The sequence below is a fragment of the Marinicella marina genome (assembly GCF_030065545.1).
Lineage (GTDB): Bacteria > Pseudomonadota > Gammaproteobacteria > Xanthomonadales > Marinicellaceae > Marinicella > Marinicella marina.
This window is the reverse complement of record NZ_JASJNC010000002.1, coordinates 285,424-400,766: the sequence shown is the minus strand read 5'-3', so window position 1 is coordinate 400,766 and position 115,343 is coordinate 285,424. Positions and strand designations below refer to the sequence as shown.

General features: G+C 45.4%; 99 protein-coding genes (2 of these 99 only partly in view). 48 read left to right on the top strand and 51 right to left on the bottom strand.

Annotated elements, in window-relative coordinates:
- On the bottom strand, positions 1–2,129 hold the 5' portion of the coding sequence (locus tag QNI24_RS04445; RefSeq protein ID WP_283708505.1) for a S8 family serine peptidase. 1,774 nt of this gene lie to the left of the window's left edge; only the first 2,129 of its 3,903 coding nucleotides appear in the window; it begins with the start codon at positions 2,127–2,129; its stop codon lies off the left edge, out of view.
- Between the two features lie 269 nt (positions 2,130–2,398).
- On the opposite strand from QNI24_RS04445, the gene QNI24_RS04440 reads away from it, so the two are divergent.
- Positions 2,399–2,980 (top strand): outer membrane beta-barrel protein, encoded by a 582-nt coding sequence (locus QNI24_RS04440; RefSeq protein ID WP_267175080.1) that lies wholly within the window; start codon positions 2,399–2,401, stop codon positions 2,978–2,980.
- A 3-nt stretch (positions 2,981–2,983) separates the two neighbouring features.
- Here the strand turns inward: QNI24_RS04440 and QNI24_RS04435 are convergent, their stop codons facing one another.
- The 5 genes from QNI24_RS04435 to QNI24_RS04415 all read right to left on the bottom strand — a co-directional run bounded on the left by QNI24_RS04435 (position 2,984) and on the right by QNI24_RS04415 (position 7,794).
- Complete coding sequence (locus QNI24_RS04435) at positions 2,984–3,679, bottom strand: methyltransferase family protein (RefSeq protein ID WP_267175079.1); 696 nt, start codon at positions 3,677–3,679, stop codon at positions 2,984–2,986.
- Between the two features lie 27 nt (positions 3,680–3,706).
- On the bottom strand, positions 3,707–4,816 hold the full coding sequence (locus tag QNI24_RS04430; protein ID WP_267175078.1) for an NADH:flavin oxidoreductase: 1,110 nt from the start codon (positions 4,814–4,816) through the stop codon (positions 3,707–3,709).
- Complete coding sequence (locus QNI24_RS04425; protein ID WP_267175077.1) at positions 4,813–5,358, bottom strand: NADPH-dependent FMN reductase; 546 nt, start codon at positions 5,356–5,358, stop codon at positions 4,813–4,815. The genes QNI24_RS04430 and QNI24_RS04425 overlap by 4 nt, the downstream gene beginning before the upstream one ends.
- A 202-nt stretch (positions 5,359–5,560) precedes the next feature.
- Positions 5,561–6,913: a M24 family metallopeptidase gene (locus tag QNI24_RS04420; protein WP_267175076.1), complete on the bottom strand. Its 1,353-nt coding sequence runs from the start codon at positions 6,911–6,913 to the stop codon at positions 5,561–5,563.
- 23 nt (positions 6,914–6,936) lie between these two features.
- The gene (locus QNI24_RS04415) at positions 6,937–7,794 is read right to left on the bottom strand and encodes an MBL fold metallo-hydrolase (protein WP_283708504.1); all 858 of its coding nucleotides are present in this window, start codon (positions 7,792–7,794) and stop codon (positions 6,937–6,939) included.
- A 91-nt stretch (positions 7,795–7,885) separates the two neighbouring features.
- Here QNI24_RS04415 and rarD point away from each other — a divergent pair, with 91 nt between their 5' ends.
- Positions 7,886–8,827, top strand: coding sequence for an EamA family transporter RarD (gene rarD / locus QNI24_RS04410; RefSeq protein WP_267175074.1), 942 nt, complete (start codon positions 7,886–7,888; stop codon positions 8,825–8,827).
- Here rarD and QNI24_RS04405 read toward each other — a convergent pair.
- A complete protein-coding gene (locus QNI24_RS04405; RefSeq protein ID WP_267175073.1) occupies positions 8,819–9,196 on the bottom strand; it encodes a DUF2237 family protein in 378 nt (125 codons plus the stop codon). The genes rarD and QNI24_RS04405 overlap by 9 nt on opposite strands.
- Before the next feature lie 37 nt (positions 9,197–9,233).
- A complete protein-coding gene (locus tag QNI24_RS04400) occupies positions 9,234–9,845 on the bottom strand; it encodes a DUF6445 family protein (RefSeq protein WP_267175072.1) in 612 nt (203 codons plus the stop codon).
- A gap of 208 nt (positions 9,846–10,053) precedes the next feature.
- Here QNI24_RS04400 and QNI24_RS04395 point away from each other — a divergent pair, with 208 nt between their 5' ends.
- Complete coding sequence (locus QNI24_RS04395) at positions 10,054–11,268, top strand: bifunctional alpha/beta hydrolase/OsmC family protein (RefSeq protein WP_283708503.1); 1,215 nt, start codon at positions 10,054–10,056, stop codon at positions 11,266–11,268.
- Between the two features lie 1,012 nt (positions 11,269–12,280).
- On the opposite strand, the gene QNI24_RS04390 is transcribed toward QNI24_RS04395, so the two are convergent.
- From QNI24_RS04390 to QNI24_RS04375, 4 genes are all read right to left on the bottom strand, one after another.
- Positions 12,281–12,580, bottom strand: coding sequence for a hypothetical protein (locus QNI24_RS04390; protein WP_267175070.1), 300 nt, complete (start codon positions 12,578–12,580; stop codon positions 12,281–12,283).
- Between the two features lie 105 nt (positions 12,581–12,685).
- Positions 12,686–13,816: an FG-GAP repeat domain-containing protein gene (locus tag QNI24_RS04385; protein ID WP_267175069.1), complete on the bottom strand. Its 1,131-nt coding sequence runs from the start codon at positions 13,814–13,816 to the stop codon at positions 12,686–12,688.
- Between the two features lie 601 nt (positions 13,817–14,417).
- Positions 14,418–15,245 carry a hypothetical protein gene (locus QNI24_RS04380; RefSeq protein WP_267175068.1) on the bottom strand — a complete coding sequence of 276 codons (828 nt, stop codon included), beginning with the start codon at positions 15,243–15,245 and terminating at the stop codon, positions 14,418–14,420.
- Positions 15,246–15,342: 97 nt separating this feature from the next.
- Positions 15,343–15,657: a metalloregulator ArsR/SmtB family transcription factor gene (locus QNI24_RS04375; RefSeq protein WP_267175067.1), complete on the bottom strand. Its 315-nt coding sequence runs from the start codon at positions 15,655–15,657 to the stop codon at positions 15,343–15,345.
- 93 nt (positions 15,658–15,750) lie between these two features.
- Between QNI24_RS04375 and QNI24_RS04370 the strand changes: the two genes are divergently transcribed.
- On the top strand, positions 15,751–16,650 hold the full coding sequence (locus tag QNI24_RS04370) for an acyl-CoA desaturase (protein WP_267175066.1): 900 nt from the start codon (positions 15,751–15,753) through the stop codon (positions 16,648–16,650).
- A gap of 16 nt (positions 16,651–16,666) precedes the next feature.
- Here the strand turns inward: QNI24_RS04370 and argH are convergent, their stop codons facing one another.
- The 11 genes from argH to QNI24_RS04315 all read right to left on the bottom strand — a co-directional run bounded on the left by argH (position 16,667) and on the right by QNI24_RS04315 (position 29,621).
- Positions 16,667–18,019: an argininosuccinate lyase gene (gene argH, locus QNI24_RS04365; RefSeq protein WP_267175065.1), complete on the bottom strand. Its 1,353-nt coding sequence runs from the start codon at positions 18,017–18,019 to the stop codon at positions 16,667–16,669.
- Positions 18,009–19,013 (bottom strand): N-acetyl-gamma-glutamyl-phosphate reductase, encoded by a 1,005-nt coding sequence (gene argC, locus QNI24_RS04360; protein ID WP_267175064.1) that lies wholly within the window; start codon positions 19,011–19,013, stop codon positions 18,009–18,011. The genes argH and argC overlap by 11 nt, the downstream gene beginning before the upstream one ends.
- Positions 19,006–20,358: an acetylglutamate kinase gene (locus QNI24_RS04355; RefSeq protein ID WP_267175063.1), complete on the bottom strand. Its 1,353-nt coding sequence runs from the start codon at positions 20,356–20,358 to the stop codon at positions 19,006–19,008. Before QNI24_RS04355 ends, argC begins: the two co-directional genes overlap by 8 nt.
- Before the next feature lie 2 nt (positions 20,359–20,360).
- A complete protein-coding gene (locus QNI24_RS04350) occupies positions 20,361–21,479 on the bottom strand; it encodes an acetylornithine deacetylase (RefSeq protein WP_267175062.1) in 1,119 nt (372 codons plus the stop codon).
- Positions 21,476–22,678 (bottom strand): argininosuccinate synthase domain-containing protein, encoded by a 1,203-nt coding sequence (locus QNI24_RS04345; protein ID WP_267175061.1) that lies wholly within the window; start codon positions 22,676–22,678, stop codon positions 21,476–21,478. The genes QNI24_RS04350 and QNI24_RS04345 overlap by 4 nt, the downstream gene beginning before the upstream one ends.
- A 10-nt stretch (positions 22,679–22,688) precedes the next feature.
- Positions 22,689–23,720 (bottom strand): N-acetylornithine carbamoyltransferase, encoded by a 1,032-nt coding sequence (locus QNI24_RS04340; protein WP_267175060.1) that lies wholly within the window; start codon positions 23,718–23,720, stop codon positions 22,689–22,691.
- A 300-nt stretch (positions 23,721–24,020) separates the two neighbouring features.
- Entirely contained in the window at positions 24,021–24,530 is a 510-nt protein-coding gene (locus QNI24_RS04335; RefSeq protein ID WP_267175059.1) for a GNAT family N-acetyltransferase, read from the bottom strand.
- A gap of 30 nt (positions 24,531–24,560) precedes the next feature.
- On the bottom strand, positions 24,561–26,273 hold the full coding sequence (locus tag QNI24_RS04330; RefSeq protein ID WP_267175058.1) for an ABC transporter ATP-binding protein: 1,713 nt from the start codon (positions 26,271–26,273) through the stop codon (positions 24,561–24,563).
- Positions 26,274–26,277: 4 nt separating this feature from the next.
- A complete protein-coding gene (locus QNI24_RS04325; RefSeq protein WP_267175057.1) occupies positions 26,278–27,078 on the bottom strand; it encodes an ABC transporter permease in 801 nt (266 codons plus the stop codon).
- Positions 27,078–28,001 (bottom strand): oligopeptide ABC transporter permease OppB, encoded by a 924-nt coding sequence (gene oppB, locus QNI24_RS04320; RefSeq protein ID WP_323373308.1) that lies wholly within the window; start codon positions 27,999–28,001, stop codon positions 27,078–27,080. Before oppB ends, QNI24_RS04325 begins: the two co-directional genes overlap by 1 nt.
- A gap of 15 nt (positions 28,002–28,016) precedes the next feature.
- On the bottom strand, positions 28,017–29,621 hold the full coding sequence (locus QNI24_RS04315) for a GMC family oxidoreductase (RefSeq protein WP_267175055.1): 1,605 nt from the start codon (positions 29,619–29,621) through the stop codon (positions 28,017–28,019).
- A gap of 176 nt (positions 29,622–29,797) precedes the next feature.
- Here QNI24_RS04315 and QNI24_RS04310 point away from each other — a divergent pair, with 176 nt between their 5' ends.
- The 7 genes from QNI24_RS04310 (at position 29,798) to QNI24_RS04280 (ending at position 38,946) form a co-directional block, all read left to right on the top strand.
- Positions 29,798–30,274 (top strand): (2Fe-2S)-binding protein, encoded by a 477-nt coding sequence (locus QNI24_RS04310; protein WP_267175054.1) that lies wholly within the window; start codon positions 29,798–29,800, stop codon positions 30,272–30,274.
- Positions 30,271–32,511 carry a xanthine dehydrogenase family protein molybdopterin-binding subunit gene (locus tag QNI24_RS04305; protein ID WP_267175053.1) on the top strand — a complete coding sequence of 747 codons (2,241 nt, stop codon included), beginning with the start codon at positions 30,271–30,273 and terminating at the stop codon, positions 32,509–32,511. The genes QNI24_RS04310 and QNI24_RS04305 overlap by 4 nt, the downstream gene beginning before the upstream one ends.
- Positions 32,512–32,573: 62 nt before the next feature.
- A complete protein-coding gene (locus QNI24_RS04300) occupies positions 32,574–33,872 on the top strand; it encodes a DUF2254 domain-containing protein (protein WP_267175052.1) in 1,299 nt (432 codons plus the stop codon).
- Between the two features lies 1 nt (position 33,873).
- On the top strand, positions 33,874–34,647 hold the full coding sequence (locus QNI24_RS04295; RefSeq protein WP_267175051.1) for an alpha/beta hydrolase: 774 nt from the start codon (positions 33,874–33,876) through the stop codon (positions 34,645–34,647).
- Between the two features lie 106 nt (positions 34,648–34,753).
- Positions 34,754–37,336, top strand: a complete 2,583-nt coding sequence (clpB, locus tag QNI24_RS04290; RefSeq protein WP_267175050.1) for an ATP-dependent chaperone ClpB — start codon at positions 34,754–34,756, stop codon at positions 37,334–37,336.
- Positions 37,337–37,413: 77 nt separating this feature from the next.
- On the top strand, positions 37,414–37,659 hold the full coding sequence (locus tag QNI24_RS04285) for an FmdB family zinc ribbon protein (RefSeq protein ID WP_267175049.1): 246 nt from the start codon (positions 37,414–37,416) through the stop codon (positions 37,657–37,659).
- 402 nt (positions 37,660–38,061) lie between these two features.
- Positions 38,062–38,946: a lysophospholipid acyltransferase family protein gene (locus QNI24_RS04280; protein ID WP_267175048.1), complete on the top strand. Its 885-nt coding sequence runs from the start codon at positions 38,062–38,064 to the stop codon at positions 38,944–38,946.
- Positions 38,947–39,029: 83 nt separating this feature from the next.
- On the opposite strand, the gene QNI24_RS04275 is transcribed toward QNI24_RS04280, so the two are convergent.
- Genes QNI24_RS04275 through argS form a run of 3 tightly spaced genes read right to left on the bottom strand, consistent with a single transcriptional unit; the run spans position 39,030 to position 44,838 of the window.
- Positions 39,030–42,470 carry a hypothetical protein gene (locus QNI24_RS04275; RefSeq protein ID WP_267175047.1) on the bottom strand — a complete coding sequence of 1,147 codons (3,441 nt, stop codon included), beginning with the start codon at positions 42,468–42,470 and terminating at the stop codon, positions 39,030–39,032.
- Positions 42,471–42,478: 8 nt separating this feature from the next.
- Positions 42,479–43,060 (bottom strand): SPOR domain-containing protein, encoded by a 582-nt coding sequence (locus QNI24_RS04270; RefSeq protein ID WP_267175046.1) that lies wholly within the window; start codon positions 43,058–43,060, stop codon positions 42,479–42,481.
- Positions 43,057–44,838, bottom strand: coding sequence for an arginine--tRNA ligase (gene argS, locus QNI24_RS04265; protein WP_267175045.1), 1,782 nt, complete (start codon positions 44,836–44,838; stop codon positions 43,057–43,059). The genes QNI24_RS04270 and argS overlap by 4 nt, the downstream gene beginning before the upstream one ends.
- A 221-nt stretch (positions 44,839–45,059) precedes the next feature.
- Here argS and QNI24_RS04260 point away from each other — a divergent pair, with 221 nt between their 5' ends.
- The 4 genes from QNI24_RS04260 (at position 45,060) to miaA (ending at position 50,611) form a co-directional block, all read left to right on the top strand.
- Positions 45,060–45,302, top strand: a complete 243-nt coding sequence (locus QNI24_RS04260; RefSeq protein ID WP_267175044.1) for a ferrous iron transport protein A — start codon at positions 45,060–45,062, stop codon at positions 45,300–45,302.
- A 12-nt stretch (positions 45,303–45,314) separates the two neighbouring features.
- The gene (gene feoB, locus QNI24_RS04255; RefSeq protein WP_267175043.1) at positions 45,315–47,501 is read left to right on the top strand and encodes a ferrous iron transport protein B; all 2,187 of its coding nucleotides are present in this window, start codon (positions 45,315–45,317) and stop codon (positions 47,499–47,501) included.
- A 78-nt stretch (positions 47,502–47,579) separates the two neighbouring features.
- Positions 47,580–49,424: a DNA mismatch repair endonuclease MutL gene (mutL, locus tag QNI24_RS04250; protein ID WP_267175042.1), complete on the top strand. Its 1,845-nt coding sequence runs from the start codon at positions 47,580–47,582 to the stop codon at positions 49,422–49,424.
- 251 nt (positions 49,425–49,675) lie between these two features.
- Positions 49,676–50,611, top strand: coding sequence for a tRNA (adenosine(37)-N6)-dimethylallyltransferase MiaA (gene miaA, locus QNI24_RS04245; protein WP_267175041.1), 936 nt, complete (start codon positions 49,676–49,678; stop codon positions 50,609–50,611).
- Positions 50,612–51,051: 440 nt separating this feature from the next.
- On the opposite strand, the gene QNI24_RS04240 is transcribed toward miaA, so the two are convergent.
- Positions 51,052–51,471, bottom strand: a complete 420-nt coding sequence (locus QNI24_RS04240) for a hypothetical protein (protein WP_283708502.1) — start codon at positions 51,469–51,471, stop codon at positions 51,052–51,054.
- Positions 51,472–51,811: 340 nt separating this feature from the next.
- Between QNI24_RS04240 and QNI24_RS04235 the strand changes: the two genes are divergently transcribed.
- Positions 51,812–53,650 (top strand): endonuclease, encoded by a 1,839-nt coding sequence (locus QNI24_RS04235; protein ID WP_267175039.1) that lies wholly within the window; start codon positions 51,812–51,814, stop codon positions 53,648–53,650.
- Positions 53,651–53,838: 188 nt separating this feature from the next.
- Positions 53,839–54,594 (top strand): choice-of-anchor J domain-containing protein, encoded by a 756-nt coding sequence (locus QNI24_RS04230; RefSeq protein ID WP_267175038.1) that lies wholly within the window; start codon positions 53,839–53,841, stop codon positions 54,592–54,594.
- 40 nt (positions 54,595–54,634) lie between these two features.
- Here QNI24_RS04230 and QNI24_RS04225 read toward each other — a convergent pair whose 3' ends face one another.
- Entirely contained in the window at positions 54,635–55,504 is an 870-nt protein-coding gene (locus QNI24_RS04225) for a winged helix-turn-helix domain-containing protein (protein WP_267175037.1), read from the bottom strand.
- A 159-nt stretch (positions 55,505–55,663) separates the two neighbouring features.
- Between QNI24_RS04225 and dtd the strand changes: the two genes are divergently transcribed.
- Both dtd and QNI24_RS04215 read left to right on the top strand, forming a co-directional pair.
- Positions 55,664–56,113: a D-aminoacyl-tRNA deacylase gene (gene dtd, locus QNI24_RS04220; RefSeq protein WP_267175036.1), complete on the top strand. Its 450-nt coding sequence runs from the start codon at positions 55,664–55,666 to the stop codon at positions 56,111–56,113.
- A gap of 58 nt (positions 56,114–56,171) precedes the next feature.
- Entirely contained in the window at positions 56,172–58,082 is a 1,911-nt protein-coding gene (locus QNI24_RS04215; RefSeq protein ID WP_267175035.1) for a S9 family peptidase, read from the top strand.
- A gap of 75 nt (positions 58,083–58,157) precedes the next feature.
- On the opposite strand, the gene QNI24_RS04210 is transcribed toward QNI24_RS04215, so the two are convergent.
- The 3 genes from QNI24_RS04210 to QNI24_RS04200 all read right to left on the bottom strand — a co-directional run bounded on the left by QNI24_RS04210 (position 58,158) and on the right by QNI24_RS04200 (position 60,053).
- Positions 58,158–58,604 (bottom strand): hypothetical protein, encoded by a 447-nt coding sequence (locus tag QNI24_RS04210; RefSeq protein WP_267175034.1) that lies wholly within the window; start codon positions 58,602–58,604, stop codon positions 58,158–58,160.
- A gap of 139 nt (positions 58,605–58,743) precedes the next feature.
- Entirely contained in the window at positions 58,744–59,748 is a 1,005-nt protein-coding gene (locus QNI24_RS04205) for a hypothetical protein (RefSeq protein ID WP_267175033.1), read from the bottom strand.
- Between the two features lie 11 nt (positions 59,749–59,759).
- Complete coding sequence (locus QNI24_RS04200) at positions 59,760–60,053, bottom strand: hypothetical protein (RefSeq protein ID WP_267175032.1); 294 nt, start codon at positions 60,051–60,053, stop codon at positions 59,760–59,762.
- Between the two features lie 294 nt (positions 60,054–60,347).
- Between QNI24_RS04200 and QNI24_RS04195 the strand changes: the two genes are divergently transcribed.
- Positions 60,348–62,684, top strand: a complete 2,337-nt coding sequence (locus tag QNI24_RS04195) for a winged helix-turn-helix domain-containing protein (RefSeq protein WP_267175031.1) — start codon at positions 60,348–60,350, stop codon at positions 62,682–62,684.
- Between the two features lie 2 nt (positions 62,685–62,686).
- On the opposite strand, the gene QNI24_RS04190 is transcribed toward QNI24_RS04195, so the two are convergent.
- Positions 62,687–63,163, bottom strand: a complete 477-nt coding sequence (locus tag QNI24_RS04190; RefSeq protein ID WP_267175030.1) for a DUF4442 domain-containing protein — start codon at positions 63,161–63,163, stop codon at positions 62,687–62,689.
- Between the two features lie 172 nt (positions 63,164–63,335).
- Between QNI24_RS04190 and QNI24_RS04185 the strand changes: the two genes are divergently transcribed.
- Entirely contained in the window at positions 63,336–69,056 is a 5,721-nt protein-coding gene (locus QNI24_RS04185) for a Calx-beta domain-containing protein (RefSeq protein WP_267175029.1), read from the top strand.
- A 162-nt stretch (positions 69,057–69,218) separates the two neighbouring features.
- Here the strand turns inward: QNI24_RS04185 and QNI24_RS04180 are convergent, their stop codons facing one another.
- Positions 69,219–69,812 carry a TetR/AcrR family transcriptional regulator gene (locus tag QNI24_RS04180; RefSeq protein ID WP_267175028.1) on the bottom strand — a complete coding sequence of 198 codons (594 nt, stop codon included), beginning with the start codon at positions 69,810–69,812 and terminating at the stop codon, positions 69,219–69,221.
- Between the two features lie 104 nt (positions 69,813–69,916).
- Between QNI24_RS04180 and QNI24_RS04175 the strand changes: the two genes are divergently transcribed.
- Positions 69,917–70,654: an SDR family oxidoreductase gene (locus QNI24_RS04175; RefSeq protein ID WP_267175027.1), complete on the top strand. Its 738-nt coding sequence runs from the start codon at positions 69,917–69,919 to the stop codon at positions 70,652–70,654.
- Between the two features lie 79 nt (positions 70,655–70,733).
- On the opposite strand, the gene QNI24_RS04170 is transcribed toward QNI24_RS04175, so the two are convergent.
- Entirely contained in the window at positions 70,734–72,530 is a 1,797-nt protein-coding gene (locus tag QNI24_RS04170) for an Ig-like domain-containing protein (protein WP_267175026.1), read from the bottom strand.
- 119 nt (positions 72,531–72,649) lie between these two features.
- Here QNI24_RS04170 and QNI24_RS04165 point away from each other — a divergent pair, with 119 nt between their 5' ends.
- The 3 genes from QNI24_RS04165 (at position 72,650) to QNI24_RS04155 (ending at position 75,294) form a co-directional block, all read left to right on the top strand.
- Entirely contained in the window at positions 72,650–73,129 is a 480-nt protein-coding gene (locus QNI24_RS04165; RefSeq protein WP_267175025.1) for a GNAT family N-acetyltransferase, read from the top strand.
- Positions 73,130–73,146: 17 nt separating this feature from the next.
- Entirely contained in the window at positions 73,147–74,451 is a 1,305-nt protein-coding gene (locus tag QNI24_RS04160; RefSeq protein WP_267175024.1) for a DUF1329 domain-containing protein, read from the top strand.
- 84 nt (positions 74,452–74,535) lie between these two features.
- Positions 74,536–75,294, top strand: coding sequence for an isocitrate lyase/PEP mutase family protein (locus tag QNI24_RS04155; RefSeq protein ID WP_267175023.1), 759 nt, complete (start codon positions 74,536–74,538; stop codon positions 75,292–75,294).
- Between the two features lies 1 nt (position 75,295).
- Here QNI24_RS04155 and QNI24_RS04150 read toward each other — a convergent pair whose 3' ends face one another.
- Positions 75,296–76,105 (bottom strand): acyl-CoA thioesterase, encoded by an 810-nt coding sequence (locus tag QNI24_RS04150; protein WP_267175022.1) that lies wholly within the window; start codon positions 76,103–76,105, stop codon positions 75,296–75,298.
- Between the two features lie 2 nt (positions 76,106–76,107).
- Positions 76,108–76,833, bottom strand: coding sequence for an alpha/beta hydrolase (locus tag QNI24_RS04145; protein WP_267175021.1), 726 nt, complete (start codon positions 76,831–76,833; stop codon positions 76,108–76,110).
- Between the two features lie 193 nt (positions 76,834–77,026).
- Here QNI24_RS04145 and QNI24_RS04140 point away from each other — a divergent pair, with 193 nt between their 5' ends.
- Positions 77,027–77,479 carry a MarR family winged helix-turn-helix transcriptional regulator gene (locus QNI24_RS04140; protein ID WP_267175020.1) on the top strand — a complete coding sequence of 151 codons (453 nt, stop codon included), beginning with the start codon at positions 77,027–77,029 and terminating at the stop codon, positions 77,477–77,479.
- A gap of 16 nt (positions 77,480–77,495) precedes the next feature.
- Here QNI24_RS04140 and QNI24_RS04135 read toward each other — a convergent pair whose 3' ends face one another.
- The 3 genes from QNI24_RS04135 to QNI24_RS04125 form a co-directional block, all read right to left on the bottom strand.
- Positions 77,496–77,711, bottom strand: coding sequence for a helix-turn-helix transcriptional regulator (locus tag QNI24_RS04135; RefSeq protein WP_267175019.1), 216 nt, complete (start codon positions 77,709–77,711; stop codon positions 77,496–77,498).
- Positions 77,711–78,187 carry a hypothetical protein gene (locus QNI24_RS04130; RefSeq protein ID WP_267175018.1) on the bottom strand — a complete coding sequence of 159 codons (477 nt, stop codon included), beginning with the start codon at positions 78,185–78,187 and terminating at the stop codon, positions 77,711–77,713. The genes QNI24_RS04135 and QNI24_RS04130 overlap by 1 nt, the downstream gene beginning before the upstream one ends.
- 183 nt (positions 78,188–78,370) lie before the next feature.
- Positions 78,371–79,258, bottom strand: coding sequence for a tetratricopeptide repeat protein (locus QNI24_RS04125; RefSeq protein ID WP_267175017.1), 888 nt, complete (start codon positions 79,256–79,258; stop codon positions 78,371–78,373).
- A 174-nt stretch (positions 79,259–79,432) separates the two neighbouring features.
- Between QNI24_RS04125 and QNI24_RS04120 the strand changes: the two genes are divergently transcribed.
- Positions 79,433–80,962 carry an integrin alpha gene (locus tag QNI24_RS04120; protein ID WP_267175016.1) on the top strand — a complete coding sequence of 510 codons (1,530 nt, stop codon included), beginning with the start codon at positions 79,433–79,435 and terminating at the stop codon, positions 80,960–80,962.
- A 2-nt stretch (positions 80,963–80,964) separates the two neighbouring features.
- On the opposite strand, the gene QNI24_RS04115 is transcribed toward QNI24_RS04120, so the two are convergent.
- A complete protein-coding gene (locus QNI24_RS04115) occupies positions 80,965–81,513 on the bottom strand; it encodes an ECF-type sigma factor (RefSeq protein WP_267175015.1) in 549 nt (182 codons plus the stop codon).
- Between the two features lies 1 nt (position 81,514).
- On the bottom strand, positions 81,515–84,235 hold the full coding sequence (locus QNI24_RS04110) for a serine/threonine-protein kinase (protein WP_283708501.1): 2,721 nt from the start codon (positions 84,233–84,235) through the stop codon (positions 81,515–81,517).
- 176 nt (positions 84,236–84,411) lie between these two features.
- Here QNI24_RS04110 and QNI24_RS04105 point away from each other — a divergent pair, with 176 nt between their 5' ends.
- The 3 genes from QNI24_RS04105 to QNI24_RS04095 all read left to right on the top strand — a co-directional run bounded on the left by QNI24_RS04105 (position 84,412) and on the right by QNI24_RS04095 (position 86,621).
- A complete protein-coding gene (locus tag QNI24_RS04105; protein WP_267175013.1) occupies positions 84,412–85,071 on the top strand; it encodes a cupin domain-containing protein in 660 nt (219 codons plus the stop codon).
- A 283-nt stretch (positions 85,072–85,354) separates the two neighbouring features.
- Complete coding sequence (locus QNI24_RS04100; protein WP_267175012.1) at positions 85,355–85,900, top strand: hypothetical protein; 546 nt, start codon at positions 85,355–85,357, stop codon at positions 85,898–85,900.
- A gap of 181 nt (positions 85,901–86,081) precedes the next feature.
- Complete coding sequence (locus tag QNI24_RS04095) at positions 86,082–86,621, top strand: hypothetical protein (protein ID WP_267175011.1); 540 nt, start codon at positions 86,082–86,084, stop codon at positions 86,619–86,621.
- Positions 86,622–86,679: 58 nt separating this feature from the next.
- Here the strand turns inward: QNI24_RS04095 and QNI24_RS04090 are convergent, their stop codons facing one another.
- Complete coding sequence (locus tag QNI24_RS04090; RefSeq protein WP_267175010.1) at positions 86,680–87,630, bottom strand: carbon-nitrogen hydrolase family protein; 951 nt, start codon at positions 87,628–87,630, stop codon at positions 86,680–86,682.
- A 126-nt stretch (positions 87,631–87,756) separates the two neighbouring features.
- Here QNI24_RS04090 and QNI24_RS04085 point away from each other — a divergent pair, with 126 nt between their 5' ends.
- Positions 87,757–89,037: a metal-dependent hydrolase family protein gene (locus tag QNI24_RS04085; RefSeq protein ID WP_267175009.1), complete on the top strand. Its 1,281-nt coding sequence runs from the start codon at positions 87,757–87,759 to the stop codon at positions 89,035–89,037.
- A complete protein-coding gene (locus QNI24_RS04080; RefSeq protein ID WP_267175008.1) occupies positions 89,034–89,816 on the top strand; it encodes a hypothetical protein in 783 nt (260 codons plus the stop codon). The genes QNI24_RS04085 and QNI24_RS04080 overlap by 4 nt, the downstream gene beginning before the upstream one ends.
- Here the strand turns inward: QNI24_RS04080 and QNI24_RS04075 are convergent.
- The 7 genes from QNI24_RS04075 to gatC form a co-directional block, all read right to left on the bottom strand.
- Positions 89,810–90,943 (bottom strand): leucine-rich repeat domain-containing protein, encoded by a 1,134-nt coding sequence (locus QNI24_RS04075; protein WP_267175007.1) that lies wholly within the window; start codon positions 90,941–90,943, stop codon positions 89,810–89,812. The two genes, QNI24_RS04080 and QNI24_RS04075, sit on opposite strands and share 7 nt — an antisense overlap.
- 86 nt (positions 90,944–91,029) lie before the next feature.
- The gene (locus QNI24_RS04070) at positions 91,030–91,917 is read right to left on the bottom strand and encodes a 2-hydroxyacid dehydrogenase (RefSeq protein WP_267175006.1); all 888 of its coding nucleotides are present in this window, start codon (positions 91,915–91,917) and stop codon (positions 91,030–91,032) included.
- Entirely contained in the window at positions 91,914–92,390 is a 477-nt protein-coding gene (locus tag QNI24_RS04065) for an RNA pyrophosphohydrolase (protein ID WP_267175005.1), read from the bottom strand. Before QNI24_RS04065 ends, QNI24_RS04070 begins: the two co-directional genes overlap by 4 nt.
- A 136-nt stretch (positions 92,391–92,526) precedes the next feature.
- Positions 92,527–93,462 carry a carbohydrate kinase family protein gene (locus QNI24_RS04060; RefSeq protein ID WP_267175004.1) on the bottom strand — a complete coding sequence of 312 codons (936 nt, stop codon included), beginning with the start codon at positions 93,460–93,462 and terminating at the stop codon, positions 92,527–92,529.
- On the bottom strand, positions 93,455–94,900 hold the full coding sequence (gene gatB / locus QNI24_RS04055; RefSeq protein ID WP_267175003.1) for an Asp-tRNA(Asn)/Glu-tRNA(Gln) amidotransferase subunit GatB: 1,446 nt from the start codon (positions 94,898–94,900) through the stop codon (positions 93,455–93,457). Before gatB ends, QNI24_RS04060 begins: the two co-directional genes overlap by 8 nt.
- Positions 94,897–96,342 carry an Asp-tRNA(Asn)/Glu-tRNA(Gln) amidotransferase subunit GatA gene (gatA, locus tag QNI24_RS04050; protein WP_267175002.1) on the bottom strand — a complete coding sequence of 482 codons (1,446 nt, stop codon included), beginning with the start codon at positions 96,340–96,342 and terminating at the stop codon, positions 94,897–94,899. Before gatA ends, gatB begins: the two co-directional genes overlap by 4 nt.
- Positions 96,343–96,363: 21 nt before the next feature.
- A complete protein-coding gene (gene gatC, locus QNI24_RS04045; protein ID WP_267175001.1) occupies positions 96,364–96,651 on the bottom strand; it encodes an Asp-tRNA(Asn)/Glu-tRNA(Gln) amidotransferase subunit GatC in 288 nt (95 codons plus the stop codon).
- 105 nt (positions 96,652–96,756) lie between these two features.
- Between gatC and QNI24_RS04040 the strand changes: the two genes are divergently transcribed.
- The 13 genes from QNI24_RS04040 to QNI24_RS03980 all read left to right on the top strand — a co-directional run bounded on the left by QNI24_RS04040 (position 96,757) and on the right by QNI24_RS03980 (position 108,117).
- On the top strand, positions 96,757–97,806 hold the full coding sequence (locus QNI24_RS04040; RefSeq protein WP_267175000.1) for a rod shape-determining protein: 1,050 nt from the start codon (positions 96,757–96,759) through the stop codon (positions 97,804–97,806).
- 24 nt (positions 97,807–97,830) lie between these two features.
- Entirely contained in the window at positions 97,831–98,772 is a 942-nt protein-coding gene (mreC, locus tag QNI24_RS04035; RefSeq protein ID WP_267174999.1) for a rod shape-determining protein MreC, read from the top strand.
- Positions 98,762–99,253, top strand: a complete 492-nt coding sequence (mreD, locus tag QNI24_RS04030; protein ID WP_267174998.1) for a rod shape-determining protein MreD — start codon at positions 98,762–98,764, stop codon at positions 99,251–99,253. The genes mreC and mreD overlap by 11 nt, the downstream gene beginning before the upstream one ends.
- Entirely contained in the window at positions 99,254–101,083 is a 1,830-nt protein-coding gene (gene mrdA, locus QNI24_RS04025) for a penicillin-binding protein 2 (RefSeq protein ID WP_267174997.1), read from the top strand. It abuts the gene before it with no gap.
- Positions 101,076–102,152: a rod shape-determining protein RodA gene (rodA, locus tag QNI24_RS04020; RefSeq protein ID WP_267174996.1), complete on the top strand. Its 1,077-nt coding sequence runs from the start codon at positions 101,076–101,078 to the stop codon at positions 102,150–102,152. Before mrdA ends, rodA begins: the two co-directional genes overlap by 8 nt.
- Entirely contained in the window at positions 102,149–103,090 is a 942-nt protein-coding gene (gene mltB, locus QNI24_RS04015) for a lytic murein transglycosylase B (RefSeq protein WP_267174995.1), read from the top strand. The genes rodA and mltB overlap by 4 nt, the downstream gene beginning before the upstream one ends.
- Before the next feature lie 2 nt (positions 103,091–103,092).
- A complete protein-coding gene (locus QNI24_RS04010; protein ID WP_267174994.1) occupies positions 103,093–103,848 on the top strand; it encodes a septal ring lytic transglycosylase RlpA family protein in 756 nt (251 codons plus the stop codon).
- A 5-nt stretch (positions 103,849–103,853) separates the two neighbouring features.
- On the top strand, positions 103,854–105,020 hold the full coding sequence (locus QNI24_RS04005; RefSeq protein WP_267174993.1) for a D-alanyl-D-alanine carboxypeptidase family protein: 1,167 nt from the start codon (positions 103,854–103,856) through the stop codon (positions 105,018–105,020).
- The gene (locus QNI24_RS04000) at positions 105,017–105,298 is read left to right on the top strand and encodes a YbeD family protein (RefSeq protein ID WP_267174992.1); all 282 of its coding nucleotides are present in this window, start codon (positions 105,017–105,019) and stop codon (positions 105,296–105,298) included. Before QNI24_RS04005 ends, QNI24_RS04000 begins: the two co-directional genes overlap by 4 nt.
- Before the next feature lie 4 nt (positions 105,299–105,302).
- Positions 105,303–105,944 (top strand): lipoyl(octanoyl) transferase LipB, encoded by a 642-nt coding sequence (gene lipB / locus QNI24_RS03995; RefSeq protein WP_267174991.1) that lies wholly within the window; start codon positions 105,303–105,305, stop codon positions 105,942–105,944.
- A 12-nt stretch (positions 105,945–105,956) separates the two neighbouring features.
- On the top strand, positions 105,957–106,973 hold the full coding sequence (gene lipA, locus QNI24_RS03990) for a lipoyl synthase (RefSeq protein ID WP_323373307.1): 1,017 nt from the start codon (positions 105,957–105,959) through the stop codon (positions 106,971–106,973).
- The gene (locus tag QNI24_RS03985) at positions 106,970–107,428 is read left to right on the top strand and encodes a VOC family protein (RefSeq protein WP_267174990.1); all 459 of its coding nucleotides are present in this window, start codon (positions 106,970–106,972) and stop codon (positions 107,426–107,428) included. Before lipA ends, QNI24_RS03985 begins: the two co-directional genes overlap by 4 nt.
- Positions 107,429–107,568: 140 nt before the next feature.
- Entirely contained in the window at positions 107,569–108,117 is a 549-nt protein-coding gene (locus QNI24_RS03980; RefSeq protein ID WP_267174989.1) for an IPTL-CTERM sorting domain-containing protein, read from the top strand.
- Positions 108,118–108,174: 57 nt separating this feature from the next.
- On the opposite strand, the gene QNI24_RS03975 is transcribed toward QNI24_RS03980, so the two are convergent.
- Positions 108,175–109,878 carry a multicopper oxidase family protein gene (locus tag QNI24_RS03975; RefSeq protein ID WP_283708500.1) on the bottom strand — a complete coding sequence of 568 codons (1,704 nt, stop codon included), beginning with the start codon at positions 109,876–109,878 and terminating at the stop codon, positions 108,175–108,177.
- Positions 109,879–110,113: 235 nt separating this feature from the next.
- Between QNI24_RS03975 and QNI24_RS03970 the strand changes: the two genes are divergently transcribed.
- The 3 genes from QNI24_RS03970 to QNI24_RS03960 all read left to right on the top strand — a co-directional run bounded on the left by QNI24_RS03970 (position 110,114) and on the right by QNI24_RS03960 (position 114,015).
- The gene (locus tag QNI24_RS03970; protein ID WP_267174987.1) at positions 110,114–112,036 is read left to right on the top strand and encodes a S9 family peptidase; all 1,923 of its coding nucleotides are present in this window, start codon (positions 110,114–110,116) and stop codon (positions 112,034–112,036) included.
- Between the two features lie 149 nt (positions 112,037–112,185).
- On the top strand, positions 112,186–113,430 hold the full coding sequence (locus tag QNI24_RS03965) for a choice-of-anchor Q domain-containing protein (protein ID WP_267174986.1): 1,245 nt from the start codon (positions 112,186–112,188) through the stop codon (positions 113,428–113,430).
- Positions 113,431–113,526: 96 nt separating this feature from the next.
- Entirely contained in the window at positions 113,527–114,015 is a 489-nt protein-coding gene (locus tag QNI24_RS03960) for a hypothetical protein (RefSeq protein WP_267174985.1), read from the top strand.
- 97 nt (positions 114,016–114,112) lie between these two features.
- On the opposite strand, the gene QNI24_RS03955 is transcribed toward QNI24_RS03960, so the two are convergent.
- Positions 114,113–115,343, bottom strand: partial view of a M14 family metallopeptidase gene (locus tag QNI24_RS03955; protein WP_267174984.1) — the 3' end only. Its footprint extends 1,697 nt past the window's final position; only the last 1,231 of its 2,928 coding nucleotides appear in the window; its start codon lies beyond the right edge, outside the window; it ends in the stop codon at positions 114,113–114,115.

Sequence of the window (115,343 nt, the reverse complement as noted above, 5' to 3'; positions counted from 1 at the left end):
AATTCTTTTGGATCACCGCCGTTGGCAGGATCAGACAACAAGAAATCAAACGCAGACTCGTCCATAACTAAACCTGAAGATGAAGCCAAATCGACTTGAATTCGACCTGCACCACGATCAAAGGCATCAGCCGGTGTGGTGGCGTCTTCTTTGGTGACACCTGCAGTGACTGCAGTCATCATCAGCGCAGATTTGATTTCAGGCGCTGACCAATTGGGCTGTAGTTCTTTCAACAAGGCTGCAGCACCTGCATTGTGAGGTGATGACATTGAAGTACCCGAAATGATGCCGTATTCTTCATCGGCATTGGTAGGAATGAATTCATTGTCATTGAAAGCAGCTAAAATGTTCACACCAGGACCGGTTACGTCAGGTTTGTTCACTTCAAAAGGACTTGGTCCACGTGAACTGAAATCTGCCATGACATCGGCTTGCTCGGTATTGACAATCGCTGGATTCACGATTTCGATTTGTGCAGCGGGTGCTGGGTTAGCTAAAATAAAATCTCTCAAAGCAAAACCATCAGCCTGAGGAATACTGACCGAAGGAATGGTCGTTGTGGTTCCAACGTTCATACCAAAAGCAACCGCACGGTCATCATTGTGAACAATCACAGCGATCGCACCGGCATCAGATGAATTATTGACTTTATCTTCAAAAGAGCATGTGCCTCGAGAAACCAAAGCAACCAGGCCATCAAAACTGTTGGCAGGGAATGGTACACAAGCCTCTAAGTTGGCAGGATCTACCACTTCAGAATATTGGACTCCACCAGTGATCGGCGCGCCGAATGCAGGGCCATTACTGGTAATGTATGCGATGTCGGTGACTTCTGCACCAGGTGTTCCTGGACCAGTCATTGATAGCAAGGTTTCAAAACCACGGGTGTGGGTTGATGCACCTACAGTCGCTGTCCATGGCTCCACGTGACCCAATGTCGCAGGTCCTGGACCTGAGTTACCAGCAGAAGCTGATACGAACACACCGTTATCTGTGGCGGCTAGGAAAGACTGTGATACAGCCTCAGTCCAAGGTGATGTGCCACCACCTATTGAGTAGTTGACCACATCAACGATGCCATCAGCAATGACTTGGTCAATCGATGCCAAAGTTGATACGTTTGGACACAGACCTTGACCTTGTGCTGAAGTGTAACAAGCATCATAAGCAATGACATTAGCATGTCTGGCCACACCACTGATTTCAATGTTTTCTACACCATTGGCACTGGCCGTTAAGACCAAGTTACCGCCGGCTGTAGATGCGGTGTGCGTACCGTGGCCGTTTTCATCTTCTGGGCCAGGTACTTCGAAAGCATCTCCAGGCGCAGCATTGTCGACGAAATCATAACCACCGATTAATTTGTCATTACAAGTGTAATCGGCATTGAATTGATCAACATTGGTTGGGTCACAAACACCCAAGTAATTTCCAGCACCTAAGGGATTGGTGTGGTCATAACCATCACCACCGATGTCTGCAAAAGAAGGGTGATCAAAGTTGGCACCCGAGTCAATGATACCTAAGACAACCCCTTCTCCGAAAGCAGTGCCTGTAGAAGGTGCAGCACCGTCCCAAACGTTGTTGGCTCCAATCAGGGTGGGACCTGCATCGGTATCCAGATAATGTTCTCTGTCAAGTTCGATGTGTTTCACATCTGTCATGTTGCTGACTTGGCTGGCTTCCTCTGGAGTTAAATAGAGTGCCACACCATTGACCGCAAACTTGTATGAAAACAAAGCATCAACTGAACGACCAAAGTTTGAAGACAGTCCGCTCAAAAAGTTTGTTTGTTGTGTATCAAGCGCGTTCACGTAAGCACGAACAGCGGGGGATTTGGTATCAATTTTATGGTTGGCTAATCTGGGAATCGGTGCGAAGCTGCCGGCACCGTTGTACATAGCAACTGATGGTTGTTTGAATTGTACAATGTACCTTTTCTGACCCTGGGCATTGGCCGCAGGTAATCGGTAATTGGTAACATCATTAAAGCTTGCTGTCAGACTGGTTGCATCGTCACTTTTCAACTGTGAATCTACAACAGCCTGTGAATCGAACGAAACGCCAGCTAAATATACAGCTGACATGACAGAAGCAGTAATCAAAGGATTGAATTTTGACTTGGACATTTATTGTCTCTCCTACTTTTTTTAGAAATGAAAATACAAAATACAAAATATTTTGCATGGCCAAAATGATATGTGCGCCCTAATATTCTCATAACTCACATACGCATCGGAACAATGATACTACACAAGCACAAGCATAAAATCAAGCAAGTTCGAAGCAAAAATAAAAATGCAAGTAACTGACTCACAAATATACAAGATTTAACAAAAAAACCGCTCACAGCGTTATAAACAGGACTTATGCAATAACGCCATGATAAAATCAAATCATGCAAAAACTAATTCTGCTGCTGGGCATCATCTCAGCGGCTACAATCTACCCTAAAATGGTTGATGCAGCTGAAGAAGAATCTGCTGATCAACACATTTATGATGGTGTCGATTACCGTTGGTACTGGAACACCAACATCGGCATTGTGGTTCCAGACGATGACATTCGCTTGAATGAAGCCCAAGTGATTGATTTGCGTGTGGGCAAGCATTTCAATGACAACTGGGCGCTTGAGTTCGAGGTGATGCGGGATGAATATGATTTTGATATCGACTTTGACTTAAAGCACTATTCCGCTGCTTTCAATGTCATGTACACCAACCATGATCCTTTGTGGAAACCCTACTTTCTGCTGGGTGTTGGTGGGATTTATTCAGATTCTAGGTTTCCCGATACGCAAGAGACAGACCTCATAGTCAATTTGGCCATAGGTGGTTCTTGGTATTTTACCGGTAATGGTGTGCGCATCAGGGCCGAAGCACGATCTCGATTAGACACCAATGATTCCGACCTACCGGGTCAAGATGGTTTTGGCGATGGTCAATTCACCATTGGCATCATTGTCCCCATTGGTGACTGACCCCTATATATAAGGAGACAGCCAGCCACTGCGTTTTTTGTATTCAGGCCATTCAGGGTATCTGGACAGGCTTTTCTCTTTGGCCACCATATTAGGCACAAACACAAACAACCAAACCGCAGCCAAAATCACTGCTGCGCCCCAATGCCATGCCAATAAGCCAAAAGAACCGTAAATCATAATCTCTCCCAGGTAATTTGGGTGCCGGATGTATTTGTGGATACCGGTTTGAATCAAGCCTTTCTGGTACCTCAAGGTGTAGTACTTTTGTGCATCGGCCGCAATCATAATGACACAGCCTAAAATACAAAGTGCTGTGCACATGGCAAACCAAGCAGCATCAGTCAATGGGTAATCAGGCGTGACCGGCTGGCTGATTAATAACCAAGCAATCGCCCAATACCAAAACAATACCCCAAAAAAAGCCACCAAGCCGGCTGGAATGGTGATGCGCTTTTGCCAATTGGCATCAGGAAAACTCAGGTCTTTTAGTAACCACACAAAGCCATAAGCACCATGTAAAGCCAGATATAGGTAAGCGGCGGTTGAAAAGTTTTGGTAATACCACATCAAAAAAGCCACAAACACAAAGGTGCCGGCTTTTTGGAAATTGATTACCCAAGAAAATTTCCAAGGCTTCGGCCCACCCAGAAAATCTGAGGTGAGGTGATCAGCAACTCGTTTTAAATACCTAAACATGCTTACATTCTAATTTCAGCACCAACCTCAATACAAGGATTTCAGCGAGTCAGCTGAATAAGCCTGCATCTGGGAAAATTCGTCGGCTTTTAATTTATGCACCCATTCAGGATCTTGCAGCAAACACCGTCCCACAGCCACCAAATCATACTCACCTGCAGCCAAAGCTGTCTCAATCAGTTCAAACTGTTCGGTTGAAACCCCCGAATGGCTGATCATGCCGCGCTTTTCTTCATCTACAAAACCACCATCCAAACCAACGCTACCTACCGTGATGGTAGGCTTCCCTGTGAGTTTTTTGGTCCAGCCGGCCAGATTCAGATCAGAGCCTTCAAACTCAGGTTCCCAGAATCGACGAGTCGAACAATGGAACATATCCACTCCCGCATCAACCAAAGGCTGTAAAAATGCCCCAAGCTCAGCTGGCGTTTGTGCCAACTTCAGTTGATAATTTTGTAGTTTCCATTGTGAAAAACGCAAAATCAGCGGGAATTCATCACCAGTCTCTGCTTTGATAGCGCGCACCAGCTCTGCCACGAAGCGCGTCCTTTGCACCAGGTCACCACCATATTCATCATCTCGCAAATTGGTTTTTTCCCAGAAGAATTGATCCAGCAAATAACCATGGGCGCCGTGTAGTTCAATACCATCAAAACCCAACTTCTTGGCATTGATTGCGGCATCGATAAAGGCTTGTTTTACCTCATCAATGTCGGTTTGTGTCATCGCAACCCCATTGGGCTTGTTTGGCGAAAGCAAACCTGATGGGCTGTAGGCCGGAACCGACTCATCAGGTTGCAGACAATCCTTGCGAACCCCGCCGACATGCCACAATTGCGGCATGATTTTACCACCTTCGGCATGTACCGCTTCGACCACCCGCTGCCAACCCGCCAGTGCTTCTTCACCATAGAAGAAAGGCACATTCGGGTAGCCATTAGCGGCTTTGTGACCTACACAAGTGCCTTCGGTGATAATCAAGCCGACATCATTGGCTGCTCGACGTTGATAGTATTCAATGTTTTTCTGATTGGGCACATGACCTGGAGAGAAACTACGGGTCATGGGTGCCATCACAATGCGGTTTTTGAGCTGCAATTGGCCCAACGCAAAAGGTTTAAATATTTCTTTCATCATTTTTTCAATTGATCAGCGAGTGCTATCAATGCATCCACTGCTTTACCTAGAAACTCCAAAGTTTTCTCATCGGTCAAATTACCTTGGTCATCAAACTTACCGCCTGAACCACCAATCAATACTTCGGGCTTGTTAACCACGAAGGCATTTAAGAAAACCAGAATTTTACGCAAATCGTATTGCATGCGTGAGGTGCCTAGCCCAGGACTTGCTCCCATGATGGAGACGGCTTTGCCATTGAATCCTTGATTCTCGACGCGAGAGAACCAATCAATGGCATTCTTCAGCACGCCACTGACCGAATAATTGTATTCAGGACATGCCAGAACTATGGCATCAGCTACCGCCAGTTCATCATGTGCGTTTTGCACTGCTTGCGGAATGCCTTGCTCATTCACATCTTGGTTGTAAAGTGGGATGTCACTGATGTCCACCAAGGTGAACTCGTGACCTTTATCTGCTGCAATTTTTTTGACCGCGCGAAGGATGCCCGTGTTGGTTGAGTGTTGACGTAAACTACCTGATATTCCAGCTATTTTCATTTTAATTATCCTTGAAAAAAATCATATTATAACTTTTGCTTGTGAATTAATCGTGGTTCAAAATTTAGTGTAAGCTGGTCATCGCTGACGCTTTTCAAAGTGACTGTTAATTTACAAAAAATCACCACAACAGTTAGCACAAGCTTCAATACCTTTAAAAATTATCTGAGACAAAAGTTACAAGCGTTAGGAGTGGCTGAAATCAGTCTCCCAAGACGTGGGTTTGGTCTTGGCGTGGAATCAGGTGAAAATGTTTTTGTCGGCCATTGATGTAGCGCACAGTTTCACCATCAAAGAAAGCATCCTCTTCCAACATGATGCGGATTTCTTTGTCCCACTCCTTAATATAAGTCGCTGCATTCAATTCTATGGCATAAGCGGTGTTGGCGTGCAGTGGATGATCGCCAGTGTGTGGCACCCCGCCCTGTGAATCCCACATGCCCAGTGTGGTGCCGGCGGCATGGCCGTAATAGCCGATGGGATGGGTATAAATTGATGGCTTGATGCCTTCATCAATGGCCTGCTGTCGCGACATCGCCAACACTTCATTACCGGTACGACCCACTTTGAAGTTGTTGGTAAAAATATCTTGCAGGCGGTTACCATTGACCAAAGCTTGCTTTAAGTATTCAGGCGCCTCGGTTTCACCAGCTCTCAGGACATAGGCGTGTTGCTGGGTATCGGTGTTCATGCGCAAATAAGTGATGCCAAAATCCACATGTACCAAGTCGCCTGGTTGGATGATATTTTCCGCCGGTCGCGAATCAAATGTACGCAGGTGTTCAAACTGTTCTGCATCGGCCCTTTGTATCGACACCGATGGATGAAACCAAGTGTCTAACTTCAGCGCTTTGATGCGTTCACGAAACCACCAAACCAAATCTTCGGTTGAAGTGACCCCGGGTTGGATGGCTTGTTCTGATAAGCCCTCAGCAATGATGTGATGAGCAATGTTCACCACTTGGGGATAAATGGCCATTTCGGCTGGGGTGCGGATTTCTAGCCAATTAACCGCCAAAGTTTCAGCACTGACGATGCGCTTTTGATATTTCTTCGGTATTGAGGCGACAAAAGATTGGTATTCGGTGTGCGTCAAACCATCGGCCTGACCGTAGTGCTGAGAGAGGTTCAAAGCAATTTTCTTCGGTTTTCTCTCAGCAATCACCTCAGCCAACCGTGCCCATTGGTCCGGCTGTTGTTCTTTATCCCAAGCCTTTTTAAACACCGCGCCTACATCATATCGGGCCACCGCCAAAGCTTCAATTTCTGCACCCTCACCTGGATCAAACATCACCAAAACTGTGCGCCGACGGGCCGCATGCCAAGTCGCCGGCAACAAAGTTCTGATTACCGGATCTTCGTTGTATTCACGCGCCATCACAATCCACATATCAATTTCATTGTCTCGCATCAGCTGCGGCAACACTGTTTTGATCTTATCTTCGAGTAAGCGATCCACCACTTTGGCTTGTTGTTGTAATGACAAGATGTTGGGGGAATCGGCGGCGCAGATTTGGCTTAAAAGTAAGGCTGTGATGATGACTAATTTTTGCATGGTTGTTGGTCTCATGGTCATATTTAAGGTTTCTCCGACTCTTGGTTGTTGGTGATGGCATGGCTGCTACCGGTTTTTGAAAAATACCTCGCTCCGCTGTTTTTCAGGGCGGTGGGTACATTCACTGGCACGTGAACCCCAGTGGCAGATGTGGCATTGATGCGATTGGTCAGTATGTCTTGTCCGGATGGTGTGAGCATGAACCAGTAAGGCGGATAAGCCCGATCAGTTCTTTTCGACTGCCAATATGATTGCCAAGGCTTAAAGTGGACATCGTCAGGGTCTGCATCACCCATATGCATCACCGTGGCTTGGTTGTTGATGGTGACCCGGTAAACCAAATTAGACACATCAGCACGACCCGGCCAACCGGCGTGTGGAATACGCACGGCATTGACTTCAATGCCATCAAAAAAGTGACTGATCGGCGCATCACCATAAGCCAAATCAATTGACTTAATGCGGTTTTGGATGACACCAAAACCAGCGATTGATTGCATTTGTTCTACTGCCTGAGTGGGTGCCACCAACATCACGTCATCATGCATTTGCATGTATTTGACCACATCACTGGCATCAAAGTGGTCACCATGGGCATGACTGATTAAGACCATTTTAACGGCATCAAAAGGTGCCTCTGCATTGAACATGGCCTGTCTGAATGTTTTCGGTACCAGCTGATATTGACCATAGTGATTGTGAAAAAATGGATCAAACAAAACCTGTATTTCGCCGTGTGACGCCAGCAAACCGGTGTTGCCCAAATACGTTACTTGGCCGCTGTCATGTGTGATCGCAGCTTCAGCGTGCTTATGTGCACTGGCGCCTGATGCCATGGCCAACACAAAAGCCGAAGTAAACGCTAACAATAATTTTTTCATCTCACTCCAAATGATTCAAACCCAAAGATTGTATAATAATTCTTCAGCAGGTTTCATCTTCATCGACAGATAATTCGACTACAATACGTCGATGCCAGCGACCAACCACAAGTCTACTCTACCAAACCCATCGCCCATAACAGCAGCGAGAACCGAACACAACAAAGGCCTGTCTGCCGGCATCTTTTGTTTTGTTTTTTGGGGCTTCGCGCCGGTTTTTTTCAAACTGCTACAACACGTGCCCGCCCTGAGTATCATTGCCCATCGCATCATTTGGGCAGCGGCATTTTTATTACTGTTCTTGGCCATTCGTGAAAGGTCACAGCTACTGAAAACACTGCGAATCTCACCGAAACAATTATTGATTTTATTTATCAGCGGTTCTTTGGTCATCAGTAATTGGCTGATTTTTGTTTGGGCAGTGAATGACGGTCAGATTTTGGCCACTTCATTGGGTTACTTCACCAACCCGCTGGTTAACATTTTCTTGGGCTTATTGTTTTTAGGCGAACGCTTGAACAAAACCCAAACTGTGGCACTGATCATTGCCGCAGCTGCCACCACTTATTTAGGATTTTACCTGGGTCAACCACCTTGGATTGCCTTGGCTTTGGCCGTCACTTTTGGTTTGTATGGCTTGGTCAGAAAAACTTTGGATGTAGGACCGCTGGTGGGCTTGTTTTGGGAGACCAGTTTGTTGTTGTTACCGGCTTTGCTGTATTTGTGGTGGCTGAATCCAGAGCAAATTGGCTTTGCTTATGACCTCAACACCACTGCTTTATTGGTGCTCTCTGGGATGATCACCATCCTGCCATTGATAGGCTTTAATTATGCTGCTAAACGTCTGACACTGACTTTGGTGGGATTTTTGCAGTACATCGGACCCAGCATCAGCTTTCTGATTGCAGTGTATTTTTACGGCGAGGATTTCACCCAAGGTCACAAAGTGGCTTTTGCTGGCATCTGGACGGCTTTGGTTATTGTCAGTTGGCAGTCTATCAGAATAACATTGAAACAGCGGGCCTCACTGTAGGTCAGCAGCGTATTGTTTCAACAGCTGTAAATCAACGATTTCCAAAGTCCGTTGGTGGGTGCTTCTGATATGCACCCGCGGCGCTACGCCGGCTTGATGCGATTGTAACCACCGACTGGCACACAAACACCAGCGATCTCCCGCTTTTAAACCGGGGAAATTAAATTCAGGTCTTGGGGTGATTAAGTCATTGCCCATGCGTTTGGAAAATTGTAAAAAATCATCTGTTAATTCCACACAAACCGTATGCATGCCCAAATCTTCATCCGCCGTGTTACAACAACCATCGCGAAAAAAACCGGTCAACGGGTCCTCACAACAACTTTCTAAAGGCTCATGGTACACATTCAAACTTTCATGCTTTATCATTTTCTATCCTTTCTCTTTCAGATAATATCCAGTTTAATCAACGATTTGCTAGTTGAAAAAACATTAAATAAACCAGGCGACCATTTTCTAACTTATCACCAAAACTCTCTCCTGCGGTGTGCCAAAGCCATGGCCTAAGAAGAATAAGGCGATTAAAACGCATAGGAACCCTCATGGTCATTTCCCATTTGGAGTCATCATTGGTGTCGCGATCCAAGACATTTGCGGTCCATTGCTTGGCAGAATGTACACCAAATTTCTCAAAGGCCTCTTGATCACTGAATGGCGCTCGCTCAGTATTTGTTGGTATGTGTCGAAAAAACTCTGTGCCTCCACGACAATCCTCCGGTTCGCTCAGATACAAAATGCCTGACCAGTGAGATGCATCAACATGTACTTTGGCATTGCCAACATCTGAAGCCAGGGAAATTCGGCATTTTGTGTGAGCCTGATCATGACTCATAGGCAATAATGGCTCACCCACCAAACGTGACACTTCCTCATGCAAACCCTCAAGGTTTATCTTTTGTGTCGAGTTTCGCCCAGGAAAATTCGATTCACTTTGAGGGTAATTTAACTGTAATGCTGCATTACGAAGCGGGTACGGGTCATCGAGAAAATCATCGACCACAATTAAAGAAGTAGGCATATAAAACAAATCTCCAGCGATAGTAAAATCCAATCTAAATGTTAGCAGTTCTCGCCCGGTCAGTCACTTAATAAAGACAGCTTTCGAGTCAACACGGTCTGAGCCTGTTAATGGCCTCATCATTTATCCACACCCAAGCACAACTTCTGCAATTATTAACTGCTAAACTGGTCTGTTAACCAATACATCACAGCAATCAAGGATAACCATGAGTCAAACACCGATTAAATTCCAAGGCAGCCAGGGTGAATTATCCGGCTTACTCGAACAACAAGATTCGCAAAGTAAGGCTTTTGTGCTGTTTGCGCATTGCTTCACTTGTGGCAAAAACTCCATTGCTGCCTCACACATCAGCAAAGCACTTGTGTCTGCAGGCTTTGCGGTGTTTCGTTTTGACTTCACTGGCTTGGGAAGTTCTGATGGGGATTTTGCCAACACCAACTTCTCCTCCAACGTCGAAGACTTGGTCGCTGCTGCCAATTACCTGAAGGAAAACCACCAAGCACCCAGCATTTTAATTGGTCACTCACTCGGTGGTGCGGCTGTACTCAAAGCCGCGGCCCAAGTGCCAGCTGCCAAGGCGGTGGTGACCATTGGTTCACCGGCCGATGCCGGTCATGTCAAACACCTGTTCCAAGGCGATTTAGACACCATCGGGGCCGATGGCGAGGCAGAAGTGAATCTGGGTGGTCGTCCGTTTAAGATAAAAAAACAGTTCATTGATGATTTAGACGCACAAAACACCGCTCACATCAGCAATTTGAAAAAAGCCTTGTTGGTGATGCACTCACCGATTGACGACACCGTATCGATCAATGAAGCGGAAAAAATATATGTCGCGGCCAAACACCCCAAGAGCTTTATCAGCCTGGATAATGCCAATCACTTACTGACAAATAAAGCAGATGCCGCCTATGCCGCTAAAGTGATTGCCACTTGGTCAGAAAAATTTATTGCTACTGAAAGCAGTGACTCAATTCAGCGCGTCGATGTGCCGGCGGGCCAAATCCGGGTGACTGAAATCAACCACAAATTCCAATGTGACATCCAAAGCACCACACACCAATGGATTGCTGATGAACCCCTTAAAGTCGGCGGCAGCGACCACGGCCCCGATCCTTACCAGCACCTTTTGGCCGGCCTCGGTGCTTGTACTGTGATGACATTAAGGATGTATGCCAACCTGAAAAAGATACCCATGGATAATGTGATTGTCAATTTATCCCATAACCGCGAACACGGCGATGACTGCCAATCTTGCACGGAAGAACACCCAAAAGTAGATGTGATTGAACGCAGCATAGAATTCAAGGGCGAGCTGACAAAGGAACAAATTAACAAATTACTGGTGATTGCCGATAAATGCCCAGTACATCGAACCTTGCATAATAAGATTGAAGTGCGAACTGAGCTTAAAAACTAATTGTCATTTAAAAGGAGCCAATGACGAGTCGAATGAATCGCGAACAGATTTCTTGATTTTTAATGAATGAAGTAACCTAATTAATGTCTACCTCGGACTCGCCTAAAGCGCCTACTTTTGGTGACCCGGGGATTTTTTTTGTTGAATCTACGATTTTGTTAATTGCTCTAATTTATTAAGAATCAAATCACTAATCTCTGAATGTCCATGTTCAATAGCACCATAAGAGGAGTTTATGTGAATGGATGATCACAATAGGTACAACGATCACTGTACCTACTCAGGTTTAATGAGTAATAGTCTTTGTGTGTTTTTTGGCAGTTATGACAGTTAATTTTTTTGTTTTGACTGGCAAACCTCAAATACGAGAACGGAACAAACATCATGACAATTAAAAGCAATAAAGCCAACGAGCCGAATTCTGTGTAGGTAGATAATAAAAAAGCCGAGACAATCCCAACAAAAAAAGAACTTACAATTAACAACCGAACTCGACTCAAAACAAACCCTATTTCAACAGACCTTTGTAACTTAATGGGATTGTTATTTTTACCATTTACTAAAAATAATTCAGATTGGCATTTTAAGCATTGATTGAAACTGATTTGCTTGGCAATTTTATCCAGTGAAACCACAGCAAAGCCACAATTTTGACATTCCAAACCGTTCGACTTTAAAAGTCTTTTACCAATAAATGTGGAAATTAAAAAAAACTGATAAGGATGCCATAATTCAAATATTTGGTTTGCAAGTCTGATAAAGGTAAAACACCATAATAATAATCAACCAAAACCCACGACATAAATAACAACAAAACCAGAAGTGTAGGCTTCAATGTAGATTTGTGTGAATTAATTAATCCACTGATGTATTGGTGTTTACTAAGTTTCATCATTATGTCTTTTAAAATTCTTTTTTACACATCAACTGGCGTATTACGAGTTTAGTATATTGACTGGTTAAACCTTTCATGTAGATTGCCACTTTACACATCTTACAGTGACTGTTTACCTCAATTTTTCCTATTGAGGTAAGTGGATAAACTCGAAGCTACAAACATCGCCAAAAACCATACAATGACCATTTTAATGTAGTAAGCGAATGATGTTTTGCTTGAAAAATAGAATTTGATCTTGTCGATGATGCCAACATCAGCAGTTTCATGCACCAGCACTTCCTCACCATTGATCTGCACCACACTGCTGCTTGATTCATACTCCGTTGGTGATGAATACATATCGACTGATAAAATAGGCAGCATCAAAGACAGCACCAAACTGACAACAAAACACCTGAGGTATTTTTTAAACATAAAATTCCTTTTTTGAAAAATAAACCATATCTTATCACTGAATGAACAATGGTGGGTTTGCAATAACGGGTCTGAAACTTTTAGCCTTTATGGATAATCAAAAATTCATTGACTGACAAAAACCACCGCCGATTGGCTGTCTCCATCGGCGATGATAAAATCGCTCTTTCCATCTTCGTTCAAATCTGCCAAAGCCACGGCCCATGGGTTGGCCAGCTTGGAGTGCTGGAAACGCAAGGTTTCCATTGAGCCATTGCCGCCCAGAACAACAAGCATTTCACCGGACCAATTGCTGATCAGGGCATCCTTGATGCCATCACCATTGATATCACCTGTCGCAATTTGTTTGGCGCCCGAACTGGCCTTTATTTCCTTCTGGCTACTTTCAATGAAATTGCCTTTGCCATCACCAGGAATCAAAGTAATCGTACTGCCGTTGTTCGCCACCAGCAGATCCAAGGCACCATCGCCAGTCATGTCAGCCAGTGCAACAGCAAAGGGCGCTTCAGACTGAGCCATTTGACTCAAAGCAAAAGACATGTCATTTGAACCATTATTGATGGCGATGCCAATATCTCGCTGGTTGGGGGTGAGTAAATCCAAGTTGCCATCGCCATTGATGTCATTGACTGCAAAGCCACGGTAGGGATCACCGCCCATGTTGATGGTTTTCCCTGGTGTCAGGAAGGTGCCATCACCTTGACCTTTTAGAACCAACAGTCCCAGGTGCGTGCGGTTATCAACAATCAAGTCCACCTTATTGTCACCATCAAGGTCTTTGAGCTGAACCTCATGCGGATGGGGATCGATAGCTAGGTTCAATCGTGATTCAGTTGTTTGTTTGAAATCGCCTTTACCATTACCATAAAGGAAGGTCACATAGGATGTTTCGTGGTTGGCAATGGCCACATCAACATGCCCAACTCCATTCACATCCGCCACAGCCAAGCCAGTGGGATTCTCACCAACAGGGTAACGCCCCACTTCACTGAGGTTGCCCTTTCCGTTACCTTGAAAAACAATCATGTTGTTATCTGCATAATTGGCGATGAGGACATCCAAATGACCATCTGCATTGAAATCACAAACCACCATCGCAGGCTGACCTGCCCCAACTTCAACATTGGTGGCAGCATAAATCATCTCACCAACCACAACAGTTTCGGCCGAACCAACACTGCTTAAGGCGCTCAATAGACAAAAACACAGACAGCACTCAATTTTATTTTGACTCATAAACCCTCTTTAAATTAATTACAAATTCAAATGACTTGATTGTATGTATTAGTCCTGTCTTTTGTTGATTGGTTCATTCAATGGCTGGAGATAAATCGTTGGGCACAGGTCAAAAATGTTGAGACCATTGATTACGAACCGCTTTGAGGTGATTAAATCTAATAAAGACAGAGCCTAACCACCGTCGTTCCAGACGAGCCGGTAGGCAAGGCAATGTAAATATTGCGATTTGGGCAAAGCCCATGAAGCGGTATTGGAATGCCGTTAAGCCGTGAAATCAGGAATCCAGGCTCTTGATATATCAGGTACCAGCCGACTGAGCCTGTCGAAGTCTCACAAAAAGTCTGAAAGCACAATCAGTGAACTGAACACACTTCGACAAGCTCAGCTCGTAGGATGGGCTCTGCCCATCAAGAAATAATTACAACCTTTCAATGATGTAAGATTACACAACTCAATATAACAAAGAATATCCTTTAATTTATTGATTTCTATCTAGCCCTTTTGATGGGCAGAGCCCATCCTACGTGGCTTCAGCATTTTTATTATCCTCTATGCATTACCAGGCTGGAGTTTGGGAACGAGATCAAATAAAAGTCTCTTAAGTCAGTGATTTTCTTTTTTTATATGAACTTCCCAACCACTTATAAGGTTCTAAGTAAATTACATTTTGGTGGCCACCTATTTCAGTTTTACTTCGGTGAACAAGTCCTAACATTGCTAAGGTGTTATGAAAAAAAGTCAAAAAAATTGCTTTTTCATCTTTTTGAAAAACACCATACCTATAAAATATTTGATCACTTAAATCTTTATTGTTCCGCTTCAGTTCTGGAAATTCATTTATATATGAATCAATTTCTTCCGGAATAGCTCCAGCATCAATTTGTAAGTTAGAAAAACAAAAAAATTCAATTCCTCCCTCAATCGGTAAAATACTTTTGGTATGCTTATAATATAGAGCAAGAAACATTTTTCTACCAAACTCGTTAAGGGCTTCAGATACAATTGGACCATTCACTTTCAAAAGTGGCATTTGCTTTGTTGTCAACTCTTCAAATTGATTGATTCCATACTTCTTTACTATATCCTTTTTCTCTCTAGCACTAGCCTTCATTTCTTCTAAAATTCCAGGATAATTTCGTTCTAACGAATCAAACCGCTTTTTCATTTTAAAATGACTTTCTCTAGAGCTTGTATGGGGACTTAACCTTGATATTACAGCGACAATGTTCTCAGCATGTCTTGAATTTCTATTACATTTAACACAAGCTGGAAATTCATACCCCTCTGGCCATTGTCTATCCAGAAATAAAGAGCGTGCAGGTATATGATCAATCTCATCAGAAACATTAACCCCTCCACAGAAGCAGCATTTGGGATGTTTTCGAAGAAACTCAATTTTTAATTTTTTTCTACTTTTCGCGCTCATACGAGTGAAGATAAAATGCTGAGTGGTTCTTTGGAGGCCCTTGTATTCATAATATTAAGTTTTTATAACCGTAACTAATAACTAACCATAATTATTATTAATCAGTTTTTTTATTCTTTTTAATTTCCGCACTCTCTAGCTTCAACGGCCTTCCCTGCGGACAGAAATTAACCAAAAAGTCATTCATGTTGGCAAACAGGTTTTCTTTGACTAATGAGTAATGCACATACTGACCTTTTTTTTCTCCTTGGATCAATCCGGCATTCATTAAAATACTAAGGTGCTTAGACAAGGCAGGCTTAGACATTTCGAACCGCTCAGAAATTTCACCCGCCGTTAAATCAGTTTTTGATAAGTAAGCCAGTATTTTTCTTCTGACTGAAGAAGATAATGCTTGAAAAGTGTCATTCATTGGATATAATTAACCTATTAGTTAAATACTTAATTAATTAAATAACTTGTATTTTATACCATAGAAAAACTTACATCAAGGATGGAAGAAAACATGAAATATGAAAACCAGAGCATTCAATCCAATCACAACTCAAGTGCATTTGAAGGTTCAGTCAAGTGGTCTCCCTTAAAGTCAATTTGGGTTTCATTTTTTTACCTCTCTGCCATAATCGGTGGGTACATGACATTTAGTATTGATGCATTTCTGGTTTTCCTTATATTCACAGCCACCACTTTGTGTTTGGGGCACTCACTGGGAATGCATCGGCGGCTGATACATCAAAGCTATGATTGCCCTATGTGGCTGGAATATTTCTTCGTTCATCTCGGCGTGTTGGTTGGATTAGCAGGACCCAAAGGCATGCTTCATACTCATGACACCCGTGATTGGGCTCAAAGACAAAAGGCATGTCATGGATTTTTTGGTCATAAACAGTCTCTGGCAAAAGATTGGTATTGGCAATTACATTGTGACTTTAAGTTCAAAAACCCGCCTGTTTTTAAACCACCTGAATCGTTTGCCAACGACAAAGTCTATGCTTGGATGGAGAAAACCTGGATGTGGCAACAGGTTCCTTGGGCATTGCTATTGTTTTATTTTGGCGGTATCTCTTGGGTAATTTGGGGCATCAATGTCAGGGTGGCTGTATCAGTCACAGGCCATTGGCTGATCGGTTATTATGCGCATAACAAAGGTAAGCAACATTGGCATGTTGAAGACGCAGCAGTGCAAGGTCACAACATCCAGTTCGCATCCTTAATTACCATGGGCGAAAGTCACCACAACAACCACCATGCCTACCCCAATTCAGCAAAGTTCTCTTTGTACCCAGGAGAATGGGACCCTGGCTGGTGGATGTTGTTGGTTTTAGAAAAAGTGGGACTGGCTCATAATTTCAAGACACCAAAAAACCTACCGGAACGAAAAGAGTTGGTTTGTGTTGATGATTGATTGAATCAAGCTAAGCTCAAACCAACCCCTCCAATCGCACCCTTAAAAAGTTCAAACCCAAATTAGCCGCACCACCCAACGAAACCCTTTGGTCAATAGATTGTTCGGCGGTGATGATGAGTTCATCGTCTTGCTTGGAATCGAGGTAGGCATCGCGGAAGGATTGGCCTTGTTTTACTTTTTCAAGGGCTTGATCCGTGGCCATCATTTCGCTGGTTATCGCATCCTTCATCTGGTCTTTTTTGAAGGTTAAGGCTTGCAACAGCTCAGGCAGCAGTGCCAAGGTGGCTTGGGTCTTTTGCATGCCTTTGATCAGCGGTTCTTTGCTCAATTGCAGGTCGCGTTGGTAGCCGCTGGGTAGGGACAGCAGTGATTGGATCTGCTGCACAGCACCATCGACCACTGACAGGCTGGCGCGCAGCAGTTCGACCACATCAGGGTTGTTTTTGTTCGGCATGATGGATGAGCCGGTTGTGTGGCTTGATCCCATTTGGATAAAATCAAATTCACTGGTCATGAACAAACTCAAATCCCAAGCAAAACGGCGCACATCCAACAGCAGGTAGGACAAGGCATGTAAACAGATCAGTTCGTATTTTCCGCGCGAGTTCTGCGCGCTGACGGGATTAATCTGCACACGAGAGAGGCCCATGGCTGCGGCCGTCTCGGCCCGGGGCAGTTGTAATGGCACACCAAAACCCGCGGCGGTCCCCAAAGGCGATGCATCTAACAAGTGCATCACACTGTTGAGGTGTTGCACATCATCCATCAGGCTTTCAGCAAAACCCAACAACCAAACGGCCACGGTATTGGGCATGGCGCGTTGCAGGTGGGTGTAACCCGGCATCATGGTGTCTTGGTGACCTTCGGCCAACTCAATCAGCACCTCTATAGCATCGATGCCAAGCTGTTTTACCACTGCCATTTGATCCTGCATATACAAACGCAGACAAGTCAGCACCTGGTCATTTCGTGAGCGGCCGGTGTGGGCTTTTTTACCCACTTCGCCGAGCTTTTGCGTGAGATAAAACTCAATCGCTGAATGGCCGTCTTCAAAGCGCTCATCCAGGCTGAACGTACCTTGTTCGAACGCTGTTTTTAACTCATCCAAAGCATCAATAAACGCTGCATATTCGCTTTCACTGATGATGCCAATTTGGGCCAACCCCTGCAGGTGGGCTTGGGTGCCTTGGATGTCGTAGACGAACAATGCTTGATCGAGAACCACATCCTCGCCGGCCAGGTAGGCCATCACACCAGGTGCCAGTTTTTGAGCACCCTCTGCGGCCCAAAGCACGTCATTTTTGTGGTGCGTCTTGGTGTGTTCTTTGTTCTGTTTGGTGTTCAAATCGTTTGAGTTATTTGGCATGGTAAATTCCTGTTAATGGTTCACAGCCAAACGCAGCGGCGCAGGCTAAATTCATGTTTTGGGTGGCTTGGGTGGCGGCACCCTTGAGCAGGTTATCCAATGCCACGTTGAGCACAAAATGTTCAGGCTCAGTTTCAGACACCGCAAAACCACCAATCAGCAGGTGGTGATGGTTAGCCACTTGTTGTATCTCAGCCGGCACTGTTTGTACCTGAATCAGTGGCAGTTGTTGGTAATACTGTTCAAACAAGTGCTGCAGCTCAGTAGCCGATAATTTAATATTTAACTTGCCAGAGAGGGTCAAATGAATGCCCCTGAAGTGAGACGCCACATGCGGCATAAACCGCAAATTATGCTGCAACACATGCGCCACTTCTTTTTCATGGGTGTGCCCGGTGGGTTTATAAGCCAACAGGTTATCAGCCAACCGCGCTGGGTCATTTTTATCGGATGGCGAAGTACCAGCACCGCTGTAACCGGAAACACCAAAGGCAGTGGGCACATCCACGCTGGCATCCGCCAGGTATGGCAGCAGCGGTCGCAAGCCCAACTGCATACCGGTGGCATAGCAGCCTGGATTAGCAATAAGCCGGGCGCTGCTTAAATCGCTGGCATGGGTTTCTGGCTGACCATAAGTCCATGCAGTATCGAAACGGTAATCGGCACTGAGATCGATGATCACGGTGTCAGCAGCCATGCTTTGCCACAGCGCATCGTGCTGCTTGGCCAAGCCATCAGGCAATGCCAAAAACAACACGTCCAAAGCCAATTGCGGCAGCTGGGCAAAATCGCCCACTTCGTAGGTCAAGGTCTCATCAGAAAAACCAGCGACTTGATCACTGACTTTTTGGCCTTCATGGGCACGAGAATAAACCGCCACCAGTTCGACCAACGGGTGTGTATCCAGTATTTGAATCAACTCAACACCGACATAACCCCTGGCACCAAAAATAGCGGCTTTGATTTTTTTTGTTTGGGTGTTTGATTCAGGCATGTTTCACCCCCTGGGTATGATCAACAGCCTGTTGTTGCCAGCCAGAATCAGTCATAAAAGCGTGTTGCATACAACCCAAAGACTCAGTGGGCGTTAAGCCATATGAAAACCCCACCCAATCGCCTTGGGCCGACTTCATCGAAGCATCGGCTTGTTTAAAGTACCAAGCATTGATGCTGTTATCCACCCGAGAGCGCCAATATAGCTTAGGGTGATCAGTTTTAATCTGCTGCCACAAACTGGCTGCCAAACCCTCACCTTGCGCGGCTTGAGTCACCGCAAACTTATGCAAGTAAGCGTGACCATCATGGCCCACTGTCACCATCGCTGCAGCCCGACCCGACTCGGCCAGATAAATTTTCTTAATCTGCAGCTGGGCTAAAAACGCTGGTTTGAAGGTTCGACCAAAAGCATTTTGAAACACCTCTGTCAGCGCCGCTTCAAGTGCCGGGGTCAAAGCCGTACTTTCAGCAATTTGTTCACCCATGTTAATAAAAGTGCCAGCCCCTTTGTGGGTAAACAGCTCTCTGGCCAAGTTCTTACTCGAAGTGATTGAAACTGAATGACTGATTGCCATGGGCGCCAGCATGTCTTGGATTTGTTGCAGTTTTAATTTCATCCCTGAATGCAACCAATCCTGTTGGTTCAAGTGTTTGAAGTCATTATTCAATTGGATCGCGGAAATGATGTGGTTATTGCCATCTAAAATGCCTCCAGTCGGAGTCACGAAGATGATTTTATGCGGGTTGATTTTCCACACCAGTTCACGGGTGGCGACATCGGCGTTGATGTTAACCACTTGACCACTGGACGTTTCACCCAAACAGCTCAACACCGGAATTGCGCCGGTTTGTAAAGCTTGTCTGATCGGTGTGAGGTGAATTTTTTGCACCGCGCCCACCAAACCCAACTCAGCTTGATTCAGATAATCGCATTCAAACACGCCATGCACCACACCCGTGGCTCTGACTCCCTGCTCTTCCAAGGCGCTGACCAGTTGTTGATTGACTTGATACATGATCGGCCTGACCACTTGCATACAGGCTTCATCGGTGACCCTGAGGCCAGCTTTTTTTACCGTCTGGATACCTGCCTGTTTCAAGCCCTCATCCAGCTGCACACCGGCACCATGAATCACGATTGGATTCAAGCCCAGATTGGATAACAATGCCAAAGATTCAGCTAATGTCTGCAACTCATCGGCCAGAATACCACCGCCCACTTTAACCACCGCGAAGTTCATTTCATGCTGATTTTGATAACGATTTAAATAGTGTTTGGCTTCTTGAGAATTGGTCAACTGATTCAAAGCACTGTGAATGATTTTTTGATTCTCAGATTTCATTTTCACCCCAGCACCTCACTATAGATTTTATAACAGGTCATTAATTGTTCTTTGGCCACCCACTCATCGACGGTATGAGCCTGTTCAATATTACCTGGACCCAAGACCAATGCGGGCAAACCTGCTTGGGAAAATAAAGCCGCTTCGGTCCAAAAATCCACTGGCTTACTGATGCTTAAACCATGCTTTTGACAAAACAACGCAGCTTCTTGTTTGACACTCAGGTCTTCTGGTAAAGCAGGTGCCAGCATGGAACAATGCCAATCACCCGAATCACCCGCCAAGTGAATCAATGTTTCAAAGGCATCAGCCGAAGACTGCCCTGCAGGCACCCTGACACTGAAGCCCAACTGGCACTGTTCAGCAATCATGTTATTTTTCTCGCCGCCTTTGATGTAGCCCAGATTAAAACAAATACCTGCTGGGTTAGCTGCGGACTGCTTGCTGACGGCATAAGTCATGGCATGGTTCAACCAAGCATTGGCCTGATGAATGGCATTTCCCACCAAAGCTTTGACCGATGAGGAATGGCCACTGAGTCCAGTAAAGTCTCCATGCACCGACACATAACCGCGGTGTTCCAGTACCGCCAGACACTGTGTAGGCTCAGCCACCACGACTTGGTCGAATATAGAGATGTCATAACCATTGATAAACTCACTGACACAACAATTATTAGCACCTTCTTCATCAGTAGTAAACAACACCGCCATGTCGTTATCACAGGCTTCCGCCAAGGCCATCAAGCAAGCCGCGCCACCTTTGATGTCACAGACACCACGCCCATAAAAACGCTCATCAACCTCGGTTAATTCAAACGGATCATGCTGCCAACCTTCACTGACTGGCACGGTATCCAAATGCACATTGAACAGCACATTCGGCGTTCCCCTCAAGGCATAAAACACCACATGGCCATCAGTAAAATCGGCCAAGGTGACGGTGAACCCACATGCTTTAAAAAATCTTTCCAGCTCAACAAACAAGACATCTGAATGTTTAATTTTTCTTGGTGGGTTACACGTGTCTTGACCGACCAAGAATTTCAGGTGCTTTTTGATCGCTGCCATGGTCGAATCCTGCAGCGCAGCTGTTGACTTTGTCTTTGTTGCCTGTTTCATGATGCCCTCCTGATTTGGTTGACCAAGGTCGCGTTTTGACCGGTGAGTTTAATGAAGCCCAAAGCTTCAGCGGGTGACCAATCGCAGGATTGGGCATAAACCGATTCAGGGGATTGAATGATGTAAGGTGACTCAACTGCAGTGGCCAATAATGAACCACCTGAAGTGGCCAAGGTGACGGTGCCTGTGACGTGCGATTGTGAACTGGCCAGGTAGGCCTCTAAATCAGTTTTGTGCGGCTCATAGAAAAAGCCTTGATAGACCAATTCTGCCCAGCGTTCGGCCATTTGTGCCCTGAATTGATTCTGTAATTTCGAGTTCACCAAATCCTCCAGTGCTTTGTGGGCTTGCATCAAACCGTCAATGCCCGGACACTCAAACACGATGCGGCCTTTCAAGCCAATACTGACATCGCCGGTGTAGATGTGCCTACCAATGCCATAGGCCGCCAGCTGGTGGTTTAACTGCTGTAATAAGTCAGGCCCATTGATGGGGCTGCCATTAAGGTGGGTGGCAACACCGGCGGTGAAACCCAATTGTAATTGCAGCGGTTTATCAGGCCATTGGTCTTTGTTTTTGACCCAACACAAACTGTCATCAGTGGGCGCTTGAAACTGATCAATTTCACTGCCTGAAATGGTCACACCCAGCATGTTTTCATTGATTGAGTATTTTTGATGCTGAGATGACATTTCAAAACCGGCTTTATTAAGCGCTGCCAGTTCATAGTCACGGATGTTGCCATCGACTTCAGATTGTAATTCTCTGATTGGGGCAATCACCTGGTAGTCACCCAATGAGTGCACAGTCTGATCAAAACGGAACTGGTCGTTGCCCATGGCGGTACAACCGTGGGCAAAATACGGGGTGTTCAATTCATCACACAGCTGTAAACATAACTTGACGATGACATAGCGATCCGAACACAACAAGGGGTATTCGCCACGCATCTTGGCTTTTGAGTAAATCAATGGTTTGACAAATTCTTCCCATATGGCTTGTTGGGCGTTGATGCTGTGGTGTTGGTGCGCGCCCAATTCATTGGCACGTTGTTCGATATTTGCCACTTCCTCAGGCGACACACCACCGGCGTTGACAAATACGGTATGAACTTGGTGGCCATCTTGGGCCAATTGGTACAGGCAGAAACTGGTGTCTAGTCCACCTGAGAATGCCAAAACTATGGTTTTATTTTTCATGGTAAATTCCTTAATTATTTTGTGATGTTAGATTCATCACGTCTTGGTTCATCAAATTGAGCATCATGGCTTTTTGCACGTGCAAGCGGTTTTCAGCCTCTTCCAAGGCCACACAGTAATCAGCATCCATCACTTCATCAGTGGCTTTGACATTACGGCGCAACGGTAAACAATGACTGAATTTGGCATGGTTGGTCAGGGCCATCTTTTGACCATCAACAATGAAGTGCTGGTAGGCTTTGCGTTGTTTAAATTCAGCCGCAGGATCACCATAAAAAGGCAAAGCACCCCAGCTCTTGGCATAAACAAAGTCGGCACCGGCATAGGCTTGTTCAATGTCATGGGTGACTTCAAACTTTGCACCGTGGGCTTGACACTGCGCATGGGCAGCAGCCAAATAGCGCTGATCAAGCAAGTAATGTTCGTTGGGACACAGCAGCGTCACATCCATGCCAAATTTGCTGCTGATCAACAAGCCAGAGTTGGCCACTGCCGTGTTCAGTGGTTTCGGGTGATATGTCCAAGTCAGTAGAAATTTCTTTTTCTTGGGTGTTTTGAGGTGATTTTTAATGGTCATCATCAAAGCCAACTCTTGGCAGGGATGAACGATGGTTTCCATGTTGATCACCGGAACTGATGCATGCGCTGCCAAAGCCTTGATGGTTTGGTCTTGGCGGTCAAATGACCAATCTTGAAACGCTGGAAAGGCGCGGATACCAATCATATCGACATAGGATGAAAGCACCCCAGCCACCTCAATGATGTGTTCCTCAGCATCACCGTCCATAATCTGATGGGGTTCAAATTCAATGCCCCAAGCGTCTTTTCCCGGTTGTAACACGATGGCCATGCCGCCGAGTTGTTGCATGCCCAGTTCAAATGAGGTGCGGGTGCGCATGGATGGGTTAAGGAACAACAAAGCAATGGACTTACCTTGCAGGTGGTTTTGTAACGGATGCTGTTTGAGGTAGCCAGCCACATCCAAGATTTCATGCAAATCTTGTTGGCTCCAATCTTCGGTGGTTAAAAAATGCTTTATCATGTCTTTTCCTGTCTTGCGACATTTCAATAAAGCCAAAATCCCCGGGTATAAAAAAACCCGGCTCTTTGGCCGGGTTTTTAAAATTAGTTTTTTACTAAATCACACGCCTAACCAAAGAGCTCCATTTGTCTTAACGGACGGCGACGACGAACAACCACAGCATTGCTGCTTGGCAATGAGCTGTTATTTAAAAATAGGTTGTTGCTGTTATTTTTCATCTTATTTTTTATGTGATTTGATTGTAATGTAACACGCTTTTTTAAACATGCGCAAATACTTTTTTTGTATGCGGCAAAAATTTTATGACAAATCAACCAAATAACGCTGCACCAACACACCACCCTCATCAAGCTCTGAATCCAACTCTCCACCACAAGCCCGGATCATGCGAGCCGAAGCGGTGTTGTCTTTGTAACAATGTATGTGGGCAGGGTTGATGCCTTTTTTCTTGGCTTTCTCCAGTGTCAAGTTCAGCAGTTGAATGCTTAAGCCTTGGCCACGATAACTGGGCCTGATGCCCAGGCCAATATGACCGCCAGCCGTCTTTAATGACTCATTCAGTTCATGACGCAGGTTCGATACACCAATGAGTTCATCATCCTCAATGAGCCAATAGGTTGAACTGGCAACATAACCTTCAGGTAAATTTCTGCCCTGTTCAAAATCATTGATTTTATCCAGCATGGCTCCGAAGTCACTGTGATCGAAATCCAAAGGGAACGGATAGCGTTCTTCGTCACCCAACTCTTCGATGTAAGTGATGTAGCTGGATTGAAAGCTTTCTTTGGGTTTAATCAGTTTTGAAAACATCTAATTGGTTGGTCCAAACATGACATTTAATCATTTGGCTTTAGGCAACCCATCCGGAATCGCTGCCAGCAGTTTCTTGGTGTATTCATTCTGAGGATTGCGATAAATTGCCTCGGCCGTATTGAGTTCAACCAACTTACCTTGGTTCATCACCCCCACTCGATCGGCAATGAAATTAATCACCGATAAATCATGTGAGATAAAGATATAGGTCAGGTCCATTTGGTCTTGCAGGTCTAACAGCAGGTTCAACACCTGTGCTTGTACCGAAACATCCAAAGCAGATACAGATTCATCACAAATAATGAATTCAGGTTCAACGGCCAAAGCGCGCGCGATTGAGATGCGTTGTCTTTGGCCGCCAGAGAATTCATGTGGAAAGCGGTTGAGCTGATCTGGGTTCATGCCAACCATAGCCATCAATTCAGCCGCGCGCTGCAAGTTCTGTGCTTTGCTGTTTTGTGACTGATGCAACTGCAGTGGTTCCATCAGGGTTTGGCCCACAGTCATGCGTGGGTTCAATGAGGCATAAGGATCTTGGAAAATGATTTGCATCTTTGAACGCAAACGCCTTAAATCTTGTGGGCTTTGTTTAAACACATCGATGCCATCGTAAAACACTTCACCGGCAGTGGCCGCCTGTAGTTTCAGGATGGTACGGCCTAAAGTGGTTTTACCACAGCCCGACTCACCAACCAAACCCAAAGTCTCACCTTTTCTCACAGTGAAGCTGACATCATCCACGGCTTTTACCTGTGAGGTGACTCGGCCAAAGAAACCTGACTTAAGCGGAAAGTAAGTTTTCAGATTTTTCACTTCAAGTAATGTTTTTTGAGTTGACTTATCTGTTTTTTGTTGTGACGCTAGTACTGATTTATCAGGAGTGAGCTCCTGACCAGTCGCATCCATAAAATCAGCCACTGTCAGTAAACGCTGCGGATTATCATGAAGCTTCGGACGACAGGCCAACAAGCCTTTGGTGTAAGGGTGTTGTGGTGCATTGAAAATCTGTCGGGTACTGGCCTGCTCTACTTTTTTAGCCTGGTACATCACCACCACTTCATCAGCCAAATCAGCAATCACGCCTAAATCATGGGTGATGAATAACATGCTCATATCGAGCTCTTTTTGTAGATTTTTGAGTAACTCCAAAACCTGTCGCTGGATGGTCACATCCAATGCCGTGGTCGGCTCATCACATATCAACAACTGCGGCTCACAAGCAATCGCCATGGCGATCATCACCCGTTGTTTTTGGCCACCTGACATTTCATGCGGATAGGATTTGTAGCGACGTTGGGGCTCTGGGATGCCAACCCAATCCATCAACTCAATGGTTCTGGCTTTGGCTTGTTGGCGGCTGAGTTTTTGGTGCAGTCGCAACACCTCAGCGATTTGGTAACCCACACGAAACACTGGATTAAGCGAAGTCATTGGCTCTTGGAACACCATGGATATGTCATTACCGCGAATCTTGCGTAATTGTTTGTCTGGCAAACTCAGTAGGTCAGTGCCATGGAATTCGATTTGGCCTGCGGTGATTTGACCGGGCGGTTGTGGCACCAAACCCAGCACTGACAGCGCTGTGACTGACTTGCCTGAACCACTCTCGCCCACCAGACCCATGGTCTGTCCAGCGCCAATTTGAAAGCTCAAATCATCCACGGCCATAACCTTGCCATGTTCGGTATGGAATGCGACACTGAGGTTCTTGATGTTCAGCAAAGGTGTTTGGTTTGTCATGTTATTATTGTTTGTTTAGGGCAGGGTCCCAACGATCGCGCAGACCATCCCCCACCAAGTTGAATCCTATCAGTGTCAGCGCCAAAAATAAAGCCGGAAATAACAGTGACCAACTCGCCATGTCCATGTTACTGGCGCCCTCATTAACCAGCGCGCCCCAAGAGGTCATGGGTTCCTGCACACCCAAACCCAGAAAACTTAAGAACGATTCAATCATGATCACCTGTGGCACCAACAAGGTGGCGTAAACCACCACCACGCCTTTGAGGTTAGGCAGGATGTGTGAGAACAGTATGGTTTTATCTGACTGCCCCAAAGCCTGTGAGGCCTCAACAAAAGTTTGGGTTTTTAACATCATGGTTTGGCCGCGCACAATGCGCGCCATATCCAACCACAAATAACAACCAATGGCCACAAACAACAACCACAAATACTGGCCAAAGAACACCATCAACAAGATCACCAAAAACAAAAAAGGCAGCGCATAAAGCACATCGACCAATCGCATCATCACCGCATCCACGCGACCACCAAAAAAACCAGCCACCATGCCATAACAGACCCCTATGATGACGCTGACCAAGGTCGCCACCAAGCCCACCATTAAGGACACTTGGCCACCTTGTAAGGTGCGGATAAACAGGTCACGCCCCATCACATCGGTGCCCATCCAGTAAGTGGCATCAGGTGGAATCGCCATGTCATCCCAGTGGATGGTCTCTGCATCAAACGAGGAGAACAGCGGACCCACCAATACCACCAACACAATCACCAATAACAGCACCAGACCCAATTTGAATTTCATCAATGGGCCCCCTTTTGCTGAATGCGTGGATCAATCCAACGGTACAACAGGTCGACAATCAGGTTAAATAACAGCATCAACAAACCGACCACCAAAACCACACCCAGCACCAAAGTATAATCTCGATTCAAAGCACCCTGAACAAAATAGCGGCCCATGCCTGGTATGCCGAAAATTTGTTCAATCACCACCGAACCGGTCACTAAACCGACAGCCGCCGGGCCCAAATAAGAAACCACCGGTAACATCGCAGGCCGCAAGGCGTGTCTCAATAACACCTGTGCGCTGGATAAACCCTTGGCCCGCGCGGTGCGCACAAAGGGCTGTGAAAGCACCTCCAATAAGCTGCCACGCACCAAGCGTGCAATGGCCGCAATGTACGGCAAACTCAAGGTCATCACCGGTAACACCACATAAGTCCATTGGCCACCGGACCAGCCACCCACCGGTAACCACTGCAGGTGCACAGCCAACAAAAGGATCAACAACGGCGCAATGACAAAATTGGGGGTACTGATACCGATCATCGCTGTGATCATGGCCACCAAATCAGGCCATTTGTTGGCATACAAAGCCGCCACCATACCCAACATAACACCCAACAACAAGGCCAACAGCAGCGCATAAAACCCCAGTTTCAATGAAACCGGTAAACCAAGGGCAATGAGTTCATTCACCGAGAAATCAGAGTATTGAAAGGAAGGACCCAAATCACCTTGTAAAACGTTACCCAAGTATTGACCGTATTGCACGATCAGTGGTTGGTCAAGCTGGTATTTGGTGTTGATTAAGGCCGCAATTTCAGGACTTAATTCACGCTCTTGATCAAACGGGCCGCCTGGCGCCGCTCGCAGTAAAAAAAAAGTGATGGTCAAAATCAGCCACAGTACCGGAACGGCCATGAGCAGTCTTTTGACCACCATTGAATGCATCAGGGTTTAAGCATCATTCAATATGACGTCACTGATTTTTTCGGCCATCATGATGGTTGGTGCATTGGTGTTACCCGAGACCAAAGTAGGCATCACAGAGGCATCAATTACCCGTAAACCCTCAAGGCCGTGAACCTGTAGATTGTGATCAACCACTGCCATCTCATCATTGCCCATCTTACAGGTGCCTATGGGGTGGTAAATCGATTCCGATTTATTGCGGATGAATTCAGCAATGTCCTCATCACTCTGCGCGTCACTGCCAGGGAAAATTTCATCACCACGAAAAGGATCAAACGCTGGCGAAGCAAATATCTTGCGTTGGATTTTAAAACCTTCAATCATTAATTTCAGATCATTGGGATGATCGAGGTAATTGGCCTTGATGTGCGGTTGTTTAGCCGGATCGGCAGAGTTCAAGGTGATTTCACCCCGGCTTTGTGGCCGCAGCACACACATGTGCAGCGTATATCCACTGCCTTTGAGGCGGTTTCTGCCATGATCATCCAGCATCGCAGGCACGAAATGGAACTGCAAATCAGGACGGTCATCGTCGGCCGATGGGCTTTGCCAAAAGCCACCAGCCTCAGCCACATTAGAGGTACCCGGGCCTTCTTTGAACAAAAAGTATTTCAGCCCTGACGCCACTTCACTGACGGTGTCATAAGTGATTTTTTGGGTGCATTTTTGTAGCAGGCACACATCCAAATGGTCTTGTAAGTTTTTACCCACGCCAGCCAATTCATGGTGACATTCAATGCCGTGCTCAGCCAATTCAGCTGCCACACCGACACCAGACAGCATCAGCAGTTGCGGTGAGTTGATGGCACCACCTGAAAGTATGACTTCTTTGTTGGCCTTGACTTCAATCTGTTTGCGACCTTTTTTGATTAACAAGCCACTGGCCCGCTTGCCATCAAACAGCACTTTTTGTGCCATCGACTTGGTCCAAATGGTTAAGTTATCGCGTTTTTTAGCTGGCTCCAAGAATGCTTGGGCGGTGGAGTGGCGTTGACCATTTTTTTGTGTCAGCTGATAAAAGCCAAAACCACGCTGGTGCAAGCCATTGAAATCATCGGTGCGGTCATAACCAGCCTGCTCGGCAGCCTGAATGAACACATCACTCAATGGGTTGGTGTATTTGTGGTCAGCCACCGACAACAAGCCGCCTTTTTGGTGGAATTCGTTTTCCAGGCGTTGGTTGTCTTCGCTTTTCTTGAAGTACGGCAGCACATCTTCACTGCCCCATCCAGGATTGCCTTGGGCTTCCCAATGGTCATAATCCTTGCGGTGACCGCGGCAATAACACATGGCATTGATGGACGATGAGCCGCCCAAAACTTTACCACGCGGCCAATACAGCTGGCGGTTATTCAAATGTGGCTCAGGCGCGGTGTCATAACACCAATTAATGGATTTGATGCCCACCAGTTTGGCCAATCCAGCAGGCATATGGATCAAAGGGTTCCAATCGGTACCACCGGCTTCGAGCAACAAAACCGAGTGTTTACCATCAGCAGATAAGCGGTTGGCCATGACACAGCCAGCCGAGCCAGCACCAACCACGATATAGTCAAATGTATTCAAATTATTATAGTGAGACTCACGCATCGGTCTCTTTGTGTTTCAAACGTTTGTTATTATAACTGATATGCAGGCTTTTTATTGTGTTAGGAGGGTAATTTACACACACAAATCGATATTTTTATAAAATCTTGTGGTTGTAGTTAGGCCTCCTTATTGGGTTTGTTATATACTAAATAATAACTGCAAATTTGGGGCACAAAATGATCAAACTAACCATCAACGGCAAACTGACTGAACTGAATGTCAGTGAAGAGATGCCATTATTATGGGCGCTGCGCGATGTGGCTAAATTAACCGGCAGCAAATACGGCTGCGGCAAAGGCATTTGCGGCGCCTGTACGGTGCACATTGATGGTCAGGCCATGCGCTCATGCATCACACCCATGTCATACGCCATGGACAAAAACATCACTACCATTGAAGGCTTATCAGAAAAAGGTGACCACCCGGTGCAGCAAGCTTGGTTGGACCACCATGTGGCTCAATGTGGTTACTGCCAAACCGGTCAAATCATGTCCGCATCGGCTTTATTGGCACGCAACAACAACCCCTCTGATGAAGACATTGATAACGCCATGGCTGGTAACATCTGTCGTTGTGGCACTTACCCCCGCATTCGCGCAGCGATTAAAGATGCTGCCAAAGCCAGCAACAAAGCCTCTGGAGAAAGCGCATGATTAAGAAACTCAGCCGCAGAAAATTCCTCCAGGGCACCGGTCTGGCCTCAGGTACATTGATGTTAGGCGTGCAGTTTTCACCCGCCCTGGCCAACCCAGCGTCGAAACTTGAATTCAAACCAGATGTGTTTGTCTCAATGGATGAAACCGGTCAAGTGACCATCATCTCGCACCGCAGCGAAATGGGACAAGGCATACGCAGTACCTTGCCTTTGTTGGTTGCCGATGAATTAGAAGCGGATTGGAACCGCGTCACAGTCAAACAAGCTCTGGGTGATGCCAAGTACGGCAGCCAAAACACCGACGGCTCGCGCAGTGTCAGAAAGAATTACCAAAAACTCAAAGAAGCCGGCGCCATCATGCGCACCATGCTGCAACAGGCAGCCGCGCAAGTGTGGTCTGTAGACCCTGCCCAAGTTCAAATCGAGAATCACCAAGCCACCTACCAAGACCAAAACCTGGACTTCAAGGATTTGGTTAAAATCGCCAGCAAGCTGGAAGTGCCAGCGCGCGATTCTTTGCGACTGAAAACCGAAGCCGAACAAAAATACGTCGGCAAACCGAACATGGCCAACATCGATGGCCAAGCAATTGTGACAGGAACGGCCGAATTTGGTTACGATGTTGACATCGAAGGCATGAAAGTGGCTGTGATTGCCAGACCACCCGTGGTTTTTGGCAAAGTCAAAAGCTACGATGCGGTTGAGGCGCTGAAAGTGCCCGGTGTTTTGAAAGTCATTGAACTGCCTACATTGAAACCACCTGCTGGTTTCAACATGCTGGGTGGTTTAGCGGTGATAGCTGAGCACACTTGGGCCGCAATTCAAGGCCGAGAAAAATTGAAAATTGAGTGGGACCATGGCAGCAATGCCAGCTACAGCACCGCAGATCATGAAGCGGTGTTCATCAAAGCCCTAGAGGATCCCAAAGAAGTGGTCAGGGCCCGCGGCGATGTGGCAGCAGCCAATCAAGCAGCGGCCAAAACGTTAACCGCAGAATACCATGTCGCTGGATTGGCCCATGCCACCATGGAGCCACCGGCTGCCACCGCCAGAGTCACAGGCTCAGGTGCGGATAAAATGGTTGAAGTTTGGGCCTGCACCCAGACCCCACAAGCCTCACAAGGCAATGTGGTTGGCACTTTGAGCATCCCGCAAGAAAATGCCGCCAACGTCAAAATCAATGTAACCCTTTTGGGTGGTGGTTTTGGCCGCAAATCCAAACCAGACTTCGTCGCTGAGGCGGCTTATTTGGCCAATGAAACCAACCTGCCGATCAAAGTGTTGTGGACCCGTGAGGATGAAATCAAACACGGTTATTACCATTCGCCCAGTTATCAAAAATTAACCGGTTCTTTGGACGAGAATAACCAAGTAACCAGTTGGTACCATGCGATGGTTAACCACCCCATCAGCTCAACCTTTAATCCAGCCGCAAAAACTGCAGGCAGCACTGATTTGGGTCAGGGTGACATGATGTTTGATGTGCCTAACATCAAAATTGCTTTGGGCGAAACCGATACCTTCATGCGCATCGGTTGGGTGCGATCAGTCACCAACATCAACAACGTCTTCGCCGCCGCTTCATTCGTTGATGAGTTGGCGCATGCCGCCGGTCAAGAACCCAAAGCCTTTTTACTCAATATGATAGGTGATGATCGAGTCGAAGATTTTGCCGCCGATGGCTTCAAATACGGCAACTACGGCGAATCAGCCGAACAATACCCCGCTGAAACCAGCCGCTTAAAAAATGTCATCGAACTGGCTGCGGAAAAATCGGGCTGGGGCGAAAAACTACCGGAAGGTAGTGGCATGGGCATCGCTGCATGGCGTTCTTTTCTGACCTACATCGCAGTGGTGGTGAAAGTGACCACTGATGGTAATCAGGTGAAAATAGAAGATGTGCACATGGCGGTTGATGCCGGCAAGATTCTTAACCCTGATCGGGTTAAATCACAAATGGAAGGCTCCGCCATCTTTGGCGCGTCCTTGGCTTTTTATGGTGAAATAACGGCCAAAGAAGGGATCATTGAACAAGGTAACTTTGATGATTATCAAATGAGTCGCATCAACCAAATCCCTGACATCCACACCCATATCGTCACAAGTGATGCCTTGCCGACCGGTGTAGGCGAACCAGGCCTGCCACCGTTTGCGCCGGCCTTGTGTAATGCCATTTTTGCTGCCAATGGAAAACGCCACAGAAGGCTACCAATGAAAGATTTGCGACTGGTCTAAATCGCTTATCTGTTCGGGCCTGAACTTCAATCACTCAGGCCCACACACACCGAAATGATGACATGAAACAATTGATTCACCGCATCTCCCAAACTTTTTGGCGGATTGAAAACAAGATCGCGTTTTACCCCAGTCTGATGGCCATCAGTGGCATATTATTCGCCTTGATGATGGTTTACCTGGAACAACTGGGTGTCTCTGTATACTTACAAAAAGCCGTGCCTTGGCTGGTCATCAATGATTTGGAGACCGCCAGAACACTGCTCAGTACGCTCATTGCTGGTCTGATTTCAATCTTGGTCTTCAGTTTTTCTATGGTGATGATCATCCTCAATCAAGCAGCCTCTAATTTTTCTCCTCGCCTACTGCCAGGACTGATTTCCAACAAAAAGCACCAAAGCATTCTGGGCATTCATCTGGCTGGGATTTTCTATTGCATCATCACTTTGATAACCATTGAGCCGACCCAATCTGGCTACCAATTACCCGGCTTTTCGGTGTTATTGGCGATCTTGTTTGTGACCGTTTCACTGGGCTCTTTTATTTATTTCATCCATTCAATATCACAATCCATTCAAGTTGATTACATCCTTAAAACCACTTTTAATAACGCCAAGAAAAGGATTGAGCATTTGATTCAATTGGAACAAGACAATGAAATAGCCGATGCCGGTTTGAGCCGGTTTGATAAAAGCAGTGACTGGCATGATTACTATGTGCCCCAATCGGGTTACATCCAGACCATCAACACCACCCGCTTACTTAAATTGGCGCAACAGCATGAAACCCACATCCAAGTGATCCCCACCAAAAACACTTTTTTATTGGCGGGCTTGCCCATCTTTAAATCAGAAACTGAATTGGATGAGGATGTGGCCAAGGAGTTTTTGAACCAATTCCTGATCGATAACAGCGAGTCTTTGAGTGAAAATTATTCGCTGGCTTTTCAATTGATCACAGAAATTGCCATCAAAGCCATGTCACCAGGCATCAACGATCCAGGCACGGCCTTGACCTGTATTGACTACCTGACTGAGTTACTGACTTTGCGGTTAAAGAAGTCTGACGAATTGTATTTGGTACAGGACCAGCAAGTGGTGATTGAGATCAACATCATTCATTTTGAAAAGCTGCTGTATGTGATTCTGGCGCCATTCAGGGCTTATTGTTCACATGACATCGTTATTGTCTCAAAATTACTGCGGATGTGTGAATACCTGCTGCTGCAAGATTGCATCAAAGACGACTACAAAAAAACCATCAAAAAACAAGCCAACGAAATCATCAAAGATGCCAGAGAAAAGCTACAAAATGCTTTGGATTTAGACGTACTTGACACCCGCCTCAGCCAATTCGAATGACATGAAACTGTTTAAATTGTTGCGCCTGGTACTGAGCATTTACTTACTGACTGGTCTGGGGTTGTATTTTTTGCAAAGATCGGTGATTTACCAACCCACAGCGCCAGTGAACCATCGCTATGAGACGCTGACATTGAAACTACCTGAGGCCTCAATTCAGAGCCTTGTTATCCACCCCAATCAAACCGATGTCATCATTTACTTCGGTGGTAATGCTGAACAAGTGGCCTACACTGCTGCCGACTTTGAGCAGGCTTTTCCCAATCACACCACTTACCTGCTGCAATACCGCGGGTATGGTGAATCCACTAGGCAAGCCAGTGAGTCTGTTTTGTACCAAGATGCCATCAATCTTTATGCGGCCATCATGAGAACCGAACCCAAGACAGTCACTGTGATTGGTCGTTCCTTAGGCTCTGGTGTGGCCACTTATTTGGCCAGTCAAAGACCCATTGATCAATTGGTATTAGTCACGCCATTTGACAGCATCGCTGCAGTGGTCCAAAACTTATTACCTGTGTTTCCGATTCAATGGCTGCTGCATGATCATTTCGATTCAATTTCACGCGCCGATCAAATCAAAGCCGAAACACTGATCATCACTGCCACCCAAGACCGTGTCATCCCGGCACAACACAGCACACGATTGATCAGAGCCTTGAATGCCGAAAACACCGCAGTGGTTAATATCGAAGCAGGACACAATGACTTAGACCTTGAGCCTGAATATTTAAACTCAATACAATCATTCATCAGTTGTTATCAAATTTGTTAATCTTTTGACCCATATCAAGTTTGCCTTGGCATGGTGAATCGGCGGGTTTGAAAAAATCCTCAACCATCCCCATCTCTTTGGCAACTGAAATATTTAATTGGAAATCATGAACTTTAATAAACTAACAACCAATTTCCAACAAGCCATAAACGAAGCCCAATCAATCGCGGTCGGTAAAGACCACAACATGATTGAATCGGCGCATGTATTAGCCGCTTTGTTGGACCAAGAACACTCATCCATCAAACATGTTTTGATGAAATCCGGGGTCAACGTCGGTCAACTGCGCAACAGTGTGCATGAGACCATCGAGTTGATGCCAGTGATTGCTAACAACACCGGTCAAGTGAACCTATCGAATAACTTGGTCAAAGTGCTTAATTTAGCCGATAAAATCGCTCAGAAACGCGACGACCAATACATCGCCAGCGAACTGTTCGCTTTGGCTTTGATGGACTCCAGCGACACCACCGCACAACTGCTGAAGAAAGCTGGGGCGCGCCGTGACTCACTGGAAAAGGCCATTGATGAAGTCCGTGGTGATTCAACTGTTGATGATGCTGGTGCAGAAGAAAACCGTCAGGCTCTGGAAAAGTACACGGTAGATTTAACTGCGCGCGCGGCCCAATCGAAAATGGACCCCATCATCGGTCGTGATGCAGAAATCAGGCGCACCATTCAAATCCTGCAACGCCGTACCAAAAACAACCCAGTCATCATTGGTGAACCCGGTGTCGGTAAAACTGCGATTGTTGAAGGTCTGGCCCAACGCATTGTCAATAATGAAGTACCCGAGGGTGTCAAAGGCAAGAAATTATTATCGCTGGATTTAGGCGCGCTGATTGCAGGAGCGAAATACCGCGGCGAATTTGAAGAACGCTTGAAATCCCTGTTGAATGATTTGAGTAAACAAGAAGGCCAAGTAATTTTATTCATTGATGAGTTACACACCATGGTTGGGGCTGGCGCTGCAGAGGGTGCCATGGACGCGGGTAACATGTTGAAACCGGCGCTGGCACGCGGCGAGTTACATTGTATTGGCGCCACCACTTTAGATGAATACCGTTCACACATCGAGAAGGACAAAGCGCTTGAACGCCGGTTCCAAAAAGTTTTGGTGGATGAACCTTCAGTGGAGGACACCATTGCCATCCTGCGTGGCTTGAATGAACGCTATGAAGTGCATCATGCGGTTGAAATTACTGACCCAGCAATCATCGCAGCAGCCACTCTCTCTCACCGCTACATCACCGATCGTAATTTACCCGATAAAGCGATTGATTTGATGGATGAGGCGGCCTCTCGCATTCGCATGGAGATTGACTCTAAACCTGACAAGTTGGATAAACTGGATCGCAAGTTGATTCAATTAAAAATGGAACGTGAAAGTCTGTTGCGGGAAAAAGACAAAGCCTCAAAAAAACGCCAAGCGGAGTTGGAAGAAAGCATCAAGACCATGGAACGTGAGTATTCTGATCTGGAAGAAATTTGGAACAGCGAAAAAGCCGCGGTACAAGGCACCACACATTTGAAAGAAGAGCTTGAGGAAGCCAAGGCGGCTTTCGAAGTGGCGCAAAGACAAGGTGATTTGGCCAAAATGTCTGAATTGCAGTACGGCAAAATACCCGAACTGGAAAAACAGATATCCCAAGCCACTGAAGTAGACATGAGTCAGTTCAAGTTATTGCGCAACAAAGTCACTGAAGCTGAGATTGCTGAGATTGTTTCGATGTGGACCGGCATTCCAGTAACCAAGATGATGGCAGGTGAAAAAGAAAAACTGCTACAGATGGAAGCCGCCATTCACAAACGCCTGATCGGCCAAGAAGAGGCTGTGACTTCAGTGGCTGATGCCATTCGTCGCTCACGCTCCGGTTTGGCCGATCCCAACCGCCCAATTGGTTCATTCATGTTCCTCGGCCCCACCGGTGTCGGTAAAACCGAGCTGTGTAAAGCGTTGGCTGAATTCATGTTTGATACCGAAGATTCGATCATTCGATTGGACATGTCTGAGTTCATGGAAAAACATTCGGTGGCACGTTTGATTGGCGCGCCTCCGGGTTATGTTGGCTACGATCAAGGCGGCTACTTGACCGAGGCAGTCAGACGCAAACCCTATTCTTTGATTTTGTTGGATGAGGTTGAAAAAGCCCACCCCGATGTCTTCAATGTGCTGTTACAGGTATTGGATGATGGTCGTTTGACTGATGGCCAAGGCCGCACCGTTGACTTTAAAAATACCGTCATCATCATGACCTCGAACTTAGGCTCTGACATCATTCAAGAAAAGATCAATGAACCCTATAAAGAGATCAAAGATTCAGTGATGACTGTGGTCGGCGGCCACTTCAGACCTGAATTCATCAACCGTGTGGATGACATCGTGGTGTTCCACCCTTTGAAACAAGAACACATACGCTTGATTGCCAAGATCCAAATCAAGAAAGTGCAGAAACGTTTGGCCACTCGTGATTTGGGCTTGAACATCAGTCAAGACGCCTTAGATTTCTTGGGCAGTGTCGGTTTTGATCCTGTATATGGCGCAAGGCCATTGAAACGCGCGATTCAAGATGAGCTGGAGAATCCGTTGGCATCCAAATTACTGGCTGGAACATTTCCACCTGGCAGCGTGATTGAAGTGAATTTAGTTGATGATCAACTTGAATTTACTGCCAGCCAGCCCCACTAACAGTTGCAGTTTAAAGTGACAACAAAGGGTGTTGAGTTGACACCCTTTTTCGTTGAATCAGAATCAAGAGGAAAACCATGCCAATTTACGAATACCAATGCCAAGACTGTGGCCATGAAATGGAAAAACTACAACGCATGTCTGATGACCCGCTGAAAGATTGTCCGGCTTGTGATCACCCTGCGCTCAGCAAAAAAATCTCCGCCGCTGGCTTCAGACTCAAGGGCACAGGTTGGTATGAAACCGATTTCAAAACCAAAAAGCCCCAAAAGGACAACCAAGGGACATCAAAAAAACCCGAATCACCCAAAAGCAAATCCTGATTAATGAGGCCAAGGATGGCCAATCAAAAACACACAACTTTCAATCTACGAAAAGTACTTGTAGGAAATTTCTTACAAGCGCTTCAGAATCTATGGACTGCCAAAACCCATTCAAAGCGACATAATTGACGCATGGATTGAGTTTTTGGACAGACTCAGGTCAGTAGGCCCAAAAGGAGCTAATGGATGAATCAGGAACTGATTCAATGGTTGTTTACAGGGAGAAACAATCAGGTACAGGAGTACCATACTCGGGAATAAGGAATAGAAGGTTCTGTGTTTGGGGCCTTCGTAAATTAACCGCCAACTTGTTGAGTTGGCGGTTTTTTTTGTCCTATTTTAATCTGAGTTTTGCCTGTGTTTTATCAATCGAGCTTTTGGTTTTTGGTTTAGAATACACCCATGCGAGCATTTTTATTCCAATTCATCATTTGGTTCAGCAGTAAGCTCTCCTTGAAAACAGCCCATAAATGGGCCGCATTCATGAGCCGCTTGGTCTGGCGCTGGTCGGAAAAGCAGCGGCGCATCACCACCACCAACATCAAGTGCTGTTACCCTAAACTGAGTGAAGAAGAACAGCAACAACTGGCCCAAGCGGGGTTGACAGAAACCATCAAGTCGATGTTGGAATTGGGTGTGATTTGGCGAAAATACGCCGGCCGAATAGATGATTTAATCGTTGATTTTCATGGTTTGGAGGTGCTTGAACAGGCCTTAGCACAACAGCAAGGGTTGTTGTTGGCTGTACCGCACTTTGGTAACTGGGAAGTATTGAACCTGTGGCTATCTCGCTACGATGGCTTCTCGTTCCTTTATAAGCCACCTGATGATAAAAAAATTGAACAACAGCTATTAAAAAACCGCGGCCAAGGCGGTGCCAACCAAATCACAGCCAACGCCAAAGGCGTTAGACAGGTGTTTAAAGTATTGAAACAAAACCACATCCTGGCCATCCTGCCTGACCAACAACCCAAAAACGGTCAAGGTGTGTTCTCACCTTTCATGGGGCAGTCGGCCTATACCATGACCCTGTTCTCAAAGATTGCGATGAAAACCAAAACACCAGTCATTTTTGCTGTGGCCGAACGTTTGGCCGATGGAAAAGGGTTTGATTTACATTTCAAAGTCGCCTCACCAGAGATTTATGGTGAATTAGAAGCCTCAGTTAACAGCATGAACCAATCCATCGCTGAGATGGTTCGAATCAACCCCAGCCAATACCAATGGACCTACCGCCGCTTCAGTATTCAGGCAGATGACTCCAGGCCCTATCGAGCCGAAGATTGATAAGAACTCAACATAAAAAAAGCAGCCAGTCCATGCGGATTGGCTGCTCAACGCATCACTAATTATCTGGCAACTAAAAGAGCTTACTCTTGTTCTGGTACCAAAATAATTTGTAACGGCAAGTTTGATTTATCCCAATCCACATTTTCAGCATCAACATTGTATTTAACCAATGTGCCATCGCGCTGACCATTCAAAGTCATTTGAATTTCACCAACCACTTGTGGACTGGTACCTGTTTTTGGACAAGATGGACAGAAGGTATTGTTGTAGAACACATTGAATGCCGAATCATCATTGGGACCGTTACCGATGGTCCAGTACGGATTGCCGTTATTGTCATAGATAAAGGAAATGGCAACGCGGGCATTACCTAAGGTACCAATGGAATGTCCCCAACCGTTTTCACTGGGGGTGAAATACGGTCCGGTGTGCATTCTGGGTGTTTCATTCGGTCCATATTGGAAAAAGAACTGTTTTTCAGCACTGAGTTTTCCATCAATTTCACGCACCATGATGGCTGTGGAGTCATCAATGAATGTGGTGTTTGACCAACCAACCGTCGATAGATTTGCCGCACCCACACCAAAGCCCCCAGGGTAATTGGTGGTGGTGATGTTGTTGTAATACTGGTTGTGTTCTGAATCATTGTCATTGGCTAAATACCAAATAGGTTCACCGTCAGCTTGTCCAGTATAGAAAAAATAAGCCAGGCTGTTGCGGGCAATGGTATACAAATCAAAGCCATTGCCATCGCGGTCTGGATTCCACCACAAACCTTGACGCGGGGTGATGGTGTTGGTCTCATTACTTATAGGTTGGGCGGCGCCTACACCACAACTGGTCACCACATCACAACTGCCACCATCACCGATACTGCGGCTGATGATGTTATTGGCTCCCGGGTTAAAACCTTGGTCAAAGACGCTGGCTTCGTGGTTAATCGCAAAGCTGGCACCACAACTGGCATCCTCACCAATGGCGAAAGTCAGGGTGGCATTGGCCGTTTGCGACGGCGCCACATTACCTAGGTCTAACAAGGGCGTTTCTAACACAACAAAATCGGCACTGGCAGACTCAGGCTGGGCATTTTTATTGAACACACAAACGGCCTCGTTGGTGTTGATGCTGCCGGCGGTGTTACAAGCATAAGAAAAGCCATCTGTACCAGATGCATTTTGCATGCCGGTGGTTGAACGACCGGCATCTAAATCACTGCCTCCGTATTGATACACCCATTGCGAGGTAGCAGGATAAAGAATCGCTTGAACATCAACATCCTCAACAGTTGAATCTGTACTGCTGTAATAATCAGCACCTTTCCACAGAAACACTTCACAAGCCAAATCCACACCAGTCTCAGCAGCCCTTGGGCATGATGCGAATGATTGGTGGTAAAACGCTGAGCCTAACAAGTCAGTGTGCATGGGCGCAATGCGCGCACCTGCGGTGTCTCTATCGGGCGCATCCGGTAATGGGCAGTCATTACTGAAATCGTCACCAATGGCATCTGCACTGGTGCTGAAATAACCGTTGGTCGAAGCACGCAGTTGGGTGATGTTTTGACCATAGTGGTCAAAACCGGTATCCAACTGAATCAAGGCAGAACCCTCATCATCTGCCCCGAAACCCTGAAACCCTGCTGAGTCCCAAGTTTTCAACGTGCCGGTGTTTTCTATGTCAATAAACAAACGCTCACAACTGGCCGCCTGGTTGCCATAATCATCACCGATGTCACTGTCGAAACTGTTGCGGTTTTTACCCAGTGCCAAATAGGCTTTGTTGGCAGTGAAGGCACCGCTGTTGGTGGCACTCAGGGCCACCGACCAACGCTCGCCTGGATCAATCACGCCATCGTTGTTACCGCAGGCTTGAAACAGCTGGTCATTCAGTACGCCTGTATTATTGATTTGGACATCGGGGCTGGCCACCACCACGGCTTTCGATGCTGATCCCACACAGCCAGCCGAGTCGGTAACGTTCAAAACAATGTTTCCAACGTATTCTTGGTTGTAGCGGGCTTGGATGTCATCATCACGGCCATCAATGCCCTCATCTGCATTGATTTCCCAAGCATATTCATAGCCACCGGCACCGCCACTGACCAAGGCACTGAAAGTCAACAAATCACCCACTTGGTTAGAAGAATCATTGACGATATCTACTGCGGGGGCCTCGCAGCCACCGGTGCCTTGTAAAGTTTCTTGGCCAGTGTTGATGGGATCCAGCCATTCTTTCAATCTGGATTGCGGGTTATTCCCTAAATCCCATGAGGTGAAAAAGCGACCATAACCATCAGTAACAGTATCGGTGCAAACTTGAGCCAAAGTTCCAAAGTGCAGCTGTCCAACCAACAGGCCTTCATTGGTCCACAATCCGCCACCTGAAGACCCTTGTTCAGTCAAACCCTCATCCCACTCAAATACTTGTAGGTGCGTGTTACTGACACCTGGTGTGGGAGAAATTAAACTCAGTGGTGAGTTTTCAAAAGCGATTCTTTTGGCGTGACCTCTGGGGTGATGAATTGAGAAAGCACTGTCTGGAACTGAGGCACGCCTGTCCCAACCGGTCAACTCTGTACCGAAACTTGAATCAGGAGACTGGTTCAATCTGACCAAAACAAAATCACTGGCAGCATTATTGGCAATGTATGTGGCGCCTGATTGGGTGTCATTGAACCCAGCTGTGGATATTGTTACACCACTTTGTCCCGAACCAGGTGTTCTGCAGGTTCGAGATTGGTAGTTCCACCAAAAATTCATCGAGGCTGCAATGGCTTCTTTTTGATTGGTATTCGAGGCGTCCTCGAACCCACAATGATTACCTGATAAAAAATAAGGTGTGCCATCATTAGCCGTGTTATTGATTAATTGACCTGAACAAAAGAAGGTACGGTTATTTGATGTGAAAGTATACCTGGCCACAGAATTAATTTGATTTTCCCATGGGTCGCCGGCTTCACAATTGACATCGATATTGCATGCCAAGCTTTTTTCTGTTGTGGGCTGCTCCCAAAAACGAAAGTAACCGCGAGGAATGTCATACAAGTCAAAATTTAAATACTTTTTGAATTGTTCTGCCACAGTGATAGTAATCTCTGCACCGCTTCCAGGTATTGTTCCCGGCCAAAAATAGCCATGCTTTTGGTTCACAGAACCATCGTATGGACCTTTCATCACTTGTTTATCCGCACTGACAATCACCAATTCAGCAGAGGGTGGCAAATAGAAATTTTTGAAGCCAAAATCTAAACTGGTGGCATTTTCAGCACTCACCGACAATCTCCATTGCCATTCATTGGATGCTGTTTTCACCCAAGTGCCTTGTTTGATTTCACCCTGTTGCATTTTCAGATCATCAATTTGAGTACTGATGCCATAGGGAACTGGCCCTTTGGCTGATACTTCGGCAGCCTTCTCAGCCACCACATCAATGGCAGGTAACTGGTAAGTAGCGCCTTTTTGGGCATGCGCTTGGCTGCCAATCAGTGCGGTTAGGATAATAAGAATGGTCAGATGTTTCATGTGTTCACCTATGATTTGGTTTCTTTCAGCACCAGCGGCTTGTGACCGCCCTGCTCTAATTGTCTTTTTTGTTTATCGGCCTCGCGGCTGGAATCGAACGGTCCCACTCGAACCCGGTGGTATTGGGTGCCGTTGACATCGATGGCTTGGATGTATGCAATTTGACCTGAAAATGCAATGCGTGCTTTGAGTTCTTCAGCGTCTGATAACTGTTTGAATGAGCCCACTTGCAGGATGTAGCTGTATTCTTTGCTGTTTCTGGCTGCTTCTTGTGCCAATTCTTCTTTTGGAATCACCACTTCCATTTCAGGTAACACCGAGTAAAAATCATAATCAGGTTTGCGTTTACTTAAATTTTCACTGACATCTTCAACCGGCTGGACCACCTCTTCAGTCACTCCGGGTACCGGTGTTTGGGTGTTTTGGATGGGTTCAGGCACCCAGCCTTTGACGTAAATAAAAACCGCCAACAACAACCCCGATAAAACCCCACTCATCAGAATAATCCAACCGGGTATGGGCCTTTTGTGTCCGGCTTTGCGGGTGGTTTTGCGTTTGGTGGTTTTACGCACTGCTTTTTTCTTGGTCATAATTCTGGCTTATCCTCCGCGCGCATTTCTTGTGGCGCCGACGAACCCAGCAGGGCCAAGCCATCAGCCAACACATAACGCGTCGCTAAACATAAGTTTAACCGCGCATTGCGTAAATTTTCGTTATCAATCTGCACCTGATGGGCGTTGTAATAGCTGTGGAACAGCTGTGCCAACTCACGCAAGTAGTTGGCGATGCTGTGTACAGAGAAATTTACCGCAGCTTTCTCTACCACTTCAGGGTATTGCGACAGGGCTTTGATCAAATCATGCTCCTGCTCTTCCACCAACAACTCCAATGAGACATGACCAATTTCGATGTTGTGAGTCATGTTCTGTTCTTCCAACTTGCGGATGATGCTACAAATGCGCGCATGGGCATACTGGATGTAATAAACCGGGTTGTCATTGGATTGAGACTTGGCTAGGTCCATATCAAAATCCAAATGCTGCTCGTGCGAGCGCATCACATAAAAGAAACGCGCCGCATCACAACCCACTTCATCCACCAACTCACGCAAAGTCACAAACTCTCCCGAACGGGTCGACATTTTTAGCTTTTCACCACCCTTAAACAAGTGCGCAAACTGCACCAACAGGATTTCAATTTTATCGGCATCAAAACCCAATGCCTTGGTCGCCGCTTTTAAACGCGGGATGTAGCCGTGATGATCGGCGCCAAAAACATAAACCGATTTTTCAAAACCGCGCTCAAATTTATTCAACAGGTAGGCCACATCGGAGGCGAAATAGGTTTTCAGGCCATTTTCTCGCATCACCACGCGGTCTTTTTCATCACCAAAATGGGTGGCGTTGAACCACAGGGCGCCGTCCTTTTTGTACAAGTGACCACCTTTTTCCAGTATGGCTAAGGCCCGTTCGATGGTGTCACCTTCATGCAACGATTTTTCCGAAAACCATTCGTCATAAAACACCGCAAATTCTTCTAAATCATCTTCGATACCTGTAAGAATGGTTTTCAAAGCAATCTTGAAAATTTTGGCGTAGCCTTTACCCAGAATGTCTTTGGCATTGAGCACCAAATCATCCACATGCAGTTCCTTGTCACCGCCTTCAGTTTCATCTGGACTGACTTGGGCAAAGACTTCGACCTGACCATGGCGAAAATCATCACCGAATTTTTGTCGCACTTTGCGCGCAATATCTACGATGTATTCGCCTTTGTAGCCGTTCACCGGGAAGGTGATTTGTTCGCCACAAAGTTCCAAATAACGCAACCAAACTGACATCGCCAAAATGTCCATCTGGCGACCGTGGTCGTTGACGTAGTATTCGGCATGCACATCGTAACCGACCTTTTTCAAAACATTACACAAACTGGAACCAAAAGCAGCACCGCGCCCATGCCCAACGTGCAATGGGCCCGTGGGGTTGGCAGAAACAAATTCAACCGTGATTTTATGCTCCGCACCCAGTTCCTGGTTACCAAAATCATGTTTTTGTTTAAGGATTTTTTTGATCACTTGCAAACGACAGGCATCGGTCAAATAAAAATTAATGAAGCCTGGACCGGCTATCTCAACTTTACTGACGTGGCTGGTATCGGTTAATTCTGCGATGATTTTCTCGGCAATTGCTCGCGGGTTCATTTTCAGCGGCTTGGCCAACATCATCGCCACGTTAGATGCATAATCGCCGTGGTCTTTGCTGCGGGTTCTTTCTATGTTGATTGTTGGGGTTTGGTCTAAATTGAATTCGCCTTTGGCTTGTAAATGTTCCAAAGCATTTTCGATCAATTCCTGAATGTGTCCAATCATCAATGATTCCAGTCAAAATAAACCGTCGATTTTATCAAATTGCTGGTGAGTAAACCAATCAAATAAAGCCCGTTTCTCGCTTGTTCGTCATTTCTTAGAAAAAATCGAAACAATACACTTTGATTTATATCAAACTTCAGCCACAAAAATGCTTGGGCGCTTGCTTATCCTGTAACAATGCTCAATAATGAGAACCATTATCGTTTAGATTTAAGCCAGCCATGACAGCAACACCAGAAATTTCATTACAATTATCACAAGCCAAAACCGGCAAAACCTATCAAATTTGTGACAACACATGTTCAGACACATTGCGTCAAAAATTAGCCCTTATGGGTTTGGGGCTGGGCATGGTGATTGAGCTGGTTGCGCTGTACAAGCATGGTGCAGTAATTAAAACATCATTTGGACACATTGCCATGGGTGCAGATTTAATTAACACCATTTCAGTTTCAATTAATTAACTTGTCGGCACAGTGATCAATCACACCAGAGTAGCCCTGATTGGCAATCCCAACAGCGGCAAAACCACCTTATTCAACGCACTGGCCGGACAAAACAAAAAAACCGGCAACTGGGCAGGCGTTACTGTCAGTGAATCCAAAGCCAAATTATTGCACAAGCACACCGAATTCATGCTGGTGGATTTGCCGGGCATCTACGGTTTGTCATTGACCGATCTGTCACAAGACGAGCTGGTGGCCAAGCAAGCCATCAAGAACAATGACATTGATGTTTTTGTCAATGTATTGAATGCCAACAACCTAGAACGTGGATTATTCTTAACCACTGAAGTATTGGAACTCAATGTACCCACCATTTTGGTGCTGAACATGGATGACGAGCGGGCTGCCAGCGGCAAAGCGCTTGATGTCGAAAAACTGAAGTCACTGACTGGCTGTGCAGTGATTAGCACCACAGCCATCCACCAACAAGGCCTGACAGAACTGATTGATGCCATTGTAGCGGCCTTGGCAGACTCATCTGCAGCTGAACGCCAACACACTGACTTGTCCCATGCAAACCCCAGTGATGAAGCCAACAAACAAGCCATCAAGTCAACAGACGGTGTCAGCAGTGAAAACAAGGCCATTTTTGATGCCCGTTTCAAGCTAGCCATGGACATGGCCAATGCCGTTACCACACACACACCAATGCCAACGGTCGATCGGAACAAAACAAGTTTCAGTCGAGTAGATCGATGGCTCACCAGCCCATTAACCGGCAGCCTGTCTTTCTTGTTCGTCATGTACTTGATGTTCTTTTTTGCCACCAATGTGGCCAGTGTATTTGTCGACTTTTTTGACATCGCCACCGGCGCCCTGTTCATTGATGGCACCAGCCAGTTGCTGGCCACAATCCAAGCGCCTGCTTGGCTAACAGTGGTCATGGCCGATGGCATCGGCGCAGGCATTCAAACCGTGGCCACCTTTATACCGGTCATTGGCTTTTTGTTTTTATTTTTAACCTTGTTAGAAGAGTCTGGCTACATGGTCAGGGCGGCTTTCGTGATGAACAATTGGCTACAGAAAATTGGTCTTTCAGGTAAAGCCTTTGTGCCCTTGATAGTCAGTTTTGGCTGCAACGTTCCCGCTGTGATGGCCACCCGTCAGTTGGCTAAGAAAGACGAGCGCATCATCACCACCATGATGGCCCCTTTCATGTCATGTGGCGCTCGCTTGTCAGTTTATGCTTTGTTTGTGGCCGCATTTTTCACTGAAAACGCCGCTTTGATTGTGCTGTCATTGTATTTAACCGGCATCTTGGTGGCTGTGGCCACTGGTTTGTTGTTACGCAAAACCATCTTGCCTGGCAAGCCTGACCCATTTTTGATTGAATTACCCCAATGGCGCTTTCCGGGCCTGCGTTACATCCTCAAATCAACCTGGTATAAGTTGCGTGGCTTTATGATCGATGCCGGCAAAATCATTATTATCATAGTCTTGATCCTACAAATCATCTCATCTGTTGGCCGTGATTTTACCTGGGGCAACACCGATGTGGATGAGTCACTGTTGGCAGCTGGTTCGCAACTGGCCGCACCGGTATTTGCTCCGATGGGCATTGAACAAGAAAACTGGCCTGCTGTGGTTGGTTTGTTTACTGGGTTGTTGGCCAAAGAGGTGATGGTGGGCTCATTGGATGCCATTTACTCCAAGTCCTTGGTTGAGGACGATGCCACCATGGGTGAACAACTGATCGCTGCATTACAGTCAATTCCAGACAATGCCGCCGGTTTGGCCGATGCCTTAACTGACCCGTTGGGGCTGTCTTTGGCTGCTGTTGATGAAGTGGAAAACATGGCAGAGAACCAAGGCGTCTCGGCGCAGCTGTTTGGTCTCTTGCAAGAGAAATTTGTTAATGCTTTTGCTGCTTATGCTTACTTGTTATTTGTGCTGTTGTATTTTCCTTGTGTCACCGTGATTGCTACCATAGCCAAGGAGTCCGGCAAACAATGGGCGTTGTTCTCAGCCACTTACTCAACTGGCATCGCTTACCTCATAGCCAGTTGTTTTTATCAAATTGTTAGCTTCAACAAACAGCCGGTTTTTGCTTTAATTTGGCTGCTCTCATGTGCTGTGATTCTTTGGCTTTTTTACCAGGCCCTCAAGCGCCATGCCAGTAAAACACAAAACCTCACCATCCCACTGAACATTCAATAAACCAGCCTCTGGGCTCAGAACATGAAGTCAGCGGTTTTCCATCCAACCCGATGAATAAACCATGTTAAAATTGATGCCATGCAAATCAAAAAATTACCCAATCAACTGATTGATCAAATCGCCGCTGGCGAAGTGGTCGAGCGACCGGCCTCGGTGGTCAAGGAATTGGTCGAAAATGCCCTAGATGCCGGCGCCACTGTGATTGATATCGACGTACAGACTGGCGGCAAGAAACGCATCAAAATCACCGACAATGGCAGCGGCATCAACCACGATGACATGGCCATGGCCTTACAACGCCATGCCACCAGTAAGATTCATTCGTTGGATGATTTGGAGTCATTGTTGTCTATGGGTTTTCGTGGCGAAGCGCTACCGAGTATTGCCTCAGTCAGTCGTTTTGAGATGATTTCACGCCATATGGATGCTGATATGGCCTACCAAGTCAACGCCCACGGCGGTGAAATTGAAGGCCCAATGCCAGCAGCTCATCCAGTGGGTACCACCATCATTGTCTCAGATTTGTTCTTTAACACGCCAGCCAGAAGACGATTTTTAAAAACCGACCGAACCGAATACCTGCGCATCGATGATTTGATCAAGCGGGTGTCTTTGTCGCGTTTTGATGTCACTTTTCGACTCAGCCACAACGGTAAAATGATCCGCAATGCGCAAGGTGGTGATGCTGAAATACTGCGCCATCAACGCATCAATCAACTGTGCGGCAAAGACTTCATTGAAAATGCCATTTTCATCGAACAACAGCGCGGCAACTTAAAGATGTCAGGCTGGGTAGCCAAACCATCATGGAACCGAGCCCAACCCGACCGTCAATTTTTCTACATCAACAGCCGCATGATCAAAGACAAACTGGTGGGCCATGCCATCAGACAGGCCTACCAAGATGTGTTGTTTCATGGTCGTTTTCCGGCCTTTGTGCTCTACTTGGACATTGATCCCGAACTGGTCGATGTCAATGTACACCCGACCAAACACGAGGTGCGTTTTCGTGACTCAAAATTGGTGCATGACTTTATTTTTGGTTCCATTCACCAATCCTTGGCACAAACCCGAGTGGGTGAAATGTCAGCGACGGTCAATGAACCGCTGCCCGATTATTCACAAATGCAACACCGAATGAATTTGGGTGGTGCAGGAGCCAGCCAACCCAGTAACCAATCCACACAGCCATTCAATCAATCATGGCCAAGTAACATGTCCAGTGGCGCTGCTGGCGGAGCTGGATTTGATTACCTGAATCAAGCAGCCAGTGCCAGCGATCAGCTCTCAGCCTACCCGAGCAACAACCTGCCCGAACATACCGAAGGCGGTCAAGACATTCCGCCATTGGGTTATGCCAAAGCCCAAATACACGGGGTGTTTATCGTTGCTGAAAACCAGCATGGCTTGATCATTGTAGACATGCATGCCGCACACGAACGCATCACTTATGAGCGCATGAAAGAAAAGTTTGCTCAGGATGCTTTGAAGAACCAGAAATTATTGGTGCCGATTCAAATCAATGTCTCGGCCCGTGAGGTCGGTGCGGTTGAAGCACAACAACAATGGTTCGAACAACTGGGGTTTGAGCTCAGCATAACGGGCGAAGAATCACTGGTCATCAGAAAAATACCCGCGATGTTGGCTGGTGCCGATGTTGAAAACTTGATCAAAGACGTCTTATCAGAAATCGTTGCCTTGGGGTCTTCACAAAAAATAGAAGCACAAATCAACGAGATCATGTCGACCATGGCCTGTCATGGCTCGGTGCGCGCTAACCGCCAATTATCGATCATGGAGATGAATGCTTTGCTGCGAGACATGGAAAGCACCCTGCGCTCTGACCAGTGTAATCACGGTCGTCCCACTTGGACCCAATTAGACATGAAACAATTGGATAAATTGTTCTTAAGAGGACAATGAGCTTTATAATATGATTAAAGAACAAATGAATACCTACTTCAGTAGAATTGATAAATATGCAAGCATCATTCGTACAGTACTGATTTTTGTGTTTCTGATTGGAATAGTAGCGTTGTCGGAAAAACTAATCAATGTAAGTATCATTGAGCTCTTTCTAAGTGTTTTAGTCATACATTTGATGATTACAGTTAGGGTCCACTCTTTAAAGCAAAACGCCATGATTCGCTGGATCAATACAAACTCAGAATAAGATGAGGTTGCCTAAAGCCATCTTCCTAATGGGTCCAACAGCAGCAGGTAAAACTGATGCAGCCATTTTATTGCATGACCAATACCAAGCCGACATCATCTCGGTGGATTCTGCTTTGGTCTACAAGGGCATGGACATTGGCAGCGCCAAGCCGGATGCAGCCACCCTAGAAAAAGCCCCTCATGCCTTGGTCGATGTGTGTGAAACCTGGCAGCCTTATTCGGCATCGAATTTTTGTAGCGATGCCAAAGCCCTGATGCAACAAAGTATCGATAACGGCCGCCTACCATTGCTGGCTGGTGGCACCATGCTGTATTACAACGCCCTGCAAAACGGTTTGTCCCAGTTACCTCAAGCTGATCCAGAAGTGCGTGAAAAAATACAAAAAATGGCCAACGAACTGGGGTGGGAGCATGTGCATGGCTTGCTGGCAGAAGTTGACCCAGACAGCGCTGCCAGGATCCATCCAAATGATCCCCAACGCATCAACCGCGCCTACGAGGTTTACCTGTTGACCGGCCAAAGCATGACAACTTTGTATGCACAGGATGCGGGTCAAAAGCTGGATTATGATGTTTTGAAAATCATCATTTCACCCGCTGATCGCAGCGTGCTGCATGAGCGCATCGCCATGCGTTTTGAACAAATGCTGGCAATGGGCTTTTTGGATGAAATGAAAACTCTGATGGCAGAGCCTAGAAACCATGATGAGCTGCCATCGATGCGTTCGGTGGGCTACCGCCAAGCCTGGGAACACCTGGAGGGCAAGACCACCATGGATGAATTCATATTCAAAGGCATCGCCGCCACCCGCCAACTGGCCAAACGCCAACTGACCTGGCTGCGCAAGGAACCTGATGCCATTTGGCTGGATCCGATGCAAACAGGCTACCTAAACAAACTCCAAGAATTGGTTGATGCGTTAAAAAACCAATGAATTAATCAAAAAGCACCCTCATCTCAGCTGGCGAAGTGAAGTCGAAGCCTGATTAAAATGCACTTTTGCTCCGCGCAATGAACGGCCTCAAAAACTTTCTCAATAAAGTAGGGTGGGCTCTGCCCACCAATCAATAACAGCCCAAGACGATAATTAGCTTGCTGGTTTGCCCATAAAACCCATAGTTAATCTGTCTTAACTGTTGTTAAGTCAAAAAACGAATACCGCCCTTTTTGGTGGGCAGAGCCCACCCTACTTGGCTAAGGTCAGACAACTAAGGATCAAAGCCTCAGAAAATGGAAAAGACCCTAACAAGTGGTTTGGGCACGTTGAATTAATTGCCGCTGAAGTTATTGGAAGAGAAACCGTACAATATGTTTCTAATATATATAAATATTATATGGCTTATACTCATTCGATAGATCTTTTGGAGAAAATGCTTAAATTTCACTGATCAATGTTTCTAGGATGACCGCACACTGTTGCTGTTGTTGCTTTGATGATTGACTTTTTGATTCTGCTAATATTGATTTTGCTTCTTGCTCCATTTTCTTCTTCAGCGCTTTGCCCTTTAATGAAAGTTGTTTAGCGGTCACTTTCTCACCCCGTTTGACGATTTTTTTATTAGAGTCTTGCCATCGCGCCAAAGCAATAGAGAACACCCCTTCAAGTTGAGGCCATACCTCAGAACAATGTGTCACTAAAGCAGGCTGAGCCATTGACTGAAAATAAATAGTAGCTGCAGAACTGTCCTTTTCACTCATTGCACCGGCTGGCAAAACAACAATCATTAAACAACTCAATACCACCATGAGTTGATTCACAACCATTCTTTTCAGCGTCCTATCAGATGATTTCATAAGTTTTCTCCATTGTTTAAAAAATATTTCAAAATGATTAAAACATAGCATGAAAATTAGTTGGATAACAATGCCATTTATACTGTTTTTTTGTGAAACAGTAGCAAAATACTGCGACTGTCTCCTATATAATAAATCCGCACCAGATTGTGCACATCATCAAGACACCATAAATACAATGATAAAAAAGTGCGGATGATGACACCAGGAAGTGATGAATGAGATGAGTTCTTAGAATTGTCATGCTTGCTTCATCATCGGGTCACAAAACCCTGATAAGTTGCGTATCGACCATTTCTTTTTACTTGATCGAAACATAACTAAAAATCGGGAGTAATACATGTTCAAACACCATGTCTCAGTGGGCGCACTGCTTTGTGCCTGCCTGTTTTTCAATCACAACCAAGTCGCAGCACAAGCTGACCCTAATTATTACAACAGCGTAGATGAATCATCACCCAGTGCCCTGCGAAATTCATTGCATGCCATCATTGATGACCACACGCGATTTCCATACACTTCATCAGCCACCGACACCTGGGATGTGTTGGAACTGGCAGGTGAAGACGTTGATAACACCAATCAAGTCATCACCATTTATAAAAACTCAGCCAACAACAAAGTCGGCGGTGGCAATAATAACTACAACCGCGAACATTCTTGGCCCAAATCATATGGTTTTCCGAATGATGGCAGCAGCAACTACCCTTACACCGACATGCACCATTTGTTCATTGCTGACAGTTCCTACAACTCATCACGCAGCAACAAACCCTATGATATCTGTAGCAGTGGTTGCAGTGAGCGACCGACTGAAGTTAATAACAACCGCGGTGGCAGTGGCCAATCAAACTTCACCAAAACCGGCATCTGGGATGTGTGGACCGGACGTCAAGGCGACATTGCTCGTGCCATGTTTTATATGGATGTGCGTTATGAAGGTGGCACCCATGGCGTCACCGGCAGCAGTGAACCTGACTTGCGCTTGACTGACAACCTATCACTGATCAACGCATCCAGTACCGGTAACAACGAATCCGTGGCCTACATGGGCTTGTTATCGGTGCTGTTGGTGTGGCACCAGAATGATCCTGTGGATATTTATGAGCATCAGCACAACGAAGCAGTGGCAGCAGCCCAAGGCAACCGCAACCCCTTTATCGATAACCCCGGCTGGGTACGCTGTGTGTTTGAGTTGGTGTGTGAAGGTGGCGGCATTGATAACACCCCACCTGATGCTGTGACCAACCTCACTGCATCAGTGAACAACAATTCAGTCTATGTCGACTGGTATAACAATGATGAAACAGACTTGGCTGGTTACACCGTTTATCGCTCAGTCAACAACAGCAACAATTTCAATCCCTTGAATGCCAACTTACGCACCTTTTCTAATTACACCGACACCGCCATAAGTCCAGGTAACACCTACTATTATTATGTCACCGCTGATGACAACGCCGGTAACGAATCAGCTAACAGTGCGATCGCATCAGTCACCCTGCCTGGTGGCGGTGACAATACACTTAGTAACGGTGTGAGCAAAACCGGGCTGACCGGATCCACCAGCAACCAAAAGTTCTATACCTTTGAGGTGCCTGCTGGGGCCAACTCGTTGAACTTTGCCATCAGTGGAGGTTCAGGCGATGCTGACCTGTATGTCAAATTTGGATCACAACCTACCACCTCAAGTTATGACTGTCGGCCGTGGCTCAATGGCAACAACGAAACCTGCACCATCAGTAACATCCAAGCCGGTACCTATCATGTGATGGTGCGGGCTTATGCCAGTTACAGTGGCGTCAACTTGGTGGCCAATTATTCAAGCACCCAACAAACCGTCTTCAGCAATGGCAGCAACGTCAACATCCCAGATAACAATCCAGCAGGTGCCACCAGCAGCATCAATGCCACCTTATCAGGACAAGCTGGCAACATGGCCATCAGTTACAACATCGTGCACACCTACCGCGGCGATTTGAGGGTGCAGTTGATTGCCCCCAATGGCACCATCACCACTTTACGCAACCCCAGCGGCGGCAGCACCAACAACCTCAATGAAACCATCAACACCAACCAAGGCAGCATCAGTGCCAACGGCACTTGGCGTTTGAAAGTGGTGGATATTTATAACCAAGACACCGGTTACATCAACTCATGGCAGATTGAATTTTTATAAAAACTCTGATTATTGAACATCATGCACTGTGGCCCTCTGACAGCTGCAGTGCTGATTTAATGAATGACTGGCTTACAGATTCTTGTCTTGGAATCAGATTTGGTCAGAATTATTCAGCTTAATTCATTAGCGATTTTGCACCCACATTACTTAAGCTTGGTGACACTTTAAACACAGAGGTAATATCAATGAACACCTACACCTTGCTTTTCTTGATGTCACTCACTTTGGGTGACTCTTTTTTTGGCACAGCCCTGGCTGGTGAATTCAACGAAGGTTTTGAAGACATCAATCAACTCACATCTGAGGGCTGGGTTTTTGATAACCAATCTGACTTTATCGGCGACTTATCTTGGAATCAAGGTTTTGCCTCGGTTTTTACTGCTCACGCAGGCCCTGATGATTCATACTTGCTAGGCGGGGCGGGACAAACTGCAGGGAACGTGCTGTGTGATTGGGTGGTTTTGCCTGACATTGGTTTTGTTGAACAACTGAATTTCTTCACCCGTACAGAGTCCAATTCCATCGCACCAGATCGCTTGGTGGTGGCGTACAGTGCCTCCGGAGGCACCAACACCGGTCCTTGTGTGGTCTCCGATGTTAATCAAGCGGCTTTCGGTAGCTCTGACTTTGGTGACTTTGTTCCGTTGTTTACAGTCAACCCTGAACTACTGCCCTTAGGCTATCCCAATGAGTGGACTGAATACAATGTGCCAGTGAATGGGGCGGGCAGGTTGGCTTTGGTTTATTTTGTTGAAGACGTGGGCCAAAATCCATTCAATGGTAACTTAATTGCCATCGACAGCCTCACCACAGGACCTGGATCACCGCCGGTATTGGGCGTGGCCAGACCCGTTCCAAGTTTATCTGTATTGGGTTTGTTGTTGGTATTTGTGTTGCTTTTATTTGCGGCAAAAAGACACCATTACTTACAGCACAATTAATGATAAAAATGTGTTTTGGTGTGTGGTCTGAACCAGAACTTTATTGGTGGTTTTCAATCCAGTTTTTTAGTTGTTGATCAAAGTCGGACGGGTATTTGGCACCGTCCTCAACCCCCACATACAACAAACACATTTTTTTTGAATCTTTAAACACGCGCTCATATTTATTCAACCACAGGGTCAAATGACTGATTAATTCTTGAGACAGGGGCAATGAAGACACCATTTGGGGGTTGTTATTCAGTAACGCCAGAACAGCTTGGTTGTTTTCAAAAATAGGTCCTTCAGTATAAGCGCGCGTTTGTTGACATAAAAATAACTCTTGTTCATTCATTTCATCATACAACAGATAAAACCGCTTTTCCCAGGAGTCATCGGGGCTGAGTTCAAACCGTTGACTGAGCAAATCACCCAATTCATTGCGACGGTATATTTGACTGATAAAGGCTTGTTTGGTTACCGCCAAATGTTTATCTAAAGCCACCATTTGTGAAACCAAATGATTATGACTCATCCAACGATACACAACAATTGACAACACCAACAACAGGCCAACAGCCAATATCACATCGAACCTTTTAAATACCAGAATTCCAGTTTTTTTCTGTTTGATGGGTGCGCTGGTTGCCATGATGCGATAACCCTCGCCAAACACGGATTCAATTTCTATACCGTCTGGATTGAGCTCCTGACGCAGCTTACTGATGGTTTTATAGAGTGAGTTTTCGGTCACCACCCGACCCTTCCAAACCTCTGCAAGGATGGTTTCTTTGGTGATGGTTTGGGGTGAGTTCTGCAATAGCAGTGTAAACAATTGTTTGGCCTTAATGCCCCATTTCACCCTCTCTCCTGCTTTGGAAACATGACCTGTTTCAACATCAACTACATAAGGTCCAATTTCTAGTGACATGAAGTATTATTGTTATAGCTAAGATTAATTCATTATATAGTCTGAAACATTCAGCAACAAGCCCGCCTGCACGCTCACCAATGACAAAACCCAATAATCAACACCAGCCCGATGCTTTCTCTTTGGCACATTGAACTTCATCTGCTAACATGCACTGTTATGAAAATTTTGATTCAAAGGGTGAAGCAAGCGCAAGTCGATGTCAACGGTGAAACTGTCGGCAAAATCAACCAGGGCATATTGGCTTTGGTTGGTGTCGAACGTGACGATGAAGTGGCCGATGCAGCTCAGCTTTTAAATAAAGTCTGTCGCTACCGCATCTTCCCAGATGCCGCTGGAAAAATGAACCTGTCCTTGAATGACATCAAGGGTGAACTGCTGCTGGTATCACAGTTCACCTTGGTGGCTGAGACCAAAAAAGGCAACAGACCCGGTTTTTCACGCGGCGCCTCACCAGCGCACGGCCAGTTCATTTTCGATGAATTGGTTAAACTGGCTCAGCAAACTGATTTAAGTATACAAACCGGCCAATTTGGCGCTGACATGCAGGTCAGTTTGGTCAACGATGGTCCAGTGACTTTTTGGTTTGAGTCAAAAAAACCGCAGTAAATTGACAAATAAAGTCGCAACAGGCAAGATATTTGCTCACTAATTTTGGGCTCACTTTATGAAATCTGCGAAATTCAATCTCTTATTTATTGCTTCGTTTGTTTTGTTGGCTGCCTGCCAAACAAAACAACCCATGGTGGCTGAGCAAGCCGCTGGCGATGATTTTCAAACCTATTCTGCTGAAGATTTTTTCAAAACCACTTCAGTGTTCGGCTCTTCCATTAACCACGACCGCTCAGCGGTTTTAGTCAGCAGTGATGAATCTGGCATCTTCAATGCCTACAAAGTGGCTCTGGATGGCAGCGGTAAAGTGGCATTGACTGATTCAATTGAGGAATCGATTTTTGTCAACAGTTGGTTCCCAAATGATGACCGCATACTCTATAACGCCGACCAGGGTGGCAATGAATTAGACCATGTTTATGTGCGCAATTTGGATGGCAGCATTGTTGATTTGACCCCCGGTGATAACTTGAAGGCTAACTTTGCTGGTTGGCATGAGAACGACCAGCATTTTTATATTGCGACCAACGAACGGGATCCTAAGTTCTTTGACCTTTATCGTTACGCAGTGAGCGATTACAGCCGTGAATTGATTTATCAGAATGACACCGGCTATCAACTCGGTAGCATCAGCCCAGACGGTCGTTGGCTGGCCTTGTCCAAAACCAACACCAATGCCGATTCAGACATTTACTTGGTTGACTTGAATGATGATCAAGCCGCAGCCATGATGGTCGCTGGCAGTGCTGATAAAGACGTGGCACATGGTATCTACACCTTCACCCCAGACAGCCAACATTTAATCTATGGCAGCAATGCGATGGGTGAATTCAACCAAGCCATGGCTTATGACTTGTCTGACCAATCTCACAGCGTCAGTTACCAAGCAGATTGGGATGTCAGTTTTACCTATTTTTCAGACGATGGGAAATACCGCGTTACTGGTATCAATCAAGATGCACAAACGGTGTTAGACATTGTTAATACCGAAACCCAACAAACAGTTAAAATCCCTAACTTACCAGCGGGCGATTTACGCGGTGTTAATTTCAGCGACGATTCGAGCACCATGGTGTTTTACCTTAATTCTGACACCTCGCCATCCAACCTGTATACCTATCAACTGGGCAGCACTGCAGCCAAAAGACTGACCGATACTGGTAACCCTAATATTGATGAAGACCACTTGGTTGCAGGCGAGGTTAAACGCTTTAACAGTTTTGATGGTTTAGAAATTCCAGGGATCTTATACAAACCCAAACAAGCGGCAACAGAAAAAGTACCTGCCTTAATTTTCATTCACGGTGGACCCGGCGGACAGTCACGTTTTGGCTATTCGGCCTTGACCCAACACATTGTTAATAACGGCTATGCGGTATTTAAAATCAACAACCGAGGTTCCAGTGGATACGGCAAAACTTTCTTTCATTTGGATGACAAAAAGCATGGTGATCACGATTTAAAAGACGTGGTGTATAACAAAAAATACCTGCAAACCTTAGACTGGGTTGATGCCGATAAAATTGGTGTTATGGGTGGCAGTTATGGTGGTTATTTAACCATGGCCGCGATGGCTTTTACCGATGAATTTGAGGTCGGCGTGAACATCTTCGGCGTCACCAACTGGGTCAGAACTTTGAAGAGCATCCCGCCTTACTGGGAAGCATTCAGAAAATCTCTGTATGATGAATTGGGCGACCCAGAAACTGATGAAGAGCGTCTTTATAACATTTCACCGGTATTTTTTGGTCACCAAGTGAAAAAACCAGTGCTGGTGGTACAAGGTGCCAACGATCCCAGGGTGTTGCAGGTTGAGAGTGATGAAATGGTAGCAGCCATTCGCGAGACCGGAACGCACGTTGAGTATTTATTGTTTGATGATGAAGGTCATGGATTCAGTAAAAAAGAGAACCGCATTGAAGCCAGTAATAAGTACTTATCTTTCTTGGATGAGTATTTGAAATAAACAGCAAGTCACTGCCGTTGAGTCAAACTGAAGTTTGGCTCAACGCACCACCCTAAACTCTCAGCACTTTATGGCTTAAAAAACCATTGCCAACACAAAAATAACAACCACAATCAACAACAACCACTTATAAACTTCAGACTTATCAGGCACTGAACTGCGGGTCTGCTTTTGTTCAACAATCAAACGATTCATCAAATCATCAACATCCGCCTCCGCCTTCGAAGACTTTATTGGTGAATCCAATTTATGCTGTGTTTTAGAGGCAACCGAGGCTTTTTTCATTTTTGGATGACTGACTGGTTCATGGCTTCTGGCCTCTGATTCACTTATTTCAGATTCATCTGCTGTTTCAATTGTTTTGACTGACTTAACATACTCAGCTTTTTTGATGTTTTCTAACAGCGCTATCAACGCCTTGCGCTCAGACCATGGCAGCTTACGCATGCTCTCCATGTCATTGCCATTGAAATGATGGGTTTGATTATTGATGGTGATTGAAATGTCTTTTTTATGACTCATGAACAATATTCTACAACAACTGTTTTGTTTTAAATGTTAAGTTGCCACAAATACAGGTAACTAAAACATAATCCACCAGCAAAAAACTGGTGGACTTTACAATCAAAAGGAATTTACTATCAGTAATAGTATAAACACATCAGTAGACAGCCAATTGAACCACACCGTTACTGACCGCAGTGTTGGCTCCAATTTTTTGTAGTTGACATTGTAGTTCATTGTTCGAAATGGGCGAACAGCTGGCCACCACAGTTTCAAAAACATTTACCCCTCCAGTATCGTAAGCACTGACAGTAAAAAAAGCATTACTGATATCGAAAGGCACAGTAATAACACATCCACCACCAGCGCCATTTTGGCTGGTGGTAAAATCATTATCATTGACGTTATTAAAATAACTGAGTGAACCACCATTAACCCCTGATGCACATTCTATGTTGGTTGCTGCTTTGACAAAACCATGTGCTGATAGACTTTGTTTGGCATCACTTTCAACAAACAGACCTTGTGCAGGTGCAGGATCAAAAGAGCCAATTGAAGTACCACCATTCTCCTGAATTTCAAAGCGAGTAGAACCACCAATTCTGGCTCTGAATGGACTCACATTACTGGGAGCAGCTGATGTTAATAATGAGTCAGAAAATACAGCACTTCCAACATAAACATTATCACTGTATTGAATACCACCGCTTACATCGACCCAAGGAGAACTACTATTTTCAGTAAATTCAGCTTGTATTGCATAAGGTGTCACGTTGATTCTTTGTCTAGGCACCAAGGGTGTTAAACTGCCAGAGCTGTCACCAAGCCTGACGTTGATTTGCAAATATTTTTCATCACCATCAAATGGCATATCACCATAATCAAGCTCAACACTGATCAAACCATCATTGACTGACAAATCCTCTACGCTGACAAAATCTACTGGCGAGCCACCTACACTGCTACTGAATAATTGAAATAGAAAATCATATTCACCATTAGCAGGAGAGCCATTGTCTATTAATTCTCCTTGGAACGTGAACTGTGTACCCACCTCAACTGTGCCAGCATTCGCTGAACTTAATTGACCAGTTAAAATCAAGCTAAAAAAAACAGCTTGGATGATGACTCTTGGGGTTAATTTATTGTGCGCTTGTTTCATATTCATACTCCTTAATTAAAATTAAATGTTTCAAATTCATTACTAAAAATAAGATCACGGTTACCGCGGTAAAAACCAGCATTCAACTGAAAGTTTCCTCCGGCTGATTGTCCGGTTAATGGCTGACCTATGGCACCATTAATAACGTAACCTTCACCTTGGGCTTGTTGGCCACTGGCGATGACTGATTTACGCATATTGAACTGACTACCAATTTGTCCGTTTAATGTGCCTGCTTGGTTTAATTCATTGGCACTCACTTTTTCGGCATGGCTAACAACAGCGAAACTGGTTATCAAAGCCATTAATAACCATCTAAAATGGCTATTTTTTTTGCACCTCTGTTGATTGAGGCACTTGATGTTTACTGGGTAAATAAACCGTCTATTTATAAGATTCATTGATCCTCTCCTGAAAAGATAATTAACTGAAATATGCATGTTAGAGTTGCTTAAAGGTTTAATTGATAAACTTCACAGGCAACTCAATTTGCATCGCTGTTTCTAATTCTATGGGTGGCGTTTGACTTAGCAGGACAAATACCAGACAATTAATAGACAATTGGCTGACATTTTATTAATTGGGAGTAATAAAGGCGCATGACTGGTGATTCAAAAACCACAACCTACTCATTTTTGGATTTTAAATTCACACCCAGTCAGCACCAGTTCACTTACCGCAATCAAGTCATTCAACTCAGCAAAAAAAATCATGTGCTGTTGTTGGCATTGATTCAATCCAATGGCGATGTGATTGAGAAAGATAACCTGATTGCACAAGTCTGGCCCAATCAAATAGTCACCGATTCGGCTTTGAATAAACAAATCACTCGACTGCGAAAACTACTGGCCGATTACGATGATTTCCAATTCATTGAAACTATTCGTGGTGTGGGAATTCGTTTCACTTGTGAGCTGCATATTGAAACCGTTAACAATGATCCAATTGATAAATCCAATCAATATACGGCTTGGGTAGTGGCATCGATAGTTTTTGCTTTGGTACTGGTTTTGTGGCAACTGAACAAAAGCCAAAACAAGAAACAAATTGATTGGCAATCAACAGATACCATCAACATGGCCATTATCCCATCATTTACTAACAACGACTGGCTCAATGTTGGCGGACTGAATTATTTATCCAATCGTTTATTAGACTACCGGGAAATTCAAACCATTCAACCTAAAAACAGCTGGTTTGAACAAAGTGATCAAGATGTTTTTGCCATAGAGCTCAGCCAAATGCCGGGAATTGAATACGTCTTGATGGTTGAAAATCAAACTCAAGGCAACCAATACATCGCCAACCTATTGTTGCGCAATCAACAACAGATTGTGGCTAAAAATTCACTAAAAGCCGCTACTGTATCACTGTTACTCAAGCAAATCGAAACATGGACCTTGCAACAATTAAACATATCCGTTGAAGTTATAAATAACCGACAACAGGAACAGCCAACAGCTACAGACTTTGTTATGGAAAGTTACCTCAGAGGTTTAGCTGCCGCCAAATCGAGATCATATGATAAAGCCAAACTTCTGCTCAATACTGCGGTTGAGCAAGATCCTGACTTTTTCCCTGCTTGGATTACCTTGGCTGATGTTGAAACTGAATTAGGCCAGTTCGAAAAAGCCCTTGGTTTAATTAACACGCTGATTTCATCCGGTAAGTTAAACGATGAAAAGCGCCTAAATTTAGCACCGATTCAAGTTAAAAACCTGATTTATTTAAATCGCTTGGATGAAGCACAAACCATACTTGATGAATCCATGCAACAAGCTGAAGTCAGTCACAACATCAATGTCATCATGTATAACATGAACAACCAGTTGGTACTGAATGACTATAAAGGTATTGATGATAAAAGCGATGTCATCCTGGGGCAGAAGTTATTGGCCTTGACTGAAAAATTTGATCCTTCACCTGATGTAATTGGGGTGCGCCAACATAATTTAGCGGTATCCTTAAATGAAGCTTCCATGGAGCCACAAGCCATAGAAATGATTCAATTGGCGATAAAAAACTTCAAGCTTAGTAATAACAGTGAAGGACTATTATCTTCTTATCGGGTATGGTCAGATGTGCATGCCTATTTGGCACAATTTAGCGAGGCTCAACTGGCCTTAGAAAAAGCCAAACCATACTTAAACCAAGTCGAAGGTGCCAGAACATTGGTTAATTTTTGGAGCGCCTATGGTTGGGTTCATTATGAACTAGGAGATTTATCAGCCACCCAAAAGAGCCTTGATGCCTTGAATCAGTTGAGTATTGAATATGCCTCGCTACAACCCAAAGTCACTGCCTTTATTTTGGAGGCCGATATGTCGATTGCTCATGGCTTGTTTGAACACGCCAGAACAACTGTCGACTCGCTTTTGGAAATCACAATGCCAAATCCAGAAGACTACCCAGTAGACGCGCCATACGCAATAGCATTGGATTTATACTTAAATGCAGTTATGCTTCCAACGGCTCAAAGCAAAGAAAAAAAAGCCCAATACCTAAATGCCTACCCCACTTTGTCCGAGTCAATAGATAATGAATTGATGGCTATTGATTCCCATATTTTATTCAAAGAAGGTTTTATCCAACAAGCGATTGAAAAACTCATGGCATTAGAAGATACCTATATGGCTACTCGAGATATCAGCTTTGCTAATAACATCAATAAAGTCATCATTGGTTTAATGATTAATGATCTAACAAATCCATTTAATAGAAACACAGTTAGAGATGCGTTAGATCGTATAGAAAATCGCGATCGCTTTGTCTATCCATTTAATAAATTTAAGGCTCAATGGCTGGCTCATGAAGATCAAATGATTCAAGCAGTCACTTTAATGTCAGAACTTAAAACACAGGCCAAAGATTTCTGGAAAGCTAAAGATCAATTGTTGTTAGAAAAATGGCAAGCAAAAATCAGCCAAGTTAAATAAAGTTATTCTTGCTTTTTTCTGATGTACAAGGTTTTCATGACCCGAGCCACGACCTCGCCTTGTTCATCATAAATGACCACTTCATATTCAGGCAAATATTTTTCTCCATCCGCAGTGGCCTGCTTGATCTCATCGAGCATTGCTGAGCTTATTTGCATGGTGGCAGTAACCTTGCCTCGGCCCGGCTTAATAAAGTCAATTGATGCGGCTTTGTCCCACACGATATATCCTTTGCCTAATAATTTCATCAACATCAGCATGTAATGAGGATCAACCATGGCGTACAAAGAGCCACCAAAATGCGTGCCCACGGCATTGCGGTTGTACCAACGCATGTCCATTGAGACGGTGATTTCACTCCAGTCATTTGCGATGTGCTCGAGTTTAATTCCCGCTCCCAAGTAGGGCCCATACCAATTCATCAGCTTTTTTAGTTTTTTGGCTTGGTTGGTGTTATTGAATTTATTATCTATGCTCATATACCCATAGTATGCATTTTTTGGTAATTTTAAGTGAAAGAAGTCAAGAAAACAGTCACGGTGATTGCTGATTCCTGCTACAATATTTTAACAAAATTGTACACACTATTCTTTTCAACTATTTTCAGATAAAGGGGCTGAATTTATGTTATTCAAAACATCTAAGATTACTATGTCAAAAAAATTATTCACGCTCGTGGTTTTACTGTGGGCGTCATTGCAGGCCTACGCCACTCCAACTGAACTGGTGTTATACACCGAGATGACGCCGGGCATTGGTGATGGTGATCCGGGCACAGGCGCTGTTTTCAATGGCGAGTTATTCTTTGAAGCCATGAACGCTGGTGGTAACGATGAGCCTTGGCGCTTTGATGGCACCACCTTGGTACAAATACCCAATGCCAACCCACTGCCAGCCAATGACTCAAATCTGACTGCTCAGTTCGTTTTTAACAACCGATTGTATGCGGTGATGGAGAGTGACCAAGGACGTGAACTGTTCGAGTACAACACCACCACACAGGTTTATGAAAGACACAGTAATTTCAACGGGGCAGCCGATGGCTTTCCGATTCCGCTGAAAGATGCCAATGGTGATCTGATTATTTATAATGGCAACTTGTTGATGGGTGTTGACGTGGCTGCCACAGACCGTCAGCTTCACTGGCTCAGAGCGGATAACAATGTGCTGGAGCCAGTACCAGGTGCTACTGCATTCAGACCCTCTAATTTGGCTGTCTTCAACGGCAACTTGTATTATGAAGGTCGAGCTACGGTAGGCGGTGATGACGAGCCGTTCAGACTGATTGGCAGCACCCAAACCCAAATTACCAATGCCAATCCTCGGGTTGGAGATTCTAACTTGACCGATCAATTCGTCTTTAATAATCGCTTGTATGCGGTGATGGAAAGTGACCAAGGGCGTGAACTGTTTGAATATGATTTCGCCAGCAACACCTACAACCGGCACAGTGATTTCAACGGGATTGACGACGGTTTCCCAAATCCCTTACAAGATGAAAACGATGACTTAATTATTTTTGGTGGTGATTTACTGATGAGCGTCGATGTGACTGCCACTGATCGTGGTTTGTACCGCTTGCGTGCCGATAACAACATATTAGAACCAGTGCCGGGCGCCACTGCATTCAGACCATCTAATGTCACGGTTTATGAAGGCAACATTTATTATGAAGGACGAGCAACCGTTGGTGGTGACGACGAACCTTTCCGCTTGGTTGGTGCAACACAATCACAAATCACCAACGCCAATCCGCCTGCTGCAGGCGACTCCAACCTGACTTTTCAGTTTAAATTCATTGATGACTTATATGCTGTGATGGAAAGTAGCACCGGTCGTGAAATGTTCAAGCTCAATGCTGCTGGTTCCAGTTATGAACGACTAATCGACTTAAACGGTGCTGCGGCCGATGGCTTTCCGATTGCTGTCACCGATGAAAATGGCGGGCCAATTATTTATTTAACCTCCATGTTGTTTTCTGCCGATGGTGTTGGTATAGGTGATGAACTATTCAGACTCACTCCCTTGATTGTACCACCTGAATTTTCCATCAATGATGTGTCGCTGAGTGAAGGCAATGCTGGCACCTCAAACCTGAGTTTCACCGTGACCCGCAGCAACAACACCTCGGCGGCCAGTGTGAATTTCGCCACCGCCAATGGCACAGCCACTGCCGGTAGTGACTACAGCAGTAATTCTGGGACCCTTAATTTTACCAACGGTGGCAACTTAACCCAAACCGTCAATGTGGTTATCAATGGGGATACCCTGGTTGAGGCCAATGAAACTCTGACAGTCAACTTGTCAGCACCCTCTGCTGGCGCCAGTATCAGTGACGGCCAAGGTATAGGCACCATCAACAATGACGACACCGCAACGGTAACCATTGCCGATGTGGCGGTCAATGAAAATTCTGGCACAGCCACCATCACATTGACTTCGAGTGCAGCCATTGACGGCGGCTTTGATGTTGATGTTTCAACCGCTGATGGCACCGCCACCACGGCTGATGGTGATTACACCGCCGTGACTTCGGCCACCGAGACTTTTGCTGGTACCGCTGGTGAAACCGAAACCTTTACCATCACACTTGGCGGTGACACCAAAGTGGAAGCCGATGAAACTGTATCCATCTCCATGAGTGGTCTATCGCCTGTCACAGTCAGTTCGGGTAGCATTGACATCACTGATGGCGCCACGCTGACGCTCAATAATGATGATTCTGCGGCTGTGACCATTGCCAATGTGGCAGTCAATGAAAACTCAGGCACTGCCACCATCACATTGACTTTGGATAATGCTGTTGACGGTGGTTTTGATGTGGATGTTTCAACCGCTGATGGCACCGCCACCACGGCTGATGCTGATTATACCGCTGTGACCTCGGCCACCGAAACCTTTGCTGGTACTGCCGGTGAAACGGAGACCTTGACTGTGACACTCGGCGCTGACACCAAAGTGGAGAACGATGAAACTGTCTCAATATCTATGAGTGGCTTGTCTCCCGTTACGGTAAGTAGCGGAAACATTGACATCACTGATGGTGCCACGCTCACTATTTTGAATGATGATTCAGCGACAGTTTCGATCAATGACATCAGTTTAAATGAAGGTGATTCAGGTAACACGACATTTGATTTTACTGTTAGCTTACTAGGTCAGGTGCAAGGTGGTTTCGCCGTTGATGTAAACACTTTAGATGGCACGGCCACAACCGCATCAGGTGACTACAATACAGCCAGCAATAGGATTTTCTTTGGTAATAATGCAAATCAAGCCGTGACATTCAGCGTTAATGTCAATGGTGATACCACCTTAGAAAACGATGAGACTTTCACCGCCGCTTTGAGTAATCTGCAAGCCGGTGGTTTACCAGTCAGCATTGGCACTGCAATCGGCACAGCCACCATCCTCAATGATGATGTGGCCAGCTTGAGTATTGCTGATGCCAGCATCACTGAAGGTGACGGTGGCGGCAGCAACCTCAACTTTGTTGTGACCTTATCGGGTGATGTCAACACCGGTGTGAGCATTGATTTTGCCACCAGCGATGGCACGGCTTTGGCTGGATCAGACTACACCAGCAACAGCGGTACTTTAAATTTCGCTGGCACCGATGGCGAAACTCAAAACGTCAGTGTTGTGATCAGTGGTGATACAGTCACTGAACTTGATGAAGTGTTCAATGTGACTTTGAGCAACATCAGTGACCCCTCAATAAGCATCAGTGATGCCACTGCAAGTGGCACCATCACCAATGATGATGCAGCCACTTTAAGCATTGATTCTGTCAGCTTAACCGAGGGCAATGCAGGCACCACCAATTTCACCTTCACCGTTTCCTTGGATAACCAAGTGGATACCGCATTCAGTGTTGATGCCGCTACGGCCGATGGCACAGCTGCAGCTGGCAGCGATTATGTCAGCAACAACGGCACCTTGAACTTTGCTGGCAATGCTGCTGAAACGCAAACAATTTCTGTTGTGGTCAATGGCGATGCCGTGGTCGAGGCCAATGAAGCATTCACTGTCAACTTAAGCAATTTAGTTGCCAGTAGTCGTGACATCACCTTAGCCGTTGCTAACGGCACAGGCACCATCAACAACGATGACAGTGCAACCCTGTCAATTACTGATGTGGCATTGGCAGAAGGCAATGCGGGAACCACAACCTTTGGCTTCTCCGTGTCCCTATCTGGCGCGGTACAAGATGGTGTGAGCGTTGATTTCACCACCAGTGATGGCACGGCAACAGGCACCGATTACACCACCACAGCAGGTACTTTGAATTTTGTTGGTAACAACAACGAATCGCAGCAAATCAATGTCTCGGTATTGGGTGATGCGGTGGTTGAATTGAATGAAACTTTCAATCTCACCATCAGCAATGCCTCAGTGGCCGGTGTGACTTTGGCCGATGACCTGGGTGTTGGCACCATCAATAACGACGATACCGCCACCTTAAGCATCGACGACATCAGCCTCAATGAAGGCAATGCGGGAACCACGGCTTTCGACTTCACGGTCTCTTTGAATGGCACAGTAGATGCTGCTTTCAATGTAGATGCAGCAACCGCAGATGGCACTGCCACTGTGGCAGCCAATGACTACAGCGCCACCAGTAATACCCTGAACTTCAATGGCAGCACTGACCAAACTTTAACTTTTTCAGTCCCAGTCAATGGTGATACCGCAGTAGAAACAGATGAAGACTTCACCGCCACTTTAAGCAATCTGGCTGGCTTGGGTGGGCGCAATGTGACCATCGCTGATAATTCTGGCACCGCCACCATCGTCAATGATGACAGCGCCAGTATTTCCATAAGTGATGCCACCATCGCAGAAGGTGATTCGGGTACAGTTAACCTGGTGTTTGATGTGACTTTAGGCTCTTTGGTCAAAGACCCATTGACCGTCGATTATGCCACTGCCGATGACACCGCCACTGCAGGCAGTGACTATACCAGCAACAATGGCACCCTCAACTTTGTTGGTTCGCCCGGTGAAGTACAAACCATCACTGTGGTACTCAATGGTGATGCCGTAACAGAGTTGGATGAAACATTGTTTGTTAACTTATCTAATATCAGTAGCCCTGATGTTACCATCAGCGATGCACAAGCCGTTGGCACCATCAGCAACGATGACTTGGCAGCATTGAGTATAGATGATGTCACCAGCAATGAGGGCAATGCAGGTACCACCAATTACACCTTCACGGTATCTTTAGATAATGCGGTTGATACCGCCTTGAGCATAGACATTGCCAGTGCTGATGGTTCAGCCACTGTCGCCGCCAATGACTATGTGGCCAACAGCGACACTTTGAACTTTGCCGGCACAGCTGGCGAAAGCCAAACCTTTACTGTTGTGGTGAACGGAGATTTAGCGGTTGAAAGTGATGAAAACTTTGATGTGATTCTGAACAATTTAAATGACGCAGGCAGGGGTGTTACTCTGAGTGATTCGGTAGGTACAGGCACCATCTTGAATGATGACTCCTCCAGCATATCCATCACTGATGCCAGCAACACAGAGGGCAATACCGTCAATTCTGTATTAACCTTTGATGTCACTTTGGGCTCACAAGTGAAAGATGCAGTGAGTGTTGATTACAACACGGTCAATGTGACTGCCACAGCAGGTTCAGATTATACCGCTGTCAGCGGCACCCTGAACTTTGCAGGGATTCCAGGTGAAACCCTGCAAGTACAGGTGCCTGTGATAGCAGATATGGCTTTCGAAGGTGATGAGACCTTGGAGCTGGCATTAAGTAATGTCACTGTGGCTGGCGTCACACTGGATCGCAGCAGTGCTGTTGGTACCATCATCGATGATGATCCTGAAGTGACTGCTTCAAATACGGCGCTTGTCAATGCCCCTGCGGCAGCCGGTGATACCATCACTTACGAAGTGGCTATACGCCACAATGGCCCAACCGCAACTGGTGTCGTCTTCACCACCAATGTTGACCCTAATCTGACAGTGATTGGCGGCACCTTAAGCACCAGTGCTGGCACCATCATTGATGGCAGTGACCAAGGCGATGCCACGATCATTGTAGACATAGGCGATTTACCCATCAACATCAATAACCTGGGCGGCAGTGATGTGTTGATTCGTTACCAGGCCAGAATCAATGGTGATGTTGCAGTGGGTGAAATCATTTCTAATCAAGGTACCATCAGCGGTACCAATTTTGCAGATGTATTAACTGATGACCCCAACACCCCGCTGGCTGGCGATCCGACATTGGTTGGCGTCGGTGAAGTCAGGCCTGTACCTACCTTGGGTACTTGGTCATTGTTGATCATGCTGTTATTAATGGGTTGGTTCGGTCGCAAGAGACTATTGGCACTGTCGCATCATTAAACCAACTTACTGTTGAACCAAGTGAAGGGTTGATGCCGTGAAAGTATCAACCCTTTTTTATGCGTGCTAAGTTTTAAAAATATTTGGTGCTTAAGCCAGTTTTACCTCGGCCAAGTTATTTGTGAGGCTTTAACTGACTTTTCATGTTGTTAGTTTGCGTGACTAAAGGACTTTCAATGAGGTTTCGACCACTGTGGTCAGTTGTTGTGTGCTTTTACCCGCTCTGGCCAATGCGGCAGTGCCATGCATAACGCCCATGAAGTACTGTGTCAAAGCCGATACATCATGATCATCAGCTAACTCACCATTTGATTGAGCCGCAGAAAAAAAGTCCAATAACACCCCTTCTCCGACCAATTTCATGGCATCAATTTGGGCTTTCGCTGCAGCTGGGAAATCATCACTGATAGACTCTGAGATACTCACAGAAATAAAGCATCCTTTGGGTGCTGTGGCACCACATTGACCGTGGATGATACTCATTAAGTAGCCACGCAAACGTGCTCTGAATGTTTGGTTGTCTTGCTTCAAGCAATCAACATGGCTGCTGGCATAGGCATTGAGGTAATTCTGCAAACTGGCAATGAACAACTGTTCTTTGTTGCCAAAGGCTGCGTACATGCTGGGCTTATTGATACCCATGGCATGGGTTAAGTCTGTTAGCGAAGCACCGGCATAACCTTTTTGCCAGAAGACCCGCATCGCTGCTTCTAAAGCTTGTTTTTCATCAAATGTTCTGTGTCTACCTGCTGGCATAAAAATAAATCATTTAAAAGACTTGACCATTTTATACCGAACGGTATATTATTGCAATCATACCGAACGGTACATATTTAGTTTAACCCAAAAGGAAGCACATAATGAACATTGAAATAAAAAATAAAACAGCGGTTGTAACCGGCGCAAACAGAGGCATAGGCCGCAGCATCACCGAAATATTTTTACAAGCCGGAGCCAAGAAAGTGTATTTGGCAGTTCGTGATTTAGACTCAGTCAAAGAACTGGAAGAAAAGTATGGCAACCGCGTTGCGGCGGTTCAAGTTGATGTGGCTGATAAAGCAGCGATTCAAAACTTAGCCAAACAAACACCTGATGCTGAAATTGTGGTCAATAATGCCGGCGTACTGAAACAAGCTGATGCCAACGACCCCAATGCCGAAGAAGCACTGGCATATGAATTCAACATCAACACCTTGGGCTTGCTGCGCATGGCCCAAGCCTACCAACCGATACTTAAAAAACAACCCGAAGCCGCCTTCGTACAATTGAACTCTGTGGCTTCAATTAAGAATTTCGCTTCATTCACCACCTATTCGGCATCCAAAGCGGCGGCCTACTCTTTGACGCAAGGTTTGAGAGAAACTTGGGCAAATGATGGCATCCAAGTGTTATCGGTGCACCCCGGACCGATTGCCACAGACATGGCCAAGCAGGCTGGTTTTGATGAGGCCGATCCGGCAGATGTGGTGGCTGACGGCATCGTCGAGTCATTGGCAACTGGTGCCTTTCATGTTTTCCCTGACACCATGGCCAAACAGTTTGAGGCGGTTTATCATGATTATGCCACCCAAGTTATCGAGGCTGAACCAGAGGGCTGAATACCAGCCAGTTGAAAACACAATAAAAAAGGGCCTTTCGCGGCCCTTTTTAATGCTCTGTATAAGCGGATGATGGTCATTATTCAATCAACGACCTCATCCAAGCTGTAATCATTTCCTGTTGTGATGACAGGTTTAAGTCTTGGCGTAATTGCAGTGTATGCGCAGCAAAATTCAGCCTCCCAGTCTCCGCATCATAATTCAATGCCTCATAGGCACCAGACTTGATCTGTATTTCCAATAACACAGCCTCATCACCATCAAAACCATCAATGAAAATGACATCGGTTAAACTGACATTGAAGTTCACCTGGTTAGATGTGTTGTTACCATTGTTTTGGGTGCCACCATTATCCAGCATGGTTAAAGTACACTGGGCAGTGCCTAAGTTTTGCGTGAATTCAATGGTCAACTCACCTTGTGTATCCACCACAATAAAGTCAATCACATCATTGGGATCGCTGCCACAATTAGGGAAAAAGCCCAAAACCCCTTGTCCAGATTCATTATCGGGACCGAAAGATATATCATCAACGAAACCGGCCAGTTGAATTTGGTTGTTGGCATCAAGCAAACCCGTGGCATCGATGTCTCCCAACACTGAAATGGTTGGCGCGTCATTGACACAAGTCACTGTCATCGACACGCTGGCCGTTGAGCCCCCATTGAGGGTGTAAGTAAAATCATCTGTACCATTGCCATCGTTGCAGTAATCAGCGTTGGAAGCATAACTCAATGATGAGGTGTTATTGGTCACTGATGCATTGCTGGGCTGATTCACACTGCTCACTTCAATGGGACCATCATCGACATCGGTGTCATTACCTAATACATTGATAACTGTTGCGCCAGCATCTTCTAATACAGTCACGGCATCGGCCACAGCCACTGGAGCCTGATCTATCGATGTGGCAACCACAGAAGTGCCATTGTCATTGACTGTACCCACTCCATCAAAGCTGGCTACATTAAATACAGTAGTAACCGCTTGGCCTGGAGCCACTTGGTCATCGGTGGGGTCAAAAGCCAACAAACGAATAGCGGTTTGGGCTTGCGCAGCCGTTCTGGCAGAGAGGCTATATGGTCCGCTGCCAACAAAACCAGAGGCTGCCAAAGAGGCAGGTGTGAACACGCCATTGGCATTGTTATTCAGAGTGACCGTTAAAGCCACATCTTCACCATCAGGCTCTCCTAATAGAAGGTTTTGAAAAGCCAGAATAGTGGCATCATCGTTAACAGCTTGGTTAGACACACTGCCTGAAATGGTGGGCAAATTATTAGCGGACTGAAGGTCGCTGTAAATAAAATTATCAACAGCAATGTAGTCTTGGTTACCAAGCAATTCAAACTGAACAGAATCAATATCCGTAGCACCGAAAGCCGTTGCTGATAAGTCTATGCGGTGCCACCTGACATTGGCAACGGTTTGTTGGCCGTAATCAAACATAGCCACATCAGCTGAAATGATTTGTTGCCCATTCCTGAAACCCAGAACACGGACCAAAGCACCTGCTGACTGAACGACGCCACCTTGATTCTCAGAGGGCCACACATCAAAACGCTGTGCCCTGAAGGTTTGACCTGTAGGCGCATTGATGCCGCCAACATTACCAACATTTGAAGTTTCAAAACCGGTATCTAAATACCCATCTGAGGTACCTAAATTACCGTTTAAATCAGAGCCAAAAGTAGCAATATCTATACCAACTAATTCAGCACTGACTGTGAATGTTTGGCCTGATGAAACAAAACTGCTGTTGCCGTTGCCTATGTTTTCAAAGTCGTAAGTGACATCAACACCGGCTGAGACAGAATGGATGACTGACAATAAAATAAAAGTCGTCAGACAGTTGATGACATTGAATTGATTGTGCATTGTTTTCCCCTTTAATATATGACACAGACATAGTAGCAAGTACAAACAGCTTTAACAAGATGTGCCTGCGGCTTAAAATATTCATCTGCTGTCCGCTGAATTCTAGTAAAATCGATGCAATGAAAGACACCAATAACCACTCCATACGGCGGGCACGTGTAGAGGATCTGAACTGTTTATTAGATTTTGAACAGAAGATTATTGCCACTGAGCGGCCTATGGATCCCAGCATGATTCAAGACCAACCCATCAGTTATTATCCCATAGCTGAATACTTAGAAGACCCAAAGACAGAGGTGCTCGTTGCGGAAAATCAGACTCAAATAATAGGCAGTATCTATGGCCAAATCAGACCCCGCAAAGACTTTTTCCAAACCAGTCACCTAGGATACATCGGTTTCATGTATGTGCGAAAAGCCCATCGTGGACAAGGCGTGAGCCAGGCCCTGATTGATGCCATCAGAAGTTGGTTCAAACAACAAGGCATCAGTGAAATCATCCTGCATGTGTATGCCAAAAACCCACGCGCCATCAAAGCCTATGAAAAATCAGGTTTTGAATCACATTTAATTGAGATGCGCTTTAACCCTGATAAATGAGGGTGTAAACTAAAAGCATGAAACCTTACACTGTATTGGCCATATTTTGTCTGCTCACACCGCAAGCTGCCTTCAGCCAAGTCACCATCGAACAAGCTGCCATGCTAGACAAAGCGCTGACGCCAATGGGTGCCACCCGAGCTGGTGATGAAGCACTGGGCATTCCGGCCTGGCCAGATTTAAATCCTGTTGATGAAGACGAAACAGCTTTGTTTACCATCACCAAAGACAACTACCAACAACACACAAACCATTTAACGGCAGGTCAAGTGGCTTTATTTGAAAGTTATCCTGAAACCTTTAGCATGCCGATATATGCCAGCAGAAGAACGTTTTCTGCACCCAATGAGGTTTATGAAAACACCAAACGCAATGCCACAACGGCGCAACTGAACACAGAAAAAACCGGCTTCAGCAACAGCCAGGCCGGTATTCCTTTTCCCATCCCCCAGTCCGCTATTGAAGTCTATTTCAATCACATCGCACGTTGGCGCGGGCTGCAGTTAGAGAACTTTGCCAGTGATGCCATAGTCAATGACAAAGGTGTGATTTCACTATCCAGCCGCGAATCCTTGATTAAATTTGATCATTACATCCCCGACAACAAAAACCCCAATCGACTGTTTTCTGCTATTTCCAAAACCACTGCACCGGCTAAATTATCAGGCGGTGGCGGTTTGGTGCTGGAACCCATAGATCAGATCCAGCAGCCCCGTTCTGCTTGGATTTGGGACAAAGGGCGCCGCCGTGTTGTGAGGGCACCTAATGTTTCTTACGACCAACCGGTCAGTTCAGCCAGTGGTTTAAGGACCGCCGATGACACCGATATGATCAATGGTTCGCCGGATCGCTTCAACTGGCAAATGCTGGAACCAAGAACCTTATATATCCCATACAACAACAACCGCTTAAGTAACCGCGATTTAACTTATAAGGAAATCTTAACTAATGGCCACATTAACCCAGTACATACCCGCTATGAGCTACATCGGGTTTGGGTCATCAGAGCCACCCTGAAGGAAAAATGGCGGCACCTATACAGCCAAAGGGATTTTTATTTGGATGAGGATTCATGGTCGGTGGTGATCGCTGATCAATACGACAAACAAGGTCAATTGTTTCGTGTCAGCTTGTCCTACTTGATGCAGGATAACAACATGCCAGGAACCTTTCCCGTGCTCAATGTGTTTCATGATCTGAATGCCAGAGAATACCATGTGATGGGACTACAAAATGAGGCACCCAGAGGCAATGTCTATGACGGTGAGATAGCCAAAGACAACTTATTTACCCCCAACGGCCTCAAACGTTACGTGAAATAATCTTAAGGGTTGAGTTCCGAATCTGACCATTTATGAGTTCAAGGGCCAGTATGATTGTTTGTTCTTCATACAGCAATAAACAACATGACTCAACAATATAAACCTTCTTTCAAACAATTACACCAGCAACAAAAACCGCTTAGATTAACCAACATTTGGGATTCAGCAAGTGCCGCCATAGTCCAACAGGCAGGCGCCCAAGCTCATGCCACCAGCAGTGCTGCGCTGGCATGGGCCAATGGCTATGCAGATGATGGTAGCTTGCCAAGGCAGGTTTTATTGGCAGCCATTGAACGAATCATGCGAATCACAAACATCCCATTAAGCGTTGATATCGAGGATGGTTATACAAAAAACCCAGCAGATGTCGCCTCATTGGTTCAACAATTGGCGGCGCTTGGTGTGGCTGGCATCAATATTGAAGATGGTGTTGATGAACCCAAGCTGTTGGTCGATAAAATAAAAGCCATTAAAACCACAGTTACTGATACTGACTTTTTTATCAATGCCAGGACTGATGTGTTATTGCGCTCACTGCACTTTAAGCATACACAAACAGCTGAAATTAAATCGCGGGCACAACTGTATCAAACCGCAGGTGCTGATGGTATCTTTATTCCTGGCCTTGAAGATGAACAAACCATTCAACATCTGACTCAAGCCATCAAGTTACCTGTGAACATCATGACTGAGTCGGCAGAAAAAAATCTCGAAGCCTTGACAAAAGCTGGGGTAAAAAGAATATCACTGGGTCCCAACCCATTCATTCAAGCTTATACTGCTTTGACAGCACCGCATTCAGCAACCCTTGATTATGCCAGGTTGAATCAATTACTGAGTTAAATCAAGCAAACACCCCAACTGTCTGTCGACTTAAGGCCAACAAACCACCCTCAGGGTTATAGATTTGTGCGTCACTGAAAACATAGCCATCGCTGGCATGTTCTGTGTGGGCCTGATAGGCCAGCCATTGGTCAGCATCTGGCAGTTTTTGATGCTGTGGAAACTCCAAATTCCAGTTCATGGTACTGGCGGCAGCAGGCAGTTTTAATTGTTGTAGCACGGTGCATGGCCAGGCATCAATGGCGGCTATTAAATGACCATCATCAAATCCATTGGGCCGCTGTTTGAAACGCATCCAGCCATGCATGTAATCTTTTTTACTGTGCATAAAAGGCAAACGACCTTGCTGCAAATTAATCTCGAAGTGACGCAGGAACTTGGGCACCACTTTGGGGATTTGTGGTAAAAAATTACCCTTCTTGGGTAATGGCATGTGGTGATTGTGTTTGTCAGTTATGTTGATTTTAGATGTTCGTGCGATACCAAAACAGCCCTGTGCCATCACACACACCCGATCATTTTGCATGATCTTCGCTGTCAATTGCGTTGCACTGCGACCGCTTCTCATGATTTCCACCTCAACAAAAATCGGTACAGCCGTCATCAGCGGACCAATGAAACTGTAATTAAGGTACCTGACGGGTCGATGTTCATTGGGTTGATTGTTGCTGACTTGCTGTTGCATACAAGCAAACACCATGGCAGCGGACAGTCCACCGTATACTGTTCTGCCTTGAGCCCAGTTTTCATCTACCACTACTTGCTTGTCATCTGACTCCAGCAGTGTCTTGATGATTTCATCAAATTGCATGATTAATCCTGTTTGGCCAATGTTTCGGCTATGATGCGCCAAACTTCAGCATCGACGCCCATGCCCAGGTGAGAACAACTGATCTCAATATTTCTGGCATGTTCGTTGTATCGATCAACCGATGCGCGCCAGCCAACCACGCCATCGGACTTGCTGTACATCACAGTCAATGGCTGCGAAATGCCTTGTGAATTGATGTCATGGATTTCAGCCTCGTAAGCATCTAGATCCATCTTCATTGATTTGGCGTATTTGTTTGCCACCACAGTATATTTGGGCCCACCCATCAGCGGCGTTCCCATGGTGATGACTCCTTGCACCAATTCAGGATGTAAGCGGGCCACCTCTCTGGACAATACGCCACCCAATGACCAGCCAATCAATGTCACTGCATCGCCGCCATGATTGTCAGATATTTGCTGCACGGTCTGCAGCAACAATCCCTTGTCATGTTCTACATGCCCTTTGTTACGACCGTGTCCCCAATCAAATACCTTGTAGTTGATTGATTTGAGGAATTTTTTCAACGGCCGCATTGACCATTCATCGGCACCATATCCAGGTACCAGCACCACCAATTGGCCTTTACCACGAGGCACAGATGCCAGTTTTCTGCGGTTGCCATAAGAGAACAGCCACTCTAAAGGCGCCCTGATTTCTCGTAAAGTATTGAATTTAGTGGGCGGCTTCAAAGGACCAGCTGATGGTGGATAGGATGTCATTTGCATTATTGGTTTACTTGTGAACGGTTTCATTATACAGTATATAGTTCACATGTGAACATTTTGTAAATGTTCACTTTAAATTGGCTTGGCGAGTTCACCGAGCCAGACAATTTTTTACTCAGCAGCCTGAAACAACGGTTTTTATGGCACATAAAAGAAGTTGCGAACGACTCACTTAACCGAACCATTAGTAAAAATGACACAGAAAATTACACCCAGCGACATCAAAGGCCACGCTTCATGGTTATCAGTAGTCAAATGCTACCTCAAATGCCAGAAAGTCATGAACAGCAAACTGGCCGCCTTGAATTTAACTGCTGCCCAGCATGAGTTGTTGATGAACATCAACCACAAACCAGGCAGTTCCCAACAACAAATCAGCGACCGATTATTGGTGGTCAAAAGTAACACCTCGGCTTTGTTAAAAAAACTTCACAACCGCGGCTTGATTGAGAGAAAAAGAAACCCTGAAGACGGTCGCAATCATCAACTGTATTTAACTGCCAAAGGCGAAGCTAAACTGGCTCAATCGATGCAGGTACAAATCACTGTCGTGCAGGCCATGACCGCGGTACTCAGCGACCGTGAAATTCAAGCCAACCTTGAACTGATGACTCGTGTTTATGATGCTTTGCATCAAATAGATTGAATGGTTTTAAAGCCCTTCAATGCGCCTTTTTTGGCAAACTGAATATATCCTCAACGGCTGCATCAAAGTATTGGGCTATTTTTAAGGCGATGACAGTGGAGGGTACGAAACGACCCACCTCAATGGTTGAAATGGTTTTTCTTGAAACACCAATGGCAGCTGCCAAGTCACTTTGACTCAATCGATGTTCAGCCCTATAGACCCTGATGCGATTGTGCAGTAATAATGCCATCAATCCCAACCCTCATCTTGAGTCTGATCATAGCCCGAGTGTGTGAGGTACAAAAAAGTCACACTGGCCGATAAAGTCATCAAAGCCAACATGGCATCAAAAAATGCAGCACCTGACAATGAACCGCTCAACAACACGGTATCGATGGCGTGTAACATCACCATTCCAACAAAAGTAACACCCCATGATATCACCAAGGATCGGTTCAAGATATTGGTCACATAACCCTGTAGCTCGGGATGTTCGACCGTTTGAAATTTAATTTTCTTTATGAATGTCGGCGCCAGTGTCCAGATAATCATCAGACTGATCACCAAGCCCCAAATAGTGATAATCATTTGCAATGTGTTTTGCCAATCCGGTGTCACCCATCCTGTGATTAATTTCAGTCCATATAACAAGCCTGTGGCCAGCATAATCCATGCCAAACGTGAACATATTTGATCTGATTTTTCTGCACAATTTTCATTTTTCATAATATTTTCCATAATTAAAGATACCCGAGCATCCCTAATTGATACCCTGAGGTTACATTAAGACACATATACCACCCATGTGTCAACTAAAAAAAGGTGCTGTACAGTTTTTCTTACTGGTGGAACTATTTATGTGATTAACTGACTGGTAACAACATGCTCATATCACAGAGCCTAAATTATTCAGTCTGAAAGGCGCTTCAAATCATTTTGTGCTGGTTTAAAATCACCATCCAGTTTGATACTTTGTTTAAGTAAATCGACGGCTTTAACCTGCTCGCCTTTATTCTCATGAGCCAGAGCCATGCGCCAATAAACTGCTGCTGTATCGGGCAGGTTCAGGTCTGTATCAACAATTGAAAAAGACTGTTGGTAAGACTGTAATAACGCGATGGCAGTGTCGGAATCTTGCTTGGCCAAAACCCTGGCCTTGGCCCGTTGGTATTGCGCCATCAATGGCCAACCAGCATCCTCTTCAGCATTGATTTTCAATAAATACCCATCGGCTTTGAGGTAATCATTTTGTTGCATGGCCATCACAGCCAATTGCATCAAGGCACCTGGACTGTCAGGTTTAAGCAAAACCAATTCTTCCAGCACCGCTTTGGCCTTGACTGGGTCTTGGTTGACCGCTGCCAATTGTGCTTCCATCTCCAGGCCCTTAAGCTGATCAACAACTTTCAGCGCCTTGATTTTTTCAGCCGCCAGTTCCTTATCACCACCGGCCACACCTGGAGCCACCATATAAAAACCAATTTCCTCTGTTCTGGCATCAACATTTTGGGGGTCCAGCTCGATGGCTGTGGCCAAAGCCTCTTTGTAATCTCCCAATGAAAACATCGCTCTAACTTGGCTCACATCTTGCATTTTCACCCTGATTGCACTGGCCAATAAATAATGAGCTGTTGAACTTTTAGGGAAGTCATCAACCAAATCCTCCGCTAAATCCATAGCCATGTCCCAATCATTGGTCGCTAAGGCATTGGTTACTATTTTTTGTTGTTCCAAAGTAACCGCAAGTGCATTAACGTTTATAAATAGAATAAAAAGAAGCAATAATTTTTTTTTCATAAGTTTCAATTGGATCAGCTTTATTTTAATCTTATTTTAAGGTTTCAATTTTGAATAATAACTGAACTTGCGTTAGATAATAGTTAGCTTGAACATATTATTTGAATTAAAAATGTCCTTTTTAATGATTAATCCTGTGTGTATCACTATCAGACATTTTAAAAGGCAATTGATATGAATAATACACATAAAATAATTTTAATCTTATTACTGAGTTCGCAAAACATTTTAGCTCAATACACAGGCAATATTCCCATCTCAGATTTAAATGATGAACAAGTGTTTACAGTTGAAGGAATCGACGAAAACGATTGGATGGGACGGTCAGTAAGTACAGCAGGTGATTTCAATGGTGATGGCATCGATGACATTGTAGTTGGTAAACCAGGAGGCTCCAATGATCGCGCCTATGTCATTTACGGTGGCTCATTTCAAGCTGACAACCCAATTAACCCTAACCTCATTGATGGTGGCAATGGGTTTTCTGTCATTGGTAGCCCAGGCACCGGGATTTCAGTGTCTTCAGCAGGCGATTTTAACGGCGATGGTATTGATGACTTATTGGTAGCAGCCAATTATTCGCTGATTGGTGAAGATGCCATTGCATACGTTCTATATGGCAACACCCTGCCGATGCTTCAAACTGTTAATCTGAATCAATTGTCTTCCAGTGAAGGTATTAAATTTAACCGTCCAATGCTGAACGAGACTCCAGGGTTTGTAGTCAGTCAAGCAGGTGATTTCAATAACGATGGATTCGATGACATCATGATTGGTTCAATTTGGTCAGATGATGGCGCCACTGATTCAGGAACAACATTTGTGGTATATGGTACAAACACTTTGGCATTGAATCCATTCAACCTTGATGACATCAATGGCTCTAACGGTACAGCAATTTATGGTGCAGTTATCGATGACACCAGTGGTTTCCAGCTAGATGGTGCTGGAGATTTTAATGGTGACATGATAGATGATATTTTAATCAGTGCTGCTGGCGCAGCAGATGATTATAAAGGCCATGTTTTTTTAATTTATGGCAGTCAATTTCCGACATACCCCATACAACTTTCCACCATAAATGGTTCCAACGGCACAAAATTTGTCGGCACTGAGACGGATGATTTTGCGGGTATAGGCTTATCAGGCAATATTGACTTTAATGCCGATGGACTGAAAGACATCATCATTGGTGCACCTTATGCCAGAGACGACTTTGGTTCTAATGTTGGCAGGGCTTATGTGATTTATGGCAGTGAAACTCCTTTAGCAGCAATTTATAACTTGGGTGACTTAGATATTAATACAGGCGTTATCATTAACGGTTTCAATCCAAGCGGCTTTGCGGGTAAATCAGTAGCTTCTGTAGGTGACTTTAATGGAGACAGAATCGATGATTTGGTGGTCGGTGCTGGTGCTTTTAATGACACAGGCTGGGCGTATCTTATATATGGCAGAGTCAATCCGCCAGCACAAATCGATGCATTTCCATTGGTGGATGCTGGTTTCTTATTACGTGGTGGAAGTGACGATAGATTTGGCGATGATGTTTCTGCAGCTGGCGATTTTAATAACGATGGTATTGCAGATGTTATTATTGGCGCATGGACTAGGACTGTTGGTATAACCTCAGATGTTGGCAAGGCTTATGTAATCTATGGAAACGATACAATTTTCAAAGCTGACTTTCAGGCGAATGAGTGAATTCACCCCAAAACCTGTTTAATAACAGTTTTTACTCCAGTCCAATCACGTTTGATGGTCCTGATATCAACCGCCATTAAATCAGCAATTTCAGCATTACTTAAACCGAGGAAATACTTAAGGTGAAAAACTTCCTCGGTTCTTTTGTTGTGGTGTGCGACTGCATTGATCACTTCATCTAATTTCAACAACCAATCAGCTGATTCGGTGTTTTTAATTTGAATGTCATCAATAGATGACAGCATGGCTTGTCTTTTGTTTGTTGTTTTGGCTTTGGCAGCATTCATCAAAACTTGTCGCATGGCTTTAGCAGCAATACAAAAGAAATGTTTTCGGCTGGTGGCTTGCACACCATACTTTCTTAATTTCAACCAAGCCTCATTGACCAAAGAGGTTGTGTTCAATGTTTCATTGGCATTGAATTGTTTACGTCTGATGCCAGCAGCGATCATTTTTAAATCTGGATAAATAATTGGAATCAATTGGTCCAAAGCTTGTTGTTCGCCATCAGACGCCTGTTCAATTAACAATGTGATTTCAACTTCTTTCATCTCAACCCTCAAACTCACAAGGTTTTATCGAAGCCGATGCTTTTAGATTTGCTTGGCTGAGAATCGCATTAAAGCCTGATGTTTGTTCATCATTTAATCCACTGATAACACAAGTTTTAACCACCAATGATTGAAGTAATTCAGTCACGACCTGGTTATTATTGTTATCAGCCGTTAAGAACCAATCAAACAACAAAATACCATCTTCTAGCGCGCTCTGATGATAAGAAAAGTAGTTTTTACTGCTCGGCAAGTGCTTGATGCGACGCTCAATGCTGGCTTGCATGGTTTTTATGGCTGCAGCAGTTTCTGCTAATTCAATGTGTAGTTGTGCCAATTGTGATTCTATCAAAGCAGCATTGAGTTGCGATGTGACAGAAATTTGAGATTGTTGTTGATTAAGGTAAGCTTGTTGAGCTGATTTAAGGTGTGACTGAGCCAACACATAATCCTTTTTATCAAATTGATTGAAATCAGCAATCGCCCAATGCACACGAGCTAATTCTTTCCAGCCTTGTGATGATTTTTCATCGGTTGCTATCACCTCATCTGCTGTAGCCATTGCCTGTTGGAAATAAGAACTTGGATCATCACCATTTTCGATGGCGGCGTCTGCCAATTCGGTCAGTGGTTTGATTTTAGCCACCATCAAAGGTATTTTTGTGGGGTGTAATTGCAACCCACGCTCTGCTATATCCAGCGCCTGTTGGTAGACATCAGTGGCTGTTTGTTCTTGTGCTTCAAACATTTGCGCTTGGTTTAACAACAACAAATTCATATTGGCCCAGGGCGAAAAAGCAGATGGTTCTAACACCAATGCATTCTCACAAGCTTGCATGCCTTCGTTAAATGCTTGGGGAATCGCATCGTATTTTTTCAAATACCGTTTGATTTGAATATCAATGCCCGCATTGGTACAGCGAGAAACGTGATTCAGAGGGTCAGATCGGCCTATCAAAATGGCTTGATTAAGGAATTCATTGCTTTTGTCCATGAATGGAATGGCTGCATCATAGCCATCAGTGGCGCCTGTGGTTCTGAATTTATTCATGTAAACTTCTGAAATTTGTTTGGCAGCTTCATGATGCCAGGGGTTTTCAGTCAGCTCTAGTTGATAATGCTCTATTGCATCATCATATCGCTCCTCAATCCAAGCCAATCGACCTGCAAGAAAATGAGATTGCTGTTGGGTTTTGCCTAACAATTCCACCGCTGGGTTATAGTGATTAACCTTAGCTGATGCCAAATGCAATGCCCGTTCGTCTTCACCCTTGATTCTTTTGCCCTTTTTTAGTTGATAAGACCATTCCACAGCCCTGGCATAACCTAACTGTCGATCAAGCTCAACGGATTGCCAACCTTTGTCTTGAGCTTGTTGCAAAAACTGCAAGGCAAGATCATAGTCGCGCATGCTCAAGTATGCAGAACCCAATGCCAAGTCAGTCAATCCTGATTGATCAACACCACTGTTGCTAATTTGTTGTTGCAAATGGGTTATTTCTGCTCGAATCCGTTCATATTCAGGTTGTACATTATGTACTGGGAGCATGTGAATACGCCTGACTTGGTTTTTAATAGTTTCGGCTTGTTGTACAAATAGTTCTGCCTGTTTCAACCTATTGCTATTAAGGTGGTTTTGATAAAAGTAAGTCGCTAAAGCCAAAACAGATACCAACATCAAAGTAAAAACCAAACCAGTTGTCTTAGGGTATTTTTGCCCTTTTTTAACCCAATAACCGAACCAAGAAACTGGTTTTGCTTGAATCACATCACCACTCATATAAGCCTTGATATCCTGTAACAAACTGATGGCAGATGGGTAACGTTGATCGGCGTCTTTGGACATGCATTTTTGCACAATCGCTTTGAGGTCACCGGGAATGGATGCAGGTAATGGCAACGGTTCATCATTAATGATTTGAAAACCCATTTCAGCAGCACTATCAGCCGAGAATGGCTTGTTCCCCGCCAGCATGTGATAGAACAACGTGCCCAATGAAAACACATCACTTCTCGCGTCAATCAAGTGATTTTGTCCTTTGCTTTGTTCGGGAGACATATACCCTGGCGTTCCCATCACTGCACCCGTCATGGTTAAAGCCGTATTCTCATCTTTCAATGCAATTCCAAAGTCCAATACCTTAACTTCATAATTATCATTAACCAATATGTTACCTGGCTTTATGTCTCGATGTACCACACCACGATCATGGGCGTGCGCGATGGCCTCACAAACCTGTTTAAACAAGTTGGTTTTTTGAGTTAAGTTGGCACTCATTTCACTGATAAAACCAATGATGTCTTGGCCTTTAATATAAGCCATTACATACCAAGGTATGTTGCTCTCGGTTACACCTAAATCCAAAAGTTTAGCAATATTGGGATGATCTAAATCAACCAGGATTTGACGTTCTCTGACAAAGCGCTCAACCACTTGTTGGCTGGCCAATTCAATGGGCAGGATTTTCAATGCTGCTTGTTGTTGGATACTGTCATCATTGCGCTGTACCAAGTAAACCACTGACATACCGCCTTTACCCAATAAAGATTCAATGCGCCATTCACCTATGACTTGGCCCTTCATCGGTTCACCTGACTGGGTTGACCAAAATTCAGTGATGGCCGGCAAGTTATCTTCCAATTCATTGGCGTCATGATTGCCGTCATCCAACGACGCAAACACACGTTTGATTATGTCATTCAGTTTAGAATCTTCACTCATGACAGTTTACACCCCTCTTCATATCAATAGCTTAAGTGTCTGTCTCAAAATAATCAAGTTGTGCCTCAGTTACCATTAGTCTTATGGTACATTCATATAAACCAAATGTTTTACCTGAGCCTTTGGAGGTATCGAAAGAGATATCATAGCAAACCACAATTAAATACTGGAAAAACATGAATCAAACAAACCTCAATATGGACTTCACCCAACGGTTGGTTATGGAAACCGAACAAATGCAGTGGTCGGCCAGTCCATCACCCACCGTATTCAGAAAAAGGTTGGCACGGGCAGAGGCGGAACAAGGTCATGCCACCAGTATAGTGAAGTACGAACCAGGCGCCACTTTCAAAACCCACCACCACCCCAAAGGCGAAGAAATATTAGTTTTGGATGGGGTGTTTTCCGATGAACACGGGGATTATCCAGCCGGCACTTACCTGCGCAACCCAGATGGCACTTCACACGCTCCTTTCAGTAAAAAGGGTTGTGTGTTATTAGTCAAGTTATGCCAGTTTCAAGACACCGACACGGCTCAAATTAAGATTGACACCAACAACACCCCATGGCGCCCAGGCATCGGTGGCTTGGAGGTGATGCCCTTGCACAACCACATCCACGAAAATACCGCATTGGTCAAATGGCCCAAAGGCGAAATTTTTCAACCACATACCCACTTCGGTGGGGAGGAAATTTTTGTGCTATCCGGCACCTTCAAAGATGAAAACGGCAACTACCCCAAAGGCACCTGGATCCGCAGCCCTCACCTCAGCTCACATCACCCTTATGTCGATGAAGAAACCATTATTTGGGTCAAAACTGGACATTTGACTTAAAAAAGAACGTAATTATCTGACTCGGCGTCTGTCAAACTGAACTATTGAAACAACCTTCACAACAATTTACACATCCATTTTTAACTTCTTTTTTAGGCTTGATAAACAAACGACAGTAATAAGGTGTTTTTATACTGCATGAAATAAAAACAGACATTGTTGGTTCAGAACGGGTTCATTTTCAACTTCCTATAATCCGCCCAACACAACCAACTCGGGTTGTGTTTCAACCAACAACCATGGAATTAAGTGGTTAATATTTATTAAATAGGAGAAACATGAAATGAGAAAATACTTGATTGCAGCTTGCTTGACCCTTAGCTTAAATGCACAAGCCAATGACGACATCAATTACAACTATTTTGAACTGGGTTATGACTACCTGGACCTGAATAATGGACGCACCACAGACGGTTACTATTTGGACGCTTCATTTGAATTGTCTGATCAATTTTATTTGGGTGGTTACCTGAATCATTTAGAGTCCAGAAATATAGACAGCAAGAGGTATGGCGCCTTATTTGGGTTTCATCAAGGTATCAGCAACAACACCGATTTTTACACCAATTTAAGACTGGGCCAATTAGATTTGCGTCTTGATGACAGTTTTACCTATGGTTTAGAAATCGGCACCAGAACAGCATTCACTGAAACATTTGAATTAATCACCTCAGCCGGTTACACCCAAGTGGAAAAAGCCAATGATGGTTTTTTTGAGGCCAGTGTCGAGGGCTTGTTTAAATTGGACGAAAGCAAAGCTTTCACTTTGGGCTTAAAGAGTATTGACGGTGATTTTGGTGCCCAAGCTGGATTCAGATTTTCATTTTGAATTCTCCCAGCCACTTCTTATGCTTTAAATCAACAACAGTTGAATGCAGAAAGGTCATGATACATTTTGAATGATTGACATTACCAATGAATTACTTATAATCGCCGGCGAATTATGGACTAATTCATTTGTTTTAATTGACAAACCAATTTATTACCTTTAATTTTTCACGGAGAAAATAATGAAATACTTTACCTTTTTACCACTTTTTTTTGCTTCTTTTTTGGTTCAAGCCCAAGACAACATCAGCTACAGTTATTTTGAGGTAGGCGTGGAACACTTCGATTCTGATTTAAGAAGTATCAACGGCCTCTTTTTAGAAGGTACCGGGGCAGTTTCAGAATCAATCTACTTAGGAGGTTTTTACAGTAACTTAGACGCTGGCAGCAGGAACTTGCAAAGAACTGGTGCAATTGTTGGCTTTCATACTGAAATTGCCAGTATAACCGATTTCTACTCACAATTAGAATTGGGTATTATTGACCAGTTTTCTGATAGTTTTACCTACGGCGCTAAATTCGGTACCCGAACAGCAATAACTGAAGCAGTTGAACTGAATACTGGCCTCAGCTACACACAAGTGGAAGATGCCAATGATGGGTTTTATGAATTTGGTTTAGAAGGCCTTTACAAATTCAATGATCAAGTTGCGCTGAAAACAGAATTGGGCAGCCTAGACGGTGACTTGAATGCCAAACTGGGTTTCAGGTTCATTTTCTAAAACATCCTTTAGATACAAACTTCAGGTGTGCCTTGATTACTAGAGCGCACCTGAAACCTCACATCTCATCCAAGTGATTCAAGCGCTTTCTATTGACCTTTAACTGCAACACATCAGGCCTGGAGTAATGGCCCACTGGATCAAAATTTTGTCGTTCTTCAAAAACCCTGGTGTGGTCAATGGTGGCGGTGTAGATACCCTCCTCTCCCACTTGTGGTTCAATGATGAAGGATCCATCTGGCGCACACAAACAGGAACCACCATCAGTTAAGAAATCATCTGGGCAATCTTTCATCAAAGCCGCATAATGCGGACTGTTATCAGGAAAATCTGATGGTCGCATCAAACCGCCCACAGACATCACAAAAGAACGACCTTCTTTGGCCATCATGGGGGTGATGTCATGGGTGTTCCTGATACTGCCAGGCCAGTTGGCTACGTGTAAATCTTCACCTTGGGCATACAATGCGGTTCGTGCCAAGGGCATCCAATTCTCCCAACAATTCAAACCACCGACGGTAAATGCACCCAATTTATGGGTTTGTAGCCCATTGCCATCACCGGGTGACCAAGTCAAACGCTCCTCATAAGTAGGCTGTAGTTTACGGTGTACGGATTGTATAACACCCTGTTCATTTATATAGACAATCGAACAATACAAGCTGTGTCCACCGCGATCGACCGGGCGTTCGATGATGCCCAAATAACAAGCCATGTTATGCTGTTTTAAAACCGCACAAATACCATCTAAATCGCCGCGTTCAATTTGTACCGCTTGCTGACAATAATGGGCATGAAATTGTTTTTGATCCTCGGCATTGAAACGCGCCCCTTGAGTTAACTCTATCCAAAACGGATAACCAGGCAGAACCCCCTCACCCAAGGCCACCAATTGACAACCTTGTTGCCCGGCTTGATGTAAATAATCAATGATTTTTTCGGTGGTCTTGATGCGATCAAGCCAAATTGGGGCAAGTTGGATCAAACCGACTTTGAGTTCATTTGACATGGTAACTCCTGATTAAAAAGTGTTGATTGATTGTTGTCCTATTGTACCCAATAAAATGAGCTTAATTGACGCTGTTTGTTGTTGTTCTGTTAAGATAATTGGCACGTATTTATGGGACCAAATAAAATGAACAGAGTAATAAAGACCGCAATCCTCGCATTGACTTGCAACTTTCAAATCGCAACGGCACAAACAGTCATCTACGCCGGAAAATTACTGGCCGTTCCTGGCGAGAAACCGCTGAAAAACCAAACAGTTACCATTGAAAATGGAAAGATTATAGCTGTGAAATCTGGATTCACCCGCTTTGATCAAACCGATGGCATGCAAATCATTGACCTGCGTGACTCGTTTGTGATGCCGGGACTGATGGACATGCATGTTCACCTGCAAGGAGAATTGGGCCCAATGAATGACCGCGATGCATTGAAGATGTCAGACCAGCTCAAAGGCATGCGCACCATTCATTATGGAAAAAACACCCTGATGGCTGGTTTCACTACTGTCAGAGATGTGGGTTCTGATTCGCAATACATGTACGCCTATCGAGATGCGGTCAACAATGGCTGGGTGGATGGACCCAGAGTGATTGCAGCTGGCGGCGTAGGCATCACCGGTGGCCATGCCGATGTCAGTGGCATCAAGCCTGACTTGATGGAGTTCTATACTGACAAAAGCATTTGCGATGGTCCATTTGATTGTCGCCGCGCCACGCGTGATGCAATCAAGTACGGTGCTGACCTGATTAAGATCACCTCTACCGGCGGAGTGATGACCGATCGTGCCACTGGCACCGGACAACAAATGGAAATGGATGAATTGAAAGAAGTGGTGCTGGCAGCCAAGCGTATGGGGCGGAAAGTGGCCTCACATGCACACCAAGAAGACGGCATCGTAGCGGCTCTGAAAGCTGGTGTTCACAGCATTGAGCATGGCACTTACACCGGCAAAGAGGCCATTAAACTGTTCAAACAAACCGGTGCATATTTGGTACCTACCTTATTGGCTGGTGATACCGTGGTGAGAATCGCTAAGGAAACCGATATGTTACCGCCTGCCGTTGCAGCCAAAGCCATCAAAGTTGGAGCGGACATGCAAGGTAACTTTGGCAAAGCTTACAAAGCCGGCGTAAAAATTGCTTATGGCACCGACAGCGGTATTTCAGTGCATGGCACCAACGCCAATGAAGCGTTACTGATGAGTGAGGCAGGCATGCCAAATGATGAAATCATCGTCACAGCCACCATCAATGCGGCTGACTTGATCGGTATGTCGGCACAATTAGGCACATTAGAAGTGGGTAAATTGGCTGACATCATTGCCACCGATGGCTCACCGTTGGATGACATCAAAGAATTACAAGACGTGGACTTTGTGATGAAAGGGGGCAAAGTACACAAACAATGAGCAGAGTGTGGCTTTACTTGGTGTGTTGTTTTGGGCTGGCTGCTTGCCAGCCCAAAGGCAGTTTTACCTATCAACACCCTGCACCCGAAACCTACCCAATCAATCAAGTAGTGGTAGTGATTGATTACCTGAATCTGGGCGATGATGTCGGGAAGTACTGGGATTTTGATAGTTTTTATCACCAAAGAATACTGGATGATACCTTCCTCCAAACCAAACAGTTTTTGGCTAACAATGGTTATCCTGCAGTCAGCGCATACCTGCTCAGTAGCGGCCTGTTAATTGATCCTGAGTTTGCAGTTGAGCATTATATTCAGGACCAAGCACAAGAAAAGCTGCTTTACCCGCCTTACCTGTTGGCGCAACAAAACGTCACTGTAGAACAACAAGCACAACACCAAGAATTCTTAACCATCATGGTGAAATACTTGGCACAACGCCGGCATCATGCAGCCGACCCATTGAGTCTGAGCGGCATGCAAATGGGCTATCATTTTCAAAGCATGCAGCTTCCAGATGACGCGGCTATTTTCTACCTACACATCAACCAATCAGCACCGGGCGTGATGAAACAACTGGGGACTTTATTGCTGACAGGTGCCATTGCCAGCCAGGCTGATTATGCCCATGTGGGTTTAGACCTGAGCAGTCAGCGGCAAGCCAGTGCTTTTTGGATTCATCGCGGCAGCGGACAGATTCTGTGGAAAAACCACTCCAGCTCATGGTCTACAGATCAACCATTGGTGGACCTATTACTGGGTTTTCCAAGCGCTCACTGAACCACACAATCACCGTCAAAATCAGCATAAAAAACTTCATCGGTGAAGCCTTGGAATTGAATACTTCTGTTGGGGATTTGTTGGTACCAAGCATCGATGGCTGCAGGAATCACACTGCCTGACATGTCATTGCCATCGAGGTAAAATTGGTTCATGGCATTCATGTTGCCAAAACCAACAGGCACCATGCCAGTCAATCGATTTTGGTTCAAATAAAAGCCGAAAAGTGCCGTCATTTGTGACCAAGAATCAGGTATTTCACCTGAAAGTTGATTGTTGGTCAGGCCAATGAATTCAAAACCATTCAGCGCGCCCCAAGAAACTGGTAGGCGGCCACTGAGCTGATTGTTACTCAGGTCAAGCTGTTTCAAACCACTCATGCGTCCGATGCAATGCGGCAGTTTACCGCTGAGGTCATTACCCGGTAACAATAAAAATTCCAAAGCTTGTAGTTCAGTAATTTCATTGGGTAAAAATCCAGTGAAGCCGACATTCTGGGCTGAAAAATATTCCAAAGACACCATTTGTGCTATCTCTGCAGGGATGGTTTCTGCGAAATCATTGTCATCAATCCACAAATCAGTCAAATCAGTCATTGCCGTTACGTAGGGCATGATTTCACCTGAGAGCTGATTGTTTTGTAGCTGAAGAATCCTCAAGGCAGTTAAGCTTGACAGTTCATTGGGTATTGTTCCCGTCAATTGATTGTTGCCCAGTAATAAAAATTCCAATGAAGCCAAATCACCAATACTTGATGGAATGAAACTGAATAAATCATTGTTACTCAGATTCAATGACACCAACTGAGTCAAGTCACCGATGTTGCTGGGTATGATGCCATTCAAATTATTATCGTTTAAATCCAAAAACCAAACAAATTTTTCAACGGGCCCAAAAGCAGAAACCCCAAACCAACTGTCGACATCGGCGTTGCCCCAATTGCTGTTGTTGATCCAATTATCACCATCAGTGATGTTGTACAGGTTGACCAGTGCATTGCATTCAAGGATGGGTGAATTCATCCCCGGTTGCAGGCAAACTGTATTGAAATCGAGGTCAGCATGAGCACATGGCATCAACAAGCAAATCAACAAGCCCAGAAGTATCTCTATGTTGGCTTTATTCATACTAATAGTATGAAATAGAAACCAAAGAATTCAAAGCAAAAAAGTGATTGTCGGATTTGAGTCATTCAATGATTCGCTTGATAGGGTCAGGATTGTTTCATCAGGCCACGATAATAGCCCACCACTTGCTGGGCAGTCTGCATGACATCAGAACGTGATGATGAATGTGGGGTAATGGTGATCTTGGGGTGCTGCCAAAAGGGGTGTTCAGCTGGCAGCGGTTCCTGCTGAAACACGTCCAATACGGCGGCTTTAATGCCGCCTGAATCCAGTATCTGTAACAGCGCAGCCTCATCGACATGAGCACCACGGGCCACATTAATTAACACCAGGTTTTGACCACACCAAGAGAGCAACTCGCGGTTGATGATGTGTTTGGTTTGTGGATTTAAAGGTAGTAAAACAACCAAGTAATCACTGCCCTCACAAACTTTTTGCAAACCCTCAGCACCATGAAAACATGGATGTTCAGGGTGTTTTTGTTGTTGTGTCCAAGCGATTGTTTTAAAGCCCAAATCGACACACCTATCGGCCACAAATGCACCCAGAGCACCCAAACCCAAAAACCCAATCACAGGCATCGGTTGATTTTTTTCAAGGACTTGCCATTGTTGATTTGACTGCTGGATGCGGTACGCTTGCCCATGGCGGTGAAAAGCCAAGACGTGTTGCAACACATACTGTGCCATGTTTTGTTGTAAAGCCGGTGTGACTATACGCGCTTGTTTGATATGACCAGATACATGTTGATCTTGTTCGATGTGATCCATACCGGCACCCATAGAAATGACTGCTTTGAGCTTGGGCATGTGCTGAGTGATGCCTGCAGGGTGGTCCCATAAAACTGCCAATTCAACGGTTTCAGGGTGGGGAATATCTGGCCATTGTTGGATCTGCACCTCAGGTAATTGAGATGCCAGCAGCTGGCACAATTCATCGGTATTGCGGTCTGTGATAATGACCGCAATACTCATAGGTTCTTGGTAAGAAACTCTAGGTGTTTCAGGGCCCGCTTGTATACACCTTTTTTGAAATGTATGACATTTTCAGCCGGGTACCAGAAATTGACCCATCGATAGTCTTCAAACTCGGGCTTGGGGGTCTTGTTAAAATCCACTTTGGATTCGTCTTCTAATAACTTGAGCAAGTAATAGACTTGCTTTTGCCCAACAAATGATGGATCTGAGTCTCGTTTGTGGAATTTTTTAGGCAGGTGATATTTCAACCAACCAGGCGTTGAGCCCAATACATCCACGTGGTGAGGTTTCAACCCCACTTCTTCATATAATTCCCTGAACATGGCCTCTTCCGGGGATTCGTCTTTATTGACACCCCCCTGTGGAAACTGCCAACCATTGCCTCTGGTTCGCTTGGCCCAAAACACTTGACCTTCATTGTCGAGCAAGATGATGCCCACATTGGGCCTGAAACCATCTCGATCAATCATGATGATATATAATTTTTAAACTGCCTCTATTGTTTCAAAAAAATGAAATTTACTCAAGAAATTTCATGCTGCCCTTTGGCCAAAAAAAAAGCCCACACAACAGCGCAGGCTTTTATTTCTTCATGAAAGTTGATGTTTAAAAAGCGTAACCAAACTCATCTAAGAATTTTTGTCTGAAGTCTTTTTTCGAAATGTAATGGTTTTGCGTGCCTGCAGTGGCTATTTTGATGCTGCCCAATAGTGACGCAATGCGACCTGTGGTTTGAAAGTCCAGACCACTGGTCAGACCATACAACAAGCCAGCACGATAGGCATCACCACATCCCGTTGGGTCGACCACTTTTTCGGCTTTAACCACTGGTATGTGATACATGGTACCATCGGCGTAAATCTCAGAACCTTTCTCACCACGGGTCACAATCAATGCATCCAAGTGACTGGAAATTTCTTTGGCATCCATACCAGTGCGATCGTGCACCAGCTCGTATTCATAATCATTCACCGCCATCCAAGTGGCTTGGTCAATAAACTGTCTCAAATCATCACCATCGAACAAAGGCATGGCCTGACCTGGATCAAAAATGAAAGGGATATTTAAATCAGCAAATTCCTGCGCATGCTGTATCATGCCATCACGGCCGTCTGGTCCCACAATGCCAATTTCGATGTCTTCATAATCCTTGACATGGTTCTCATGTGAAAAATTCATGGCGCCCGGATGGAATGCCGTGATTTGGTTGTTTTTCATATCGGTGGTGATATAGGCTTGTGGCGTGAAATGCCCTTCTTTGGTTTTCACTGCTTCAAGCGAAATTCCCAAGCCTTTCAAACGCTGGTAATAAACATCAAAATCACTACCCACCACCCCCATAGGGACTGGCTTACCACCGATCATCTTTAAATTATAAGCAATGTTACCTGCCACGCCACCAAATACACGGCTCAAAGTGGGAACCATAAACGAAATGTTCAGTTTGTGGATTTGTTCAGGCAAGATGTGCTTGGCAAACTCATCTTCAAAGACCATGATGTTATCGAAGGCCAAAGACCCACAAATTAACGCTCTACTCATTTAATAATTCCTCTAACAATTGTTTGGTTTGGACCGGGTTGGCCTGGCCCTTGGTTTTTTTCATGATTTGTCCAATGAAATAGTTGAACATTTTTTCATTACCAGCACGATAATCGGCAACTTGACTGGGGTTATCGGCAATCACTTGATTGATTAATTCATTCAAAGCCGATGAATCTGAAATTTGTCCTAAGCCTTTGGCCTTGATGATGGCAGCAGCTGCCTCACCACTGTCCCACATGTCCTCGAGCACTGTTTTGGCCACTTTTCTCGAAATGCCACCTGCTGCCACTACATCCAACAGACCGGCATACGATACCACATCTATTTTCGATGTGGTTATGCTTTCACCCTTTGCATTGAGTAAAGCGCTGAACTCACCCAACAAAAATTTGGCGTTTAAATCTGCATCTGCTTTGGATTGGGCATCTGCGGCCTCAAAAAAAGCAGCCATTTGGATGTCATTGGCGATGATTGCTGCATCATCAGCTTTGACTTTCAGCACATTGATATAACGTTGAATTTTTTGTTCTGGAAACTCTGGCAAATGTTCACGTTGTGCCTCAATCATCGCATCAGTGATGGCTATGGGCAGTTGATCTGGATCGGGAAAATAGCGGTAATCATTGGCGTTTTCTTTGCTGCGCATGGACCGCGTTTGATCTTTATCTGCATCATACAGCCGCGTTTCTTGAATTATTTTCTCACCCGCCTCTAACAGTTTAATTTGTCGTTTGGCCTCATGATTGATGGCTTTTTCAATAAACCTGAATGAATTGAGGTTTTTAATTTCGGCTCGCGTACCCAGTTCTTTTTGTCCTTTAGGTCGCACTGAAACATTGGCATCACAGCGAAACGAACCTTCTTGTAAGTTACCATCACATATACCTAAATGGGTAACCCGGGTATAGATTTCCCGCATGTATGCCACCGCCTCTTTGGCATTCGACATTTGTGGTTCAGAAACAACTTCGATCAATGGGGTACCTGCTCGATTCAAGTCTATGGCCGAGTAGCGGTCGTATTTATCATGGATTGATTTACCGGCATCTTCTTCCAAGTGGGCTCGAGTGATTTCCACGGTTTTTTCACCTTCATCGGTTTTGATCACAATGTGACCTTTACCAACGATCGGATCATCCATCTGACTGATTTGGTAACCTTTGGGTAAATCAGGATAAAAATAGTTTTTCCTCGCAAACACCGTTACTGGTGGTATCTCTGCATCGACAGCCAAACCAAATCTGATGGCGTATTCCAGGGCCTTTTGATTGATCACCGGCAAAGTCCCCGGCAGGCCTGCATCCAAAAAACTGACTTGAGAGTTTGGCGATGCACCATAACTGGCTTTCATGCCTGAAAACAATTTACTGTTCGTGGCCAAGCGCACATGGATTTCCAATCCTATGACCATTTCCCAGCGGTCCCAGATACTCATAAGAATGCCTCCGGAATTTGCATGTGGTGGTCGTGGTCTAGTTGGTATTTATCGGCCAAAGCCAAAATATTCTGCTCATCGAAGTACCTACCAATCAATTGCAAACCCACAGGCAGCCCCGCAGTGAAACCAATTGGCATAGACAGACAAGGCAAACCCGCCAGCGATGCTGGGATGGTGAATTTATCAGCCTCGTACATACTAACGCCATCGGCTTTTTCGCCCAACTTAAACGGCAATTCTGGCGAGACCGGAGAGGCAATCACATCAACCGATTCAAACGCCTTATTGAAATCCTCACTGATTAGCCTTCTGACCTTTTGTGCTTTGAGGTAATAGGCATCATAATAACCAGCCGATAGTGCCCACGCCCCAATCATGATGCGTTTTTTGACTTCCTCGCCAAAACCTTCGCTGCGACTTTTTCGATAAAGGGCTTCTAAATTTTCAGCCGCGTTGGTTTGATGACCAAAACGCACCCCATCAAAACGTGACAAATTAGACGAACATTCAGCTGGTGCCAGCACATAATAGGCGGATACCGCCAAATCGGCGTGAGGCAGCTCTATGTCAATAATACTGGCGCCTTGTTGTTTGAAATACTCGATGGCCTCGGTGGTTTTATTTTTGATGCCCTCATCTTGTAGCGCATCGATCCAAGCATGGGGGACACCTACCCGCAAGCCTTGCATGTTGCTGTCTTTAGGCTTGTCCCATTGCCACGTTGAGGTTTTTAATGAAGTGGAATCCAAGGGATCGTGACCGCACATTTGTGACAACACCAAACCACAATCATCGGCTGAGACTGCCAGCACGCCCGCTTGATCAAGGGAGGATGCAAAAGCCACCATACCATGTCTGGAAACCCTGCCATAACTGGGCTTGATGCCGGTGATGCCGCAAAAAGCAGCAGGCTGCCTGATTGAGCCACCGGTATCAGTGCCAGTAGCCACTGGCACCATGCGTGCAGCCACTGCGGCTGCAGAACCACCCGATGAGCCACCGGGTACCCGTTGCGAATCCCATGGATTTTTAACCACGCCAAATGCCGAATGCTCATTGGATGAACCCATGGCAAACTCATCCATGTTGGCTTTGCCCAAATTGACCATACCTGCAGCAGCCAACTGAGTGACTGCGGTGGCATCATAAGGCGGCTTAAAATCCGCCAACATATTGGAGCCACAAGTGGTTTTTATACCCTGGGTACAAAACAAATCCTTGTGGACCAATGGCACACCAGCCAATAACTCACCGGCATCCAATTGTTGTTGGGCTTGCAGCAGTTCAGCAGCACTGAGCTCTGCACAGATTGAAATCAACGCATTGGTGTTGACATTAAAAGACTGGCAGCGGTCGTGATAGACACCACAGAGTTCTTGGATGCTGATTTGTTTTTGTTGCAACAACTCAGAGAGGGCTCTGATACTCAAATTAATCATGGTTTGAATTCCTCAATAAACTCACTCGATGACCTTGGGGACCAAATAATGGTCTTCATCGGCATGTGCCGACAATGCCAACAGGTCTTTCTTGTGGCTGCAGTCGGTAACCGCATCGGGTCTGATCAGTTGTTGTGCTTCATGCGGTGTACCCATCGGTTTTACAGCCGCTGTGTCGGCCTCATTGATGTGTTCGATCATGGCCATCACCTGATTCAATGATGCAGTAATTTCTCCGAGCTGCTGCTCAGGAATATCCAATTGTGCCAAGGTGGCAATTTCTTCTAATTCTTTACGATTAATTGACATTTAACTAGCCGGATTCATATATAATTCGCAGATTGGCTTACAGCAAAGTAAAGCCGCGGGATATTATGCCATTTTTTGCCAATCAGATGTAACTACAATTATCACATGTTTAAAAAATTCAGAAGCTTGTTTTCAAACGATTTGTCTATTGATTTAGGAACCGCCAACACCCTCATCTACATGAGAGACCATGGCATAGTTTTAAACGAGCCTTCGGTGGTTGCTGTGCGCATGGATCAAAACAAAGGCAGTCACGCCAACATAGCCTCAGTAGGGGCTGATGCCAAGATGATGTTGGGCAGAACGCCTGGCAACATCCAAACCATCCGTCCATTGAAAGACGGGGTGATTGCTGATTTTGATATGACATCAGCGATGTTGCAGCACTTCATTCGCAAAGTCCATTCTAACCGATGGCTGAAACCATCTTGCCGAGTATTGATTTGTGTGCCATGTGGCTCAACCCAAGTGGAGCGCCGTGCGATTGAAGAATCAGCTTCTGGTGCGGGTGCCGCTGAAGTGTTCCTGATTGAAGAGCCAATGGCTGCTGCCATCGGTGCCGGCATCCCCATTCACGAAGCGCGTGGCAGCATGGTACTTGATATTGGTGGCGGTACATCTGAAGTAGCGGTGTTATCGCTGAATGGTATCGTTTACTCTGCTTCGGTAAAAATCGGTGGTGACAAATTTGATGACTCCATCATCTCCTACGTCAGACGCAGTTACGGCACATTGATTGGTGAATCCACAGCTGAACGCATCAAACATGAAATTGGTTGCGCTTATCCTGCTGCTGAAGAAATCTCATTAGAAGTCTCGGGCCGTAATTTAGCTGAAGGGGTGCCCAGAAAGTTCACCATGACCAACAACGAGGCCTTGGAAGCACTGCACGAACCCCTATCTGGTATCGTGGCGGCAGTCAAAACAGCTTTAGAACAAACACCTCCAGAATTATGTGCCGACGTGGCTGAACAAGGTATCGTATTAACGGGTGGTGGCGCTTTGTTGAAAGATTTGGATAAATTACTGATGGAAGAGACAGGCCTGCCCGTGTTTGTGGCAGAGGATCCTTTGACCTGTGTCGCACGCGGCGGCGGTAAAGCCTTGGAAATCATTGATGAAGAAGGCTCAGACTTTTTTGCCCCTTTCAGGTAATAGCTTGTGGTTTGATTATTTTCAATGGATAACTTACAAAGTAACCAGAAGATAACTCGTTCACCCCTGTTTAAATTTTTGATGTTGGAATTCATCTGCTTGGTGCTGATGATTTCGGATAAAAACAACCGTGTGGCTCAACCCATCCGTGACACCTTGTCCTTGGCTGCCATCCCCTTGATTAAAATTGTGGAGTGGCCACAAGAGCTTTACCAAATTGCTGAAATTGCTGTATCCAGACAAGCGCGATTGATTGAGGAAAATAACGATTTAAAAGAACGGCTATTGGATGCTGAACTTAAAGTACAACAAAACATTTCTCTTTCAGCTGAAAATCAACGCTTACGTGAACTACTGAATGCCAGTCAAAACTCACCGTTAACCACCAGCGTAGCATTCGTTTCAAACATCACACAAACCCAAAACAAACAACAAATCATCATTGACCAAGGCAGTTCAGATGGGCTGTTTGTGGGCCAAGCTGTGTTGAATTTAGCTGGAGTTATCGGACAAGTGGATGTTCTGGGACGTGATTTTGCCCACATCATCTTAATCACAGACACCAGCCATGCCATTCCAGTTGAAGTCTTGCGGACCGGTTTGCGTACCATCGCTTATGGCCGTGGCGATCATGTTTTTTTGGCTGAAATACCCACCAGTGCCAACATCGAAAGCGGCGATGTGTTGGTCACCTCGGGTTTTGGTGGTCGTTTTCCTCGTGGCTTACAGTTGGCAGAGGTGGATGACGTATCAGTCAGCCCAGAACGCACCTTCAAAACAGCCAAAGCCATCCCCTTTGCTCAACTAAACCGCTTAACTGAAGTATTTTTGGTTTGGCCTGATCAAGTTGCAGTCATTGATGCATCATCACCACAAGATGCCACTGTAAATGATCAGTTGATTGAAGCTGGAACAGCATCAACCACAGCCAATCAAACCAACTCAGAAGGCAACAATGATGGCTAAGAGGTCCAGCAACAACACGACATTTATGCACTTATCGATGCTAGGAGGGGTGTTATTGACCCTCTTGCCATGGTCGCCAACACTGGCATTGTTACAACCCCATTGGGCAGCGATGATGATTGCCTATTGGTCCTTGAATGCAGCCAACAGTCGCGTGATGTACGTGGCGTTTGCTTATGGTTTGTTGCTCGATGTTTTGATGGGCGCCTTATTAGGTAAGCACGGCATGTCGCTGGTGGCCTTGTCATTTTTGGTGACCAAGTCAGCGAAGAAATTACGCATGACTTCTTTTTGGCAGTTGTTGATGATGGTTTTGGTTTGGTTGTTCAACGACATCGTGATTCGAGCAGCCATCGACTGGGTCAGCTATCGCTACCAACCTGAATTGATTGATTTATTGCCCTTGTTGACAGCTGCACTGATTTGGCCTTGGCTCAAGTATTTGATGGACCGTACCCAAACCTCAATGAGGCTGAGTTAAATGGGACGACAACTCAAACAACCCTTCCAAGAAAAAAAGCTGTTCACGGAGCGTATCATTGTTGCACTGATCATGATCATGGTGGTGTTTACTTTGCTACTGAGTCGTTACTTTTACTTGCAGGTCATTCAACACGATAACTACACCAAACAAGCCGAACAAAACAAAATCAAATTTTCCAGAATCAATCCGACACGCGGTCTGATCTACGACAGAAACGGCTTGTTGTTGGCTGAAAACATCACCACTTATCGCTTACAAGTGGTGCCAGAAAAAAGCCAAGCGCTGGAGGTCAAGCTGCAGCAACTTAAACAACTGGTGTCATTGGATGATGAAGACATTGTAGCCATCCAAGCACAACTCAAATACAACCCAGTTTTCAAACCCATCACCATAAAATCAAAACTGACAGAGCACGAAGTCTCGCGCTTTGTGGTACAAAAACATCAATTCCCAGGATTTAATATTGAGCCATACCTGATCAGAAAGTACCTCTATCCCATGGAACTGTCACACTTGATTGGTTTTGTTGGCAAGATCAGTGAGGCAGAGTTTGCGCGGCAAGATCACAGCATTTATGCCAAGGATGATTACTTTGGTAAAACTGGTCTGGAAAAATATTACGAACAACAGTTACATGGCACGCCTGGCCAGCTGGTGACAGAAATCAACGCACAAGGCAAACAACTGTCCGAAAAAATATCTACGCCTCCAACCAATGGCACTCACCTCAACTTAACCATTGATATGCAACTTCAAAAAGCAGCCTATCGAGCATTTGGTGAAGAAACCGGCGCAGCCATTGCAGTCAATCCTAACACCGGAGAAATTCTGGCGATGGTTTCAAAGCCAGGTTACGACACCAATGAATTCATCAATGGTATCAGTCAAGTGAATTACGATAAATTGGCCCAATCACCAGATAAACCTTTGTTCGATCGCAGCATTAAAGGTGGCTACGAACCGGGCTCGACCATCAAGCCATACATCGCCTTGGCAGGTTTGTACCACCAACTGATTACGCCAGAATCCACCATGATTTCAAGCGGCTCTTACAAGATTCCTAACCAAGACAGACCTTACCATGACTGGAAACAAGGGGGACATGGAAAAGTAGATCTGGTAAACTCATTGGCTGAGTCAGTTAATGTGTTTTTTTACGACTTGGCTTATCGGCTGGGCATCGATAAAATTCATGATTTTCTGCAGCCATTCAAGTTTGGTCAATTAACTGGCATTGACATAGCTGGGGAAAAACGTGGCATCCTGCCTTCCAGGACATGGAAAAGAGCCAATCGTGACATGATTTGGTTCCCTGGAGAGACCGTCATCACCGGCATCGGACAAGGGTATTTTGTCATCACACCGGTGCAAATGGCACAAGCACTAACAACTCTGGCATCAAAGGGACAAGTCAACCCATTACACTTGGTCAAAAGACCCTACGTTAAAAAACCCTTGCCCTTTGATCTCAAACCCCAGCATTGGCAAGTGGTGCATGATGGCATGACTGCAGTTATCAACGCACCCAACGGCACAGCCAGGGCAATCCGAGCAAAAGACTATTTGATTGCAGGCAAAAGTGGTACCTCACAAGTTTTTGGTAAAAGCGAAGAAGACATTTACAAAAAGAATGATGAATTGCCAAAACACCTTCGGAACCATGCTTTGTTCATTGCATTTGCGCCGATTGAACAACCTGAAATTGCTGTGGTCGTGGTGGCAGAGCACGGCGCCAGTGGCACCAAAGCAGCAGCACCGATTGCCAAAAGCATCATCGATTCATTCATGCAAGAACGCCAAGATCTGAAGGCTGTCTCCGATGAATAAACGCTTTTTCACTTACATGCCAGATCCTGTGTTACTAACCTTGTTGCTGTTGTTGTTGGGCTATGGGCTGGTTGTGCTCTACAGCGCAGGTGGTATAGTGGTGGTTGAACGCCAAGCCGTGAGGATAGCCTTGGGTTTATTCGGTCTTTACCTGGTTACCCAATTCCGTCCAGAGCGGTTTGAACAATTCACGCCATTGATTTATGCTGGTTCTGTGTTGTTGTTGATTGCGGTATTTTTCTTTGGCATCACAGTCAAAGGTGCGCAGCGCTGGCTGGATTTGGGTATCAGCATACAACCATCGGAGTTATGTAAAATTTCATTGCCGATGATGGTTGCATGGATTTTTCGCCACACTGCACTACCACCCAATTGGCGCTATTTATTGGCAGCTGCTGTGGCCATTGGTATTTGTGCCGGTTTGATCTACAAACAACCTGATTTGGGCACTGCTATTTTGGTTGCTGCCAGCGGCTTGTTTGTGGTGTTTCTGGCGGGGATTTCTTGGAAATTCATATTCAGCGGGCTGTTAGTTGGCGCTTTGTCGTTGCCGGTGCTGTGGCAGTTTTTACATGAGTACCAAAGACAAAGGGTGTTGATGTTTTTGAACCCAGAATCTGATCCACTAAACTATGGCTGGAACATCATCCAATCCAAAATAGCCATTGGTTCAGGTGGCTTTTGGGGCAAGGGATGGACTGAGGGCAGCCAGACCCAACTGGACTTTTTGCCTGAACATTCAACTGATTTTATCCTCTCGGTACTCTCAGAGGAATTTGGCTTTTTTGGGGTGCTGTTGCTGTTTTTACTCTATACCCTGATCATCATGCGCTGCTTGTACATCGCACAACAAGCAAAAACCACCTACAATCGTTTGCTTTGTGGGGCACTAACCTTGATTTTCTTTGTCTATATAACCATCAATGCTGGCATGATTTCTGGCGTTTTGCCGGTGGTGGGTGTCCCACTGCCATTGGTCAGCTACGGCGGTACATCGGTGCTTACTTTATTGGCATCCTTTGGTATCATTACATCTGTTCACTCACATAAAAAATTAATCCAACAATGAAAACTAAACTAAACACACTTACCATTCTGGCCATGCTTATCACTGGCTTGACGGCCCAAGCCCAGGTTGACTTGAAAACGGTTGACGCCTTCATTGATGCAACTGCCGCAGAAAAAAACCTCGATCCACAATGGGTTCGCAGCATCATCAGCCAAGCCAACCACCAACAAAGCATCATTGATGCCATGAACAGACCAGCAGAAAAAGTCCTTAAATGGCATGAGTACCGCAACATATTCCTCACCGACAAACGCACCCAAGAAGGCGTGGCCTTCTGGCAAAAACACCAAGCAGTATTGGATCAAGTCTCCGCTGAATCTGGTGTGCCAGCTGAAATCATTGTTGCCATCATTGGTGTAGAGACTTTTTATGGCCGCATCATGGGCACGCACAAAGTCCTCGATGCGCTGTACACATTGGCTTTTGATTACCCCAAACGTTCCAAATTTTTCACCAAAGAATTGAAACAGTTCTTGGCTTTGGCCGAAGAGAGTCATATTGACCCATTGGCGGCCAAAGGTTCCTATGCCGGAGCCATGGGATTCGGTCAATTCATGCCTTCCAGCTACCGCGCCTACGCTGTTGATTTTGAAAACGATAACAAGATTGATTTACTCAACAACCCGCAAGATGCCATTGCCAGTGTGGCCAATTACCTCAAAGCCCATAAATGGCAAACTGGTGGCAAAATATTGAATCTGATTGAGAAACCCAGCACAGCAATGAAATACAACCAATTAAAACCGCACCTAATCGACCACAAAACACAACAAAAATACACCGTGCTTGAGTTGGATATGGCCGATGGTTCGAAAGCTTATTGGCAGGGTCATCAGAATTTTTATGTCATCTCACGCTACAACCATTCACACATGTATGTCAGCGCAGTTTTTCAGTTATCAGAAGCCTTGAAACAAGCCAAAGCGGCAGCGGAATGATCATGAACAGATACCTCATTGTAATGCTGCTGAGCTGTTTGGTCATGGTTGGTTGCGGAAAAAAAGACCGCTACCGCGATATTGACACCGATAAAATTAAACCTTGGGTGCCCAAGGCCGAGCCGTTGAGTCGTTATGGCAATCACAGCCCCTATCGAGTGCATGGCAAAGTGTACCAAGTGATGGCCCAAACCAGCGGCTACACAGAAACGGGCCAAGCCTCATGGTACGGCAAAAAATTCCATGGCAGGCAAACTTCCAATCAAGAAGTTTTTGACATGTACAAATTGACTGCAGCACACAAAACCCTGCCATTACCAAGTTATGTCGAGGTCACCAACCTAAAAAATGACAAGAAAGTCATCGTTCGTGTCAATGACCGAGGCCCATTCATTGGTGATCGAATCATCGATTTGTCCTACGCCGCTGCCAAAGCCCTTGATTTTATCAACGATGGCATTGCTGATGTGCATATCCGCGTGGTGAACTCACCCAAAGACCTGGTTAATGTACCCATCAAACAAGGTTTGACTTACCTGCAGCTGGGTGCTTTTTCAGATAAAAACTCAGCCTATAATTTAGCAAGAAAGGTCAGTCAAATACTTGGAATTGAAACCTTTGTCACCATATTATCAACCTCAAGCGGTGCCTTGCATCGCGTGAGAATTGGACCCATACAGTCCGAAAACAAAGTCAACCAATTGATGAACCAAGTAACATCCAACGGCATTCCTAATGCCAAAGTGATCACCGAGTAAACTCAATGAAAAACAAAACAACCCTATTATTGCTCTTGCTGTTAATTACCAGTTTAAGCACGGCACAAACTCCCAACACACTCAGTACCACCCCACAACCACCCAAGGTCAATGCCAGTAGTTATATTTTGATGGATTACCACAGTGGACATGTGCTGGCATCAGATAACCCGCACCTGCAAGTTGAACCAGCCAGCATCACCAAAATGATGACGGCCTATGTGGTGTTCTCAGAAATCAAATCAGGTAACTTGGATTTAGCTGATATGATCACTGTCAGTGAGAAGGCATGGCGCACCGGCGGTTCCAAAATGTTCATAGAGGTTGATAAACAAGTGGTGGTAGAAGACCTGATCCGCGGCATGATCATCCAATCAGGCAATGATGCCTGTGTCGCGCTGGCTGAACACATTGCTGGCAGTGAAGAAGTCTTTGCCAGTATGATGAACCAACACGCCAACAAACTAGGTATGAGTAACTCGAACTTCCTTAATGCCACTGGTTTGCCTGCTGAGGGCCATCTGGTGACTGCCCATGATGTGGCTATTTTGGGTCGGGCTTTGATCACCGACTTCCCGGACTTGTACCATTTCTATGCGGAAAAAGAGTTCACCTTCAACAAAATCAAGCAGCACAACCGCAACACCTTACTTTATCGCGACCCAACTGTTGACGGTTTCAAAACAGGTCATACCGAAGCGGCTGGGTACTGTTTGGCCACCTCGGCCATGCGCAATGGCATGCGCTTGATCAATGTCATTATGGGTACTGAATCTGAAAAAGCCCGCGCCGATGAAACCCAAAAATTGATTAATTACGGCTTCAGATTTTTTGAAACCCATAAACTTTATAATGCCGGTGATGAACGCGTTCGACCTGAACTGTGGAAAGGTCAGGAAGAGGACATTGCTTTGGGCTTGGCCAATGATTTATTCATCACCATTCCCAAAGGCAGCTACGACCAATTAGATGCCAATGCAGACATCCCGGGCTTATTGACTGCGCCGATTCAAAAAGGCGCCCAGTTGGGCACACTGAACATCACTTTGAATGGCGAGTCATTCATGCAAAAGCCATTGGTGGCGCTGCAAGCTGCTGAGCAAGCTGGTTGGTGGTCGCGCAGCATGGATGGCATTGGTTTGTGGTTCAAGTCATTTGGAGACGACGAATGATGCAAAATCTAGATGAACTTGAAGGCAAAGGCTTTGAATTTCCAACCGAATACCCAGTCAAAGCCATGGGTCCCAACCACGATGACTTTGAGCTGGATGTGGTTGAGACGATTAAACAACATGCACCTGAGGTATCTCGTAACTCAGTCAACACCAAAACCAGTTCAACCGGCAAATACCGTTCAGTGACTGTATTGGTATATGCCCAATCCAAAGACCATTTGATTGCCATATACAAAGACATCAGAGCCATCAAAGACGTGATGTGGACGTTGTGAACCGATGACAGCACCACCCATCAATGTCAAACACCTTGGCCGCTGTGACTATGAACCGGTGTGGCGTGACATGCAAAAGTTCACCGACGAACGTGGACCGGACACATACGATGAGTTGTGGCTGGTGGAACACCCACCGGTATTCACCCAAGGCTTGGCTGGAAAACCAGAACATGTTCTAGCAGCTGGTGACATCCCAGTGATTCAGGTCGATCGCGGTGGTCAAGTGACTTATCATGGGCCTGGACAGATTGTGGCCTATCCAATGATTGACTTGCGACGACACGGCATCGGGGTGAAATCACTGGTGCACGGTATTGAACAAGCCATCATAGATACCGTTGGCCATTACGGCATCACAGCTGCCCGCAAAGACAATGCACCCGGCGTTTATGTCGATGGTGCTAAAATTGCCTCATTGGGTTTACGCATACGCAAAGCCTGCTCGTTTCACGGTCTGGCTTTTAACATTGATATGGATTTAGAACCCTTCCAAAGAATCAATCCTTGTGGCTTTTCAGGATTGGAAGTCATACAATTGGCTGATTTGGCCAAAGGGGTTGAAATAAAAGCGGTTGAAACACAGCTTTTAGAAGCTTTTTGTGACCAACTGAAATTCACGGCTCAACACGTTAAAGCCGCTTGAACGAGAACTAACATGACCAATAAGATACCATTGAACATTGAAATGCCTGATCAGGCCAGTGCCGACAAATTGGCCCGCAAAGTGGCTGGCGCCAAAGAGTTGGGTGAAAACAAAACCAACCGCAACCGGGCAGGTTTTGATACCAGCGCGCCGCGACTGCGCAAGCCTGACTGGATTCGTGTGCGCATTCCAACCGGCAATGCCGTACAAAAATTAAAAAGCAAATTGCGCAACAATTCATTGGTCACTGTTTGTGAAGAAGCTTCTTGTCCAAACATCCACGAATGTTTTGGCAAAGGCACCGCTACCTTCATGATATTGGGTGAAGTGTGTACACGTCGTTGTTCTTTTTGCGATGTGGCCCATGGTCGCCCCTTAGCGCCGGATGCCCAAGAGGCTGAGAACTTGGCACAAACCATCGCTGACATGGGCTTGAAATATGTGGTCATCACCTCGGTTGACCGCGATGATTTGAAAGACGGTGGCGCGCAGCATTTTGTTGACTGTATCGCTGCGGTTCGCGCCAAAAACCCAGAAATTCAAATTGAAATTCTGACCCCAGACTTCCGTGGCAAAGGTCGCATGGACAAAGCCTTGGAGATATTGGCTGTCAGCCCACCAGATGTGTTCAACCACAACTTGGAAACCGTCTACGCGCTGTATAAGTCGGTGCGCCCTGGAGCTGATTATCAGTGGTCATTGGATTTGTTACAAAAATTCAAAGCCCAACACCCTGATATCCCCACCAAATCCGGCATCATGGTCGGCTTGGGTGAAACCTTTGAGCAGGTCCAAGAAACATTGCAGCACTTGGCCGATCACGATGTGGAAATGATCACCATCGGACAATACTTGCAACCCACTCAAGGTCACCACCCAGTACTGAATTATTGGACGCCTGAAGAATTCAAGGCTATCGAGGAATATGGTTACACCCTAGGCTTCAAACACATTGCTGCAGGTCCGTTGGTCAGAAGTTCTTATCATGCTGATGTGCAAGCGCATGAGGCTGGTGTGGTCAATTCTTGAGGTATGCGCACACCAACTTAATCAGTCATGATTGGCGCAAGTTGGCTCGGTTTTATATTGATATTTTCGCTTGTGAACCAGTACCACCAGAACGCAACCAAAGTGGTGAATGGCTGGACCAAGGAACAGGCATCAAAAATGCTGCGCTTCAAGGGGTTCATTTACGCCTACATGGGCATGGTGAAAATGGGCCTACCTTAGAAATCTACCAATACAGCCAAACCCTCCCCCAATCACCGGTACAACCCAATCAACGCGGCATAGGTCACCTGGCTTTTGAAGTGGATGACATCATTGAGGTAATTACGGCGGTGCTGGCTGGCGGTGGCGAGAAACAAGGTGATTTAACCACCAAAACTGTACCTGGCCTCGGCGTGCTGTCGTTTCTATACGTCAGAGACCCTGAAGGTAATTTGATTGAATTGCAAAACTGGCAGAAGGCCAATGAAAAATAGTTAAAATCACGTCTCTTGATAACCAAAGTTATACATTAAAATCACCCAGTTTCTTTATAAAACTAACAACATTTCGATTCGTTGACAATAACTGGTGGTTGGTTTACTATAAATGTTCTTAACATTTTCTTAATAATTCAATGAAAAAACTACTTCTTTCAATCGCAATGGTCTGCGGACTGGTTGGCAGTGCTGTCGCTGGCGATGGCCCGGGTGACAGCATCACATCATTAAACGGTAATGGTGATGGTACTTATACTGATACATATACTGATACAGGTGGTACTGCCTCGGCGCACCCTTGGTACACTTTTGATGCCGATGCCGGTGATACGGTTACTATTACTCTGACTTCAGACGTAGAATCAATCTTGTGGGTATTTGATGTCACTGACAACAACGCACAAGTTGGTGATTTGAATGGTGTTGATTATTTCTTTGCTGACAGTGGTGGTGGAACCACCAACAACACGCTGAATTTCATTGCACCCACAACAGGACAATTTGTTATTCAAGTTGACTCTTTCTTCGGCTCAGCAACTGTGAATTACACGCTGGGTGTGAGTGGCAGTGGCTCAGGTCCGGTAACACCTCCAGTTCCTGCTCCAACTTTGACTCAATGGGCTTTGATTCTTTTGGCTGTATTGATGTTATTGATGGTGTCACCTAGATTGCGACGCCAGTCATAATTTAACATGTTCCGAACCTTGGGTTGTCCAAGGATCGGAATTTTTCCTCAGCAAGCTCTAATCAAACCCATTACGAAACGGATCATCAACCTGAAAAAAGGTCATCATGCCGCTGGCTGAATGTTCCAAAATATGGCAATGAGCCAACCAACCTCCTGATTCATCACCTTCTGGCATTTTGCCAAATGCATCTATTTGTTTTTCTCTGCCGCTGTCACTGAAATTCACGGCAAGGCGAGTCAGTGAAAAACTCCTGCCACGGATTAAACCAGGACGAGGTTCAAGCATGATGGTGTCCTTATCTTCTATGAATGCCGCAGGTTCTGTAAAATTAAGCGCTGGATCATCTGGAAAGTCCAAATCCTTATATTCAGTTTCAATGTGTTGAAAGCGAAATCCATGGGTATGAAAATTATGTCGACCTTCGGTGAGGTTTTTCACTTCCCATACATAGGTACGATTAGCAACAACAGTATGCACATCATCAGGTGTTAGCATTGGAAACGGCATACCCATGGCTTGGACAAAAAATTTAACATCGCCGGTATCCCAATCGGGCAAGGTATGCCCCATAACCAGTGGCAGAGTAGGCGCATCTGTCACATCAATTCTGGGAATGATCCTGAGCGGTGATGGTGCCACAAATGGGGTTTTCAATTCCGCCCCTGTAAATTGCACTGTACCAAAAATCTTATTGGGATTATCACCGTCACGAATTCCATGGGTTAGGTCTATGGTGCCGTCTGGAAGAAACTCAACATCATGCCGTCCTCTGACTGTGTCATGCCATCGCAACTCAAAAGTGGCATCATAAGGCAATGGATTAAAAACAATATCAGCACGCTCACCCGGGGTTAGTAACACGCCATTATCGGGAATGATGGTTAAGTGCCTATTCACAGCATCATTTTGATTGACTGTATTATTAGATGGAATTGAACTGAGAACTTGTGCCTCTTCCAGTAACCCTTGGTCACCACCTATCCTGATAAAGTCATGAATTTGTAATGTGGTTCGCATAAAACGTGAATTGGCTGCATTGACCATCCGAATGCGGTGCGGTTCAGAACGTGAAAATGTCATCTGTGGTTGACTCACACCGTTAACCAGTAAAACATTACCCTCACGACCGTTGAGCTTTTCTAGAGCAATGGCTTTTTTATCGCCTAAAAAAGGTTCAGTGATTTGATTGTTCTCATCAATCAAAACGTCATCCAAAACCATGATGTGTTCTTTCTCAGGAATACCCAAAGCTTTATCCTGATCGGGATCTCGGACTACTAATACACCGTATAGGCCTTTCTCTACTTGACGATGGGTCTGAAAATGTGGGTGGTACCAAAAGGTACCTGAATGAAATAGAGGGATTTCATAACGGAACGTACCACCTGGAGGCACTGTACCTTGAGAAATGTTAGAGCCATCCATATTCGCCGGGGTTTCTAAGCCATGCCAATGTATGGTTGACTCGTCTGGTAAACCATTACAGAAATTAACAATCAGTGTATCACCCACTTTTGCTTGTAACGTGGGCCCTGGAATCACCCCATTGTAAGTCCAGACGTCTACCTCATTTCCCAAGCCAAAATCCCAGGTTGCAGGTCGCGCCGTCAAGTACACTTCTAAAATATCAGGATCAGGATTGAGATCTCTTGCTGTTGCTGGTTCGATAACTCCTGAAAAGCTGGCAGGCGTTTCTATTTCACCGGGATCACAAGCCCCAACAGCGTGCGAAATGATTGGAAATACTGATAAGCTCAAGCCTAGAATTAGTTTTGATAAGCGGAATAAAATCATTAAGTGGTAAGAATTAGATCAAATATACAGACTACCATATGATTGCGTTTTATTTCAACCAATGAACCCTCTTTGCTTTCAAGTGCCTTACACTTCAACAGCAGCCATCTTACATCATTATTATGGCAACTAAACCCATGTCTTTTTCACTGTAAATCTTGTACCCTATCTGCTTGTTTATTTATTGATGAGGGTTTTAATGATGCAAGTAAAAACATGGCTGACAATCAGTGCCCTGGCACTGTTGGGATTATCAGCTAATAATCAAGCTTTTGCCAGTGAGGTGATGACGCCTGAAAAACTGTGGGAGGTCAAACGAGTCAGTCCTTTGGGCCTCAATCAGGCCAAAACGCATGTCATTTACAAAGTCACCATTCCGAGTGTGGAAAACAACGATTTTGACAACAAGGTCTACCAGGTCTCAATCGCAGATGGCAGCACCCAACTATTAGAGAACTACCAAGGTGTGGTTGTTGATAAAAATTTATCACCCGATGGCAGCAAGCGACTGCTGCATGAAACGGTTACTTTAGAAAAAGTGCTCGCCAGTGACATCCATGATTCATTGGATGCGGCCAATGCCTATGTCTTTGATGATCTGGATTACCGCCATTGGGACACTTGGAATGATGGCAGTTACAACCACGTTTTTTACCAAGACCTGAAAACCGAAAATAAGATTGATATCATGGCCGACCAGCCATTCAACACGCCACTGAAACCTTTTGGTGGTGATGAGGACTATATCTGGGGCCCTGAAAGCGAAAACATCTACTATGTGAGTAAGAAACTGCAGGGCACCGCGTACGTCACCAGCACCAACACCGACATCTATCGCTACAACCTGGCCAGCAAAAAAACCACTAACTTAACCGCAGATAACCCAGGTTATGATAAAAGCCCGGCGTTCTCATCAACTGGCCAGCTGGCCTTCTTGCGCATGGACACGCCGGGTTATGAAGCCGATAAAAATGACATCATGATCATGCAAGGCAAGGAATTCATTAACCTGACGGCGCACTGGAACGGCACGGTAGGGAGCTTCAAATGGAGCTTGGATGGCGAGAAAATTTATTTTGTCGCCCCCACGCAAGGCACCATTCAATTGTTTCAGGTGAACCTGCCTGTAAGCAGCAGAAATTTACCCACCGTGATGCAATTAACCAGTGGCCAATATGACGTCAATGGCATAGTCGGTGAAGTCGATGGTCAGTTAATTATCACGCGAAACAGCATGAATGCCGCCAAAGAAATCTATCGCTTTGACCTTGAGGACAAGCAAATGACTGCATTGACCGAAGTCAACACAGCCATGTACGCTGACCTTGATTTACCTACAGTTAAAAAACGCATGGTCACCACCCAAGATGGTCAGGAAATGTTGGTTTGGGTAATTTATCCACCCGGTTTTGATGCCGACAAAAAGTACCCCACTTTGCTGTATGCCCAAGGCGGGCCTCAATCACCCTTGTCACAATTCTATTCGTTCCGCTGGAACTTCCAGTTGATGGCTTCGCAGGGGTACATTATTGTGGCACCGAATCGCCGTGGCATGCCAGGTCATGGTGTGGCCTGGAATGAAGCCATCAGCAAAGACTGGGGTGGCGGCGCGATGCAAGATTACCTGGATGCGATTGATGATGTGGCCAAAGAGTCCTATGTTGATAAAGACCGCCTGGGCGCCATTGGTGCCAGCTTCGGTGGTTACTCAGTGTTCTATCTGGCTGGCCACCACGAAAAACGCTTCAAAACATTCATCTCACATGATGGGGTGTTTGATTTTCGCAGCATGTATGGCACCACCGAAGAATTGTTTTTTGTTAACCATGATTTAGGCGGCCCATATTGGGACCAAGACAACGCAGCCGCGCAAAAAGGCTACGCCGAATTCAACCCCAGTAACTTCGTCGCCAACTGGGACACGCCGATGTTGGTGATTCATGGCGGCAAAGATTATCGGGTACCAATTGGACAAGGCATCCAAGCCTTCCAAGCCGCTAAATTATTGGGACTGAAGAGTCGCTTGTTGTATTTCCCAGAGGAAAACCATTGGGTATTGAACCCACAAAACGGCATCGTTTGGCAGCGTGAATTTTTCCGCTGGTTGGAAGAAACACTGTAACGACATTCAACTTATCCCAAGTTAAGCACTTTGAGCACCCAATTGAATGCAGTTGGGTGCTTTTTTTTACCTCAAAAAAAATCATTATAAAATGTCATGATTTCCTGCACTTTGACGTAATAAGTCATATCCAAAGAGTGAGAAAAACCATGAAATCTAAATTGATATTGTCCCTTCTGATGCTGTTGTGGTTACAACAAACGACGGCCTTAACCTTTCAAGTGATTGTGCTGAGTGACGAAGTTGATAACAACCCTGGTGATGGCATTTGTGAAATACCCATCGGTTTTGGCTTTTGTAGTTTGCGTGCGGCCATCATGGAAGCCAATGCGCTGGGCGGCTTGCACACCATCGAGCTGGGGCCCAACATCCATGAATTAACCCTGTTGGGTGATGATGACACGGCTGCAGCAGGCGACCTTGATGTAACAACCGGCTACATCACCATCATTGGTTCAGGCCCAGAAACGGTGATCAATGCCAATGGCAACAACCGCATTTTCGAAGTGTTCAATGGCCGCAGTCTCAGCTTAAAAAACCTGACCCTCACCGGCGGCAGAGCAGCCACCGCGGATAACAATGGCGGTGGTGCCATTAAAGTCAATGATGTGAGCACGCAGTTATTCACCGATCAAGTCATCATCACCAACAACAGTGCCAACACCGGTGGTGGATTATTCGCTACCTTAGGAGCAGACATTAATATCCACAACACCGTGTTTAAAGATAACTTCACCGAGGATTTGGGCTTCACCAACATCTGGGGACCCGCTATTTTCTGTTCCCGCTGTGAGATGTTCATTACCGCATCTACTTTCACTGGCAATGACAACGGTGGTAAAGCCATTGAAATTGAACAAGGTTTCATGTCGATGACCAATTCAACCGTCACCAACAATGAGGGCGGCGGCATCAGAACAACCAATGGTGGTGCAAAAATCCGTTTCAGTACTTTTGTTTCTGAATCAGGTCAAAACCTGTCACATTTCAGTTTCGATGGCAGCGATGTGTTGGACATCCAAAGCTCGATTCTTTGGACACCTGATGGCGGCTTCATTGATAACTGTCAAGCCGGTGACAAACCCACATCATCTGGTTACAACATCGTCAGTGATGCCAGTTGTGAATTCTCCGCTGTGGGTGATCTTGAAATGACCGATGCCCTGCTAGCCAGCTTGACTAATAATGGCGGTTTCACTGACACTTTTTTACCCGCAGTGAACAGTCCTGCTGTTGACATGGTGCCCCTCAGCGCCTGTATTTCTGCCACCAATGATGTCCTTGAGTATGACCAGCGTGGCGCGTTCAGACCTGATGGCGCGTTTTGTGAAAGCGGTTCGGTAGAATTGAATTTGGACATAATCTTTCGTGCTGACTTTGATTATGATGATTGATTAACGCATTCATTTATTGAATTACAGCTATCATTTTTTGGCTATTTTGGGTAACCTTGCTGGTTTTTGATTCACGCAGCAAGCAACTTAAAAAGCATGGCATTTAAATTTTTATTCAGTCGCACCGAAAGCCTCAAAGGTGCCATCACCTTTGGTGTCTTTGATACCATAGCGGCGCTGATACTCGGTGAATTCAGCTGGTTGCGCCTGGTCGGTATGAGCCTGATTGGCACCAGCGTTTACGCGGTTGAAATTCCCAGCTATTTTGCTTGGATTCAAGCCAAAAGCCAAAAAATGAGCCACACCATGGGCAACTGGTACAAAACCCTGATGACAGTGGCCTATTTCAACCCGTTGTGGATTGCCCGCCACATGTGTTTTATATACCTACTGAATCAGCAGGCCATTACTTGGGGGGTGCTTGGAACAGCGTGGCAATCGTTTGTCTATGGCATGCCAGTGTCGGTGGTGGTTAATTATTTGATTCAAAACAAAGTGCCTATGAAACAACGTTTCTTAATCAGCTCGCTGTTCTCCGGTTGTATGGCCATCTTTTACGCCGTCAGCGCGGTTATTTTTAAATAGTTCAACACACATCAGACCAATAAAATCAGCAGCTAAAATCAAAGTGGTCACAGCACATGACCACTTTTACAGTTGGGCTTGGTTTACTTAATAAAGCCTAATTTTTAATGGTCACATTGGTGCCCAATCCAGAACCATAAACCAGCGCATTGAGCAGCAATCTATTGGTGCTTTTGGTGGAACCCCTGAAAACGGGTTGGCTGGCAAACAAGATGATTTGACCATTGCCTTTGGCTTCACGGGTTAAATAGGCTGAATTCGCTATTCTTTGACTCGCTTCTGGCCACAGTAAACCACTCATGCGCAGTTTCAGCCGGTATTCATCGGGTAAAGTTGACCAACCTGCTTTGCGAATGACCGGTTGATCTTTAAAAGATGCTTTGACCTTATTCCAATCTGATTGAGACATTTTTTCATAGACGCCCATTCTTACTACGGCATCGGCTGAACCATCAGACATCAATACTGGGTTGTTTGATACCAGAACCGGAAGAACGGGTGGCGCACCAAAAGTTAACCAATGCTTTTCATCAGTACGGGCAGCGACAATCGCCCCAGATGGCGCAAATTCCCGCAACCAATCATCTTGTTTTTTAAGCAAGGATTCAGCAACTGGTTTGTCTTTTGTATGCCATGGGTAATTGATTTCATCGGTCACTTCATTGGACCAGGCTTTTTTGACTTCTGGGTATTCATCTTGTTGCGCCAGCCATTCCCTTTGTAGGGCTTGGTCATATTTGGTGATGTCTTTAAAAGTATCACCGATTTGGCGCACACCGCTGAGTTTGGCGGCCACATCTGTGATGCTGCTGATGGACCCATCAATGGCAATCAATGTACCACCCGCTTCAACCCATGTTTTTAGCGCAGCCACTTTATTCTTATCCAGCTTGCCATAAAACATATCAGGAATAACCAAAGTGTTATAGCGCCTGAGGTCATTGAAATTAAAAGTATTGAAATCAAGGTGTGAATGCCTGATGCCTAAATTCGAATCTATGCTGTGCCAAATCGTGCCGAAGTCATAAAAATTGACACTGCCATGTGACAGTATGGCAATTTCTGGTTTTTCAAGTAAACGAAAATGAGAACCACCAATATCAGGCAAATCCCCTTTGCCTAGACCACTGTTGATGGCCACAGCACTCACTGCCATCTTAGTCGCCGTAGCCTCAATGATTGATGTTAAATCGCCTTTGAAAAACTCGTTATCGTAGCGGTTAATAACCACTGAACCTCTGGAAAATTGATGACCATCTAAAGCAGTTGCTTTATCCAAAATTCTGACCTTAACGCCTTGTTCCATGATTTGAGCAGCAGCACCCACT

What these genes read in the sequence shown, in the direction of transcription:
- gatB (WP_267175003.1), bottom strand. Translation starts at nt 94,900, where the DNA reads ATGAGTATCTGGGACCGCTGGGAAATGGTCATAGGATTGGAAATCCAT.
- QNI24_RS04295 (WP_267175051.1), top strand. Translation starts at nt 33,874, where the DNA reads ATGAAACTGTTTAAATTGTTGCGCCTGGTACTGAGCATTTACTTACTG.
- QNI24_RS04065 (WP_267175005.1), bottom strand. Translation starts at nt 92,390, where the DNA reads ATGATTGATCGAGATGGTTTCAGGCCCAATGTGGGCATCATCTTGCTC.
- QNI24_RS04210 (WP_267175034.1), bottom strand. Translation starts at nt 58,604, where the DNA reads ATGAGTCATAAAAAAGACATTTCAATCACCATCAATAATCAAACCCAT.
- QNI24_RS04375 (WP_267175067.1), bottom strand. Translation starts at nt 15,657, where the DNA reads ATGAATGACACTTTTCAAGCATTATCTTCTTCAGTCAGAAGAAAAATA.
- miaA (WP_267175041.1), top strand. Translation starts at nt 49,676, where the DNA reads ATGAGGTTGCCTAAAGCCATCTTCCTAATGGGTCCAACAGCAGCAGGT.
- QNI24_RS04200 (WP_267175032.1), bottom strand. Translation starts at nt 60,053, where the DNA reads ATGGCTTTGATAACCAGTTTCGCTGTTGTTAGCCATGCCGAAAAAGTG.
- QNI24_RS04180 (WP_267175028.1), bottom strand. Translation starts at nt 69,812, where the DNA reads ATGCCAGCAGGTAGACACAGAACATTTGATGAAAAACAAGCTTTAGAA.
- argH (WP_267175065.1), bottom strand. Translation starts at nt 18,019, where the DNA reads ATGCCAAATAACTCAAACGATTTGAACACCAAACAGAACAAAGAACAC.
- dtd (WP_267175036.1), top strand. Translation starts at nt 55,664, where the DNA reads ATGAAAATTTTGATTCAAAGGGTGAAGCAAGCGCAAGTCGATGTCAAC.
- QNI24_RS04155 (WP_267175023.1), top strand. Translation starts at nt 74,536, where the DNA reads ATGACTCAACAATATAAACCTTCTTTCAAACAATTACACCAGCAACAA.
- QNI24_RS04010 (WP_267174994.1), top strand. Translation starts at nt 103,093, where the DNA reads ATGAACAGATACCTCATTGTAATGCTGCTGAGCTGTTTGGTCATGGTT.
- clpB (WP_267175050.1), top strand. Translation starts at nt 34,754, where the DNA reads ATGAACTTTAATAAACTAACAACCAATTTCCAACAAGCCATAAACGAA.
- argC (WP_267175064.1), bottom strand. Translation starts at nt 19,013, where the DNA reads ATGCCTGAATCAAACACCCAAACAAAAAAAATCAAAGCCGCTATTTTT.
- mutL (WP_267175042.1), top strand. Translation starts at nt 47,580, where the DNA reads ATGCAAATCAAAAAATTACCCAATCAACTGATTGATCAAATCGCCGCT.
- QNI24_RS04370 (WP_267175066.1), top strand. Translation starts at nt 15,751, where the DNA reads ATGAAATATGAAAACCAGAGCATTCAATCCAATCACAACTCAAGTGCA.
- QNI24_RS04070 (WP_267175006.1), bottom strand. Translation starts at nt 91,917, where the DNA reads ATGAGTATTGCGGTCATTATCACAGACCGCAATACCGATGAATTGTGC.
- QNI24_RS04395 (WP_283708503.1), top strand. Translation starts at nt 10,054, where the DNA reads ATGAGTCAAACACCGATTAAATTCCAAGGCAGCCAGGGTGAATTATCC.
- QNI24_RS04280 (WP_267175048.1), top strand. Translation starts at nt 38,062, where the DNA reads ATGCGAGCATTTTTATTCCAATTCATCATTTGGTTCAGCAGTAAGCTC.
- QNI24_RS04355 (WP_267175063.1), bottom strand. Translation starts at nt 20,358, where the DNA reads ATGAAATCTGAGAATCAAAAAATCATTCACAGTGCTTTGAATCAGTTG.
- QNI24_RS04040 (WP_267175000.1), top strand. Translation starts at nt 96,757, where the DNA reads ATGTTTAAAAAATTCAGAAGCTTGTTTTCAAACGATTTGTCTATTGAT.
- QNI24_RS04170 (WP_267175026.1), bottom strand. Translation starts at nt 72,530, where the DNA reads ATGCACAATCAATTCAATGTCATCAACTGTCTGACGACTTTTATTTTA.
- lipB (WP_267174991.1), top strand. Translation starts at nt 105,303, where the DNA reads ATGACAGCACCACCCATCAATGTCAAACACCTTGGCCGCTGTGACTAT.
- mltB (WP_267174995.1), top strand. Translation starts at nt 102,149, where the DNA reads ATGAAAACTAAACTAAACACACTTACCATTCTGGCCATGCTTATCACT.
- QNI24_RS04060 (WP_267175004.1), bottom strand. Translation starts at nt 93,462, where the DNA reads ATGAGTAGAGCGTTAATTTGTGGGTCTTTGGCCTTCGATAACATCATG.
- QNI24_RS04270 (WP_267175046.1), bottom strand. Translation starts at nt 43,060, where the DNA reads ATGACCAAGAAAAAAGCAGTGCGTAAAACCACCAAACGCAAAACCACC.
- QNI24_RS04335 (WP_267175059.1), bottom strand. Translation starts at nt 24,530, where the DNA reads ATGTTTTCAAAACTGATTAAACCCAAAGAAAGCTTTCAATCCAGCTAC.
- QNI24_RS04165 (WP_267175025.1), top strand. Translation starts at nt 72,650, where the DNA reads ATGAAAGACACCAATAACCACTCCATACGGCGGGCACGTGTAGAGGAT.
- QNI24_RS04150 (WP_267175022.1), bottom strand. Translation starts at nt 76,105, where the DNA reads ATGCAATTTGATGAAATCATCAAGACACTGCTGGAGTCAGATGACAAG.
- mreC (WP_267174999.1), top strand. Translation starts at nt 97,831, where the DNA reads ATGGATAACTTACAAAGTAACCAGAAGATAACTCGTTCACCCCTGTTT.
- QNI24_RS04115 (WP_267175015.1), bottom strand. Translation starts at nt 81,513, where the DNA reads ATGAAAGAAGTTGAAATCACATTGTTAATTGAACAGGCGTCTGATGGC.
- QNI24_RS04310 (WP_267175054.1), top strand. Translation starts at nt 29,798, where the DNA reads ATGATCAAACTAACCATCAACGGCAAACTGACTGAACTGAATGTCAGT.
- rodA (WP_267174996.1), top strand. Translation starts at nt 101,076, where the DNA reads ATGAATAAACGCTTTTTCACTTACATGCCAGATCCTGTGTTACTAACC.
- rarD (WP_267175074.1), top strand. Translation starts at nt 7,886, where the DNA reads ATGCCAGCGACCAACCACAAGTCTACTCTACCAAACCCATCGCCCATA.
- QNI24_RS04110 (WP_283708501.1), bottom strand. Translation starts at nt 84,235, where the DNA reads ATGAGTGAAGATTCTAAACTGAATGACATAATCAAACGTGTGTTTGCG.
- QNI24_RS04350 (WP_267175062.1), bottom strand. Translation starts at nt 21,479, where the DNA reads ATGAAACAGGCAACAAAGACAAAGTCAACAGCTGCGCTGCAGGATTCG.
- QNI24_RS04430 (WP_267175078.1), bottom strand. Translation starts at nt 4,816, where the DNA reads ATGATGAAAGAAATATTTAAACCTTTTGCGTTGGGCCAATTGCAGCTC.
- QNI24_RS04385 (WP_267175069.1), bottom strand. Translation starts at nt 13,816, where the DNA reads ATGAGTCAAAATAAAATTGAGTGCTGTCTGTGTTTTTGTCTATTGAGC.
- argS (WP_267175045.1), bottom strand. Translation starts at nt 44,838, where the DNA reads ATGATTGGACACATTCAGGAATTGATCGAAAATGCTTTGGAACATTTA.
- QNI24_RS04390 (WP_267175070.1), bottom strand. Translation starts at nt 12,580, where the DNA reads ATGTTTAAAAAATACCTCAGGTGTTTTGTTGTCAGTTTGGTGCTGTCT.
- QNI24_RS04300 (WP_267175052.1), top strand. Translation starts at nt 32,574, where the DNA reads ATGAAACAATTGATTCACCGCATCTCCCAAACTTTTTGGCGGATTGAA.
- QNI24_RS04105 (WP_267175013.1), top strand. Translation starts at nt 84,412, where the DNA reads ATGAATCAAACAAACCTCAATATGGACTTCACCCAACGGTTGGTTATG.
- oppB (WP_323373308.1), bottom strand. Translation starts at nt 28,001, where the DNA reads ATGGTGGTCAAAAGACTGCTCATGGCCGTTCCGGTACTGTGGCTGATT.
- QNI24_RS03965 (WP_267174986.1), top strand. Translation starts at nt 112,186, where the DNA reads ATGAAATCTAAATTGATATTGTCCCTTCTGATGCTGTTGTGGTTACAA.
- QNI24_RS04185 (WP_267175029.1), top strand. Translation starts at nt 63,336, where the DNA reads ATGTCAAAAAAATTATTCACGCTCGTGGTTTTACTGTGGGCGTCATTG.
- QNI24_RS04005 (WP_267174993.1), top strand. Translation starts at nt 103,854, where the DNA reads ATGAAAAACAAAACAACCCTATTATTGCTCTTGCTGTTAATTACCAGT.
- QNI24_RS04100 (WP_267175012.1), top strand. Translation starts at nt 85,355, where the DNA reads ATGAGAAAATACTTGATTGCAGCTTGCTTGACCCTTAGCTTAAATGCA.
- QNI24_RS04075 (WP_267175007.1), bottom strand. Translation starts at nt 90,943, where the DNA reads ATGAATAAAGCCAACATAGAGATACTTCTGGGCTTGTTGATTTGCTTG.
- QNI24_RS04425 (WP_267175077.1), bottom strand. Translation starts at nt 5,358, where the DNA reads ATGAAAATAGCTGGAATATCAGGTAGTTTACGTCAACACTCAACCAAC.
- QNI24_RS04235 (WP_267175039.1), top strand. Translation starts at nt 51,812, where the DNA reads ATGTTCAAACACCATGTCTCAGTGGGCGCACTGCTTTGTGCCTGCCTG.
- mreD (WP_267174998.1), top strand. Translation starts at nt 98,762, where the DNA reads ATGATGGCTAAGAGGTCCAGCAACAACACGACATTTATGCACTTATCG.
- QNI24_RS03960 (WP_267174985.1), top strand. Translation starts at nt 113,527, where the DNA reads ATGGCATTTAAATTTTTATTCAGTCGCACCGAAAGCCTCAAAGGTGCC.
- QNI24_RS04440 (WP_267175080.1), top strand. Translation starts at nt 2,399, where the DNA reads ATGCAAAAACTAATTCTGCTGCTGGGCATCATCTCAGCGGCTACAATC.
- QNI24_RS04215 (WP_267175035.1), top strand. Translation starts at nt 56,172, where the DNA reads ATGAAATCTGCGAAATTCAATCTCTTATTTATTGCTTCGTTTGTTTTG.
- QNI24_RS04195 (WP_267175031.1), top strand. Translation starts at nt 60,348, where the DNA reads ATGACTGGTGATTCAAAAACCACAACCTACTCATTTTTGGATTTTAAA.
- QNI24_RS04095 (WP_267175011.1), top strand. Translation starts at nt 86,082, where the DNA reads ATGAAATACTTTACCTTTTTACCACTTTTTTTTGCTTCTTTTTTGGTT.
- QNI24_RS04190 (WP_267175030.1), bottom strand. Translation starts at nt 63,163, where the DNA reads ATGAGCATAGATAATAAATTCAATAACACCAACCAAGCCAAAAAACTA.
- QNI24_RS04230 (WP_267175038.1), top strand. Translation starts at nt 53,839, where the DNA reads ATGAACACCTACACCTTGCTTTTCTTGATGTCACTCACTTTGGGTGAC.
- QNI24_RS04260 (WP_267175044.1), top strand. Translation starts at nt 45,060, where the DNA reads ATGACAGCAACACCAGAAATTTCATTACAATTATCACAAGCCAAAACC.
- gatC (WP_267175001.1), bottom strand. Translation starts at nt 96,651, where the DNA reads ATGTCAATTAATCGTAAAGAATTAGAAGAAATTGCCACCTTGGCACAA.
- QNI24_RS04000 (WP_267174992.1), top strand. Translation starts at nt 105,017, where the DNA reads ATGATGCAAAATCTAGATGAACTTGAAGGCAAAGGCTTTGAATTTCCA.
- QNI24_RS04125 (WP_267175017.1), bottom strand. Translation starts at nt 79,258, where the DNA reads ATGAAAAAAAAATTATTGCTTCTTTTTATTCTATTTATAAACGTTAAT.
- QNI24_RS04275 (WP_267175047.1), bottom strand. Translation starts at nt 42,470, where the DNA reads ATGAAACATCTGACCATTCTTATTATCCTAACCGCACTGATTGGCAGC.
- QNI24_RS03970 (WP_267174987.1), top strand. Translation starts at nt 110,114, where the DNA reads ATGATGCAAGTAAAAACATGGCTGACAATCAGTGCCCTGGCACTGTTG.
- gatA (WP_267175002.1), bottom strand. Translation starts at nt 96,342, where the DNA reads ATGATTAATTTGAGTATCAGAGCCCTCTCTGAGTTGTTGCAACAAAAA.
- QNI24_RS03980 (WP_267174989.1), top strand. Translation starts at nt 107,569, where the DNA reads ATGAAAAAACTACTTCTTTCAATCGCAATGGTCTGCGGACTGGTTGGC.
- QNI24_RS04305 (WP_267175053.1), top strand. Translation starts at nt 30,271, where the DNA reads ATGATTAAGAAACTCAGCCGCAGAAAATTCCTCCAGGGCACCGGTCTG.
- QNI24_RS04435 (WP_267175079.1), bottom strand. Translation starts at nt 3,679, where the DNA reads ATGTTTAGGTATTTAAAACGAGTTGCTGATCACCTCACCTCAGATTTT.
- lipA (WP_323373307.1), top strand. Translation starts at nt 105,957, where the DNA reads ATGACCAATAAGATACCATTGAACATTGAAATGCCTGATCAGGCCAGT.
- QNI24_RS04415 (WP_283708504.1), bottom strand. Translation starts at nt 7,794, where the DNA reads ATGAAAAAATTATTGTTAGCGTTTACTTCGGCTTTTGTGTTGGCCATG.
- QNI24_RS04325 (WP_267175057.1), bottom strand. Translation starts at nt 27,078, where the DNA reads ATGAAATTCAAATTGGGTCTGGTGCTGTTATTGGTGATTGTGTTGGTG.
- QNI24_RS04240 (WP_283708502.1), bottom strand. Translation starts at nt 51,471, where the DNA reads ATGAAATCATCTGATAGGACGCTGAAAAGAATGGTTGTGAATCAACTC.
- QNI24_RS04315 (WP_267175055.1), bottom strand. Translation starts at nt 29,621, where the DNA reads ATGCGTGAGTCTCACTATAATAATTTGAATACATTTGACTATATCGTG.
- QNI24_RS04135 (WP_267175019.1), bottom strand. Translation starts at nt 77,711, where the DNA reads ATGGCATTATTACTGCACAATCGCATCAGGGTCTATAGGGCTGAACAT.
- mrdA (WP_267174997.1), top strand. Translation starts at nt 99,254, where the DNA reads ATGGGACGACAACTCAAACAACCCTTCCAAGAAAAAAAGCTGTTCACG.
- QNI24_RS04285 (WP_267175049.1), top strand. Translation starts at nt 37,414, where the DNA reads ATGCCAATTTACGAATACCAATGCCAAGACTGTGGCCATGAAATGGAA.
- QNI24_RS04400 (WP_267175072.1), bottom strand. Translation starts at nt 9,845, where the DNA reads ATGCCTACTTCTTTAATTGTGGTCGATGATTTTCTCGATGACCCGTAC.
- QNI24_RS04160 (WP_267175024.1), top strand. Translation starts at nt 73,147, where the DNA reads ATGAAACCTTACACTGTATTGGCCATATTTTGTCTGCTCACACCGCAA.
- QNI24_RS04090 (WP_267175010.1), bottom strand. Translation starts at nt 87,630, where the DNA reads ATGTCAAATGAACTCAAAGTCGGTTTGATCCAACTTGCCCCAATTTGG.
- QNI24_RS04120 (WP_267175016.1), top strand. Translation starts at nt 79,433, where the DNA reads ATGAATAATACACATAAAATAATTTTAATCTTATTACTGAGTTCGCAA.
- QNI24_RS04085 (WP_267175009.1), top strand. Translation starts at nt 87,757, where the DNA reads ATGAACAGAGTAATAAAGACCGCAATCCTCGCATTGACTTGCAACTTT.
- QNI24_RS04405 (WP_267175073.1), bottom strand. Translation starts at nt 9,196, where the DNA reads ATGATAAAGCATGAAAGTTTGAATGTGTACCATGAGCCTTTAGAAAGT.
- QNI24_RS04225 (WP_267175037.1), bottom strand. Translation starts at nt 55,504, where the DNA reads ATGTCACTAGAAATTGGACCTTATGTAGTTGATGTTGAAACAGGTCAT.
- QNI24_RS04380 (WP_267175068.1), bottom strand. Translation starts at nt 15,245, where the DNA reads ATGAGCGCGAAAAGTAGAAAAAAATTAAAAATTGAGTTTCTTCGAAAA.
- QNI24_RS04080 (WP_267175008.1), top strand. Translation starts at nt 89,034, where the DNA reads ATGAGCAGAGTGTGGCTTTACTTGGTGTGTTGTTTTGGGCTGGCTGCT.
- QNI24_RS04340 (WP_267175060.1), bottom strand. Translation starts at nt 23,720, where the DNA reads ATGATAAAGCATTTTTTAACCACCGAAGATTGGAGCCAACAAGATTTG.
- QNI24_RS04145 (WP_267175021.1), bottom strand. Translation starts at nt 76,833, where the DNA reads ATGCAAATGACATCCTATCCACCATCAGCTGGTCCTTTGAAGCCGCCC.
- QNI24_RS04330 (WP_267175058.1), bottom strand. Translation starts at nt 26,273, where the DNA reads ATGACAAACCAAACACCTTTGCTGAACATCAAGAACCTCAGTGTCGCA.
- QNI24_RS04345 (WP_267175061.1), bottom strand. Translation starts at nt 22,678, where the DNA reads ATGAAAAATAAAACCATAGTTTTGGCATTCTCAGGTGGACTAGACACC.
- QNI24_RS04420 (WP_267175076.1), bottom strand. Translation starts at nt 6,913, where the DNA reads ATGCAAAAATTAGTCATCATCACAGCCTTACTTTTAAGCCAAATCTGC.
- QNI24_RS04130 (WP_267175018.1), bottom strand. Translation starts at nt 78,187, where the DNA reads ATGAAAAATGAAAATTGTGCAGAAAAATCAGATCAAATATGTTCACGT.
- QNI24_RS04175 (WP_267175027.1), top strand. Translation starts at nt 69,917, where the DNA reads ATGAACATTGAAATAAAAAATAAAACAGCGGTTGTAACCGGCGCAAAC.
- QNI24_RS04140 (WP_267175020.1), top strand. Translation starts at nt 77,027, where the DNA reads ATGACACAGAAAATTACACCCAGCGACATCAAAGGCCACGCTTCATGG.
- QNI24_RS04205 (WP_267175033.1), bottom strand. Translation starts at nt 59,748, where the DNA reads ATGAAACAAGCGCACAATAAATTAACCCCAAGAGTCATCATCCAAGCT.